Below are 115,343 nucleotides of genomic sequence, written 5' to 3'. Positions count from 1 at the left end.
CGGGTACGAATCCGTGCCGCCTTCGGGAAGGTAGCGGATGTGATAGGTGTAAACGCTTCCGTCGATGCAGACTACGGTCAGGTTGGTCTCTTCGGTGAATCCTTCCGCTTGCGCCGAGAGCCTGACGATATGGGGCGCCTCTTCTACCCGGCTGGCCATGACAAGCTCCTGCTCGCCGATGGCGATGTCCGAGACCTGTGCGGGAAAGACCAGGTGCTTCACGCAATCGAAAGTGATGTGTATCTCTTTCTGGCTGATGGCTTGTTGCCGGGGTTTGACGCTTTCCTGAGCGGAGAGCGACAGGCTGCACGCAAGGCAGCAGAACAATAGGCGAATGTATTTCTTCATGTTGTCGATATGTTAAACGGTTCTTGAAAAAAAGGCTGTGAATACGGTGATGCACCATAACAGAAGCAGGGTGATACCGAAAGAAACGGTCAACGGACGTATCTCCTTGAAGGATTTCCCGCTACGGCGCGATACATAGATGCGATAGCCGAAAAAGACCGCTGACAAGGCAAGCAGGTAATTGAGAATGTCTATCATAATTTGTCTATCAATGTTTGGAGGGGATGATTTTTCTTGTTCGTTTTCTCTTGTTCCATTTGCTCATAGAGCTTCTGTAACTCCGCTTGCACGGCTTGCCTGCGCAACTTCGATTCCTGACTCTCTTCCTGGATATACATTTCGTAGTTGGACTTGAGATGTACCTTCACTTGTGAGAGGCTCATGTTCAGGATTTGCTTGGCTACCTGGGTGGTGGCGTTGACTACGCTGGTCACTTCGCTGGCCATCGTGCCGATGGAAGAGAGCGGCATGTCGATGTTCTGTACAAGACCTTGTTCCATACGCTTGGCTGCACTGGCTTTCAGGTTATTGGGCAGGTTCAAACCTTCCATGGCATCATTGTCGAAGACAACCACCGATACGGGATTGAGGTTGTCTCCTACCTTCAGGTTGCTGACCATCACATCGAGACGGTTGGCTCCCAAAGTGGCGACACCGTAAAACAGCGTGTTGGCCGGTATCTTCATGCCGGACAGGGTTACGTCCTGAAGCAACCGCATCCGTACCGTACTGCCCGTGACTACGGTCTGGTCGCCGTGGATGCAAGCCCTAAAGAGGTTGCTGTTTCCCGGTGCGGAGGTCGGTTGGCGGCGTACCCGCTTGCCGTTTTCGGCACGGTAGATCGGGCCTTTTTGCATCAGGCTGTCGGTGGATGGATGGCCGGAAGGGTTGGAGGCGGCTTTATCCGTTTTTCCCTCTTGGTCATAATTGACAATCCGTTCATACATGCGCTTGCGGTATTTGTCGGATTCTTCCAGCTCTTTGCGGATGCGTGAGTTCTTCTTGGCTTCCCGGATAATCTCGTTGAGCGCCTGCTCGTCCTCCAGTCCGTCCAGCTGGCTTTCCAGCTGATGAGAGAAGCGTCCGTTCCGGCCACCTCCGTATTCTGCCATGACTTCGCTGTATGGATCGTTCTGCATACGGCGGATGCGCTCCAATGTGGCACGGTCATACCGTTCCTGCTGGTTTTGCAGTTCGAAGTAAAAATCAGATCCTTTGACCTGAGACTCTTTCAAGATGCGTGCCTTCTCCTGCTCTTCCAGTTTGTCCTGCTTATAGGCTTCCATCTTATCGTTCACCTTGTCGGCCATTTCCGACTGTGGTTCCAGAAAGGCTTGCGAGGCGGCCTGTCTGTCACTCCCTGACGGCACGTTCCCGTCCTCACGGATGAAGAATACATAAAGGAAGAGGATGCCCAGGATTACCGGGATGGCCATCAACAGCTTGTTCTTGTCTTTGATAAGTTTATTCGGTTCCATGGTCGGTTGGTTTAGAGGTTTCTGACTGGTTTTCATTCTTGCTTGGAGAAGCTGCCTGCGGTGTGTTGGCACCGTTGTTTTCCACGGGTTCGGAATAGCGGACAATCCAATCTTCTATCTTGGCTCCGTGCGCATTTTCCTCGCTGCGGGACAGCATATCATAGATGGTGAACTCCGCTTCGATATTACGTGAGATGCTTCCCCGTGCCCGGTACCCGGTCTGCGTGAAGATTATCTTTCCGGAAACGGGTATCGTTTGGGTGTTAATCTCTACATCCTTGATGCGTACTCCGTAACGGATATTCTTTTGTATGAGTGAGTTCAGCATATTCACGTCGTTGTACTCGTTCAACAGCTCCTTCCCTTTGTTGCCTATGAGGTTGAGCGCAAGCGAAATGTTCTTCTCGTAGCTGCTCTCGTCAAAGGCATACCAGTGGGTTACGAAGGTCTTTACATGGTTCATGTATTCGTATTGCCGCATATCGCTGGCAGACAGGCTGCTTGCCTCATAGACTTCTCCCTGTCTGTCGATGACGAGAGCCTGGCCGTATGCTTTTTCTATTTTGTTGATAAGGCAGATGATACTGCTGACAAAAGCGATAGTCAGGATGATGCAGTACCCGGCTGAAAGCCGGATAGTCAGCTTGACCGCATCATCTGCTCCTTTGAATTTCATCAGATTCATGGTTCTATTTTTTATTGTTGTCGTTTATGAAACTTGCCCCGATGGAGGCGGCACCGCCTACATTGGTCAGCTTGCCGCCTGCCGCTGCGCCTCCCATCAGGGCGATGGTGGCCGCCGTGGTGACGATTGACACGGTTTTCGAAATGATTTTCCCGGCATCGCTGTGTCCTACGATTTTGGAGGATAGCCAGAAACAGCTGCAATAAGCACCGATCAGGGCGAGGTTCATTCCTAAATATTGTAGTTGCCAGGTGGCTGAATCAATCGGATCTGCTCCCGGTGTATAGATGGCCTTGAAGGTCTGCCACATAATTTGGTTCAGGATATTGATGACGGTGAATACCATACAGGCGGAGCAGAGCGTACCGAACCAGATACTCAGTTGTTTCTGAAAGACCGGCAGCATGCTTACGGCAAAGACAAACGGGCCGAGAATGACCAGTAGCTTGACAATGACCACGCCGATACCTAAGATGACTACTTGTATGATTCCTACCAGTAGGGCGGAAATACCATGAAGCACAAGGGTGGCGAGGTTGGCGGGATTGAGCAGTTGCACAATCTTCTCCACGCTGGAGCGTACACCGGTCATTTCGTCCTCTTCCATCTTTTTATCCAGTTCGTGCTGCATGGCGCCGGTGCTGTCTTCTCCGGCTGCTACCTCCGACTGGAGGCTGTGTTTGTCGTATTCGGTAATCATCTCTCCTTGTTCGGTGGCTGATTGTGCCATGAACTGGGCAAATTCCTGCGCACGCTCGGAGGTCAGCGAGGTGGCTTCGTTGATTACTTCCATCGTGCCTACGATGGTTTGGGCGATGGGGGTGTACATGCTCAGGCAGAAGAACAGTACCAGGCAACGGGCGATTTCCATCATGTCGGGGAATTTGTCCTCATTCGGGCTTAACAGCTGGCTGGCTCCGTGATAGAGATAGTTGTATGCCAGGTTGCAGATAAAGCAGATGACACCAACACCGAAGGCGATGACCGTCATTTGTGAAACGAGTTCCATCGTCAGACCGTCCGTGATCTGAAGTCCCCAGAGAAAATTATCTTGATTCATAACGCTTTAATTGGTGTGTCGTGTGAAAGCGGCCAACCGTCCCTGGTAATAGGTCTTCCGGTTATGCCCCTTCATGGATTTGTAAATGACCGTGGAACGCACGGATTCGTTAAACTCACGCATCTCTTCGGCGGCTTTTTCCACCGATTCCTTCACCTGCTCGATAAAGGACATGCGCCCTTCCGAGTTCATCGAGAAGTAACTAGTCACGGTGGCCACCTTGAACAGCAGGTCGGTACTCAGGTTCAGATTGACGGTCACACGCTGAAAGTTGAGAAATTTCAGGCAGTGGTAATTCGATCCTACGTTCAGGTAAAAGCTGTAGTCGCTGCTCAGGCAGGCTACATCGTCCAGCAGGTCGGCAAGCTCTTTCAGTGATTTGAGTTCCTTCAACTGGTCGATTTTTTGAAGGCCGAGCCGCAGTTTCTGGGCATCGATCATTTCATTGATTTGTGTAACCCATTTCTTGACATTGGCAATCCATTCCGTTGAGTTCAGCAGGGTGTGGCCGGGATCATGCACGACGAATTGAGCATGAACACTGCCGGTTCCCGTCAGCGCCATCGAGACGGCAAGTCCGAGTATGAGAATGATTCTTTTCATGGCGGTTATTTGTTGATGATGAATAATAGGGTGAATATGACACATACCAGCCAGGCTATCAGATAGCTCTTGGCATTCTCTTTTTTCGTGGCGAGTGCCCATACCACGAAAATGAGCGCAACACCCAAAAGTGTGGCGGCAATGCTTCCGGCAAGATCGTATGCGCTGCCGTTGAAGTCGGTTGACCAGCTTAGAAGGGCGGTCAACCCTTGGGTGGCATCATCCATACTTTTTCCTCCTTTCCTCCAGATAGCGGTTGATGGCGGTATAGGTCGAGCTGCTTTCGTTGAACAGTTGCTTCAGCCGTACTACTGTCGCTTGGTGCGAATCGAAGGCTACGGCGGCGAAGTCGGACACCTCGTTGCGGAAGATGAAGGCATCGTTCGACATCTTGATGAAAAACTCTCTCCAGCGTTCCGTGCGTTGCAACGACTCGATCATATGGATCTCTTCGTCCGTGATGGAAAGCACGGCTTTCACTTCCGGCAGGTTCTGCCGGTGTTCCGAATGGTCGAGGATAATCTTGGTCGCGCAGTTGATGATGATGGAGTCCTTGATACTGGATGGCATGTTTTTCAAAAACAGGATGTTCTGTGCGGCAAGCGTGATACTTCCCTCTTTTTTACGGAAAGTACGGTACAGATAGGCGATGAAGTCTCCGAATTTCTCGTCTTGCAGGAAGTCGAGTGCTTCGTCGATGATCAGCTCTTTGGCAAATCCCTGGCGTTTCTTGATTTTATCCACGATCATTTGCAGGGTGATGATGGCAACGAGTGGAAAGTACTCTTTCTTAGAGGCATCTTCCATATCGAAGGCTATCAGCCGGTCATGCACGATATCCACATTCTCGGTGGCGTTCAGCAGGAATGACAGCTCTCCGTCCGTATAGGGCTCCAGCAAAAGCAACAGTTCCTCTATCTCGAATTTCTGTTTCTCAAACTCGGTCATCCGTTTGCTGAACACTTCCTTCAGATAAGCCCGGTAAGTTGTTAGCGTCGGGAAGATGCGCTCATGCTTCTCTCCTATTGAAGAGTTGTTCACATAGTCGTAAAATCCGATGACGGATTTCCTGAGAATGGCGTTCTCGGCAGGAAGCATGGGTTCACGCACCTTCCAAATGTAGCTGATGATGGCGACGATGGTCTTTATCTGGTCATCGGCAGACTCGGCATCCGTGGTGTCGATGTACAGGTATTTGCCGTTCTTGTCACGGTCACACAAGAAGGGGTTGAACGCAAATTTCTTCTGCTCGGTAGAGTCGAAGTATTTGCCACGGTTCAAGGCGATCATCGAGCGGTAAGAGCCGCCGATGTCGATGATCATCACATCCCGGCCCAGCTCATAGCTTTGCAGGATGTAATTGTTCAGCCAGAAAGATTTACCGGAACCGGACGGGCCGATAACGATGCGGTTCTTGTTGTTCAGTGCCGGATAATCCCAGAGATTTATCTTGGCGGGAGTACCAAAACGGTCATGGTAGATATGCCCTTTCTCGTCCGAAAGGTACATTCCTTCCTTTTGCAGATAGCAGATGGCTTGCTTGGTCGTGTTGACGAAACCCCGGTAATTGGCCCTGGCATTGCCGGGTATGTTGCAGAAGAACAGGTTGCACAGCTCGGCGTTCTCCACATAGCACGAACTTTGGTTCATAAAGCTGAAGCCTTGCTGTACCAGTGCGGTTTTCCGCATGAGCGAGGTGCGGTCTGTGTCGTTCAGCACGACATTGAAGGCGGTGTAGGCGGTCTGGTAGTCGAACTGGGTAATCTCATCGCAGAAGGCTGCCTGTTCGCGTTGCTTCTCTGCCGCTGGCGGGTAGAAGTTGGTGATGTAATTCAGCGCGTCTTTCTCCGCGCCGATGGCAGTTACGGTGGCATCGGGATCGGTTATCTCTATCACGATGTTTACGATGTGGTTGAACGGCAGGCCAAGTCCTACGGGGTACAGCATCGAGCATTTGCTCCGTATGCTGTCCGGTATCTCTATGTTTCCCCCGTATGCCTTCGACTTGCCGGTGTGCGGCACGGCAAGTTCCTGAAGGTGCTCGCCTTCGTTGGTCAGCGAAAGGATGGAAACGTGCTGCTGCCCTATTTTCATGCTTCCGCTTTCACTGACGGCAATGGGGTTGACGCTCTTCTGTGTGGCATCGTTTTCCGGTGTCTCGTAAGAGAGGTTGATGTAGTCGTAGATGGCGTTATTCAGTTCCGTATTATCCATCTTGCGTATCTCAAACTGCTGGATGGATGACAAGCCGTTCTCAAAGTTCATCAGAAAGGCTTCCATTTCTGTCAGCCGTTGCTGATATTCCTTATAAGGTTGCTTGAACGGGTAGTGCAGCCTTCGCATCAGCGAGGTGCCCGATGCGCTTTTGCGTATCTTGCCGTTTCGGCTGCCGTTCGTGAACGTCACATACAGGTTGGTGTAGCTATTCAGTATCTCCTTGCCGTTGAAATGACGGTTGTTCTCCGCTATCAGGGCATTGGAAGAGTATTCCGCATGATGGAACCGCCCCGTATAGTAGAAGTTTTGCTGGTGGATGACCGTACCTGCCGGAAGCATCTTCAAAAGAGCCTCCAATCGCTCGTGGATGTATTGCGCCTCGCTTTCCGACAAGGTGAACACTTCGGGCAGAAACAGCCGGTAGCCGACGGTGATGTCACCGTTCCCGTTGATGACGGCATTCTCCGTGATGGTCTGGATAGGCAAGACACTTTCCAGATCCACGGATTTGTCCTTCACCTCTATCTCTGTCTGCCGGATATACAGCAGGGCAATCAGCAGGCACAGCGCACAGATTAGCAGTGATATGAGTATGATAATTCCTGTCATGGTCGCTGTTTTAGAATGAATTTGAAAATCTGCCGTTTGTCCGTTATCTGCGGGGGGGTGGCGTTCCTGATCCGGAGGCCGGTCAGGTAGTCCGGGTTGCCGGCCTTGTGTTCCTTTTTCAAAGTTTGGAACAGCAGACCGGATAGAAACAGAATGGCGGAAATGATTCCGATGATCAGTATCGGGTGCAGCTGCTTGAATATGCTCACGATGATGATGATGGCAGTCAGCAGCATGAAGATGGCGAACTGTCCCGATGACAGACCGAAGAACTTGATCGGCTTGTTGATTTTACGCATGGTTCTCATGGCTCTTCGTTTTTAGATAATCAGGAAGGCCACCATGATGACTACCACGGCGATGATCCAGCCGAGCAGGTATTCCTTGGCATGGGGGTTGTTCGTGGCAAGCGAATAGATGACAAAGACCAGGGCGATGCCGAGTACCGCCGCCAAAATGTATTTGGCTACGTCCAGAATGGTATCCGCACCCTCTTTGGCTTTGTCCGTCACTTCGGATAGGCTGTTGATCTTCAGCCCGCTTTGTGCCTCCGCCACTTGTGTCGTTCCCAACAGCATGAAGAATATGAGAAAGGTGAAGATAACCTTTCCGTAGCGGTTAATGACTTGGTTCGCTTTTTCTCTTACATTTTCGATTGCTTTCATTTTGTTCTTATTTTTTTAATTAAACATGAATCGTTTTCAGTTTCTCCCATTGCACATCCTTATACTTGATGGATATGGGTTCTTCTTTCGGTTGTTCCGGCAGGGGTTTGCCAGAGTAGTAGTAGGCTCTTCCATGCAGATACATATCTGCTATCTCGGCGGCCAGTTCCTCTTCTTCCAGTTCAGGCTGAAATACCACGCAGATGACCGGACAGGCTCTCTCCAGCCCTTCCTTGCGCACCGCCTCCTTTACAGGCTTTCCGGAAGAAAGGGCTTTCTTCTTTTTCCGGAAGTAAAAGTGAAGCGTGACACAGGCGAGTATGGCAAGCAGTATCAAATCCATTACGTTCATAAGAGTTGCCAGATAATGAGCCAAGTGACCAATGCCATGATATAGGTGATGATGGCCTCTTTGGTGCGCTCGTGGTTGTTTATTAGCTTTTTAAGTACCGCTAGTCCGGCACATAGAAAGCCTACTCCTATCAGCATGGCACCTATTTCACGGTATAAGGAGATCAGGCCGGATACATTTGTATCGGCTAACAATATGATAATAAGCATGGTGATGTGATTTGTCGGTTAGTAGAGTAGTAACTTTATTCCTACGTTCCAGACAGTGTTCCACTTGTCAATGGATAGGGGATTCCAATGTTGTTGTATGCGGGCAAGCAATGCTGCTTGGGGCAGGATGAATACTTCCAGTTCCGTTTCCAGTTTCGGGCCGATGATGAAGCTGTATTCCTTATCGGGGTGGCGGACATATTCTGTACCGATGAATCCTCCCAGACCGATGCCCCAATAGACGGATTTCAGATTGCTGGCAAGGGTTCTGTAATAACCGCCGTCCACATAAAAGTCCTTGCCCTTGTCGTGTCCTTTTCCGATAGCTGTTCCCGGCTCATACAGGCCGGAGGGTTCGGCTGTGGCAAGGATGTATTCGTATGATTTCTCAAAATATCCAAGTCCGGCCTTCCAATAGCTTTTCCGGTTGATGTACTTTGAGAAAGAGAAGCCGCAATAATTATCCGCATCACCGAATATGCTGGTTCCGTAATTTACATCAAGGGCAGAGATGTTTTCATAGTGGCGTTGCGCAAAGGCGCCTGCAGCACATAGTAGCAGAGTAACGCTGATGACGATAAGTCTGAGATGTTCCATGAGAATCTGTCTTTAGGTTATTAATGTTCTTATGTTCTTTATTTATTTTTTTATCCAATACTTTCTAAAAATTACGCTCATGGCAATCAGACTTGAATCATGACGTTCATTGCGTCGTTTTCGCTTCAAACATATAGATTATATACGGACAGACAAATTTTATAAAACGCTTTTATAGAGAAGATAGCGTTTATTTAATTTGCATTAAAAATAGCCATGCTGTAAAAACTGCGATGTAGAATTATTCCACAAAAATAGCCGGATGGATTAGTTGTGTAAAACTGTCCGATCCGGCTGTGTTGAGATGAATCAGATACGCTTTCGGATATTACTCAATGCTTGGGGAGTGATTCCGATATAACTGGCTATGTCTTTCAATGGAATTGATCGCAACAGCCATTTTTCATTAGCCAAAAGCGTTTTGTAACGTGCTTCGGCATCCAATGTGTGAAAGTCCTCTTCCCGCTTGATTTTACAGTTGATAGACTTTTCCAGATGCATCCTGGCCAATTTGTTGAAATTGATGGATAACTCGTATAATTGGTGGAGGTCTTTTTTAGACAATCTCCATACCTTACACTCTTCCAATGCCTTGACATTGTAGTGGGCATAGTGCTCTTCATGTGAAAGGAAAAAATTGATAAACTCTTTGGCTTGGATAAACCGTGCTGAAATCTCTCTGTTCTCTTTATTCGGAAACCATAACCGGACGATGCCGGATTCCAGATAATAGAGGTAGCATACTTCCTCGCCCCTGGTGATGAGGTGTTCTCCTTTCTTGATATGGATAAACTCGAAATGTGCATCAAGATACGCCCATTCTTCATCTGTCATCCGCACGTGATGGTGGGCGTTCATGGCCGTCAGTGTCTCATTGATCAGGGAGGCAATTTTTTGAATCATTGGATTTGTTTTATGTTATATAAAGGGTACGGAAGCGTACCCTCTAACATGGACGTGGCGTTCCAACAACAAAGGCACGCCCCGCACCAGTTTCATACTGGTACAGGTACGCGCCTGATGTTGTTAATTCCTTAACGTATAGATGCCACTCTTTTGTTAGACAGGCGGACGTATGTAAAAAACGGACTGTCAGTTGCCTGACAATCCGCTGCAAAGGTACTATTTTATGATCTTTCTTCCAACTATTGAGGATTCAAATTAACGGCGAGATCTTCCGGACGAATACCTGCCACCTTTATATAGGTATCCCGGTAGATTCTTTCCTTAACCTCCTTGTCCTCTTCTGAGTAGAGCCATGAGGTAAATTCATGGTAGTATTCACCAATGCCGAATTTGAAGAAATCCTTATATTGATAATGTCTGTTCACGGGAATACCTTTCTTGTTTAACAAGAAGGATGATTTGAGCGCATCGTGATATTGCGAGGTTAGTATCGCCTTTATCTTTTCATCGAAATATTCCAATGTCTCTTGGTCAAAGAAGAATTGCACGGTGTAGGGCCACTTCTCCCCTTTCCCTTTGATGTACTGGTATTGGAATTTGGTTCTCTCCAGTTTTTTGTTGATACCGTTTAAGATGCTTGTCACTTTTTTCTTCCGATCATGGTTGTTCTTCACCATTACATCAAATTCCTTGGCAAGCTGATCTACCGTAATGGTGAAATAAGGTGCTTGTCCTTGGTCAATCTTATATTTGATCAGGTAAATCATTTTTGCCAGGTTCAGATAAAACTTGCGGTAGCCTTTGCGGTTGGGTAGGTTACGGTAGTCTTTCAGTTCCAGCAGATTGTATTCAGTAAGCAAAGTATTCATCAAATCTTTGCTCAGATGCACATTATAATTCCGCTTGGTGCGCTTTTTCGTGCCGAAGTCATCCTTTATCTCAAAGCGGTCCAGTATTTGAATGAACTTATATTGCGTCTTGCCATTCATGGCGTATGCTACACTGAGGTTGGATGTCCCTAAACGGTATAACGCCGCTTCAAAGGTGTTCTCTATCGGATGCTCTATCTTTTGCCCGTTCTGTTCGGTGATATATACCGGCCGTTGGTTGCTGAACAGGAAATCAAGCTGTTTCTCGGTCAGTTTCCGTTGCAGCCTGGTTCGTTCATACCCCATGACCTCGCAAAAATCGTTGATGGAGAACCAGCAGTCACCGAACAGGTCTTTCATTTGTGAAGATGCCACGTAAATGATAATGTCAGACATGACAGTGCCGCCTGCGTCAAATAGAACTTCCAATACTTTCGTGTTGGAAGACTCGCTAAGAGTCCTGGGGACTCTGCTCAACTCTTTTTGTGTATTACTTTCCTTCATAGGCGGACACTTGTTGTTTACTGATGCAAAGATACGTTTTTTTACGGAGATAGTGAATCTAACTCCCTATAAATGAAGATCCCAAAGCGTTTTTTTCGTGCTGTTTCTTGATTTAGTTGTGTAAAAGTGTCCCGAATGGCAGGTTTAGTTGTGCAGAAGTGTCCCGGGTCACTGATTTAGTTGTATAAAAGTGTCCTGAATGCAGATTCTAGTTGTGTAAAAATGTCCCGGCTTTCCTGTTTAGTTGTGCAGAAGTATCCTGAATAGTCGGTTAGTTGTGCAGAAGTGTCCCGGTCGCGAGAAGATGGTATCAAGTGTTAATTTACAATAGTATAGTTGATTATGTAGGAAATCTACCTTGTTAGTTGTGTAAAAGTGTCCCACAAATACATAAACTCATAAAAAACCTAAATAGAACAAAGAAATGATTTTATCACGGTATTCTTACTTTCGGAAAAAATTTTGAGGTGGAAGCAGGTGGGAGTTTTAGTTTTTTAACATATAGTATAGGATAATAGGGAAAGGGATTTTTCCGCAGTTGTGTAAAAGTGTCCCGGTTCAATGCCGGTCTTCACTAAAATGGCGTGCAAAAATAACGCCTGCCCGACAGATGCAGTCGAACAGGCGTATATTATATTTTTCCGAAAGTAGAATCAGAGGCTCATGTACTTCTTCAGTATCGCTTGAATCTCCTTGTTATGGCAGGTCAATACATCTTCAAGAATGTTGTTGGCGATATTGTGCATTCCTAATCCCGTGGCAATAGCGATCTGTTTCAGTTTTCTGTGGGTTTCGCTGGATATCCGGATTACTTCAGTATTTTTTATTTTTCGCTCTTCCAGATATTCCGAGAATTTTTTTTGGCCGACTTTTTTTTCTTCTGTTTTTGAAGAAGACTGTACAGAGGGTTTGGGTTCAGACTGAACTTCTTGGACGGTTTCTGTGACCGGAACCGATTCTTTCACTTCTTCATAAACAAGCTGCCCAACCGCAGGCTGAGAAACGGTATTTTCCGCAACGCTTCCGATTTGCTGGATTTCCTGCTCTTTTTTACTGGCACTTTGAAGCAATAGCTTTTTCATGGCGGCTGATGATGTCTTTTCTTTTTGAGTTGCCATAGCTTTATTCTCCTATATGGTTACAGATTAATTCCAATACTTCTTCACAGAACGCATCACAGGGATGATGGTACGCTTTACTCAGCGTGCTTAAATTGCGTTGATAGTCAACCCTTGAATCCTTGATGTAGTTTTGCATCAACTCAAAAGGCAGGGATTCTTTATTTTTCAGAATTTCCTTGAACTCCAGCACATTCGGAAGAACACGGTTCATAACACCACGCACGGTAGTCTTTTTGCCAATCTTTTGACGGCTTTCAATAATCCCTTCATAAATGTTATTGTAAAAGACTAATGTAGGTCTTAAATCGGTCTGGTTCGGTTCGAAGGGTATGATGGTCACATCAACGAAGTGTAACGTTTCAATCACACCGTTTTGTTTCAGGTTACCCGGAAAATCGACAAGTATAATGTCGTAATTGTCCTGAAGGAAATCCAGTTGGTTAATGAACTCAGAGGAAGAGATATTGATAACCTCATATTCTTCTTCCTTTTTCATGATTCCGTCCTCGGCTTCGTCCTCACGTAATTTTCCGATAGTGTTCTGCATGTCATCGATGTCCACAACGGCAATGGATAAGCCACCCTCTTCGTTTGACTGCGAATGAATATAACCTGCAAACAAAGCTGTCAGCGTGGACTTCCCTACCCCGCCCTTGGGATTCTCAAAAGCTACGACTACTCCTGGTAATATTTGTCCCATAATGTACGTTTTTAAGTATGTTCGCAAATATATAAATAATAAATTAAATAATCGCATACTTTTATAATTAATTTGTTATGCACTTATTTTCTTTGTTATATAAATAAGTAATCATACATATACATACTTTCGCATGTAATAACGAAAGCACTTTAATTTATAATTAAGTATGTATGTTCGTACTTTGTAATAATGTAATTAGTAACTATGTATTTTGTAGCCATTGGTATTCTGTTTTTGTGTTGCAATGTACATTGTTACTTTGTTACAAAGTGCGTGATTAATCTGGATTAAGAAATCAAGACTTTTATCCGGTTTTGTTTCACAGCTGAGTATTATTGCATATATTTGCTAATGCAAGGTATGTTTTTGTAGGTACAAAAAACCTTGCGGTAGCCGAGCTGCCGACCGATGTTCGTTACACTCACATACTCTGTATATATGAAAGAGAACCGAAATATAAGTATAAAGATTCGCTTGACGGAAGCCGAGAAAGAACAACTCCTCCAGCGTTCAAAGGAAGAGGGAAAATCCCTTTCTTCCTTTATCAGAGAGTCTGCCTTGAAAGGTAGAAGTATATCGAAAACCGATGTGCAAATGATATATGAACTTCGTAAAATAGGAGCCAATATCAACCAGCTTGCCAAACATATCAATATGCTTCCATCCGATGAAAATATCTTGTATTCATTGGATCGGATTAACCAATATCTTTTGGAAGTCGAAACCATTAACCGGAAATTGTTATGATAGCCGAGATACAGCCTTCTTTTTCGTCCCACCTTTCCATGAGCCGAAAAATTGAATATCAGCTTTCCAAAGTCAAGGAAGGAAACGGCAAAGTGCTTTGCACCTCCACCGATGACGAACTGGCCGCTATGCCTACCTATATGAAACTCATATCCCAGTTGAACGACCGGGTAAAACTACCTTATACGGAATTTATTCTGAGTCTCTATCCGGGAGAAAGCCTTTCCAATGAACAGTGGCTTTCTCTTGCCGGGGAATACATTGAGGGGATGGGGTACGGAAAGTCCTGTTATGCCGTTGTCCTGAATACCGACAAGGCGCACAGCCATGTGCATGTGCTGCTGACTACGATTGATGAAGAAGGCAAAAGCATTCCTTCTAGGAATAATTACAGCCGTTCCGAAAAGATATCAAGGGCACTGGAGCAGAAGTATGGATTGTTGCCTTTGGTAAAGGGAAACAGTCGGAAAACCACATTGGGGGAATCGCTGTACCGTAACTATTATTTTGATTCTGCTTTGAAAAAAGCCATGCGTAGTTATAATTACAAGGATAAGGTATCGGCTATCTTGGAACAATCCGATACATACCGGTCTTTGGATAAACCCTTGCAAGAAATAAAACTGGCCAATGAAGAGTGGCGTGTCCTGCTGGGTGATGAAAGCTATGACAACCTTTTCACATTGCTGGAAAAAGGAGGCTTTTTCAAACCCTTGTTCAAGGATGAACTGTTACAACAGCTTGACCGTATCTACTCTTTTTCCGAAAGTACATCCGATTTCCGAAGAAACCTGGAGCAAGAAGGATTGTATATGCGTCTGGTCACCAAGAAAGACAAATCCTATTATGTCTATGGCATCAAGGATTCTGGCTTTTACTTGAAGGACATTTCGCTTCCTCAGAAATATCGTTTTGGCGATATCCGTTTTGATGGCAGGAGCATGAGCGCCGATGAACAGAAGCATTATCTCTATGACCATGTGTTCAAGGCTTTGAACGCTTCTTCCGGATATGGGGATTTCAAGAAGAACTTGGCGGAAGAATCGATCCGGGTGACGGAACATGTAAACAGCAAAGGCGCATACGGGATTTCTTTCTATATGGAAAACGTGGAAGATCCTCATATCTTCAAGGGGGCGGAACTTTCCCGCCAGCTCACTTATCAGAATATCCAGAAGCATTTCGATGGCATGGCAGTCGTTCTCTCACCGCATATCGATAGGGTAGGGGAGTTCCGTGAACGGGTGGATCGTGAGGCTTTCTATATGCAGGGTGGGGGAGTTATGTCCATTCCGGATATTGACATCACCGGCAGCGGCAAGAGGTCGCAAGAGGATGATCTCATACCGTCCAAGAAGAAACGGAAACGCAAGAGTGGCCCCGATTTCTCTTTATGATGAATATTAACTTAATACATTGCTTTATGAATTATCAGACCGTTTTACAGAATTATCATCCCACTGAACAGGGGGATTTCATGTTGAGATATGAGGTAGGTGGCCGAGGATATGTCATTTACTCACCGGAGAAGGATGTGTTGTCTTGTATTGAATTGCATGATTTTTTCGAACTTACTCCTTGGCAATTGGCTTTTGTTCTTTCATTGGATATGCAACAGATGAGAGAACAGGATGAGTTTGCGTTTTCCGTATGCTGTAATAAAGAAAAGCTCTTGTCTTATCTCTTCGATGTGGAGGAAAGCAACACTGCTTTAAAGATAAAACATGTGTCCGGGTGGCAAGGTTATCTGATGGTGGATATCCATAAGCCGGACAGAGTACGGAACGTGTTCCAGTTTCATCCGGAAACGAAAGAAGCCCGTTTGGTCTTTGACAACCGGTTATGTGTCGCTTTTTTTCGTGAGAAAGAGAAAGGAAAGCTCATCCATCTCTGTTGGAGTCCTTTTCTCTTTGCTGCCATCGATAAGGGAGGAGAGCGTACCGCACCGGCTTATCTGTTGGCTTCTGATGCAGCCTTGTTGCATGGGTATGCCATGAAGCAGATTGCAGAATGCTTTGCCGGTACGCCGGCTGAAGAACGGGTTATCGGCATTCATGTAGGGGATAATGTCTATGAAGCTTTGTCTTTTTTGTGCTATTACGCCCGTAACGTGCAGGATGAATATTTGGTTATTCCTGAGCGGAAAGATGGGATGGTGATTCTTGAAACCCCGAAATGGAATCCGATACGCCAGGCCAACTTCGTGGCTTCACTGAACAAGATGGCGGTTGACCAGGCGAAGAAACACTATCCGGAAATGGAGGTTCAGAATGAACGGCCATTCACGTGCCTCTCTTTTGCCCGGAAGTCTTTCGTCTATTTCCCGGATCTGAAGGTGTATCAGGAGGTGTTTTTGAAGATGTATTTGGGATTGGTGAGGTTACAGGAGGTGCATTTGTTGGGATAAGGAAGAGGGTGTATCTAATGCTCAATTTGAAAGGAACCTGTCACAGATATTTGTCAGGGCAATGCACTAGCTCGCATTGCAGGGATAGGAAGGGGGAGGTCAATGTGCCGCAAAATACTGGCAATAAGCATTTTCACTCCCTTATAAAGCTTGTCATCATTGTTATCAGACCACTAGGCTATCAGGGGCTTATTGCTTAATAACTTAATGACATTGAGCATTAGCTTGGGAGAGTATATTATTTGAAGTGATTATGATTTTCTGTTTTTGCTAGGCATAATGAGCGATGATAATGAAAAATCAACTATTTTTGCATCAATTGTTTAAATAGTTGATTTTTATAATAATTCTGTATGCAGAAGGTTGCAGAGGGTATTTATATTCGAAATCTAAAAGTTGGTTCGTATCAGGCCTTCAATGCCATATATGGCATATACAGTAACCGTACAAACGGTTACTGTTATCGTTATACAAAATCGCATGAGGATGCACAAGATATCGTGCAGGAAGTTTTTACCTCTCTTTGGATAAATCGTAGCATGATCCGTGATGAGAATACAGTAGCTCATTTCCTGTTTCAAATTGCAAAGAACCGACTTATAAATAAATTTCGCACTCAGGTCAACTCTCCTGTTTATGAAGAATATGTGATCTTTTGTAATGATTCGGCTTTGTCAGTTGACGATACAAGTCGAAAGGTAGAATTTGATGATTTTTGTCAACTGTTGGAACAAATAAAAGGCTGTTTGCCAGTTACGCAACGGAACGTATATGAATGCTGCAAGGAGCAAGGACTTTCTTCTCATGAAACAGCTGGACTGCTTGGCATCAGTGAGCAAACTGTTAAAAATCAATTATCACTTGCCTTGAAGGTTTTCCGCAAAAGACTTGAAAGGTATAAAGCATTAACTTTGTTAATTGGACTTTTTTAGATGTAAAAAATGTAAGATTCATGGCATTTATAAGCAAAAATCGTGTCTTAAATATGATAAAGTATATATTGAACATGGAAGATTTACACACTAAATATTTGAAAAACAGCTTGACACAAGAGGAATTGTGTCGTCTTCGTGAAGAAATAAATTGTCTGTCTGATGAAGAGATCGGTCATCGGATGGAACAGGAGTGGCTTTCCAATGAGATGGAAGTCGATGAAGTTCCAGTTGTCAAACTCCGGGAGATCGGTGAAAGGATTACTGTTAAATTGAAGCCTCAATCTAAAATGAGTTTCGTGCTTTCGTTATTGCGTATTGCGGCGGTTTTGCTCATCCCTTTGTTGGTACTTAGTATGTTCTATTTTTATCGTCATTCGTTTGTTGCCGCTTCGCACGACATGATTATTTCAGTAGGTAAAGGAGAACGGGTAAGTATTGTCTTGCCTGACGGATCAAAAGTCCGTATCAACGCGTTGTCTATGCTTCGATATAATCCGGTGACATTTAATAAAGAAAGCCGTCAGATCAAGTTCGAAGGAGAGGCTTTTTTCGAGGTTGCCCATAATGAAGAGTTGCCATTTCTAATTTCTACCGAAGATATGGATTTGGAAGTGTTGGGAACTGTGTTCAATTTGAAAGCCCGTACGTATGAAGATGACATAGAGGTCCTTCTACTCGAAGGTCATGTTCTTTTAGAATCCTGCTCGTCTCACAATAAGTTGGAACTTTTCGAAAATCAGTGTGCAAGATTGTGTAAAGAGACGGGGATGTTTACAGTTATGGACGAGTTGGAGAAGATGGAGATTCCTTGGTTGTCAGAAAAGCTTGTTTTCCGAAATAGGCCGTTGAAAGAAGTGATCAGGGCCGTTGAAACAAATTTTGATGTTACTTTCCATTTTGTTGGATGTGATACGATTGGTAAAGATTGCTTCACAGGTACGCTTCCGGCTCGTGATCTTGGTGAAATTCTCGAGATACTTCATAAGAGTTATGGTTTCAAGTATGAAAAGAAGGGGCAAGTGATTTTTGTGTCAGCTCCTGCAAGTTCTTGAAACAGAGTATTGAAGAAACTTACTTACAGCCTCTTTTGATCGGTTTAAAATATCGTTTTAAGGATGTTATATGTTGCATAACATGGTTTTTCTTCGGTACGAATGAAATATTCTATCGTCTTCCCTAATATAAACTTGTTAATTGCATTAAATTTAAGGCTTGTAATATTTGGATGATTATATTTTGTGATGATTGAGAATACTTTTTTATTTACATTTATCACTTGTAAGAGTAACAATATACCATGAATACGAATTTGGGCATTTTAACAACCGGATATTTGTTTTTGTTTCCTTTGAAGGGTATGGCGCAGCAAGAATGTCCCAATATCATATTGATCAATATTGATGATTATGGATGGACGGATATGAGCTCCAATGGAAGTTCTTATTATGAGACTCCCAATATTGATCGGCTTAGGCAGCAAGGCGTTTGGTTCAATGAAGCGTATGCAGGCGCGGCAAACAGTGCCCCGAGTCGAGCTTGTCTGTTGACAGGGCAATATACTCCGCGGCATGGCATCTATACTGTCGGGGAGCCGAATCGGGGGAAGGCTTCCGAGCGCAAGTTGATTGCCATTCCAAACCGAGAGGTACTCGAATCTGGCATCCAGATGCTTCCGCAAGTCCTAAAGGATGCGGGTTACCAGACTTGTCATATTGGGAAGTGGCACGTGACGGATGATCCGCTTCAAAATGGTATGGATCGGAATATCGGTGGTAATCATGCCGGACATCCGAAGAGTTATTTCTCTCCCTATAAAAACCCAGGCTTGAAGGATGGGGAAGAAGGGGAATTCCTGATGGATCGATTAGGCAATGAGGCGGTAAACTACTTGAAGCAGGTGGACAAGACACGTCCGTTCTTCTTGTATTATGCGACCTACGAGGTGCATACTCCTTTGCAGGCTGAAGTTGAACTGATAGACAAATACAAAAAGAAACCGGTGACGGAAGCGCATGATAATCCGGTTTATGCAGCTATGGTCGAAGCGATGGACCGCAATGTGGGCAAGGTATTGGTCGCCGTCCGTGAGATGGGTATCGAGGAAAACACGTTGATTGTTTTCACTTCGGACAATGGAGGTGTATATAAGATCTCCCGCCAATGGCCACTTCGTGCTGGGAAGGGCTCTTTCTTTGAAGGGGGAATCCGCGTACCGCTGGTCATTTATCAGAAGGGACGTTTTGAGAAGAGAGAGATAAGGGATATTCCGGTTTTACAATTCGATCTCTTCCCGACATTCGTGGAGTTGGCCGGTGTTGATTCTCGCAGCTTGCAAATGGATGGCAGGAGCTTGCTTCCGTTGTTACGGGGACAGACGAAAGGGTATGACAAACGTCCTTTATTTTGGCATTTCCCGGCTTACCTTGAAGGAGATAAGGTGGATACGCGTGAATCGGGAACACCGCATTTTCGGACTCGTCCGGTTTCGGTGGTCCGGCAAGGAGCCTGGAAACTGATCGAACATTATGAAACAGGTAAACTTGAACTGTATAATATCCGTCAGGACGTTTCGGAAAAGAGAAATTTGTCAGCTGACAATCCCCGGAAAACAAAAACTCTTCATGAACTTTTGGAGAATTGGAAGAAGAAAGTAGGTGCGCCTGAACCGACGCAACCGAATCCAAAGTATAAACATGAATAATAAAGAAACGAAACAATGAAAAAAATATGAAGCATATAGGATATGTACCGATGTTATTTTTGGTAGGGCCATCGTTGGCTGCGCAGACCGATCGGCCGAATGTGGTTGTGTTTTTGGTGGACGACATGGGGTTGATGGACACTTCATTACCTTTTTTGACAGACAAGAATGGAAATGAAGTTCGTCATTCATTGAACGAATGGTATCGAACACCCAATATGGAACGGATGGCACGGCAGGGAATCCGTTTCTCCACTTTTTATGCGCAAAGTGTAAGCTCGCCTTCGCGTGCATCCATTATAACGGGGCAGAATGCCGCACGTCATCGCACAACCAATTGGATCAATCCAGAAAACAACAACCGTACGCCTTTCGGGCCAAGAGGCTGGAACTGGGACGGTATTTCGAAGAAGACACCGACTTTACCGCGTGTTTTGCAACAGGCAGGATATAAGACGATCCATGTGGGGAAGGCACATTTCGGGCGCATTGGGAGCGAAGGTGAGGACCCGCTGAATGTCGGGTTCGATGTGAACATTGCCGGTTCTTCTATTGGGCATGCGGGAAGTTATTACGGTGAGCACGGCTATGGGCACATCAAAGGGCAAAAAGCACGTGCGGTACCCGGTTTGAAAAAATATCATCGAACGAATACCTTTCTGAGCGATGCTTTGACGCTTGAAGCGAATGACCAAATAGACAAGGCTGTCGCTGAAAGAAAACCTTTCTTCTTATATATGGCCCATTATGCTGTTCATGCCCCATTTGAGACAGACAAGCGGTTTATCGGGAACTATACAGATTCTAATATGTCCAATAAGGAAAAGGCTTTTGCCACATTGATTGAAGGGATGGACAAGTCATTGGGCGATATCATGGATCATCTCCAAGAATTGGGGATAGCTGAAAATACTTTGATCCTTTTCTTAGGTGACAATGGATCGGACGCTCCGTTAGGAGATGAAAAGGGACATACCTCTTCAGCACCGTTGAGAGGGAAGAAGGGTAGTGAATATGAGGGCGGAATGCGTGTACCGTTTATCGCTTGTTGGGCAAAACAGGATGCCCGATACCCGCAGCAGAAGAAATTGCCGATCCAGGCAGGAGTTGTCCAACAGCAGATGGGGACGGTGATGGACATTTATCCTACGGTATTGGCGGTTACCGGAGTGGAACGTCCGAAGAATTATGTGCTTGATGGTTTCGACTTGGCGACACAGCTGGTCGGAGAGCGAAATGAGGCACGTCCGGAAAAGTTCCTGATGCACTTTCCGCATGAACACCGGGGTAGCTATTTCACTATCTATCGGGAGGGTGATTACAAACTGATCTATTATTACAACCCGGAACGTCCGGATAGACCTGCCTACGAGTTGTATAATCTGAAGAAAGACCCAATCGAAATCCATAATTTGGCAACCACCGATACGAGACGTGTTGTCGAGATGATGAAAGCGATGGTGAAACAACTGGAAGCCGAGGGGGCACTTTATCCGGAAGACAAGGATGGAAATATGTTGAAACCTATCATATAAATACATGGAACAATTAATTAAGACTTTTGGAGTCTTTGTCGGTGCATTGCCGGCAATGGCTTTTGCACAGACAGAGGTGAAGCAGCCGAACGTGGTGATTATCGTGGCCGATGATTTGGGCTATGGTGATCTGAGTTGCTATGGCGCTACTGCCATCAAGACACCGGGTATGGACCGGGTGGCAAACGAGGGGATTCGTTTTACGCAGGGCTATTGCACCGCCGCTACATCGACGCCGAGCCGTTATTCTCTTTTGACCGGTATGTATCCGTGGACGAATAAAGGCGCGAAGATCCTTCCTGGAAATGCCGCTTTGATCATTGACCAGCAGCAAGTCACCTTGCCTAAGGTGATGAAGAAAGCCGGCTATGTGACCGGGTCGGTTGGCAAATGGCATTTGGGCTTGGGCGATGGTGGCGTGGATTGGAACGACAAGGTTTATCCGGGAGCTAAGGAGGTCGGTTATGACTACTCCTTTATCCAGGCGGCAACCAATGACCGTGTCCCCTGTATCTACATTGAAAACGGAAAAGGTGTCGGGTTGGATCCGGCAGATCCTTTGTACGTCAGCTACAGGAAAAACTTCGAGGGCGAGCCTACCGGTAAGGATAACCCGGAAATGTTGCGTATGCACCCCAGCGTGGGACATGCCGGTTCGATCGTGAATGGTGTGCCACGTATCGGTTTCCAAAAAGGGGGAAAGGCCGCACAATGGAGAGATGAAGATATGGCAGAGTTGTTCTTGGAAAAGGCAAAAGGATTCATGCGCGAAAATAAAGACAAGCCTTTCTTCTTGTATTACGGCCTGCACCAGCCGCATGTGCCACGTGTACCGAACGAACGGTTTGTCGGCAAGTCTGGCATGGGGCCGCGTGGCGATGTCATCCTGGAAGCCGATTGGTGTGTGGAAGAATTTTTGAAAGAGATGGACCGCTTGGGATTGACCGAGAACACGTTGGTTATCCTGACCAGCGACAACGGGCCGGTGCTGGACGACGGCTATCAAGACCAGGCTGTAGAGATGGTCGGCAACCACAAGGTGGCCGGGCCGCTCAGAGGCGGGAAGACCAGTATGTATAACGGCGGAACTTGCATTCCCTTCATGCTCCGTTGGCCGAAGGTGGTGAAACCGGCCGTGTCAGATGCTTTTGTCTGCCAGATGGACTTGTTGGCCTCGTTGGCGGCATTGGCCGGACAAACATACGCCGATAAGACGGATAGCCAGAACACGTTACCCGCCTTCTTGGGGCAAAGCAACCAAGGACGCGAAGAATTGGTCATAGAAGGTATGTTCAACTACGCTTTCCGCCAAGGCGATTGGGTTATGATTCCACCTTATCCAAGTTACTACAAGGATCCGGACGGCCCTTCTTTCTCCGGCATGAGCAATTGCTACCAGCTCTATAACGTAAAGGAAGATGTCGGCCAGCAGAACAACCTGGCAACCAAGGAACCGCGCCGCCTTCGCCAGATGATGATGCGTTTTGAAGCATTGAAACGGGAGACCGGAAAGAAGACTGATTATTAACACCTTGTAGTCTGGAAAAACAATTTGGAGAAAGTGGCAGAGTTGGTCACGGTCATGGACAATGCCCGCACGGAATCCCTGATCTTCAATTTGGGGAGATGAGGATTCGGAATCGTGGAAGAAAAGTATATTAGATAGAGTCCTTTTGATGGGGAGTAACCTTGTCAAAAGGATTTTTTATTCTTTAAGTGCTGATTAAACGGTGTTTAAACAGAGTTGAAATGTAACTGCCTCCCCCATAAAAATGGAATTAGTACCTCATGTATTGGGAATTAGTATAGCGGGTAATATTTTTTAATCTTCCAAAGTGCATTGCTTTATTGGTTTGAAGGTGACAAAATGATATTTCTTTCTTGGGAGAGGAATAGGTTTGCTTTTGGGGTTTATGGCTTGAATAAATAGTTTCCTGTTGTTTACTTGCAGATATTAAAATTATTTACGAATATTGTATGTTAATATGAGTTACGGTTTGAGAAAATTGATCTTGACCTTTTGGATTTATAGTGATACCTATAATTAATGATAATATAATAAATCATGTCCGGCAAGGAGAATCAGATGCATTCGAGCATCTATATAGAGCTCGTTATGCTCTTCTTTGTAGTATTGCTGTAAAATATGTCTATGATCCGGAGGTGACCAGGGAAATTGTGAATGATGTTTTTTTGAATGTATGGAATAACCGCTTTTCTCTGACTTTCCCTGTTGATGGTTATTTGGTGCGTGCCGTGCAAAACCGTAGCCTGAACTATTTGCGTAAGAAGCGGATCCAGGAAATGCCACTTACTGAGGGGGAAGAACATTTGAGTCTATATCAAGAAAGTCTGGTTTTTACAGATGCGGATCCGCTTGCTTGTTTGGAGAATAAGGAAATTGAGGAAAAAGTACGTGAGGCTATAGGCCGTTTACCGGAGAAATGCCGGGAGATTTTCATGTTGCATATCTATCAGGGACTGAATTCCGAGGAAATAGCGAAAATCAAAAATATCAGTTCCAGTACGGTAAGGGGGCAGATTCGATTAGGTCTGGCTAAATTGAAAGATATGCTGAGCGATTTGTATCCGCTTGTCTGTTTTTTATTTGACTTTTTATGAAAAAACAAGTTTTCCTTAAACGGTTTCATTCAAATGTGTGTATGTAATCAATGTATACGATTGTTTGATTGAAGAAGTTTTATGGATATAGAGAAAATAAAAGAACTAATCATAGGGCATTTTGAAGGTAATTTGACCGGAGTTGAAAAGCGGGAATTGGTTCAATGGTTAAAGGCTTCAGATGAAAACCGAAAAGTGTTTGCTGAAATGGCCGATTATTGGGGTATAGCTCATTTACCCTATTTTGCTTCGCACATTGATGCAGATTTGCATGAAAACTTTGGTATGTCCCTTAATCAAAGACAGGAGCTTTCGCAGAAGCGTTTTAGTCTGTTTCTGCATTGGAAACGGTTGGCAGTGGCAATATTGGTGTTACTGGTTGTTAGTGGTTTGTCTTATTATTCGGGATATTCTTCTCAAGATTGGACAGATGAGGTTGTTTGCTTTGAGACGGTCGTTCCGTTGGGGGCTCGTTCTAAGGTTGTTTTACCTGACCAGTCTGTTGTTTGGGTGAATGCTGGTTCTTCCTTGCGGTATGACAAAAATTTCCTTAAAGAGAAACGTGAAGTATATTTGAAAGGAGAGGCTTTTTTTGAAGTGACTCCTGATTCCTTGAAGCCGTTTGTGGTGAAATCGGAAGAATTGGCCGTAAAGGTATTGGGGACGAGCTTCAATATTAGGACTTACGAGGATGAGGAAGAGGTTGATGTCGTGTTATTATCCGGTAAAGTTGATGTCTATATGAATCGTCCGGTTGTCTTGAAACATCCTGTCCATCTGAATCCAAATGAGCAATTGACGTATGAAAAGGGTAGTGAGAAAGTGTTCAAAAGAGAAGTTGAAGCAGCCGATATATGTGCTTGGGTAACAGGTGAAATGAAATTTACGAAAGCACCGTTCTCTTCATTGATAAAAGAGCTTGAACGGAAGTATAATGTAAAACTGAAAGTCGAGACTTCTGCTTTATTACAGGAGCAGTACACAGGAAGTTTTACATCAGAACATACGATATATGATATCTTGCATGAAATTAATATCGATGGTAAATATGAATGGAAGCAGAATGGAAATGAATTTACGATTCATGACCGAATGTAACATTCTAAAATAGAAACTATAACTAACAATTTATTAATAATGCGAATCAGCAGTTGGCTTTCTGATTCAAAAATTAAAAATTAACAAATGTAAGTAGAGCAATAGCCAACTTTCCAAAGGTATGTACCAACAGCCCTTTGGTAGCTCTTACTTTAGATGCTCAATTCATAAGTTAACATTTTTATTTTATAATAAAAAAAATAGCCTAAAGATCCTAAAACACAAAGACTTATAATTTTACACGATTATACATTCTTTATATTTACATTAAGTTCTGCAAGAACTGCGGTGATTTGGAGTGATTATTTAATATATAAGTTGTAGAATCTTGGTTATATCTGTATGATACAAAGAATCTAATATACTTTTTATCGAATTGATTAAATTATTGTGTGTTTTTTTATAGAAAGTTGTGGATATTTGCCTATATTTGAGCCGCAGTTCTTGCAGGACTATGATAAAACCTACACCATATTGGCACAACTAATGAAAAAATGATTATGAAGAAAGTATTGATTACGTTTGTCGCATTTCTTACGACACTGAACATCATGGCACAAGACCTTTTGACATTCAAAGGAATCCCCATCGAGGGAAGTTTGGCTGAGTTCAAAAAGAAACTGAAAACGAACGATTTTATTTGGGTTGGCCAGGAAAACAATATCTCTATGTTCTCAGGTACCTTTACAGGCAAACAAGTCAGATTAGGTGTAATGGCCACGGATGACAACAAGGAGGTATTGGGTGTTATTGTAAGATTCAAACCGCTCGGATTCTGGGAACCTCTGATTGACACTTACAATTATTACAAGGACCTGTACACAGAAAAGTATGGTACTCCAAAAGTTAACACTGAGAAAAAACATAAATCGGAAAACAACAGCAATACAATAATGTATCAACTCAGAGACGGCCAGATTGAATACGACTGTACATGGGCTGCAACAGGAGGCACAATAAGACTTTCCATCGAAAGCTTCCATCAGAGCTTAAAAGGCGTTGTGAAGATTGTCTATGAGGACGCTAAGAGTAAGGAAGGTAAAAGAGAAAAAGACTTGAAAGAAATCTAAGCACATGGCTTCTCCAACGGGAGTCCTTATTTGTTGGAGAGGCCATATCCATTTTAATACCGTTTGAACACCGTTCGAACGCCGTTTAAATGACGTTCGAAAAGGTATAAGATATTAATGGTTTTCAAGCTCTTTAATCTTCTTGCTAAGATAGGACAGACGGTAGTTACCCAGTTCAGTTGCCAAATCATATTGTTCAACGGCTTTTGTCAAATCTTTCTTTACTCCGTATCCTTTTTCGAAATACTCGCCTAATCTGATGACGGCAGGAATGAAACCGACTAAATCCGCTTGCCTCATAGCTTCTGCCGCTTGGCTGGGATTTTCCCCAAAAGAAAGAACTCTGCCGTCCTCTAACAGCAACCCCCAGTAATAAGCGGAACTAGAATCTATTTTAGCCAACCCCTGAAGTCGGCAAATAAGTTGAAACCTGTCAGCTCTGTACTCAGGCATTCCTATTTTTAACCACATCACATAGGCTCGCTGGACATCACAGGGAAGAGCGCTGTCCGGTGGTATGGGAAGGGACGGATCGACTTCTCGACGCAACATATCTGATAAAATCCACAAGTTAGAATACCAAGGGCAGGCCTCCGTACATTCCTCCACCCTCATACAATAAGACAATGCCTTCTCCGTATCACCACAGTCAAGATAGTGGCAAACTAGCAACAACAATGCCTTGACAGGATTGGGATAGTCAAGTGCCTTTTCCAAGAACCGGAGCGCACGGTTGACATCCTCTTCAGATCGATGCGGGTTCTTTAACAGATGCCAGGCAAAAGTCACCATGGCACGTCCATTACCGTCTTCTACATAAGACTGCAACATTTCCATAGCCAATTTTGCATCACATGCCACACCAGCTGCATAGTTGCGCACATAATACAACGCTTGACAGCAACGTTCGGATCCTTCCATCGCTCCCTTTGAGTAAGCCATCATTCCTAAACGGATGTCACGACCTGGATTCTTCTCAGAAAAATACAACCGACCCAACCAGTAATACAATCTAGCATCAGTAGGCGCCATTTCTTCAAGGGCTTCCACTATGCAGAAGAAATAAACGTCATCCACATATTCGTAAAGAAGCACTTCAGCAGCATACTGTAAGGCATAGCATACAGCAGGGTCTTCCTGACGGCTGTAAACTTCACTGAAGAACTCATGTACATCCCCTTTTGCTAATGACAAACGGGCTTGCTGATAATGAAAGAAACTCCTGTCACTCTCCGCAAGAAATAATAAACAGGTGGCAGTTTCCTCCACAGAAAGAAATTCTGTTTCAGTCTCCCATTGAAGCCTCATTAAAGCGGCAGCGGCAAAGTGTTTGTCTTTTTCAAGCGCAGCTAGGGCATTACGCCAAATCTGGTAAGCAGTAGGTGCGGCATAAACACCGTAAGTATTGGGATTGAAATGTTTGTCCATGATGCTATGAATTAGTAATATGACAAACTTATGAAAAAATTGGAATTTTACGCATGAAATGCCGCTGGACATACGGAAGTGGACGTGTCCTGAGTGTGGTACACTCCACGACCGTAATGTAAATGCGGCGAAGAATATTTTGCGAGTAGGGACATCTACTCCGGTAAGAGACAATGTGAGTCTTGCCACGGCAAGCAGTTGTCGGTGACGACCGAATCCCGCTTCTTTAGGAGCGGGAGTATGTCAAATGTTCAGAACATGAACTGGGTTCAAAATACATAGGCTAAAGACAATTGCCAATACTTGTTGCGGGACTTGAAGACATTCCCGTCAAATATCTGGTCAATAGCATCATGCTTGTTCCCGAATCTGTAACGTGATGATTCAGTAAGACCGATATTGTAATAGCAGCTAAGAATAAGATGGTTCAACAGTTTGACACCACCGCCCAAATTCAACCCGACTTCAGTGGATCTCCATCCCATAGACGGCAAGTCTTTGTCCAGTACATCTACTGCTATATGAGCAAGTTCGCGTCCCCAGTTGTCTTTGTCTATTAAAAACGAGAAAGACGGGCCCAGCCCTAGAAACAGATCAAACATCGGAGATATACACATCTCCCACTTCACCTCAATCGGTATGTCTATACTCTGTGTTCGTATATCCGTACTCCGGCTGTTGCTGGTATTTGTCAACTTAACACCTCTCTGGGCATACAAGAGTGAAAAGTCAAAGGCAAAACCATAAAAACCGGTCTGGTACTGCAACATGGGGCCCACCTGGAATCCCGTCAGGCTTTCTTCCCTAATGTTGTCACGCACCCCACTAACTGATGCCTTATTGCCTAAAACACCACCCTTCACTCCAAAATGAAGGCCTTGGGCCAAGGTATCATTCACACCCACCCACATGAAGGTCAGTGCTACTAAAATGCTTGTTATCATTCTCATTTTCATCGAATTTTTTATGCAAATATATAATTCTTTACAAATGAAAAACGTCCTCCCTGGACGAATACTGATTTTAGCCCCAAAATACCACAAAACGAACCAAACGGGCGATCAGCCGATCGTAGCTTGTGCATTGATAAAATTGGGGTCCCGTACATTCACAAATCCAAATTGAGGCATACAGGTTTCTGCCCCGAATAATGAAGGTATATCGCGGCTTGAAACATGATTCTGGTGGACGACCGCCAATTTCGGTGGAATTTGGTGAATACAACCACTAAATTCGGTAATAATTAGAGGAACAGAAATTATTATGGACGATATATTTGGTTAATTGTGAATGATTTAGTATTTTTATTATTCAAAAATATCCAAAAGAATAACTATGAATATATTTACTGAACTTCCAATGAATGAAATTATACAAGGAATGTTGTTTATTCTTGAAATAATTGCAATAACAGTCCTGTTTTTCAGCATAGTCCATTGTGTTCAACTAACAACAAAAAGAACCTTTCTTAGAATAATAAGAATTACAATGATTCTACAGAACAATCACCAAAAGAATAACCATAAATTATTTGCGCCTAATAGTTACCATCATCCTCTCGCAAATTATATGTTCTTGCAATAGAATATCAAATTGTAAAGTTGATGTTGAACCTGACATTCAGGCATATAGTAAAGATTAACCATGTTTGGAAAGAGCCGTTATAAGATTCACAGCGTATTTATATACAAACAGTGAAGACAGCATAGAAAATAGGGCTGTACAAGATCATCTCTCTACTATTTTTAGCCACTCTCGTTGGGACACCTATTCTTTATCATAATGATTGCATGTGGATATAAAGGAGCTTGTAATTGATAGAAGCGAAAGAGATTCACTTAAGTTACAATAGTTATGAGCAAATCGATTGATATATTATATAGTTCACCGTTCCCTTCAACGAGAACAGGTGCATTGTTTAATGCCTTTTCGTATCCTACAAAAATCTCTCCTGAGGCAGAAGCGATTTTTATTGCATGCCATTCAAATATTGGTGATACAATATTTGATCCATTCGGAGGAAGCGGAACAACAGGAATTGCAACAATGTTGACCGATAGTCCAACAGAATCAATGCTTAAGAAAGTAAAAGAACTTGGACTGGAACCTATTTGGGGACCAAGAAAGGCTGTTGTATATGAGCTTAGTCCAGTGGGATGTTTGCTTGGTAGAGCCATGTGCTCGACTAAATCTGTTATTTTCAAAAAGTATACTGAAACTCTTTTGAAAGTAACATCTGACATATGCAATGAAGTCTATTCAATTGTAGATCCAGAAGGAAACATCGGATTGTTGCGTCATGCAATATGGAGCGATATTGTTGTTTGTCCACATTGTGGTATGGAAATTCCTTATGCACAATTAGCTGTCCAAGATAACCCTTTGACATTCAAAGAAGATTCACTATGTCCTCATTGTGGGGAAAGTGTTCATCTTGCAGATGCAGAGCGAGTAAAAGAAACTGTTAATGATCCATTACTGCATAGAGAGATTTCAGTAAAAAAACGCAGATTGTATAAGCTTTATGGAATAACAGGGAAAAAGAGATGGTCTCGTTATGCAACAGAGAATGACCAAACGAGCTATAACTCTACAATGGCAAACCGCGATATAACTTCTTCGCCTATTTACCCAATTAAATGGGGTGAACTGTATCGACAGGGTTATCATTATGGCATAACTCATCTGCATCACTTTTACACATCTAGGAATTGGTTTGTTTTTAACACACTATGGAGTCAAATATCCCAATATCCAGAAGATATCCGTGATGCACTCAAGATTTTTCTTCTTAGCTATAATTCTGCTCATTCTACATTAATGACACGAGTTGTGGCAAAGAAAAACAATCCAGACTTTGTTATCACTGGTGCACAACCTGGGGTTTTATATATCAGTGGACTTCCTGTCGAGAAGAATATTTTGTTTGGATTACAAAGGAAACTAAAGACTTTTGTTGAAGCCTTTGAAAAAATCGAATCTTCAAAAGGTGAAGTGCAATTTGTCAATGGTAGTAGCACAAATGTTCTTTTGGAGGATAACTCAGTTGATTACGTATTTACAGATCCTCCCTTTGGAGACTTTATTCCATATTCTGAAATCAACCAATTGAATGAAGCATGGATGGGCATTGTTACTGACGATGCAGAGGAAGCAATAATCAATCCAGCTCAAGGTAAAGCAATTGAAGAATATTCAAATTTAATGACCGCTGTGTTTGGACAGATTAGCAGAATCATGAAACCGGCAGCTTCTTGTACGCTGGTCTTTCATTCCGCAAAATCTGTAATTTGGAGGGCACTTGTCGATGCCTATAAGGAGGCTGGGCTGTCTTCTATCAAGGCTAGCATTTTAGACAAAGTGCAACCTTCGTTTAAGCAGACGAATTCAAGTGTTACGGTTAAAGGTGACCCTTTGATTCTTCTCAAAAAAGAGAACGAAAATGTTCAATATAATGAGTCATTTCAAGATGATAAGGAATTAGCTAAGTATTTAGTAGAACAAGCTCCAATGCCATATAACAAAGATGTGGCTGTCAAAACATTCTCTAAGTATATAATGATGTGTATAGAGCATAATTTTGTTATTACACTTGATGCTAAATATTTCTTTGAATATGCAAGTTGATAAGAAAAAACTACTTGGTCAATTTTTCTCAGGAAGTAAGATTGCCGATATGATTGAAACACTGGTTCCTTCACAAAGTGTTAACAGTGTAATAGACCCAATGTGTGGCATTGGCGATTTACTACAACCATATTGTAACGTCCATAGTGTTACTGGAATTGAGATTGATACACAATTGTTTGACACAATTTCCGAAAGAATTCCGTCTATTAACTGTATATGTGCCAATGCTTTTGCTGCGCAGACCCTTTCATGTTTAAATTACGAAGGCTATGATTTAGTTGTAGCCAATCCTCCGTATGTCCGTAAAGAACTTATTGGCAAAGCGGAAGAGACCAAATTTTCTCTTGCTGACATAACATGCAACTTACATTTCTTCGCAGATGAGTTTAACACATTAACTGCGAATGAAAAAGAAAGAGTACATAGAGCTATAGATGAAATATCTGGATTGGCAGATTTATCGATTCCATCATGGCTTCTATGTATGATGCTAGTTAATAAGACAGGACAGTTTGCAATTGTACTGCCTAATTCATGGCTTTCACGCGAATATTCGCAACCAGTATTAAGGTTGATTGATGAACTGTTTGAAGTCAAATATATCCTAAATGATGTAAGTGGAGTATGGTTCAAAGGGAATGCTTTGGTGAGAACTTCCATCATAATTGCCTCACGTCGATTTGCAAGCGAAACAAATACTATTATTGTGGATTTATATGAAAGCGCAATGAATGAGGAATCATTATTTGGTAATGTCACAAGCAATGCAAATTTCGCCAACTTCATATCAAAAGGTGACTCAATACCAAATGTATGCGAAATCAAACAACTTTCTACAAACACCATTTTTGGTGTGCAGACAGAAAAATTCAAAGAGTGTCTGAAATCTGTTTCTTCTGAAAACGAAGAATACGAATCTATGACTACACTGGAAGATGTTGGATTAAAGATTTCACAAGGCTTAAGAACAGGTGCAAATGGTTTTTTCTATTTGAAGCACGTAAGTGGAGATGTTTACCAATCGGATATTTCAGCTGCATTTATTCGTCACATGGATGGTATGTTTTTACCAGTTATCCAAGGGCAATCAGATTTGACGAATAGTTATACAGTTAAAGGAACACCTCCGACTGTATTATTGTATATTCAAAATTGTTTGACACAACAAGATTTTGATAACACAATAGAGGAACATAGAAATGGCTATGATCTTCTTCCTCAGGATATACAAGATTATATATCAGAAGCTAATTATCTAAAGATAAAAGGAACTTTAGTTCCGCAACTATCTTCTGTAAAAACGAATGTTAGCAAACCCTCAAAAGGCTTGCACAGATTCTGGTACATGATTCCTAAACTGAGAAGTCGGCATGTGGCAAAGGTATTTATTCCTCGCGTTAATAGTTATTCAGTATGTGCTTACAAAAGTGAGGTAAATAATGCTGCAATAGATGCAAATTTCTCAACAATTGATAATTCAAATATCGAATCTTGGACAAACAATGTTCTTATCGCTATTTTGAATTCGACTTGGTGTCAGATTCAATATGAGCAATTAGGAACAGTCATGGGTGGAGGTGCCTTAAAATTGGAAGCTGTCCAATTGAGAAAGGTAAAAATACCGAATTTTGCAGAACCGACATTAACAAAACTAAATAGATATGGAGAAGAATTGTGTCGTTCAAAGATTTCTGAGAGTTCGGAAATAATTAATAAAATTAACTTATGCTTGCTCATGTCATTTATAGATGACAAAGAACGGGCAAGACAGCTTTTAGCCGAATTAAAGCAAAAACTTCAACATTATAAAGAAGCAAGACAATGAGTTACATCTCTCAAACTAAAGAATTTATAGCCCAAGCAAAATCACTCATTGATAGTGGGGCTATTGAAGCAAGGGTAAGAGAAAACTTTGCATCATATCTGAGAACAATGTTCCCTCCTGATACTAAATGGGTGGATGATCGACCTCGTGTCCTAAAAAGCAATGGCAGGAAGAAGCAGGAAAAGAGAGGAGGTATTGGTATCTCCGAAGCCGCTAAATCGTTAGTTTTGCGGTAGTTCACTGACACATAGAACAGTCTCCGTTCTTCACCAAACGGATATTGATCACTCTGGGTAAGGACATAGTTCAGCACCGGATCGGCCCATTTGTCATCGGAGATGGCCCACAGCGCATAGCAGGTGCCGGCCTCGAAACAGGCCGCACGCGATGCCGGAGCCATGGCACACTCCTCGCCCATCAGCCTGAATACGGCTCCGACGTCCTTGTTGCAGCCGCACAGCTGCAACAAGGCTCAGGCACAACAGGCAAAAGCCAGCAGGGTATTCTGTATTCTATTCATACGCTTCATCATCTATCTTTTTACCGCGAAAACTTCGCAATCAGTCAACACACACATCGGCGAGACACAAGTACCCGACCGTACTTCGTATGCCGCCGATGAATATAATAATGTGTCCCGCCTGCCTCTGACGGAGGAAAGAGAGAACACCATGGATGATACCAAACGTGAATGGAAACAAAAAATTGATGTTATTCCACAATTCGCATTCATTTTAATCCAATATATATGCACATAATCTAAATTTACCTACTAAAAAACATAGAATTGCAACAATTACAAAAAATACAAATATTTGGTATTCACAGAGATTATTCCTATTTTTGCAGATATTATAACCAAAACATTCATGAGAAAAAATCATCAGATATCACTTTGGGTAGTGTCACTTGTGCTGACAGTGGTCGCTTTCGCCTGCGTTATTTACCGGTCCGTCCAAACCAAAGAAGGAGGGACAGATAAACAGGCCCACACTCTTAAATTCCCAAAGGATTCTGAGAACATGGATACTGGTGGAAACAGTAAGTTCTTCATCCGGTACATTGACACGATAACACTTGACACCATGTACTTTGTCTGCCGGATAGACATTCACGGTGACACCATTCCTGACCAGATAGAAGTCAGATATGCCAACGACTCAATATGCTCCTACCAATACTACCTGAACAACAATGGGGACACTGTACTGTTGGACTATTCCAGGCAACAGGACCAGATTGCACAGCAGGATACGCTTGTATGGGAAAATGACTCCCTGTTCAACGAGGTACAGGATTCCATATTGAACGCCGATGAACAGAGACTAATCGAGGATGTCACCGAATATCTCGACCGAATCGCACAAAAAGGACTGGAGAAGGAAAGGACAATAGACAGTCTGAGGCGCGAAAACCGTGAATCGAAAGAATTGCGCGAACTTCTTAGGGACCCTGAAATACCGGATCTACCATAACGAAAACTATATACTTAATCAAAACCGAAACGTTTATGACTACCAAAAACATTATCAGAAAAGGCAAAAGGGCATGGGGGATTCTCTCAAGAATAGCTTTTGCCATCATGTTTACTCTCTGCTTGAACAGCTGCAGAGATTCTGATGAAGATGACCGGGCAATTAACAACAGAGCACTTGCCGATCACTCCACCTTGATTTATATTGTAGCGGACAACAACCTGTCCGACTACGGCAAGGACAGCTTCGAACGGATACAGAAGGCTTATTACAATGCCCCAAATAAAAAGGACGGGAACATATTCGTTTACTTGGACAATCACGACGAACTGCCGGCCTTATACTGGCTTGACCCGGAATATGGGATTACCCAAATCAGCAACTATCAGGAACAGAACTCTGTTTCCCCTTCCGTTATCAGGCATGTATGCACACAGGCATTCAACAGCGGCAGACGCACGAACTCTGTAAACTCCGTCATATTCTGGTCGCATGGAACGAACTGGTTCCCGGCACCGGACAACAAAGGCAGTCGCTCCTTCGGCAAAGACAATGCCGACGAAATCAACATCCCCGAGATGGCGGCGGCCTTGAAAGGTCTGTCCATAAACAACCTGATGTTTGACGCATGTCTGATGGGCAGCGTCGAAGTGGCGGCAGAGTTCGCCGGGATTGCGGATGTTCTGGTGGCTTCTCCTGCAGAGATACTGACCACCAGTTTCCCTTATCACACAATCATTCCGGCACTCTGTACTCCCAATCCGGATATGCACAAGATTGTGGACCTGTATTACGCATACTATAACTCACTCTCCGAACAATACAAATCGGGCATATTGACGGCAGTTGAACTCTCAGGCATAAACAAGCTGGCAGAGGAATTCGGACGGCTGAAGGCTGCATCCTATAGCGACGCCCATTTGCCTTCCATCACAGCAATGACATATGACCGCGAAAATGTTCACCTGTTTTTCGACCTCAAACAGTTCGCCCGGATGTGTCACGACAAGATTGCGGCTGATGACGAACAGAAAGCCGAAAACCTGCATGACAACTTTCTGAAGGCTTACAACGCTTGCAAGGTCTACACCAGACATACAGACAGATTTATGAGCATCAATTTGAGAGGGGCATGCGGCCTGTCTGTCTATGTTCCAGGACCCAGCATTGTTTCCGGGCTGGACGAATACTATCAGAACTTGGCTTGGTATAAATGGTCTCACTAAGATTCTGGAACATGGATATCACACTAACGATACAAATTGCGCCCGAAGGAGACAAAGAGACCAGGGATTCCGTCTATCAAGTTCTTGACGGATGGAGACAAGCATGCATGTCTATGAGCAACCTGATCATGATGCACCTGCTGACACAGGAGAACATCGCTAATATGTTCTACCTGACCGAAGGGACAAAAGTCAAGCTCGGCAACCAAGGGGAGAACTCCATATTCAACACATCACGCCAGAATGCGACATACAGGATTATGGCCAAGCACGATCTCCCGTCGGACATCATCGCAAACATCAACACCCGGACGGTAACGTTCTTCAACAAGAACAAAAAGGAGATATTCAAGGGCCAGATGCGTATCCCCTACTACAAGAACAACACTCCCATCCCGTTCTCCAAGCAAAGCATCTCATTCTATGCGGAGAAAGGAAGCCGGAGAATCTATAAGTTCCGACTTTTCAAGCATAGGTTCATCTGCATCTTAGGCAAAGACAAGGCCGGTTACAGTTACAGACTGGACAAGATTATCGAAGGTAATATATCCCACTGCAACGCCTCGTTGTACTTCAATAAGCATAACCGGAAATGGTTCCTGCTGCTGCCTATCCCTGTTCAGGAGGCAAGACCGACAGTTGATCCCGACTTGATATGTTATGCAGAACTGAATCCGGACATCCCTATCATGGCCACCTTTGGCAATGAGAATATAGGAATTGGCAATGCGGAAGAGTTTGAGTACCGGAGACAGCAGCTGAGCGAGAAGCTGCGAAGGCTCCAGATGGACTCCCGATTCTCACGGGGCGGCCACGGACGGGGACAAAAGCTACAGGCTATCGACCGGTTCAACGAGAAAGAAAGCAATTATGTGCAGGACAAGCTGCACAAGTACAGCGCAGCACTGGTGGGTAACTGCATTCGTAAGGGATACGGCACTATCGTACTGACCAAGACAAAGGGTGAAGCGTCCAAAGATGATACAGACAGTGAAGAGATAACGGCTCAGTACCGGTATTGGTCTCCCGGAGAACTGACCCGGCTGATAAAATACAAGGCATCCATAAACGGATTGAAGGTCACGGAAGTCTGACAGATACAGTGTAGCAAATGAATACGGGTGGGCGCACACGCCTTGGCTGGAGGGTACGACCACTCCAGAACATTTAACCGGACAGGTAAATGACGTGCGTTAATGGAATAAATATATGAAACCAAAACCATATCCTATGAACGACGAAAGTTATATCAAACCATTTTTAAAATGGGCTGGCGGGAAACGCCGGCTTCTTCCTGAAATCCGCAAGAGATTGCCGGAAGACATAAAGGACTGCTTGTACTGTGAGCCATTTATCGGCGGCGGTGCGGTATTGTTGGATCTGCAACCGAAAAGGGCCATTATCAATGACTGCAACTGTGAGTTGATCAACTGTTTCCAGATGGTGAAACAGAGTCCGGAAAAGCTGGTTAAGGAGTTAGAGACATACGAAAACACCCCGGAGTTCTTTTACTCAATTCGCTCACTGGACCAGCAACCGGGACTTCATGCGCTTACCGACATCCAACGGGCGGCACGCATCATCTACCTGAACCGAACCTGTTTCAACGGTTTGTACAGAGTAAACAGTCAGGGATATTTCAACACACCGTTCGGACAGTACAAACATCCGGTTATCGCCAACAAGCCGGTGATAATGGCTGTCAGCGAATATCTCAACACTGCAAACGTGAAGATTGTCTGCGGAGATTATTCCATCGTCCTGAAGCAGCTGCCTTCAGATGCGTTTGTCTATCTGGATCCTCCATCCCATCACGGCAAGTTCATCGTTCACCTCCTATACCCCTAAAGGATGGAACGAGGAAGACCAGCTTCGTCTTAGGGACGCTTGCAGGTCTTTGGATAAAAGAGGTATCCGTTTTCTGATGTCCAACTCTTCGGCACAGTTTATCAAGGAAATTTATCAGGATTTCACCGTCCATGTGGTCAAAGCGACACGATCCATCAACAGTAAAGGCTCCGGTCGTAGCGGTATAGACGAACTGCTGATATGCAACTACACTGTCTGAGGCAGGCTTGTATAGGAATAGCCTGTCCTTTCAATGAAAGGCATCTGATTCATTCTGTGCGAATAAGGAGTTTGGGCAAAATCCCCACAGCTGGTTATATTTCTCCAAACACACCGCACATGTAGTCTGGCTGTGAGATTTTGGCAACAAGGTCTCTTTTGCCTGCAAAAAGGATATACTTTTGCGTAAATACCAAGAAATGATTGGAATATTTATCAGGAATTTATAATTTTGCAAAAAGAGTAAAATTATAGAAATTATGTCCAGGCTCAAACCAAACAGCCAATTCCTAAACGAACGGCCAGATATCGTCCTAACAAAAGGGAGTCCTTTTGGACAGGCCATTAATGCCATATTCAAGCAGGATGCTGTTGCAGAGTCTTTTCATTGCCTATTTACGGACGTGGTTTGCATCCCGAACGGTTTTATTGAAAAGGTGGCTGAATCGGACACAGAGCTATTCCTTTCCAACGCTTTCGAATGCCCGTTGACAGAAAGACAATCTGACGGGTATATCCAGTCTATCAGCAGACTGAACGAATACATACAACCGCTTGCCGGACAGTTCATGAATGATGTCTATTTCGACAGCGTACGCTACGAGCATAATTCCCTACAATATCTTGCGAGCCACCCGTTCGTACGCAAGGCGATAATGGAGGCCGTTGCTGCGTACTTGCGTTGTTTTTTCCCTTTTGAAGTACAGATCAACATTGAGTCAGGACACAAGAAGAAAGGGAATGCGGGATTCTATATCTCCCAGAAAAGGGACAAGGTGGGAATCTATCGGTCTGACTGGTTCTATATGCCTGTTCCGGAAATAAGGGACTATATCGGAGCGACCGTACAGCACCATACACGGCTTCTGCCGGACAACCGGTTTTGCAACGTGGTCAAGTCTGCCGGTGTCGGGACTGTGGACCTGGTGGAATACCGAACGCATTCCAGCGTATACCGGTTCTGTGAGACAAACATGGTCAGCCAACAGTTCGACAATGGATGTTCCCGCTGTTTTGAAGGACTGACAGAGTACAAGGCCACCAAACAAGCCGACCAATTGATAGAGCGGTTCAAATGCAATGCAGTGAAAATGTCCCTGAAAATGGATAACAGCAAACTCATTTGCAAGTACCTTGCTCCCCCTTATGCGGATGTGCAGGTCGTTCTGAGCGGCAACGGGTTCACCCTATACCCTATCTGCTGGTATCAGGATGCGGATGCGGAAACAAAGGCACGTATTTTGTCATACATAAACAAGAAATTAACCAAATACGGAAGGACATTGCCTTTCCAAAAGAAATTGACTTATGAGCCCAAAAACTAAAACTATCATTCTGGAAATACTGTATTTCCCGTTCAGGGTATTACTGTTGTGCTGGTTGGCTATCACATGGATTATCCTGTTCCTGGACATGATACTTCCAACTGTTAAAGGCAGCAAAGCCGAAAGGGATCCCTACAACGAGGGCAGATACCGTTCCTACAACCGGTCTGCTGTACGTCGATTGTACTACCGACGGAGATTCTTCAAACGCAAGAATCCTGAACTGTTCATGGATTGAATCAAGCTGTTTCATGCAACAGTAGTTAATACTTCTAAATCTTTCGCCTGATTTGTAGTCGGTTAGGTTCATTTTGTGAAATATGTGAACCATTTCTCCTTATCTTTGTCCCTAGGAAGGAGATTAAAATATGCCTGAAGAAATTAAACAACTAAAAGCCTGGTTTCAGGCATATGAATTAAGATTTAACGAAATAAGATTAAGCAATTACGAATATATATTTGACTTGCGTAAATTTATTGAAGTACAGGTAAATTCAGTTAAAAGGAATTGGAGTAACCCTACATTTGAACCTGATATTCGTAGCCTGTATAGGCTCAAAAAGGTATTAGAGGAAAATGACAGTCCTGATAATGAGTATTAAAGTATAATTAAAATGGCCGGTAAAGATATCCTTATCGGCCATTTTAATTATCTTGCTAAGGATGGTGGAGTCTTTATTCGTTATTTATGTTCTCAGAAAGCAGAGGCAGTCAACCTTAAAAAAGCCCCCTAAAATACGGAGGGCACTGAAAAAGTCCTTTCAAAGGATAACAGACTAATATAATCGGCATATACCCAACAAATATTTTGGTTATATGCCGATTTTTTGTACCTTTTTCAGTATAAGAGACACAACGAATTGTCTTTACCTTTGAAAATGAATAGATTGCAGAAAACTATTTCTTGACAGGTAACGATTTAGAAACGAGCGAGGTTCTGTATTCTGCATTGTCTTGCATTACATTAAAAGAACGCTTCTTCTGAATGCAAAAGTACAAAATTAAATTCATTAGTTGAATCCCTAAAAGAAAAGATTCTGGTTAAAAATGCTATATCTGCAAGAAAAGTATTATCTTTGCAAGATAGATAACTCTATAATAAATAAAAAAATGAAAACAGAAAAAGGAAAGTCCCAAATGATGTTTTTAGACTACTAAATGTTATTTGCTTTTCTTGTTCTTTACAAACATAATAATGTGTTTTTTGTATGATTGCTGAAATATCTTACTTGGGGGCTATACGGAAGGCTGTTGTAGATTTACAAAAGCCTCTAACATTATTTTGCGGACCTAATAGTACGGGGAAAACCTACCTCTCTTACCTTTTGTATGCAATCTTGGAAAATGGTGATTATGTAGAATCAAAGGGGTTAGATAAAATAGTTAAGTATTTCTCTGAGCATAAAGAATTTACCATAAGCAAAGAATTGGTAGAAGGCTTTATTCAAGATGTTGCTACCAGTATGAAATCAAATCTAGGTAGCATTTTTGGTATCGGTGATACCGCTGTAGATAAACTCTTTTCACAGTTTGAACTGTCTTTGATTTTGTCAGAGGGCGATTATGAACGAATAATAGAATTCCCTTGTCGTCTTATATCAAAAAATGGTGAAAAAGAAATAGGTATAGTAAAGGATGCTTCGTCTGATAAAGTAATTTACCAGATTAATGGTGAGACTTCCGGCATTGAACGTGATAGCTTAGTGGAGTTGAGATTGATGATTAATCATTTTTTCCGTCTATTGTGTTTTCGTAATTCTGGCGGTGTGAGAATGCTAACCGTAGAACGAAACTCTATATATACATTTAAGACAGAATTGTCTCTTGGACGAAATGAGTTGATTGATCGCATACAACAAAAGAGTGGTCGTTCTGAATTGGATATTCTGGATATAGTTAATAGCAGTTCACGTAGATACCCTTTGGCTGTCAGAAGTAGTCTTCGTATAGCCAACGATTTGGATAATGTTCAAAAATTTAATAGTCCTTACTATAATATAGCAGAACTAATAGAAAAGGGTATTTTACAGGGAGAGGTTAAAATAACTAGAACTGGCGATGTGGAATTTATTTCAGATAAAGTAGGCAAGACGAAACATTTACCAATACATCTGACATCATCTATTGTAAAAACGATGTCTAGCCTTGTCATCTATCTAAAGCATATTGCTCGTAAGGGTGATTTGCTTATTATTGATGAACCAGAGATGAATTTTCATCCCAATGTTCAAATTTCATTACTGCGGATATTTACGATCCTGACCAAGCTTGATTTGCGAATTATTATTAGTACCCATAGCGATTACATGATTCGTGAGTTAAACAATCTCATTATGGCAGGAACTATTTATAAAAAGGATGCACAACTGGTAAAAGAGTTAGGTTATGAAGAAAGTATGCTTTTGAATAAAAATGATATTGCTGTTAAGTATTTTAATTATGGGAGGTTAAAGCGTTTGCTTGATGTGGTTGATGTCAAAGTTGAAGATGACGGGTTTGCAATAGAAAGCATTGATAATACAATTAATGAGCAAAACAGAATAACAGAAACTCTTTTCGACCGCTTGCAGGAGATATAATATGACGGAATACGAACAGTTATGCAGTATTATAAGTGATGAGTTTCTTGCTGTTTCTCAAGATATAATGACTGAAACAAAGGAAGCAACTCAGAAGGTGGCGCAACGTGTCCATATTGATGATGGGAAAAGAGGATTGATAAGAAATTTATATCGATTTGATTTAGATGAAAAAGAGTTCTTGTGTTTCTTCAACAAAACAGATAACTCACCAGAGGGATTACGTAAATTTTGTGACTATGTATTACTAGTGAAGCATGATGGGAAAACGTTTATTTTACTTATAGAATTGAAAAGAGGAGATATTTCAGGTGCAGATAAGCAACTAAGAGCATCTGAAGTATTTATAGAGTTCCTTCACAAAACAGCAGAAAGATTGCACCAAGATTTTGGTGATTTTAGTTTTAATAGAAAGAATATCGTATTAAGGAAAATCATTGTCAAGGAGGTTAAATCAAATAAGTCAGGAACACAAGGCACACGAGTAGATAAAAATCAGGAGATTATATTATTTAAGAGTGCTGGAGTATTTCCTCTTGCAAAATTTCTATAACCTATAACAAAGCATCTACTAAATTCATTTCATGAACTTCCACATGATAACATTACGTTTAAGAAAATATGTGAGGGTGTGTCAAAATGCATACCCTCTTTTTTTATGACAAAGCCCCGACTTTCCCAAGCCGAGGCTTTGTTATTACCTAAAGATTTTGTATCTTTAAGCATAAGCAAAGTAATATGGCAAAGATACATTTTCGTTCTTACAATCCCAATCAAATCGTCCTTTTCCCACAAAGAATAGATGAAAATATTCCCTCGGACGATCCTGTACGCATCCTGAATGCTATGGTAGACACCCTTAACCTCAGTTCATTTCACAAGTTGTATAAAGAACAGGGGCGTTCTCCCTATGACCCACGAATGATGCTCAAGGCTGTTTTGTATGCCTATATGAACAATATCTATTCCTGCCGTAAGATAGAAAAGTCCTTGCTGCGGGATATCCATTTCATCTGGCTTGCCGGTTATGAGAAGCCGGATTACCGGACTATAAACCGTTTCCGTAACCGTGTCAAGGATGAGATAAACGGAATATTCACACAAATAGTCCTCATTCTGGCATCAAAAGGATTCATAAGCCTTGACGTTGAATATGTTGACGGCACAAAGATTGAATCAAAAGCCAACAGATACACATTCGTATGGCGTAAGAACGTAGAACGTAACCGTGCCAGGCTTCTTGAGAAGATACGTATTCTTCTACAGCAGATTGATGAGGTCGTGGCACAGGAGAATGCCTGCATTGAAAATACCGCTACCGAGTTTACCCCTTCCATGCTGGCGGATATGATATCAGAGTTAAAAGCCTCCATTGAAAATGCACCAGCCGCATCGGATAAGGAAGAAAAGAAAGCTGAGAAACAAAAGATGAAGCAAATCAAGCAATTGGAATCGCACTGTGAGAAACTTGCCGAATATAACAGTCACATGAGAATACTCGGCAAACGAAATTCTTATTCCAAAACAGATCCTGATGCTACATTTATGCATATGAAGGAAGACCCTATGGGAAACGGGCAGTTAAAACCGGGATATAATCTGCAAATCGGAACCGAAAACCAGTTCATGCTCGACTTCGGACTCTACCCTAATCCTACAGACACTCTTACATTGATTCCTTTTGAAAATTCGTTTCATGAACGTTATAACCGTTTCCCATTGGAAGGGGTTGCCGATTCCGGTTATGGCTCGGAGGAGAACTATAGTTTTATGGAAGAAAACGGAATAGAAGCATATGTCAAGTACAATTTCTTTCATAAGGAGCAAAGAGCAGACAAATATGTGACAAATCCTTTCAAACAGGAAAACCTGTATTATAACAAGGAGAAAGATTATTATGTTTGTCCCATGGGGCAACATATGAACCGGACAGGTGTACGGCATTATAAAACGGAAAGTGGATATATTGCAGAAAGCGCCGCCTATAGGGCTGCAAGATGTGAGGGATGTCCTCTCAGATGTATGTGCTTCAGCTCAAAATCACCAGGACGTACCATAGAAGTCAATCACAGGCTGAAAGAATATAAACAAAAAGCGTGTGAAAGGCTTACCTCAGAGAAAGGTATCAGACATAGAGGGCAAAGATGCATAGAGCCTGAAGCTGTCTTTGGACAAATCAAATACAACATGGGATACAAAAGGTTCAGGCATTTTGGAAAAGACAAGGTCACAATGGACTTTGCCTTCTTTGCCATTGCTTTTAATATAAAGAAAATGTGTGCTAAAATCAAGAATGAGAAGATGACAGACAAAAATTATCAAAATATCAGGGTGGCATAAGCCATCTATGGCATATTATACCACTAAAAAGCATGGACACAGGGGAAAATAAATCATACTCTATGAAAAATGAGAACCCCATGGTTCTATAACGAAAAAGAGGATGCATCATTTTGACACATCCTCCTATGTACTACATCGGCTTTATCATTGATTCTATAAATGAGATTTCTTCGTTGGTCAGATGATATTTCATGTAGAGTTGTTTATCTATTTCAGAGACAGATTTATACCAATCAATATCACTCGAAGAGGTGAAATCCTGCTGTGGGACAAAAGCAAAGCATTCTCTTGTCACATTCACAGAAGTGATTCCCTGACGAAGAAGGAAACGAGCAAATTTAGATAGAAGATATTTCTTGTAATTTGTAGCCTCTTCTGGAGTGCTAAAGACAGCAGTATCAATATACGTTTCTGTATTGATTTCTGCTGGTGATAGTATCTGAGGTTCTGTCAATACCCTGTACCCTTCCCCAGGTTTGACACTCATTTCTCCATTGCTCGGAACAAAACGACCAACAATTATCTTATATTGGTCAATATATTCAATTCCTTTAGTTATCTCCGTTCTATTAACTTTGGACCATCCCTTGCTCGTAAGTATCTTTATATCACCATTGTCTTTCCCTCTAAAATAAGTTCTAAAGCCAAATGGATTTATAGAAAGAACAGAATCTTTGAGGTATGATGTAGATATAGAAATGACTTTTTCAAGGATAGAAACCGCAGCATTTAAGCGAATTAAGGTATCAAACTGATTCAAATATCGTTTGATGTTAATATCCTTTATCGCATTGTAATTTGTAACCATACATGGGCCATTATAGTTGTTATCCCAAAGAAAAGTACACAATCCTCCTGCTATATCAACTGTTGGAAACAGGTCTTTACTCAGTTCATAATCATGCAATCGGAACAAATGAGTATCAGAAATCATGTCTGAACGAAACTCATCTAAACCTCGGCCACCTGCGTACCAACGAGCAGGCATAATCATACTTATATAATTTGGACGGACTCGTTTGGAAATGTTCATAAAATGATGATATACAGGAATAGCTCCTCTGTCAGTTCCGCCATCCATAATTTGATACGGTGGATTTCCTACTATTGCGCTGAATTTCATATTATCGTTGTCTATTGCCTTCCAATAAGATTTTCCTTTGGCTACTTTAGCCACAAAGTTTTCCGGCTTATTCTTGATTTGATTGATTAAGTCCTCGAAGTATCTGGTGTTTACTTTCGCATCGCGGAAACCGATGAGAGTGCGTTTAGTAATGCTCTTTGCCATCGGAGTCTTGCAGATAACGAAGATATTTTCTGCCACGACCTTATCCCAAATGCGCTGCTCGTCCTCAATGCTTGACACCGAAAACAAAGAGTTCTTTACTCGTGTGCGGTAAATGCTGTATGCCATGTAGAGAGGGTACAAGCCGGACTTAGAGTTGATTTCAAGGATGCGGGAATCCTCTGCAAACACATTGGCGCTCACCTCGCCGTGGTCAATGAAGCGAGGCTCGGACAATGTGGTTTCGTAGTCCTTCTCAAAGAAGTTATATCCGCCCAAACAATCGCCAAGGTGCATATTCACCACACGCCACGGGGTGAGGACGGTTTCCTTGTCCGGATTGCGGAACGTGCTGAATATATCGGTGATGCGTTCGATGCGTTCCTCCACGCTCAATTTGTCCGCAGCACGGGTCATGGCACGGATGCGCTTACCTGCTGCACAGAATATCTCCGGGTCGTAGTACCGCTTGAAACTGTTGAACTTCTGCTTGGTCACGCCCTTGGGCATAAACTCTTCCCATGACTGTGGGTCGATGAGCGAGGCGAAGTTGTCAATCGTTATCTCTTGGTTCTCGTCTTGCAGTTCCGCACCATAGATGAGCAAGGGCATACGGATAGAGATGCCACGAAGGATGGAAATGGCAGCCTCACGGTTTTCCTTTTTCTTCTTCAGTTCTGCCAATCGCAGTTTCTCTTCCTCTGTCAATGGCTGCTTGTCCTTGCCTCGTTTCTTAGACTTCTTTTCAAGGTCTTCCAGTTCCTCGTATTGCTCGTCCGTCAGTCCCTGATTGTTGATGTCCACCTGATTGGTTTTGGGCATGGCTTTCGTCTGACCGATAATCTTCTTGAGGTCGTCAAACTCCTGCAATTCCAAGTCGTTGAGTTTCATCAACTCGTCATTATAGAGGCTTTTGTCCTCGAATCCATTGCGGACCACCCGCTCCACATACACCTTTTTGAGCTGCTCCAGCATCCGCGGTACATCGAACTGCTTCATCTTTGAACCTTCGATGGAGATAATCGGGCAGAAGTTCAGAAACTCGCCCATAATCTTGCGGTCGTTACCGCTGGTCTTTCCGGCCTTTGCCGAAATCTTTGCCGTTTCTGCAATGACTTTCAACGTGCGATCGGGAGCAAAGTCAAACACATAACATTGCTCCTTGACACGTCCGTTGATGGTCGCAGGAGTCTGCACACGGAAGATGGTCTGCATATAACTTGATGCCGCAGTATTGTACGAGCCGGACAACATGAACACACCCGTCCACGCCTTGACACTCACGCCCGTAGTCAAACGTCCGCATGACAAGGTGATGGTACGTGTGGCATCCGGGTCTTTGCCAATCGCTTCCTCTACCGCCTTCAGTGCATCCTTGCTCTCTTCGTCCTCGTCACCTTCTCCTGCCACATTCACCACCTTGAAGTGTTGGAACACGGGGTGCGATTGTAGCAAGGTACTCATGACACGGGCCTCCTTTACGCCAGGCAGCATCCACAGCGTGTGGCGGAAGATGTTGCGGTACTCTTCGTTTGCAAACGGATAGCAACTCTCCTTGTCTTCTTCGGTCAGGAGATTCAGGAAAGCACGGACATCCTTTTCATGAACAAAGGTCCCGTTTTCGTTTACACGGAAGAACTCGCGGAAGTTGAAGGCCATATCTTCATCCACGAACTCATGAAGCAACCGTCCGAGGTCGTAGGTATAGATGTTCATCGTTGGCAGTGAGGCGTAGGGATTCGGATCACCGAAATGTGTCAAATCCCATGAAGCCTTTGCCCTCTGCTCCATCACATAGTCCCAGGTATAGATTTCCTCATCCTTGAAATCGTCCAACAGGTTGAAGGGCGTACCTGAAAGACGCAGAATCTTGGTATTGTCCTTGGTCAGTTCCTGCATCACCGCCTTGCCCAATTCCGTCTGCGTACCTTCGTGCGCCTCGTCCACGATGATGCAATCCCATGCGGTGGCAAACACCTCATTGTTCTTGCCGAAGTTGCCGCCTACCAGCTCCGAACCACGCAAATCCTGCATGGAAGCAAAATACACATATTGGCATTTACCCTGCTTCGCTCTCGTTTCAAGTGAAGCATGGCTGTCACCATTGTTCTTTGAGCCGTATGCAAAACAGGGACAGTCATAGAATATCTTGCCGAAATCCTCGAACCAGCCGCTATCCACCACAGGGCGATGAGTAAGAATCAAAGTACGGCTGAAATCCATATCCTTCACCACTTGCAAAGCCGATAAGGTTTTTCCGAAACGCATCTTGGCATTCCACAGCATCTGATTGCCTTTCTTGAACTGCTTTTTGGTCTTCTCTATGGCCTCACGCTGTTCGGGACGGAATACAATCGGGCTTTTGTCGTGCGAAACTTCTGCGGAGGATAATGACTTCCGACCTTCCTTTACCGCCGCTATCGCCCGCTTGACCGTTTCAAGGTCAGTGATGAACCATTCGTTGGCCTTGTTTTCGGTATCAAAGACCTTTTTCCTGATGCCGGAACGCTCCAGAACGCTATGCACCTCCTTGTCATTGAAAGAGCATAAGCCCTTCTTGCTGTTGTATATCGTCAGTTCCGTATAGAGCAGGTCGTATGCGATACCCGCCGTTTGCGTATATTGATTGATGCGCTTCTTCGCGGATTCGTTGAGTGCCTTGCTATTGGGGCCAAGTCCGGAGACACTATCATTGTCACAAGTGGCCTCGCCCACCTTCAGACAGCCTTTGTGTGCAGCATCGTTGATGCGGAACACATATATCAGTTTCAGTTTTAGTGAAGATGTGAATTTCATACTCCACTATTTTATGAGGTCGATAAATCGGATTCGTTTTCCCATCTTTCCCGTTTCCGGGTCTTTTGCCCGCCAGTCCTTAATGAGGCAATACGTGCCATTATGCCTGCGGATGTCGTCTTTCGCACAACCCTCGCATTGGCTAACTTCCTCTCTCGTTTCAAATAAGTCGTACACGGTAGTACGCCGTTCACCGCAACTGTTCGGTACAACACCCTTTAGCCCGTCCATCTGCCACACATTCCATGAAATGATGTAGGCGATATAGTTGATGGATTTCAACAACGGACGCTTGCCAAACTTCTGTTGGTAGTATTCGATAAAGGAGATAAGCATGGCTTCACGGGCAATCAGTAGATTGTCGCCCTGCCATTCGTATGCGTATGTACTCTTGTACGCTTCCTGTGCCCACTCCAGCCATTCGCCAGAGGTCTCCGTATTCTCACTTACGACCCGCAGTTTGCGGTCAAGCAAACCTATACGTTGCTCTAAGGGAATAGCCTCTCCGGTTGTGGTATCATATCGGCTGATGATGTAAGGGGCTTCCCCGCAGGTTATCTCCAAACGATTGTCACGTACATAGTCTTTCCAAGTCTTGTTTTCGGGGAATACTATGTTGTCATCAGTGGATTTCCAGCGATGGCATCCCTGTTCATCTGTGTATTCTGTGTTGAACACATTCTTTCTTCCAAACCATGCTTCATCAATAAGGTTGTTCTGTGCATTGCATATCCATGAAGGCGTGAAGACCTCCGCCATGTCACGGGAACGTGCAGTCTGGGTATCACGGCTTTTAAGTACACGGGGCATAATGACATGGCCGTTGTCCCCGGTAATCAGATGTGGAAGGATGGGAGCGTCATATTGATACCCTTCGCCAAGACTTTCATAATCGGAAGTAGCCCAAAAGATATTGCGCTGAACGTCCTCCCTGCTCGTGGTATGGTCTTTGAGCAGGATATTCAACAGTTCGGGCGAAAGCCGAAAGATACTATCTTCCAATATGTCAACTTCAACGGGCATTTTATTTCAAGTTTACGCCCGTCTCTTATAGAAATAAGGGAAAAAGGTTCTTCTCTTACCAAGAGACGGATGAGTTGCCTTATTCCATTGATATTGAGTTGTATTTTTTCCTCTTTATGGATAATTTCGCAAAACATCCGATATTCCTCGCAAAACAAAAGCATGGCAATAAGTAAGATTTTTAGCATTTTATATCCTAAAAATCATTATTTTGCGTAATTTTGCATTGTAATATCCGTCTCTTGGTAAGCGTTGGACTGATTCGTAAAACATTCACGACTTTACAGCAAATCCAGTATCTTCTTATTGGCTTTATCCACCACTGTAGTATCTAATGATGCAAGATAAATCTGCGTGGTATTCTCGGAATCATGCCCCATTCCTTCACTGATGACAGAGATAGGCACATTACGGCTCTTGGCAACACTTGCCCATGAATGTCGTCCGACATACATTGTCAAGGGTATCGGCAAATCCAGCTGCTTCCCGATTTTCTTCAGCAAATGGTTCACCAGATGAAGTTCGTTGGTATATTGTTTCCGATAATCTGTGTCCCGTTGTGTAATAATGGGTAAAAGATACTCTGTTTCGTTTATCGGATATTTGTCAAGAATCTCTTGCATACACTTTTCCCATTTGATGAATAACTGTTGCCCCGTTTTACGTCTGCGATAAGAAAGAGTGCCATTCTCCAAGTCTTTCTTTCTCAGATAAGCCATATCAATGAACGACATCCCCCTTGTGTAGAAACAGAGCAGGAACATATCACGGGCAAAATCTAGGTTGGGTTTCAATGACAAGTCCAATCCTTTGATGCGTTTAATGTCATTGAGCGACAAGGCTCGCTTCATGGTTTTCTCCACTCCTGTATAAACGGACTTGAACGGATGCCGTTGCTCGGTCAATCCGTCTTCCACCGCACGGTTATAAACCGCTTTCAGGATACGCATATAAAAGGATATGGTATTGGACGTATTTCCCCTGCCTTTCAAATAAGCCTCGTACTCAGCAAACAAATCTGCATTAAGCTGGTCAAACAAGACCTCCTTGTCATTCATAAAACCGCTGAAACGCCTGAGAGCGGCAGTGTAGGTTTCCGAAGTACGTATCTTCCCCAAGCGTTTCAGCCTTGCTATTTGCTGGCTGATGTAAGCGTTGAACGATAATTCTTGCCTGTTGTCGTGAAAGCGCATGACTATATCATCCGTCACAAATGTGCCGGACTGGGATAACGCATGTATAATCTTGTTCAGCATGTCCTTGTCCCACTTGATGCGTGAACCGATTGAAAGTAGATAGTTGTTCCGCTCTTGTCCTGTTGATATATGATGTAAGACAACCGTTTCGGAATGGCGGTCCCATTCCGAAACGAAAAGTTTATACTCGGTGTTTATCTGTCTGACCACACGGTTGTGGATGACCTGATAGTAGAGTGTACCCTCCCTGCCGTTCACGGTGGAGGGACGAAACTTGACCTTTACCGATGCCATATCAATCGGATTTTGATTTGATACTCTCCTGCATCAGGCTGTCGGAAACCGCTTTCAGGGATGTTTCATACCCATCAGCCTGCTTCCGTATCCACTCAATGGCCTTCTCGTCTCGGTGGATGTCAAACACCTTGTTCAACCAAAGCAAATCATTGGCATCACATCCACCCCAAGAGCGGATAGCACGGAACCTCAACGCATCATCGGAATACTTCCTATTGGACTGCCATTGCGAGATATTGCCCCACAGGGATAAGACACATGCCACACCCAATCCCACAACGAAAGAAAAAACCTTGCTTGACTTGATGTCAAAACTATGCCGGTGGATATGCTCCTGCGGTTGTGGCTCTTGTTGCACACCTTGTTCATCCTGCGACTTCTTGATTGTATCAAGGTGATGCAGTATCAGGGTGGAAATCTGTGCGTAAGCCTTCCAGTGCTTATCCAACAAGCCCTTAATTTCTCCAGACTGAGCTTTTGCCGTTTCCACAATAGCCTCCTTAATTGGAGATAAATCCGGTTCATTATTTTCTATTTGTGGTTGTTGTCCTGCCACCTTGGGCAATGCTTCCAGCTTGCCATTTATGCCTTTTAAGGCGGTCTTGATTTCCTCAAAGAGGATGAATACATTGTTGTCTGCCATGATTACCAGTTGATTTTACGTTGTTTCTTCTTTTTCTTGTTTTTCAGATACGGGTCGTAAGGTTGTTGCTCCTCCGGCATATTGGTTGGTGTGAACAAGCCTAATGAGCCATTGATAAGTTCGCCGCCGACACTTGAAGTCGGGCTTATTTCTTCCCGATTAGTCTGCGATTGAGTTTGCATCTTCCACTCCCCGTAATTGTTGCGGTTCAATGCCGCATCAATCTTGGAGTAGCTGAATTGCCTGTCCACCTTTGAACCATTGAAACGATAGCCGTTCATCGTAAAGATGACACCTTGAATTTCAGTCGTCTGTCCCTTATATTTGAACTGCACATCTACGCCTTGCCGTTCTAATCTTTCAAGCAGGGTATTCCAAACCTTGCATCTGCTGACCTCCGTCTTCAAGATTTGGTACAACTCATACCTCGTCTTATCCGGCTCACGCAATCGGTCTGTCTTCACTTGCTCCTTGTCATTGGCAAAATGAAGCCCGTACATCTTGGTAAGTTCCTTACAGATACGCTCGCTGCGGAAGCGGTCGTTCCTGTCGGATATGGTCTTACCGTTATTGTCGATGCGGTTGAAAGCGATATGCACGTGCGGATGCTCTTTGTCAAAGTGCCGCCCGATGATGTACTGCGTATCCTTGATACCCATGCGTTCCATATATTCCCGGGCAATCTGCGTCATGACCACATTGTTCAGTCGTGGCGCATCTTCCTTTGAGAAGCTCAAAGCGATATGCCCGACAGCCTTTGTCACTCTCGGATTCATTTGTGCCTGCCCGATAAATCCTTGTGCTATCGTGTCATTATTTTCCAGAAATAAGCCGTCTGAATCTATGATTTGAGTACCTTTCTCATCGTTCAGAATGTAATAAACTACACCCTTGAAGTCCGAGCCTTTCATAATTTTTGCTATCATAGGCGTATCCGATTTACAAGATTGTCTATCTCAATCATCAGTGTGCGGCAGGGAATAAACACGGAGGCGTACCCTTCCGCATTCGCTTTCCGTGCCAGTTGGTTCAAGTTGTTCGCCATACCGCAGAGTTTGCGGATAAGGTCGCCATGCTCTTTCGAGAGCCGTTCTTTCACACCGCCCTCTGTGATGCAACCCCGAATGAACTCGCTGGCAGAAACACCTGCTGACTTTGCTTTGGATTTCAATAGGTAGTAGTCCTCTGTTGCCATTTTCACCGTAACACGGTATTTCAGTTTCTCGGTGATTCCCTTAACGGGACGGCCTCCCTTGTTGGCTCGCTCCCGTCTGTTGCCTTTTACATTATTCTTCCTTTTTTCGTTGTCCATGATTTCCTATTCTTTAGTTTAATCACTGATTGTAATAATTGTACATAAGATAGACCAACGGGATGTGCCTTCCCTGCGATGTTTGGAGCGGGGCAAGTGGTTTCGGTCTGCCCGAAACATAAACTTGCCCCTCCAAACTTCGTTACAAGTGATTTAGAGCAACTCTGAAAGATGCCCTAAAGACACTCGGTTGGTTTTGTCTTAATTCCTACAATTTACGCCATTGGTCAATGTGTGTTGCCGTGCGAGGTTCTCAATAAGCCCCGATACACTCATGCCACGTCCACCGAGGCGGCGCACAATCTCGTCCAGCCTGTCACGTACCTCCCCACTGACGAACACGGGCTTGCGGTCGGCAATCTTGGGCACTCGCAGATAGGTGGCACGGTATTCGTCCAATGACAGCCTGCGCTGTTTGCTGCTGATACGTCTGGCGACAGTTCGTTCCACGGTAACGTTATCCGCCTCTGTTTCTCTTGCCTCATTGTCTGACCCTGCGCTTGTTTCCGACTCAGTTACCTGTTCTGCGGATGTGTCCGGCTCATCCAATATAGGAAAGAGATTGCCTGCTTCCACAACAGGTTCTTGTTCTGCTACGGAAGAACTCTCTTCCGGTTCGTGTTTGGGCATGGAAGGCATATAGTCTTCCAACTTGAAGTTTTTGAACGCTTCATCGTTCTCAATGTTTTTGAATTTCTTGCTCATTGTTGTTTCTTTTTTAAGTGAATACTTGTTGGTCTGTATGCGCATAGTTGACCGTTTGTCGGGAGCAAAGTAAGAGGCTTTAGTTCAGTCAGTCAAGTACTTGGATTCTGTTAGGCAATTTTGTGTAGTTTTGCCTTATGGCGGTATGAACAATGGTGCAGACTTCTTCGATTTGCCGGATATGGATCACAGGAAGAACAAAGATGTATTTACGGGTAAATTTGAATTAAGTCCTTATTTTGTTCTTGGCATTCTTGCTAAAATCCCCAATTAAGATGATAACGATAAACAGCACCCCGGACAACCTATGCCATACCGGTGCCACATGCTTCCACTTTTAGAAAATCCATTGTCGGATAACTGATTATATATTCCTTTGCGGCAAAAGAAACAATAACATCAAAGAATAACGTATATGGAAATCGTATCTATCGAAAGACAAACCTTTGAGGCGATGGTCGCCAAGTTCGACCGCTTCGTTCACCGTATGGAAGCAATCTGCCAGCGGCACGGCGAAAAGAGTAAAGCCAAGCCTTTGTCTTGATTGAAATCAGAGTGGAACACAGAACGTTTCCGCCGCCTATGGCGGCAGAAACGTTTTTAGTTACCTTTGCTGTAGGCATAAGAAGCAAGCCGTTTTTTTCTTGGGTTTTCAATCCCACAAAAGAGTATGGCTCCTTGTCCTGCGAATCGAAGATTGGTCGTCAGAGGCCGTATAGAAGAATGCTCATCGACAGGACATGGCTTATGCCATTTATCCATCAACAAGAGTAACGATATTACCATGGCAAAGAAAGCAAAAAAAGTCAAGAGCGCCAAAGGTGCGGAACTTCGGATAGTCAATCCCGATGCGGCTGGGATAGACATCGCGGACGGTATCATGCAGGTCTGCATCCCTGCTGACCGCTCCAAGGACAACAACCGTGCGTTCGGAGCATATACATCCGACCTGCATGCCATCTCGGCATGGCTTAGGGAATGTGGCATAAAGACAGTCGCAATGGAATCCACCGGGGTGTACTGGATACCGCTGTTCTGTCGTCTTCAGGAGGACGGGCTGGATGTCGTATTGACCAACGCAAGGGATGTGAAGAACATAACGGAGAGGAAAACCGACGAGTCGGATGCCGAATGGCTGATGTTGCTGCACCAGTACGGGTTGCTCAAGGCAAGTTTCCAACCGCACAACGACGCCAAACGGATGAGGACACTTACCCGTCATCGTGACACCCTCTCCCGTGAAGCCTCAAGCATGGTCCTGCGTATGCAGAAAGCCATGCAGCAGATGAATATAAAACTTACGCTTGTCCTGTCTGACATCACGGGAAAATCCGGCATACGTATCATCGAGGCCATTCTTGCAGGTGAACGTGACCCCAAGAAACTTGCGGAATTGGCTGACATCCAGTGCAAAACCCCGAAAGAGGAAATAGCCAAGGCACTTGAGGGCAACTGGGAAGAAGACCTCATGTTTGTCCTCAGACAAAACTATGATACTTTCAAACATTATTGTACCCAACTTGGCGAGTGCGATGCAGAACTGGAGAAACTCATGGAAAACTACCGTGCGGAGGTTGCCAAAGTGGAAGATACTTCATATAGCCCGGCAAAAAAACGCCGCGATTATAAAAAGACCAGGCATACCGTGAGCTTCGACGTGGAAAGGAAAGCATACGAAATGTGGGGAGTGAACGTTTTTGAGATACCGGGCATAAGCCACCTGACCGCACTTGAACTGATGAGTGAACTGGGGCACGACTTTACCCGGAAGTTCCCGTCTTCCAAACAGTTCTGCTGTTGGTGCAACATCTCACCGAACACCAAGATATCAGGAGGAAAAAGAATATCAAGCCACGTGCCACACCGTCGGAACAATGTCGGGTTGATTTTTAGAAGTATCGCTTCTTCGCTCGCCAATGCGAAGAACCAATTGGGGAACTTCTACCGCAGAATACGTTCACGGGCCGGAGGTAAAGCCGCAGTCATTGCCACTGCCCACAAGGTAGCCGAGATATTCTTTGCCATGGTTGCAAACCAAACAACTTATAATCCGGAAAGAGTAGGTATAGACGAGAAAGTATTACTCGAAAAACGGATTACAAGATACAAACGTGAATTAGAACGAATTACAGGCACACATATAGAAATTGGCAATGCATGTGTTCCATAGAAGAATAAGTGAGTGGATGGACAATCAGGACGTGTGCCGGATGCTGAACATCAGTCCCCGCACGTTGCAGACTCTGCGGGACAACGGTACGCTTGCCTACTCACAAATAAACCATAAGACGTATTACCGTCCCGAAGATGTGCAACGTATCGTTTCCGTTGTGGAGGATAGACGAAAAGAAGCGAGATTCAAAGGACGGACGATATAATCTCAGTGCAATAAATAAAGTATAATAACAATACCCACTAAATACAAAGTAACATGAACGAATTGATTAACAAAGACAACGAGTGGATAATCCACTTCATGGGCAGCCTTGACCGTCTGCTGGACAACTACGAGCGCCTGACCGCCAACTACCGCCCGACATTGGGCGGAGAACGTTTCTTCACAGACAAAGAGGTATCGGCACGGTTGAAAGTGAGCCGAAGAACACTTCAAGATTACCGCAATGAAGGACGGATAGCCTATATCCAATTGGGCGGTAAAATCCTTTACCGTGAATCGGACATAGAGAAGATGCTAACTGACGGCTACCGCTCCGCCTACCGACAGAAGGCAATCTGATTTTCTTGAAAGAGTGCAGTTTGCCGTCTGCCCTATAATTTGCGGTAGTAATGGACTTGACAGCAAAAAGAAAAAGGAACGGTTTACGGATGAAGCATCAAGATTCCGCTTCGTCTGTTAGCCGTTCCTTTTCTTTGTCTTCTGATTTCCCGTCAGTCGCTTGTTTCCGTTGCCGGATGCCTTTCGAGCGTATGGTCGGCAGAGGCAAGGTTTTCGGGCTGAATACGCTCCGCAGGAGGAAGATTCTGCCCGAAACGGCTTTGCCGCCTGACCTTGCCACTGCCATCAGTGCCATGCGCTACCTTTGCATCCGAGCATCGGGAACAGGTGACTGATGGGATGAACCTCAACTATACCATAGGTTGCTTCCTCTGCCACAAGATACAAACAATGTTATTGAGTTCTCTTTCTTGGTGGCGTAGATTTCATTTATCACAAACCGTCTGAACAAGATACTTTCTCTACTGCATATCCTGAATGCAATGGCTATAACCATTTCAAGATTATAAACATCATAACTGATACCATCTGGTTGCTTGATATATTTCATCGTATCACATTCGTTTAACTCCTTATTCCTATATATAGCATGAATCGCTTTACGAATGTCACAAGAGAATACTCCAAACAGGTCGGCGATTTCGAATTGTGTCATCCATACGGGTGCGGTCGGAATAGTGACCATACCCGCTTCACTGATTGTGATTATACCTCTATCCATAATATATTGCATTGACATTGTTTAGTTACTTTTGTTTGTCTTTTCGCCGGTAGATTGTTTCTTCCGGCGTTCCATCAGTTTGTCCATATCCTTTGAGATTTTGTCATCGGTTATACGTGCATATCCCTGTGTCGTCCGAATATTGGAGTGCCCCATCATCTTGGCGATACTCTCTATCGGTATATCCGCTGAAATAAGGAAAGTTCCGAAACTATGTCGGCTTTGGTGGTAGGACAAGTTATCCTCTTTGCCTATGATTACACCTAACTCATGAATTTCAAACCACAAGGCGTCACGGTTAGGAAGCGGAAATACGGGCTGTTCGTCATCGGCCGTGTTGTACAGCGACAATATCTGTTCCGCTATGGGATGCAGGGGTATGAACGCTTCCACCTTTGTCTTCTTGCGGTTGATACGGATATACCGTCTGCCCTCCGCATTCATCCCGATGTGGTGGGGATGCAACAACTGTATATCCACATACGCCAATCCCGTCAGACAGGAGAATATGAAAGCCCGTCTCGCCAACTCCAGCCTGTTGTCATACATCGGGGTGGAAAGTATCTTCTTGAACTCATCGCGGCTGATGTATCTGTGCTTTGCCTCCGGTTTGGTTTCATATTCCAACTCCTCGCAGGGATTCACTCGGATTATCTCCTTATCGACCGCCAGATACAACAGGCGGTTCAACCATCGCAGACAATGGTTGGTCTGAGATGCCCCGAAGTTCTTGCATCTTTTCAGATATGCCTTATAAGATTTGCCGAAGTCCTCTGTAACTTCTTCAAAACAGATGTCCTTTTTACCCGATGACACAATATAGTCTGTCAGGTACTTCTGGTAATACATTGAACTTCGATAGGAGGAGGTTGAATCTATTTCCTCGGAGTGTTTCTTTAACCGCTCCCGTTCCCATTCTCCCATTTGCAGGAGGGTAGTCGGATGAATGTTGTTTTGGATGATGTGGCTCTTCAACATCTCTGCACTGACTACACCTTGCGATTTCAGTATTTCCTCGTATGCTTCTGAAATGATCCGGAGATATTCCTGCAAGCGGTTGTTTTCCCTTGTGGACTTTATCTCGTTCTTCTTGCCATTCCAATCTTCGGGACGGCAATAGATACTTGTGCTTATGACAGTCTGTTTCCCGTCAATGGTTATGCGGCAGAGAACGGCGGTCGTACCGTCAGCCTTTACCTTGCTGCGGTTGATATAGGGTAACAGTGAAAATGTACTTCGCATATCGTTTGCTGTATTAAAGGGTAAGTTTGAAATCCTCGGTAGCTTTGATGAACCTGTCCATGTCCTCAAAGAGTTTTTTCTGACTGACACGGGCGTACACCTGAGTGGTGGAAATATCGGAATGCCCCAACATCCTACTGATGGTCTCAATCGGCACACCAGCTTCGAGCGTAATCAGCGAGGCGAAACTATGCCTCGCCTGGTGGTAGCACAGGTCATCCTTGATGCCTGCCAGTGCCGCCAACGCTTTCATGTGCCTTCTAAGATTGGGCCAGCGAAGTAAAGGGAACAAAGTTTCTCTGTCCTCACTGCTATACTTATTGATAAGCGCAATTGCTTCGGGCAATAGTTTTACACTGGCACGGAGTTCGTTTTTCTTTCTGCGGTATTTCAACCATAATGCCCCGTCCCCGTCTGTCTGCAAATTAGCATGGGTAATCGAAACGACATCCGCATAAGATACACCTGTGTAACATCCGAAGAGAAACATATCCCTTGCCAGCATATGGGATTTGCGGTATGCAGGTATTTCCACGTCACGGATTTTCTCAAACGATTCACGGCTCAATGCCCGTGGAGTCGTTTCCGTTTTCCTCGGCAGGGTGAAATGTTGGAAGTGGATTTTATCGGCATGTCCCTCTTTATAAGCTATACGGCAAATCTTCTTAAGTATGGCAAGATAATGTCTGGCAGTATCGATTGCCTGTCCTTTATCTTCCGTGACAAATGTCTGATAGTCGTGGATGAACTGTTCCGTCAGTTGCCCGAAAGCCAAATCCTTGACCTTGTACTGATGCTTGATGAACTCTCCGAGAGCCAGCCGCATATAGTGATAGCCGGGATAAGTACTTTTGGCACGGTCAATACCGATACGTGCCTTGATGTCATCACAGACAACATCGGTCATTTTCATAAGGGTCATCTGCGTTTCCATGCTACCTTGAAAAAGGTCTTTCACGTCGGTGGCATCGAAATCAATTTTGCGTTCCACAAGATTGTCGAATGCCATGTTTACCGCCAGTAGCAACTTGTCAATCTTGGCATTAGTCTCCACCGCCTCGCGGCTCTTTCCGTTCAGACGGCTTTCACGGGGATTCCACAATTCGGGAGTGCAGGACAACTTGCATCCGAACTGTGCCATCGTGCGGTTCACTGTAATTCTTCCCATTATCGGGGCTTTGCCCGACTTGCCCAGTCCGCTCTTTTTGAGGTAGAGCAACACCTTGAATTTTTCTACTTTCATACGCTTATATTTTTTAGTGCAAAATTACTTGCCGTATAAGCGTTCCTTGATATGCAAAACATTGTGTATGAGCGCAAACAAAACGGTGAGGATTTCTTTTCATTGCTTTCCGTTACCTGTTCTTGTTCCGGTAACTGCCCGGCTAACGGTCTGGTAACTGAACAACCTCAATATTACGTTGTCATTTGCATTTTCTCAATTTGGCAAAATACTGAAACAATGCTCATTTCAAACGGTTTACGTTTAATCTTCTTCTGTCTGCTTTTCCTTGCGTAGCCTATCACTTTCCAGTATAAAACACATACATATGCTACCAACTCAACAGACGATACAGTTCAGCAATTACAGTGATTTATATGATTTGATAGTCCCTCACGAAAATATTCTGCGCAGGATTAATGACCTTGTGGACTTCTCTTTCATTCAAAAAGAACTTATGGATAAATACAGCCATGACAATGGCCGTATGGCTGAAAGTCCTGTAATGATGTTCAAATATCTCCTGTTGAAGACTATTTATGATATATCCGATGTTGACGTTGTAGAGAGATCCCGTTATGATATGTCATTCAAGTATTTTCTTGGGATGAGTCCTGAAAACACGGATTTGATAAATCCCAGTTCACTGTGCAAGTTCCGTAAACTTAGACTAAAAGACAAGAATCTGCTGAATCTGCTGATTGGCAAAACTGTTGAAATTGCGATTGAGAAAGGAATAATCAAATCCCGTACTATAATCGTTGACGCCACCCATACAGGTTCGAGAAGCAATCCTTATTCCCCGGTTGATATATTGCGGCTTCGCTCGAAGCAATTGCGCAAATGCCTGTATGAATCGGACGAGGCAATCAAGAATACACTCCCTGAAAAGAACCCCGATGATGATTTGGAACACGAATTAGACTACACCAAAGATTTGCTGAATGTCGTATCTTCCAATCAGATGCTTGCAGAAGTTCCTAAAATCAAAGAGCGTCTCAACATGCTTAAGGAAGTACTTTCGGATATTGAGGATCATTATGTAACGTCCAAAGATAAGGATGCCAGAGTCGGCCATAAAAGCAAGGAATCCTCATTCTTCAGATACAAGACCCATATCGCAATGAGCGATGAACGTATTATAACGGCAGCAACAGTCACCTCCGGGGAGAAAGGAGACGGTCCGCAGCTTCAGGAACTTGTAGAACAAAGCCACGCTAACGGCATGGCCGTTGACACCATAGTCGGCGATACTGCATATTCGGGCAAAGACAACATCATACTTTCAAATGACAAAGAAAATGGTTTTGATCTGGTTGCCAAGTTAAATCCGACAATCAGCAATGGCACACGTAAGGAAGAAGGCCGGTTTGACTATAACAAGGATGCCGGAATGTTCGTATGTCCGGTAGGGCATATGGCAATAAGAAAAGCCCGGCAGGGAAAGAACCAGGCTCTGGTTTTCTTTTTTGATATTGAGAAATGCAGAACCTGTTCCAAGCGAAACGGGTGTTATAAAGAAGGTGCCAAAAGCAAGTCTTATGCCGTGCAGATTAAATCAGAGGAGCATCAGCGGCAAGCTGACTTTGAAAAGACGGAGGAGTTTAAAGCAAAGGCAAAAGTCAGATACAAGATAGAGGCAAAAAACGCAGAATTGAAGAATGTATTTGGATACGACCGCGCAGACCCGTATGGACTTGATTGTATGCGTATGCAAGGGGCAATGGTGATTTTTGCCGCAAATATAAAAAGAATCCTCCGATTGAGTTGAGGACAGCCCTTTATTATCCCAAAATAAGACTGTCACAGTTGTTTAGAGTCAATACAGGACCATATAACCGACCGACCAATCAATAAAAATTAGAGTTCGTCAAAACCTCGGATAAGGAATTGGCGAACTCTATTTTTTAGGTACTCTGTCGGGGACTGAATAGTGATGACTTTTTCAGTGCCCTCAACCACACCGGTGGTATTTTATCACCGACTGGAGCAGACAAATAAGCAACCGTCCCCGTTTCCCTATTTGCTGTGTCACCGATCCAAAGCATATCGCCGGCGATATGATGGCAACTGCTACCAAGTAATGACGGCTTCCGGTGATCCGTTAACGCCAAAGCATTTCCGCCATCCTTCACCGTCTTCTGTTTTACCAATGCCACAACCAGTTCCATTCCATACAGGCTCATGTCATCCGCTCAATACACTATCGCATAATAAAAGGGAACAGTCGATCCAATGAATAACGATCCGTATCATTTATTTCATTGGGAGAATAAATAGAATACAAATAATTATTCTTGATTAAATATACGAAATTACAATCTAAAGACAAATCTTGTAATAACAACTTATTTCCTTGTTTTGCCCATTTCCCTAAAGACAAATGAATCTTAGTTTTACCAACCAAATAATAAATCCGATAAGAAAAAGCTATATCCAAATCAATATGAACACATCCATTCTTATAATCTCCCAACTGCAATGGTATTTGATTTAAATTCAGGGCATTCAAATAAGAATTATTTTTCCTTATTTTTCTCTGACATTCTTTTTTCATATCCAACATTGAATAATTTTCAGAATAGTTAGACTTTCCCCGGTCAATAAAACATTTATTCTTCATAAAGTAATATCCTTTATTAACAAAAAGTTCCTTGCCCACTTTAGTCATCACCAAATCACATCCAGTCCGAATATCTTTAAATATGATCTTGTCTTCCTCAAATTCAATGACTCCAAAAGACAAAAACAAGATATACCTATCACAATCCCCATTTTCAACAATTGTAATATAATATTCATTTTTCTTATCAAATATCTCCAAATAACAAGATATGTCGATTTTCGGAAAAGGATTTTCTAATTCAAATTGACTAACAAGATAACGATCCATTCTTCAAAACTTAAAATTCAATTTAATAAAACCACATTGATTTAATTTTTCCTTGCAAACTATATGACTGGGGATAATATCCATATTGTTTTGCTATATTCATCACACTATTCGCCATTTGATATCGACCTGCATTCATATAAACTTGTGCCGTATATCTATAAGCGACACTTTCTGAAAAAGATTTAACATACTTACTCTTAAAAAAATGAGCATGATAAGAATGAGTTAATTCATGTCCAGCAACAGCTCTAAAGTCAACAATATCTCCCATCACATATTTATGAGAGATATGGATAGTACTCTTCCCTGTTGTATATCGATCTATATAACCAGACATTTTCACCCCCCTTACATCTACAAATTCTCCATTCTGAGACATGCCTATATTTCTCCCCGCTTTCGTTGTAATCTCTTTTATACCAAGATCTCCTTCCTTTATATTAAATTCCTCCAAATATCGACTTTTTAATATATCATCATTTACATCAGCAGAGATACTTGAATTATAATTTTCCGCTTGCTTCATAACATTTCCATCTGCCGATGTGCCAATAACAAATCCAGAGGTATTACGCCCATCCCAAAAACTATATCCTTTCGCCATATCCGAAAAACCACGGATCAACCCTCCAGAAACACCACCAAAAGCAGCAGCAAGACCTCCTCCTATCAGTCCCGCCTTCAAGCCTGCACCAAAACCAGCACCAGACAACCAGGCATTTCCAGAACAACCGACAAAACCTCCACTGAAACCACCAGCCAAACCAGAAAGGCTACCATTGATAAAACCTCCAGCTGTTATCGATCCGGCCACAGCACCTCCGGCCCAAGCACCAGCAGCACCCGATGCAGCACCGACAAACAGTCCCTTCAACATATCACCAGCCAATCCCCAGCCACCCTTGTCACTGGAAACCATTGCTGTACCCATACCGATCCAACCACCAATAATAGCTGCTACAAGTATAAAGCTTTCCCCATTAGGATCTTTATACGACAACGGATTATTCAACGCATACGAATATCCATTATAAGACTGTGTAAACTCCGGAATCTGGATAACTGGATCCGGACTTAGAAAACGTCCTAACACAGGATCATACAAACGCGCATTCATGTTGATCAAGCCGAACATTTCCAGATGTTCATGTCCTGTGAAACCACGATCGAACTTCATCTCCGGTAAATCGGAATAATTATCCCAATTCGTAGCATCGCGCCTAAGCCCCCAAGCATTAAAATTCAGTCGCTGCACTTCGTTTCCGGAAGCATTGGTTATCAACCAGGGAGATCCCAGGTGGTCGTTATGGAAATAATACATTCCGGCATCGGACGTTCCTTCCGTATAAACAGCCACAATCTGTCCATCGCCGTAAATATAGTAATTTTTACGGGTCGTCCCGCCTTTTTGGATTTCTTCATAGGGTCCACAGTAATATTTGGTAAATACGGTCGAACCATTCTGTACAAATTGGCTTTTCACACGACTATTCTCACCATTATAGGTCAGCGTATAAGTCTTATCCCCTTCGGAAAGTCGTACCGGCAAGCGGACACTGTTATAAGTCACGGATAAATCCAATTTCGGTAACACTTCATTGGAAGTGGGAGAAAGGCTGCTGATCGCATGCGGATGGGAAGCCTCATACTGATAGGTTCCGGCATCTGCCTTGAACAGGATATTGCCATTCTCATCATACTCAACCCCTGTTGTTAAACGGTTCATACTGTCGTAAGTAAAATTCTCGCTTTGGGAAGTGCTTTGCTCGTTGCGATTCATTATATTACCACGAGCATCTATATTTTGATAGCCGATATTCAATAAAGATGTCGTCTCCTTTGTAGCCTTTATTGATGTAGGAACCCCTATCGTATTATAAGCATAAATCCCTTGCATACCATTTCCCAGGGCAGTTGTCAGAACCTGACCTTTGGCATTTTCGTCATTTTTTTGCCAAACCGTTGTTTGGCTCGGCTGCCAGATTATTTTATACAAATCGCCATTGACATATTCGTATTTTATCGACTTCGAATTCGGGTAGGTCGTTGTTTCCAATTGTCCTTTACTATTGTAAACGTATGAAAACTGGAAAGAACGATTATCGACAGTCTCTATTTTAGAAGTTAACCGTCCGTAAGTACCATAGCGGAACTCTGTTTTGGCACCACCATAAGTGATCGAACCGACCTGTCCCTTATAAGTAGGGTCATATGCATAAGAAAAAGTTTCCGTCCCTCTTTTATACGACTGGAGCCGACCACTATTTTCATAAGTATACTCTTCAACCTCTCCGCGAGCATCCGTTTGCTTCTTCAGATTCCCCCAACCGTCATATTCATACAAGATAGTTCCGGCATTGGGGTCTACCAACTTCGTACGCCTGCCTAACAAATCATATTCCATTGAATAAACGGCCGAGCCGCAAACGACCTTGGCGACATCACCCGTAGGTCCATAAGTATAGGTTATTTTACCACCCGGATCGGTTACAGTCTTCAATTTACCACCGGCATCCGTTTCCCGAACAGTCGTATATCCTTTTGTTCCATCAACAATAGTCGTCTGGTTTCCTGAATAATTATATGAGATCGTACCTAATGGTGTTATCTGTTTGCTGATCCGGCCATAGTCGTCATATTGGCTTGTGTGGTATTGGACAGAAGATGATGCTCCACCGGAAAAATACGGTTCAGACACTTTGATGGCACGCCCTTGCGCATCATACGATGTTGTCGTGTACACCTCTTTACCGGAAAAGTTTTTATGACTCGTTTGGATTTCCCGTCCCATAGCGTCATACCAAGTCTTCACAACCTGACCGTCTCCCGTTGTTTCAGTACGCAAAACCATCGAGTTTGCAGGGCTGCCATTGCTCCAAGTCCAACCGGTAGATATGGAATTATCGGAAGCCGAACTTTGAGACATCGTTTTTATTTTTCCAAACCCGTCATAGGTATAAGAGGTTACATCCCCGTTTATATCTGTCTTGGAAGACAGTAACCCCGAGACAGGATCATAAACAGAAGTCGTAACCTGCCCTAACACATCCTTGTGCGTTTTTACGAACCGTCCGTTTTCATACGTATAAGATTCAGATCGAGATACATTTCCTACTGTCACAGTTTTAGTTAATACATTCCCAAATGTATCATAAGCATAAGTAGTTACCGATTTATAAGCAGCCTGATTCGGTTCGACTGTTTGCGTTTGCAACAACCCGTTTGTATTATTATACACATAATCGACTGTATTTGTTAACGAATTTCCTCCCACCGTGCTAGCACTCACACTTCTGGTCAACAAACCAATCATCCAGTCCGTCGTATTATTACTATAAGTATTCGTAACTTTCTGCACATCTCCATTCCCATAAGTAACCGTCTGCATCAATACATTACCATATTTATCATAGGCATAATCCATTGAAACCGACTGAATCAGTTTGTTTGCGGTCGGCTCATAGATTTGCTCTTTGGATGATGTGGCCTGATAAGCAAAAGTTCCAAATACATCCTCCAATTTCACCAATGTATTCGTATAATCAGATTGCATCAATTTCCGATTTGTCGGGACATGCACCTTTTCCACATTTTTTATAGCAGCCTGACAATAGGTATCAGAAAATTCTTGTGTAATAGTTGTTTTTACCGAAGTACTTTGATCGTTCATGATCGTCTTCGTAAAGCCTAAAAAGCCACGTCCTCGTTTAAAGACTTTTGCATTTTCATAATTGTATGAAATCGTGTTCATTCCTCCGATACCGTTACTGACACTTACACTTGAAACCAGCTTAAATGGTGCAGTAAAAGACATACAGTCATAATCAGAAACATCGGCCGAGCCTCCAACTGGCAATGTTTTCGCATAGACGGAAGAATCGGCCATTTTTTTATAAGAGACAGTAGTCACATTACCATGTGAATCCGTTACAGTTTTCAACAAATTGGATAAATCGGCCTTCGGCATATACAATTGGTATCCTTTCCAGGTAAAAGGTGCTGAAACGACTAAAAATCCCAATTTGCCATCTCCTCTCGTGTCTATAGGATAAAAATTCCATTTGTCGGATCCATACGTGGTAACACTCGCATATTCCTTAAAGTTACGGCCATTATCATATCCGATAAAGCATTTGAGAGCGCTTAATTGATTTGATGTTTTATCAACCGCAAAAAAATCATCGCAACCATCGCCATTCAGATCACACACATATATATCCTTAGAATATGCCGCGAATTTTTTAGGGAAATAATATCTCTCAAATTCAGCCCCGGTCGACAACAGAGTCAACCATTCACTCCATTCCGTATTATTCCAACCAGTCAACAACAAATCGATTTTCCGGTCACCATTGAAATCTCCGAAGCAGATCTTGTGTTTTTTCGTTGGCAAGCTTCCGGTACGGGTTCGATACATAGAACCATTCCCGCTATTATCCAAGTAATCATAGCCATCATCCCGCAAATTCATAATCTCGGCCAGTCCGTCACCATCAAAATCCCAAACCTCGACTTGATCCCAATTCATCTCCGACAGGATTCGCCCGGTCGAAGTTGTTTTAAATGCAGTCATAGTTCCGGAAGAATAGCCTGACATATATATTTTATAATCTTCAGATCCGTTTTTACTTGTATAATAGATGAACAAGTCCATTGCTCCGTCACCATTAAAATCTGCAACCCGGACACTATGAGGACGAGATTCGGTAGTAATGGCAGGACCTGCCTTAAAACCACTTCCCGTTCCATAATAAATAAAATAATTATAGTAAGTGACAGAAGCAAGACTTACTTCAGAGTCACTCGATAATGAATCTCCTGAAACAGCAGGTATTTCTTCTTCATCAGCAAAACTTTTAGAAACGGTCTCCCGGCAAGCCAAAAAATCAGTAATTCCATCTCCATTAAAATCACCTGCTACCGGTTCTTTATATCTTTCCGGAAGAGTCCCGCTTCCGAAATAAGATAATTTATTTCCATCCGTATCTGCACAAAACAATTTCCAACCAGTCCAATCGGCATCCTCCATAGGCGTAGCCAAAAGATCTGTCCTCCCATCGCCATTGTAATCCCCTAAAGAGATATAAGCTTTGTTTATATAGTTCTGAGCATTAGTCGATTGATCATGAATAACCTCTTCATGTGTATAATCCGTATTCTTATACCAATCGAACACAATCGGTTTCAGGACTTCATTATTAAGGCCAGTCACTGTTATTTTAGATAAAAGATAGGTGAAATCATTTCCATCATAATTATAAGTCATGGAGTATTTACGATATAACGATGCACCATAATAAACACCGATTTCACTTAACAGTTTGCTTTCTTTAAATTTGCTACCCTGAATATAATTCAAATTAACATCATAGTTCCGGCTTGTATAAACAAATTTAACTGTACAATAAGGCATACTGCCTGCATTTCCGGTATAATCAATCTGTTTCAAACGAATTTCTCCATTCGTTTCATCTTTATCGTAAGTATATGTGTAGTAATTACCGACACGATCCCTCACCTTGCTTAACATCCAGAACGCAACCTGATCCGTGTGAGGAGATTGTGCACATAATCGGGAATCCGTAGTATTCCCATATTCCATAATCAAACCATCTTTTGTCCGCACTTCAAAATGAGCAGAAGATGTATTCGGTGAAAATATCTTTATTTGTGAATAAGGATTTATCTCTGTCCTGTATTGCTGTGTCATCCCGTCATATATCAAACGATTTCCATCGAGCATATATTTGTCCGTATCATCAAACTCTATATCGCTAATATATCCACTATGAAATACAGTCGAATTAACCCTTGTGATGGAAGAGATAGCCGAAAGAGAAAAACCCTTTCCCATAACTCCATCTCCGGAAAAACTATTATAGACAATAGATACATCAGGTTTAACTCCTGCCGTACCAGAAGGTAAATCAACCGGAATATTGTAGGTAGCATTGCCGACAGGACCAATATCGAAAGAACCGGAGATATTCGATGTATTCTGAGACATCCCACATACAGAAACGACCCAAAATAACAGTATGCATATTATATGTTTATTCATAATTTATATCAATCTTTTATTGAACAGCCTGTGTCTGCCTCAAAATTCTATTTCCTGCCGCATCATAAGAAAATTTAAAGATCAAAGGTTCTTCTTTCTCATTAATACTAAGAATTCCCCCTTGAACCACTTCAAACGCTCCATAAAGAACCACATAGTCTGGAGCCGTAAGCGTTAAATTTCCCACATCAGAAACCGTCACACCACGCACGATAAGAGAATCACAACCTGCTATGGTACGCGAAGATGAGACTGTTTGATTTTCAAAAACACTCACGCATGAACGAGCAGAATAAACTCGTGTGGTATCTTCCGGTTCCACTGCCTCTATCGAATTTGAAAAACAAAACAGTAAAAACAATAAAAAACAGGCATTGATAAATATATTTTTCTTCATACCGATCTTACATTATTATTCAAAGTCAATCGTTCTAATTAATAAACTTTTTCAATATATCAGCTTTCTTATTGTCAACAAAAAGCGTATAGACGAATGTCCCAAGCCCTATCTCCGACGGATTGATTTCAACAATGCTGTTGTTGCCAGTCAAGACGACTTTTTTCAACAATTTCCCAGAAATATCAAAGATTTTCAGATCGGCGGTATTATAAGTTGACGGCAATGTATAAGAAACGGAAGCACCTGCCCTGTTAAATAGTTTCGCTCCCTCGACCACGCTCACCTCTTCATTGGATGTGGACCGAAACATGGATTTTGTTTCAGCCGGTAAAAGACTTTGCAGTGTTTCGATCTCTTTCTGCTGATCTTGAATAGTTTGTTGCATTTGCTTTAAGCTTTCCACTATCAGGGGAATAAAGCCGGTATAGTCAATCGACATGATTCCTTTTTCGTTTGTTTGAACCAGTTCAGGTAAAACCTTTTGGATATCCTGAGCAAGAAAACCGATCCGCCTACGGTTGGCTTCCGCAGCTTCCCGTTGATCTATTTCTTGTTGGAGACGCTGATATTCTACATCCTTTGCTGTCACAGCAGTATTATCAGTTGAAGAAGTAGCACCAGATATTGATATCTCAGAGTTTGACGTTCCTGAAAATACAGCCTCTTCGGGTTCACGGGCTTCCTGAATTTCAGACAAACGATAAGTATAAGATACCCCATCTATTTGAGAAAGTGTTCCCAATGGATCTTCTATCGATTGAATATTATCCTTTAACCGGACATCCGAAGTGATGTTGACACCGTTCACCACAAGGTTTGTATTAAAAACGAAATTACTATTTGAAGCAGGATTGTAATAAGCTATCACCTTATTGGCATAACCGGTAGCTGTCAGAAAAACACCTAATTTCCCATGTAACCAAAGCTGATCGCTATCTGTCGTTCCATACTCGCCAAGAAAAACATTTAAAGACTGATTCTGATATCTTCCGAAATCACCAAAAGGCATTTTTGCACCAGCATGCATATCCCCATATTTTCCCAACACTTGAAAAGTCATAATATTGTCATAATCTTGATTCGGCATAAATGTCCCCGCCTGCACACGTCCATCCGACAGAACCCGTAACTGGGCATTAACATTGGTAAATAAACTTGCTAAAATCAAACACGAAAAAATTTTTATTGCCTTCATAACTTTCCTAATTAATATTAACACTCTCTTTGTCATTATATCATTTAGATTCAATCGAATCACAAACCTCGCCCCAATACCATTTACCTGTATTTGAATCATACACCCATTTACCACCGCTTCTACTGTGATTACTTTCGCCACCAATTATGACATTCATCTCTGATTTAGATAACTTTTTTAATTTACTCATCTCTTTTTAGTATTAAAATTTATGCAAATGACAACTTAAAGTAAGAACAGCAACATAATAAAAACATCATATTTTTCATAATACACGTATTTTTTATGGCTTTGTCGAACTAAGAACAACAATTATTATGAACCGAACAATACTCATATCCGCTATCGGAATGCTAACACTAACCCGTTGGCGGAATTAAATTGATAAAATATTCATGTATAAAAAGTTGTGCATACTTCTGGTATTTAGAAAATTAAAGGTTACCAAACTTTTAATAGACAAATATTATACGCAATATTCGCAAAATTTCTAAACATATGCAAGCAAGTAGCCGGTAATTTAGTCAATGAATTAGGTAATGTGCCAAGAAGAGGGGTGGTTCCAAGATTCTCAGACCTGAAATGGTGGCATTGAATATGACATCGGAAGCTGTTGGCATTGACAGTGAGTCATTGTTGTTTGCAAAGTTGCAGGAACATAAGTTTGAGATTCCCAATCTTATATCCCGCAGACTATACAATGACAGGCGTAAAATCACTTCATCCCTATGCAATACAATCCGTGAAAGAATGGCCAAAGAAATCGACGGAGACGAAGATTGTTTCTGCATTGACTCTAAGCCGATAGAAGTATGCCGTTTTTCCCGTTCCAAGCATTGTAGTATGGGGAAGAAGAATTTTGAGAAAGCACCGTCAATCGGATACTGCGCATCACAAGGAGTATATTATTACGGATATAAACTCCACGCGGTCCGCGGATTAAGTGGAGTCATCCATTCCTTTGACCTTACCAAGGCAAGTGTGCATGACATTCATTACCTGAAATAATTGAACCTGTTACTATATGGCAACCATTTGTTATCACGAATGTTAAAGTACGTTCTAATCCAGTAGATTTTAGACTGTTATGTTTTGATTTTAAAAATAATAACCTATTTTTGCAAGTACATAATCATTAACCAAATATAAAATATGAAAAAAGCGGATTTAATTAAGGGCATCGCCCAAAAAGCTGGTATTACAAACGAACAGGCACAAAATGCCTTGGAAGCAACACTTGATCTTATCAAACAATCTGTAGTGGAGCAAGAAGACAGAATCACATTGCATGGATTCGGAACATTCGCTCCGAGCGTGCGTAAAGCCCGTACAGGTATTAACCTTGCAACAAAAGAAAAGGTTGAAATCCCGGAATGCAAAGTTGTTAAGTTCAAAGCAAGCAAAGACGCTTGGTTCTAAGAACTGGCTTCGCCTTTTTCCGGAAGGATGACTTTCAATGTTCATCAGCTTAAGCTGAAACCGACTGTGGAAACCCATCCATTTCATAATAGTAGATTTTTAATTTTGTAACCATATAGCTGCATTCATAGTGGCTATATGGTTTTTTAAAATGGACATGTATGAAAAAGAAATACCAAATCCTTAGCATGGCACTTTTGCTATCCGATTCCTTATTCGCCCACAGCAATATTTCAAACGCTCATATGGGAATGATAGACATAGCCGATAAAGTGCATGATTCTACTCCGTTCAAAGGTAAGATAAACAAGGTATACAAAGCGGTGGAAGATGGAGATTTCCTTAAGGCAAAAAACCTAATGAAGGAAATAAGCCAAAAGGATCACTGGGAATTATATCCAGTGTATGAACTTGCCGACTGCTATCTGCGTACACAAACATCAACCGGTGAATACAGCCCTACCACTGCATACCGTAACCTTCTGAAGATTACCTCCAGAGGAGAAAGACTGACAGAAGCCGATGCTTATCTGTTTGATTTTGGATTGTCTATCAGCAAAATACTGGAACGTATCGAGCACTGCATGTATGATGATGCTGCCAAAGAGAACACCCTGCAGTCTCTTGACAGCTTTATCCGGGAAATAAAGAATGACAACCTCCGGCAGAAAGCAGAGACCCTACGACGCGAAGCCGCATACACTGCCCTGCAGGACGAGCTAGACGTGTATAACTGTGAGAAGTTCCTCGAACGGTACCCGACCGGGAAATACACCAATGAGGTAAAGGACATCCGCGACAGGCTGGCATATGAATCAATTGGCGAAAACATCGTCCAGCTGCAGGAGTATGTGAAGAAATACCCGAACTCCAAATATGTTCCGGATGCGAAGGTGCGGATCGAGCAGTTCAACCTACCCGTATTCACAGTATCACAAGCCAAACAGATTGCAAGTGCACAGCTACCTGGCAAGAAGATACTGGAGGTTTTCCCTTTCTCGAATTCAGCAAGGGGAAACGACCAAATTATCTGCGTGGCGAACTGTATGAATGACGATCAACAGGTGGACGCAAACGGCACATTTATGGTACTGATGCACCTGAAGGACATCAACGCGATGAAATACCTGACATTTACCTGCGACGGCAACACTAATCTGCGTTCGCATTCCATAGACGTCGTGGACAAACAACGAATCGGAGAGACAACGTATATCATCCTCTGCTACCGGAATTTCTCTTACGGTGCTGAATGCCGGGATTGCGTCGAACGGGTTTACGCCATTTACAATCCGGACAACATGACCTTACACAAGGTGGTGTATTCAGGAAAGGATTCCTTTGCCCCGGACGGGACACTGCATAGAATCGAAGGTGAATGGCTCCCCATGGAGGACAACACCTACACACAATGGCTCAAGAACTATGCGGAAAAGCAGCTAAAGCCATACGTTAAATAACAGATTCTATCTGTTTGGAAATCAGCAGACATATTTCATTCTAAAATCTTTCTTTTGTTCACCGGGCCGCCAGATCTTGCCATCTGACGGCCTTTTCAATTGTCCTTCCGACAAAGACGGCGGCTACCGGTGTCAGGCCGGCATCACGAAGCAGGGAGGCAACACTCAGAACGGTCATTCCGGTAGTAAGCAGGTCATCCAACAGGACAATCTTTTTCCCCTTCAGCATACGTTTGTCAAGCATAAAGTCTTCCGTTCCCATGGGACGGCGTCTGCCGGTGAGATGAACGGGTTCCCGCGAGACTGGGATCAACGTACCAAACCCATCGGTCCAGTTCATACGTGTGCTCAAATCACTGCTCAATCGCCGGTAACGGATCTCTGTCCGTTCCCAATTACTCGCCGGCATACACAACAGCGTGTAACCACCCTTTTCAAGGCCGAGCCGCTCAAACAACGCACAAATTTCATTTTCCAAACCGGGCACATACTCACCTCTTTTAAAATTATACAGCTTCTCTCCTATCATTCGATCTTCCTCCAACAGCTGACGATCCTTGGGCAGATAGGGATACAAATAAGCCATCGTAATGCCAAACAGATGAAAGGGTTTTCCCGGAGGATAACAGCACTCGGTAGTGAACAACGCAATACGACGCTCAAGAAGGTCATCCAAATGACAACCACAAGCGACCGACTCCAGCAACAAGGCGTCAAGCGACTCATTTTTGAGCGTTCGACGCTCAAAAATCCAACGCACAGCCTTCTCAAGAGCCTTCCGGGCACGAAGTTCCTTGCCCGCATTATTCCACATCCGCAAACGGTACACAACTCCGGCGAACGCAATTCCGAAGCAGAATCCTGTTATCGCAACAATCCACATATCTTAAACCCTTGCTTTAAATAAACGACATCTTTCCTCTTACTTACAGGATTTTGACTCAGACATGTTCCGGAGCTAACCAAATTGTCCGGCACAAATACCTGCATCTTGTTGGCAATAGCGGACTCAAACATCGTGTCGGACTGACCTTCAGACAACGTATAATAGGTAATCACATTCGGGGAAAACCCGGCAACATGAAGCAATGTCTTAATCACGACTGGCTTGGACTGCTTGACACCGGGAGGATTGACTGTCACAAGCAACCCGTCCGCTTCCATGACATCACATAGTATGTCCGCATAGGGATTGTCGGCATCCAGCAGAAATCCGTCCAGACCGCCTGGCAACAACAATACAGGAATGATACCACAGTTCATACAATGCCGTACCAGCTTCCTGCACATAAAGTTAGTTACAGGTATCAGAGGTAACGCTCCGATATCTTTCAGCCCCTGTATAATACCTTCTGTCAGACTTTCGTCATTTTCAGAGAATGCCTGAGAGACTACCATAGAGAGGCGGATCTTTAGCAGCAAATCCACATTACCCTTACAAAACAGATACGGGGGATGGATAACATGATGCTTGATATCCAAAAGCGAAAAGAAACCATTTGGATACACCTTGTCAAAAGGACTCACACAACCGCACTCCAACATATCCAGCATATCAAATGCAGTCTTGACATCTTCCGCAGCATCCATCACTCTCTTCCGGGTCACTTTCGCCAGCTTGGGGATTCCGGCTTCCTTGCTATACCAGACAAGCATATCTGCCACGGCTGAAGCTTTCCTGAAATCAAGATTCCCCTTCAAGGCAAATGCCTCAAAGTCTGTCAAGGCGCCTTTTTTCTCCAAACCCAACAACCTCAATAAATATTGCTGTTTGATATTCATTTTCATAGCTATGTCCTTTGGTTTTATTCTCTCATGCAAAATAAATCTAAAAACAAGAATTATCCAAAAGATAATTTGCTCATTTAACACATTGAACGTAACTTTGTTATAGAATAACGATAAATTATATTTTATATGACAAAAGCAGAAATTGTAAAGTCTATCAGCGAAAGCACTGGAGTTGACAAACAAGCCTCAATGGCCGTGGTTGAATCATTCATGGAAATCGTCAAAGAATCACTAGCAAAGGATGAAAATGTTTATCTGCGCGGCTTCGGTTCATTCATCTGTAAGGAGAGAAAAACCAAAACAGCACGCAATATATCCAAGAACACAACCATTATCATTCCCGCACACAAAATACCGGCTTTCAAACCGGCCAAGGAATTTGTCAAGACTATTTCGAAACTCGAACTCGACTAAGACTACAACATTAAGGTTACAAATAAGAAAGGGGGATTCATTCTTCCCTTATAGAACTTCGCATTTTAAAACTCCTAAATCTTCAGTTTAGGGGATGAAAAATGCGGTATAGCGCAGCTATCCTTGGTTTTCAATGTACTTCTTGATAGTTTTCTGACTGACATTTTGGACTGATGACACAAAGTAACCATCTGTCCAAAATGTGTTTTCCCTGTAAAATATATGTCTAAGGTAATTTTCATGCTTCTTACAAATGGCGGTTGTTGACATCTACTTGAGTCTTCTTACAATTTGCAGCGGAGATAGTTTTGGTTCACCGCATATCATCATGTGTATATGGTCTTTGTCTGTTTCCATGACCTCAATATCAAAATAGGAAAAGTTTGATATCTTCTGCATGATTTGCTTCATGTCATATTCCACTGCTCCAATTAGTAACTTCTTTCTGTATTTGCATACCGGTATCATGTGGTACTTGATGAGAAATTTCGAGTGGTCCTTTGAAATGTATTCTTTCTGTATCATTGTTTCGTTTGAAATCGTTAGATTTGCAGTATGTTACGAGCCTACAAGTATAGAATCTATCCGACAGATGAGCAAAAGGTTTTGTTTGCAAAGACTTTTGGCTGTTGTCGTTTTGTCTATAATTGGGCGTTGAATATGAAAATAACGGCATACAAGGAGCGGAAGGAAACGCTCGGCAACGTATATCTGACCAATCTGATGAAGAGTGAGCTGAAAGCGGAGCATGAATGGCTCTCGGAAGTAAACTCACAATCCTTGCAGAGTGCTTTGCGCAATCTCGATACCGCCTACACCAACTTTTTCCGTAATACCAAGGCGGTCGGCTTTCCACGCTTCAAATCCCGTAAGGATAGGCAGAGCTTCCTTTGTCCACAGCATTGCCGTGTGGATTTTAAGAAAGAAACAATCACAATCCCAAAGGCGAAAGATATTCCTGCCGTACTGCATCGTAACTTCAAAGGGACGGTAAAGACCGTTACCGTCAGTATGACACCTTCAGGCAAATACTTTGCATCTGTATTGGTTGATACGGCCATTCAGGTACTCCCGCCAATCCGCGTACAGGTTGATACGGCTTTGGGGATTGATCTGGGTATCAAATCGCTCGCCGTATGTTCTGACGGACGCACGTTTGACAACCCGAAGAACTTGCAGAAAAGCCTTGGCCGCCTGAAACTGTTGCAAAAGCGGTTGAGCCGCAAACAGAAAGGTTCTTCAAACCGAAACAAGGCTCGCATTAGAGTGGCCAGGTTGCAGGAATACATAGCCAACAGCCGTAAGGACAACCTTCACAAAATTACCCATGCGCTTACGCACGACAGCCAAGTGCGTACCATCTGCATGGAGGATTTGAATGTGAAAGGAATGCAGCGTAACCATCACTTGGCACAAGCCGTAGGTGATGCGTCTTTCGGGATGTTCCTCACGCTGCTTGAATACAAATGCAGCTGGTATGGCGTAAACCTCATTAAGACAGGCCGCTTTGCCCCAAGCTCAAAGACCTGTGGCAAATGCGGCCATGTGTATAAAGGATTGAAATTAAGCGAGCGCAGTTGGACTTGCCCCAAATGTGGTACACACCACGACCGGGACTTCAATGCAGCTTGCAACATAAAGGAATTTGGCTTGAAAGCCCTACCCACGGAGCGTGGGAAAGTCAAGCCTGTGGACTGTCCTCTTGTGGATGACCGACCTCGTGTCCTAAAAAGCAATGGCAGGAAGAAGCAGGAAAAGAAAGGAGGTATTGGTTTCTCCGAAGCCGCTAAATAGTTAGTTTAACGGTAGTTCACTTGTATCCCGACATATCATCTACCTCCGACTGACACCGTCGAAAACAATCTCCTCCTACTTTACCCAAAGTATAGGGTCGGAACATACAGCCATTTCTTTATAATGGAATAAATATATGCCTTTGAATAGGACCGGAAGCCATATCATAAGGAAATCACATTGCATCAGGACATCGGAATGGAATTGAAGGGGGATCATGAGTCAAGGATTGCCGAACCGTTGGGATGGTTGGATGTGTTAGAGAATATGACATTGGGGCGGCTTGGGATTGTGGATGCGCGTTTTTTGTGAGGTTGAGCATGATTTTGGTTGGGTTTGCGTTTATCTGGGCATGTCCAGCTGGCTGTATGTTGGTTGGTATTGCTATCGGTTTGTGGATTTGGCAGGTATTTTTGGGGTATTTGGCTGGGCCAATTGATTTTACAATCAATTCACGTCACCGAGAAATGGGTTGCGTTTACACTCTGGCTGTTTATAGTGTTTCATAACACATCATCATTATTCAGAGATATTTGGCAAGCCAATTGATTTGCAATCAATTCACGATACCCGTGAAATAGATCAGACACATGTTCCTGCTGCTGTTGTTATTGTTGTTACATCTAGTCATTTTTCTGTGACAGGTCTTTTCTGATTGAAGGGGACTGTGTAGTTTGGCTTGATGCCGATAGGCGGTGCCTATTCACGAATAACGAGATTCGAGAAACATACAATTGTTTTCATGAATGTTATTTATTTGTAATTATTCGGCTTCTATGAAGAGGTTATGGCCATGATTGCAAAGTATTTAGTACTTTTATACAAAAACTGAAAAACCGAAAGATTATGATAAATACAGATTTCCTTATTCCCGTACCGGCATCCGATTTACGTATAGGCGACAAAGTTTACCTGGGTGAAGAGCGCTTCGGCAAGCTGTTCACCTGTATCTCTGTATCACCGGTTATCGTATCTGATAGAGTCTCACACACTGAATGGACACTGAAGCCGGAGGAACAAGCATACATGCCAGATCCCGTCATCCAGTTCGTCTATGAGTATATTAATCATTATGAGACGGATCCGGACTATATTGAGCTGTCCAGGCTGATGGCAGTACTCAACGCATCCGACTTAAATGAACAAATAACGGATCCGGAGGTCATCGACAACATGCGAGTAAAAATGAGATATCTATACGGCAGACTATTTATCAAAGCCAGAGCATCAGCTTTCAAATAGCATTCCCAATGACATACCATATTTCACGAAGGTGTGTCAAAACTCATTTTTTGAAAATATGAACTTATAATTTGAAATTTGAGCATCTTGAAAGACTAAAGAAAGGGCCGTATCATTACTCAATACAGAGTTTGATACGACCCTTTTAAATATTATAGTTATAATCTGTAACTTTGAGGAGTAGTCATTTTAGTTTTGACACAGCCCCAAGATTATTTACATCAGATATCCACTAACTCAGTTCCCGGTGTTTTGCTGCAATGGAAAAGCTATGATTCTTCTGGATTGCAGGTCATAAGCCCAATGCATTCTGCCTTGATAACGGACATACTCTGCCGAGATGATCAAATGGCCATTGACAACAGAAAAGGACGGGTACACATTGTCATCACAATATACGTCAGGCAAAGTCACAGGAGATTTTTGCTCTTTAGGTGTAACTTCATCCGGATCAGCGACGTCATCCTTGAGAAGATCACTTTTAGAAAAAGGATAAAGCAACCTGTATCTTGGATTCTTATTGGAGGCGATGTAATGTGACTCTCTGCTGTCATAAAGATAGACAACCGTGTCTGATTCCATAATCCATAAAACGGCATCCTTCACTTTCACCATCCTAGAGTCAAAGATATGCCTATGTTCCTGGAACAGCAAGCATTGAATGCCACGGGCAGCATCATACATTTGGAAGTTAAGCATCTTGCGGTGCTCACCCGTTGAGTCTCTCGTCAGCTCCAAAACAGGGATGACCATCAAATCCTTGAATCCAAACATCTCGCCTTGGACAGTATCGGTATACAACACAACTTTCTCTTTATTCAAGACTTGGTTGACTTCCTCTAACCGGTTTCTCCAGGCTGCCCACCTTGTCTCGCCATTGGATTCAATGACAACTCCCTCTATGATACCCAGAGTAAAAAAGACAACCAACACACAAACACAGGTTCCTACAACAATGAAGAACATCTTTTCTGTAAATAACTTTTTAAACAAACTCATATAACTACTGATTAAAATTGATTTCGGATCTATATACCGGATTGCCAAAAAGGTAAACACACAAAAAAAGATCCCCATTACTGTTTACTTTTTCGGTGATCTGGTATAGAGAGTAAAACAGAATTGTCGAACTGTAAAATCAGGAATCATGAAATCAGAAGTCATTATTGTATTGAAACGTTGGGAACACTCTTTGTCAAAGTACGGAAAACTGGACCGGTATAACCTGGAGACCGAAATGGATATCATAGACAGATACATCAGGAAGAACTGAACACGCAAGACTGAACTAACTAGCCGGCTGTCCGTCTGCAGAAGTTTGGCCCTTGGGAATGATCCTTCCAAGAACGCACACTTCCGTTCTACCATCAACTCACTGCTGAACAAGATAGCGGATAAATGGAAGAAGAGAAACGACATAGGACAGCACAAACGTTTCAAGTAAGAGACAAGAGTCCTGTTCAACGAACGGATAAAGTTTAAAAACGGCACTCCGTTACGGAATCTGGACGTAACCATCGAGGACAGCCAAAGCGCACGCAAGATACGCCGGATCGTCGAGAAGCGGATGTGTCAGGCATATTTCCGTCAGCACAGAGAGGACTTCCGGCAGAACGGGAACATGGACCGTCATCTGATGTCCCGCGCCACTTCATTCCAACTGTTCAATATCGGCCAAATAGACGATATCAAATACCAGAAAAGGGAACACTCAAGCCACTGGAAAAAAAAGTATGATCCGGTTACCGGAAAAATAGTGTTCAAAAAGAAGGTTGGTTATGACTCATACAACGAAGCGGTTATGGCCGTCAAAAAAGTAAAAAAGGACCAACCATGGGATAAAGTCAATTGGGGAATCTACGTCTGTCCCAAATGCGGGAAATATCATATCGGACACCAACACCTCGGCAATAATCCCAAACCAATAGTAGAAGCAGACATCAAGCCGGAAGAACTGCTATTGCACGTGGGCTGAGTCTGAAAACCAATTGAATTAAAGTAACACAACAAGTAAACGGCATATGATAAAGATTATAAATGATTTATTCAAGAGATTCATAACGGGTTTAAGCGGTGATATAGTAGACACAAGTGATGAAAGCTTAGGGAAAGACTCCCCTAATCATGACGGACAAGTATCGGAAACGGAGTACGCAGGACTTGAGCCAAATTTCTCTTTGGACACTCTCAAAGACATAAAAAAGAAAGTTTATCTCTCTGAGATCACTTCTTTCCCCTGAAGAGTTTCAGCTATCACACTATGATTTGCCAATTGTTCTGGGGAAGGGTGATGATGACAGCGTCTGCCTGTTTGAGCTCCACAAACGACCTGTAAAGATAATCTATGGAAAGGCAAACACAGGGGAAACGATACTGGTTGATTCCATGATTACATCCATATTATATGAGAAAAGTTCAAAAGAGGTCATAATAATCATGATTGACCCAAAGGAACAGTTGTGCTATGGTTCACTCTTGCATGAACCGTCCAGACAACAAGACTATGCCAACAGTTCTGATAGAGGAATGGAGCTATTGTCATTGCTACTGGAAGAACGGGATGAACAGGCAAGGTTGCTTGTCGAGAGCAACCAAAGAAACATGGATGAATACAACAAACTCCAATCATAGAACAAATAGAAGCATAGTAAGGTACAATAACAACCCTCTCTCACATATGCATTTTCTAAGAGGATAGATGAATCGATTGGGGTTCCGGATCATCTATCCTTTTTTACTCTAAATGAATAATCAGTTCCATGAATTCAGAGTTTTGATATTTTATAGTTTTAGGTAATTATATGTTTGGACAATTAGTTACCTGTATTATTAGATTATTGTAATTTTATATTTTTAAAATAGCAAGGAATATAATGAAAAACACATCAAAAAATATGAGCTTTCCGTATTTATTTGAAATACAAGAAAAATAATCAAATCATCTTTTGACAGTTATAAGGGAAATGAGTATATTTCCTCTATATATAAAATGACGTGAGTTTATTTTTTATTAGATACGCTTATAAATTCCAATTCTTATATAAGTTTGCATAACCATAGATTGAAGTGCACTTGGTGATTACGGTCGCCATACTGCACTATTATAAATGGTACCGTTTCATGCATATATTGATTGCGACTAAGATTGAGGGAACCGCCTGACGTGGCGTTTTTTTATTATCTTTTCCCACGGAAACCGATACACGGCTTCCTCCTTTATACCAACAGCTAGTCTTATCCGCTTCATTGGCAAAGTCGGGACCCACCCTGCCGGATATATACTGATTAAGTATCTTTTCTATCTCGTTGATAATGGGTATTTTTGTGTATCGAAATCAAGTATTTAACCCTTAATCCTTTTAGATATGGCAGCAGCTACTTCTCTTCCGAACGACATGGTATATAATCTTTCAACTGTAGGTCACGGCGACCATGATCATGACTGGGATGACTACATCGACTACTCTACCGAGAAAGGAGTTGTGTATGACAGCCATGACTACACCTATGGTGTTCCGGTTAATCGTGCTGACATCCGACCGTTCAAAGATATTCCGGCTGATATGGTTGATCATATCCGTGCATCTGTTATCACAATCCTGATGCAAATCGGAAAGGTGTTCGAAGCATCCATGTGGATCGGATCATCTACATGCTACAACTTAGGTCTGCCATGCAAGATTGTACGGAGCCGTAAATTCAGAGGCGATGCCACCCTTATCAATATCGCATCCAAGCATGACAGATACAACAGAGAGATTTATAAAGCATTCATTGTAGGCTCAGACGGTCTGAAATATTATGTGTCACCTAACTGCGTGCAGGTAGACAAAGACACAATATCAGCCCTTCTGAACCGGATGACGCTTAAAGAACTAGTGGATATTCTTGATGAAAGCCACTTCGGACACTGGAATTATGCGCCATACAACCGCCATTTGTTTCATTTTATCGAACTAATTGCCAAATATACCAGAGGCAACGAGAAAATCGACCTGAAAGAGTACAAATGGGGATGGCAGGTCGAACAGGAGAAAGAGCAGGAAGCAGCATAGCCCCAACTTATATTTCTATTTTGGCATTCAAAATTCGGATAATTGGTTGGTTACTCGATTTTTAATAGTTACCTTTGCAAGTAAATATAAATCACTCTTAACCAAAACATTATGAAAAATAGTAATACTTCATTCACGTACAGTACAGAATTCAACATTTCCACGACCGGCAATCGCAAAGAAAACCGGTACTGGGAAAACTACATTGACTTTTCCTTAGAGAAAGGCATCCAATTCTGTAGCCGTGACTATGCAGAAGGTCAACTGACCAGCCGTAATATGTTGACACTAATTGATATGCCATCCGAGCTGAAAGATAAGGTACGGGATGCCGTCATCAGCATGTTAGATGAATCCGGTGAAATCTATACTCCCGACAAGTGGATCGGTTCGACTCTGGATTTCAATCTTTCCGTTCCCTGTAACGTGACAGGGGAACAGGCGACAACGGATGCTACTCTAATTAATATAGTGGCACTACCCGACAATCCGGAAGAGACAGAGTCAGTTGAATATATGGCAAAGATAAAGGACTCTCACAATCACACATTCTTCGTGGAACCAAACTGTGTACAGGTCAGTAAAGAGAAAATACAGAAAATATTGAGCCACATGGGGCTTTTGGAACTGATAGAGGTGCTTGAAGAGTGTCATTTCGGTATTGGGACTAATAAGCATATTCTTGCATATCCACGCTATATTGCGAAATACACATTTTGCGACTAAACGATATGCCGGGGCTGCCATGTCCCCGGCCCTATCCTACCCTCCACTGATTGCATACGCAGCCCCACCCTGGTCTGCTAATTGCGATTATCGTATATGGGGCACGCTTAAATGAAGATGTAGATTCCATGGACCGGATCTGTATATTTGCTAATTACTTGTGAGAACGGGAAACAATTGATTATCTTTGCATTAGATAATATTTAAGGCATGAAAATAAAGATAAACGCAAAAAGGTTCTATGACGGACTACAGTCCGTGGGTAGAGTGGTCTCAAACCGGAACGTGTCTCCGGCATTGGGATATTTTATGTTGAAATTGTCAAAGGACGAGTTGGAAGTAACCGGATCGGATTCCGAGATATTCATCCAGACAACGCTCCCTTTAGATGAGCCTCAGGATAATTGCTACATATTCTACCTTTCATCATGGCAGCTTCTGAATGGGTTGAAAGAACTCCTGGATTGCCAGCTTACTTTGGATCTGTTGGATTCAGAATTCGTGATATATTATCCACAAGGCAAGTTCTCTATTCCTCTGCATCCGGAAATGCGTGATTATCCGTCACTACCCAACTTGAGTGAAGAAACAGAGGAAATCATATTATCCGCATCTGTAATCACCCATGCTTGTTCACTGCTTACCCAGTTCGTTGATATGAAAGCTGCGGAACTTCGTCCTGTACTGGGAGGAATCCATTTCAATGTTCATAACAACACCGGATTGGATATGGTGTCTACAGACGGTCATGTGTTGAGTCAGTTTAGCCACCAGCTAAATGAGGAATTAGCAGATAATGGATTTATTATCAGTTCCAAAACAGCAGGTATCATAGCCAACTTGTCCAAAAAAGGATCTGATGACATCTGTACAATAAAATTCGACAGCAGAAATGTGCAATTTGATTCGAATGGATACACCATTACTGCCAGATTGATTGATGGGAAATATCCCAATTATAGAGGCATTTGGCCGCCATCCACATCATGTGAGATGACCGTGGACAGACAGGGGATGATTTCGGTACTTAAACGGTGTCTGATATTTAGCAACGTGTATAGTAGAATGGCAATTACGATCCGCAAAAACGAGCTGATCATGTGTGGCGAGAATATGGATTTCCAGTGTTCTTCAACTGAAAACATGCCCGTTAATTACGACGGTCCGGAAACAACAGTATATCTCAACGGTAATAATCTTTTGAATATATTGAAAACGATCAATGACGACACCGTTGTGATAAGATTCAACGACCCTACGAAACCATTCATCCTTATTCCCGAAAAACAAGAACAGGAAACTGAAATGAGTTTCTTGCTTATGCCAATGGCGTGAATAACCAAAACCGTGCCAGGCGGGTTCCCGGCAAACACAAATAGTTTAAAATCATGAATACATTAGAGAAACTTAGAGATTTTATCAATTCTCATGAAGATTGGGAATTGGAAGCGAACAAGGCCATCGAAGAAAATGGATGGAACGACGAAATCGGTGAGGACTATGGCATCTGTTCTGATCAAACTCACAGGTTAGCATTTGACGGAAATATGGTTGCTCATATCGTAGCCAAATGAGGGAAAGAAATGATAAAATTTCTATAAAATATGACTGCAAATATAAAGAGTCATATTCACTTTCGACTTAAGAGAAATATGACTCTTTGTGTTGTCCTCATATTTTGAATCTGTCCCTTTGGGTGTAAGAACCTTTATTAATTATCATATGCAGACTGACAGAGTAATTGCGTTAATATATAAATTATGTTATTTTTAAAAATTAATAAATACACCAACTAACCGAAATTACTATATTTGAACATTAAAAATTTATTAATAATTAGTATCTTAAGAACTTAGATATGGACAAGGAAGATTATATATACTGCATTAAAGATTTAATTTTAGATATATTACATCTGATTTGCATAGGCATAGCAATAACTATTATAGGAACATTCTTAGCTATACTTTTTTCATTCTTTGATAGTTTTTCAACAGCATTTATGCATGTTGGTACATGTGTATCCATAGCACTTCTAGTAAATTTAGTTATTGTTCTTCCTTTCGGTTTACTAGGCGTTCTGTTTATTTTAAAATCAGAAGAAAGAAACGAAAGGAAAAGGAAACAAAATAATTATTTTTTTTTTCTGGAAATAGATTTGTATCTTTTTTTTCGCTCGCATTTCTCCATTTTTCGGACTAATTTATTTCAAGAGGCAATTTTGCGAAGTACAATACAAAAAATAAATGGTACTATTATTCTACCGATAAGGTGTATCCCTTGAATATTCCCGACATTCATCATCCGATACCATAAAACCAGAACTGCATCTATAGCCCTAGTTATAAAACAGCTTTGAATAAAGCTGTAATAGTTACAGTAACAGATTCATTCCCGTCGGAACATTTTTCAATGTTTTACCCACAGGTAAATTGCTCCGGGCTTTATTTGGTATATTCCGATAAAATATTTACTTTTGCATAAATTCAATCAACTTAAAAGTAGAATAATCTTGGAGATTGTTGAAATATATGAGAATTGGCTGTACAGCATACAGTTTGATGAAGAAGACCTGAATGAATATGTCCGTGTGTTCAAGGAATGGCACGACCTCGATTATCTGGAGAAGTTTTTCACGGATAATGCAGTCCATATAGACACCCCTTTCTGAAAAGATGCAGGATTAGACCCCAATGAACCTGAAGCATCCGCCCAAAAGATCCTTGATGAAGCGGAAGAGCTGGAAGAATATATTGAAGAACTTGTTTCCAACATGAAAGTGGGCGAAAAGCCTAGTTTTGATGAATATTTCCACTTCCTGGATGGCAAATACAAATGTCTGTGGACTTTGGAACCCATGAAGTCGTATGGCACAAACCGCCCGTCGTTGCTCCGCTTGTATGCGATAAAACTGGGACCAAACTGTTATCTGATAGTATATGGAGGAATCAAGCTGGGAGATACCATACAGAATTCCCCGGTACTGAAAGACAAGGTGTTCAACAAAATAGACAACGTACTGAACTATCTGAAAGCGAACGGCATTGAAGACAGTGCAGACATATAAAAATGGAAGATATGAAATTCAATGTAGAGAAACTCAAGCAGATGTCCCGCCCGATGACAGACGAGGAAAAGAAGGACATCGAATTCCGCAAGGAAAACCGTGAATGGCTTGCCGTCTCCGAAAGACTGGCATTGAAGTTACGCCGTATTCTCCGGACTGAAGGCATCCTCCAAAGTGAACTGGCCGAACGGATGGGAGTGACACCCGCCCAGGTGACCAAAATTCTCAGCGGTAAGGAAAACCTCGGATTGAAGACAATCAGCAAGATAGAGAATGCCATTGGTCATAGTCTGATTGAAGTTACTATGGAAGACAATCATCCGGTTGTGGAATACGAGAGCAGGACTGTCTGCCGCCCATTCACCACGAACCGATATGCCGAGGGTGCCACTGCCGCTACCACAGCAAGAAGACGTTCCGTCCCCTATTCATCCATTGTCGCACATACAATGTTCTCCTGATATGCACAAAGAGATATTATACCAGTTCATCAACATGGATCTCATCCAGTTTGCCACATTTGTTGAGAACTATATGGACGATGGACAAGACATTGAAGTCGCAAACAAATTCCGGTTCTCTTATGATTTTGAGGAGAATGTGATGTGCTGCACAGTGTCCGTTACTCTGTCAAAAGAAAACGGTATCCTGCTGAAAGCGGATTTAGCATCTTATTTTGGTATAGAGCCCGACTCGGCAGAAGCGATGAAAAGTCACGAAGGCCTTATTGCCCCGGCTGATTTGCTTGCACAGTTCGCCTCACTGGCATACGGTTCCGTCAGAGGTGTAGTTTTCGCCAAGACTATAGGATTACCGCTTAACAACCTGATTCTCCCTCCCAATAATGTAAGGGCCATCTTCCGGACATCCCAACTGTTCAGGAAAGGCTGAATGAATAGGACAGAGGACAGTGTACGGGATTGGATGCAAATTCCGGACGCTGTCTTTTGCCATTTTTGCGGTTCACAAATTAGATTTCCCCCTTGAAATTTGGATTTATGGATTGGAACCCTTTTTAATAGATTACTCTTCTCCCCTTTTTCTTTATTTAATTTCTTTTTGCTCTCTTCTGATTCTATTTAAGCGCTTTCTTCCTCTCAAGCAAGAAACAGAATCTCCTCCACCACTTCCGGGAACGCACCCACGTTCCCTTTTCCCTTATCTGTATGTTTATACCGCATATATATCCATCTATGCAAACTTGTGATTTCCGAATTCATTACATTCCCATTCAAGCTAAATGTTAAAAGTGGAAGGTCATGACCAACTGTATCATTGTCAACAATTTTTCAAATTTGATTTTTTCAGGTTGAATTGTTAGTAATACCCTTCTTTTTGGGTATCATTACCATTCTTATAGTGGCCGCTATAATGGAATAGTATGGTTTGAAGGTTTAGAATTATATTAAGACCGGATAATTTCTGATCCTCAGTAGATATAGTTATCTTTGTATAGTTAAGAAAATCAATAGATTATATAGATATGAATATAAAGCAAAACCTTGGAATACTTGCCCAAAGAATATCACGTTCCCGTAATGCCACCCGTACATTCATGATGGGTCTGAATCCGATGCCGGAAAAGGTCAACGAATCTTCGTTGATTCAGAAGTTGGTAATCACACCTCTTTGCAAGATGCTTTCCAGTGAAACGGGTGCTAATGTTTCTGCCAGGAAGGGGGTTTCTCCCAGAATATTCTGGTTACTGGCCAACGGCAAGAAGTTTGCCATTCTTTCTTTCCCGAATCCGGCAAACGGAAGGGCATTCATCCAATACCTTAACCGAAAAGGACAGGTCTGCACCGGACAGATAGAAATTAGAGATATTCAAACAATCCGTGATTATATAAAAGAGTTCACCACTACTGAAAATAATAAAGACAATGGAAAAGAATAAATATAACTGGCTGACCCGACTTATCAATAAAATTACCAGAAAAGAGGAATCCAACAACCAGTCATTCGTGTACTATGGCCATCTGGTTCATGTACAGAGCGGCACTGTCGATTTTATGGACGTGACGGTTTGCAACACAGCCGATGGCGGTGACGTGTTGGCTAGCTTTTCTTTTGACTTCTGGACAAAGGAACTGGAGATTAACCAATGCAAACATGACGAAATCAGAGACGTGATTGAAGATGCATTTTGTAAGATTTATCGTGGGGTGAAAAGCAATCACATATCAATGACCAACCTGAACAAGATTCTGACACACGGTGAAGCCGAAATCACGGATGCAAGCAACTGCCAGATTTGTGTCCATCTGGGTAAGGACCGCTTCATTTACCTGGAACCCAAATGCATGATTCCGGACACACAACATCCGAACGCTGCCACGATTATCCAAAGAGCGAAGAAGGGACTCCAGACAAAAGCGGATTTCGACCTTTTTCGTATCGAGGAAATCGACTATAATGACTTAGACGATGAAATTAAAAAAGAGATTATTGACGCCTACGGAATCGGCAAACCTGAAAATTATACCCAGGACTACTACAGACAGTTGATTGTCGAAGGTGTATTTGAACTGGAATATGTCTAACTAAAAAACAATAAGCCATGCGATTCAAGACATGTAGTTACAAGAGTATCAATATTCTGGAGAAATACAGTTTTGTCCCTATCTCGATAGAGGCCAATCCTCCCAAATCATATACGGGAGTCACATTGCCTGAACTGGCTCCCCTACCCTTCCTTATAAAAGGTTTACAGAACGGGACCATAAGCAAAAATCTGTTCCGGATGCTTTATATCAAGCAGCTGGATCGCTGCAACGATATGTCAAACCTGATTTTGAAACTTCTATCCTATGGCGGCAAAATCTGCCTGGTATCTTCAGGAGGTTACAACGAATTGAACCATAGGGTGATATTGGGAGAGTGGCTAAAAAGGAACGGATGCAACTGCAAAGAATATGGTGTCAACAAAAAAAAGACGCAATGAGGAAATGAGCGGTAATACCGACAACAAAACATCAATACATCTTTTTCCGAATTGGGATTTTTAGTTCAAGGAGTAAACGAAATCTTTTCCCTTTGGGGTAACGGTCATTTTTCCTTCTCTTGACAACCAGCCGATAGCTGCATAGATTTCTGCTTCTTTCAGTTTGGTTATAGTTTTCAATTCCTTAACGGTCATTGGTTGCTCAGATAAGACTGCCCAGATTTTTCCGGCCAGCGTACCAATCATTTCTTCATTCATATCAATTGTATTATTAAAAACAGTTACAAACTTACGAATAAATTCACATTTATAATCAATTAGGCGTATTAAATTCGGTAATTAAATTTAATCGCCCCAATAATACACATAACAATTTAATAATCAATATATTGTAAAATTTATGATTTTAATTGAGAAACAAACAAGAAACAAAATCATCAATTAAAGGCATTTCCTGATTTTTTGTTTTCACTCTGTTTCTTTCCTTGCACTTGCTTATAATCGGGATTTCTTGAACAGCTTCCTTCCAAAATTTTTTCCTCGTCCTACAATTACATTTGAGCTTCCAAGAGCCATTACAACCAAAAGAAAAGCAAGCATTCTTTAGTCTATACAAATGATAAGGAAAAAACTTATAGATAGGCAAATATGTCTGCCTAAATATAGTTTATGCGAATCAGCAGTTGAAAACATCTTCAGATTCTTGATTTAAAAGTTTGTAATTCAGTTAATTATCTCATTATTTTATTTTGTAATCTCCTTGAAAATCAGTAAATTAGAAGAATAAAACCACTCATTTTTCTAATTATGATTCCCAAGGAGAAAAAGTTAATACTAATAGGTTTGTATATGTATATCTGTGATGTCCATAAGTCTTCTCTGCGTTTCCACTGCCAGAGATTCAGTAACAATTCCAATCCTGAGTTTACGGATGAGGAGGTTCTTACCATCTATCTGTTCTGCGGGTACTGCCAGAGATACTTCAACATCAAGGAGATACATACCTTCGCTAAGGAGTATCTGTCATCATGGTTTCCAAAATTGCCGTCTTATCAAACGTTTTGCGTACGCCTAAATATGCTTTCAGAAACATTTAAGGTGCTGGTGGAAACCATGATACAATCATTCAAGCCCAAGGATTGCGACTCCATTATATCCATTGTCGATTCTATGCCGATAGTGACCTGTAAAGGGAAAAACCGAGAGGGGAAAGTAGCTACGGAGATAACATCAAAAGGGTATTGCTCCACTAAGAACATGTACTACTATGGCATGAAACTGCATATGGTAGGACAGCGTAGGGAGGGAACCTTACCTTTTCCGGAAATGATAACTCTGACACCGGCTTCGGACAACGACCTGACCGTATTCAAAAGCGAATGCGTGCCATACCTATCCGGAAAGACGGTGCTTGCAGACAAGATTTACAGCGATTTCTCTTTCTTTAATGAGAACAATCCGGTTAAAGTGCTTACTCCGCATAAAGAGATTAAAGGGGAACCGGAAGTTCTCAAACAGAGGGAGAAAGCTGCAAGAGACCTTTTCTCGCAAGCCGTTTCTAAAGTCAGACAACCTATCGAATCCTTTTTCAACTGGCTGAATGAAAAAACAGAAATTCAAAGAGCATCTAAAGTAAGAGCTACCAAAGGGCTGTTGGTACATACCTTTGGAAAGTTGGCTATTGCTCTACTTACATTTGTTAATTTTTAATTTTTGAATCAGAAAGCCAACTGCTGATTCGCATAGTTTACTTTGATTTAGCATATATATAGGCTAATGGACTAAACTAAACCTTCTCTCAGACTTCATAAAATAGTCCGATCCCTATTGTACAGCGAAAAGAGTAAAGCCAAGCCTTTGTCTTGATTGAAATCAGAGTGGAACACAGAACGTTTCCGCCGCCTATGGCGGCAGAAACGTTTTTAGTTACCTTTGCTGTAGGCATAAGAAGCAAGCCGTTTTTTTCTTGGGTTTTCAATCCCACAAAAGAGTATGGCTCCTTGTCCTGCGAATCGAAGATTGGTCGTCAGAGGCCGTATAGAAGAATGCTCATCGACAGGACATGGCTTATGCCATTTATCCATCAACAAGAGTAACGATATTACCATGGCAAAGAAAGCAAAAAAAGTCAAGAGCGCCAAAGGTGCGGAACTTCGGATAGTCAATCCCGATGCGGCTGGGATAGACATCGCGGACGGTATCATGCAGGTCTGCATCCCTGCTGACCGCTCCAAGGACAACAACCGTGCGTTCGGAGCATATACATCCGACCTGCATGCCATCTCGGCATGGCTTAGGGAATGTGGCATAAAGACAGTCGCAATGGAATCCACCGGGGTGTACTGGATACCGCTGTTCTGTCGTCTTCAGGAGGACGGGCTGGATGTCGTATTGACCAACGCAAGGGATGTGAAGAACATAACGGAGAGGAAAACCGACGAGTCGGATGCCGAATGGCTGATGTTGCTGCACCAGTACGGGTTGCTCAAGGCAAGTTTCCAACCGCACAACGACGCCAAACGGATGAGGACACTTACCCGTCATCGTGACACCCTCTCCCGTGAAGCCTCAAGCATGGTCCTGCGTATGCAGAAAGCCATGCAGCAGATGAATATAAAACTTACGCTTGTCCTGTCTGACATCACGGGAAAATCCGGCATACGTATCATCGAGGCCATTCTTGCAGGTGAACGTGACCCCAAGAAACTTGCGGAATTGGCTGACATCCAGTGCAAAACCCCGAAAGAGGAAATAGCCAAGGCACTTGAGGGCAACTGGGAAGAAGACCTCATGTTTGTCCTCAGACAAAACTATGATACTTTCAAACATTATTGTACCCAACTTGGCGAGTGCGATGCAGAACTGGAGAAACTCATGGAAAACTACCGTGCGGAGGTTGCCAAAGTGGAAGATACTTCATATAGCCCGGCAAAAAAACGCCGCGATTATAAAAAGACCAGGCATACCGTGAGCTTCGACGTGGAAAGGAAAGCATACGAAATGTGGGGAGTGAACGTTTTTGAGATACCGGGCATAAGCCACCTGACCGCACTTGAACTGATGAGTGAACTGGGGCACGACTTTACCCGGAAGTTCCCGTCTTCCAAACAGTTCTGCTGTTGGTGCAACATCTCACCGAACACCAAGATATCAGGAGGAAAAAGAATATCAAGCCACGTGCCACACCGTCGGAACAATGTCGGGTTGATTTTTAGAAGTATCGCTTCTTCGCTCGCCAATGCGAAGAACCAATTGGGGAACTTCTACCGCAGAATACGTTCACGGGCCGGAGGTAAAGCCGCAGTCATTGCCACTGCCCACAAGGTAGCCGAGATATTCTTTGCCATGGTTGCAAACCAAACAACTTATAATCCGGAAAGAGTAGGTATAGACGAGAAAGTATTACTCGAAAAACGGATTACAAGATACAAACGTGAATTAGAACGAATTACAGGCACACATATAGAAATTGGCAATGCATGTGTTCCATAGAAGAAAATATTCTACGGCATATTTTTCTTTTCGCTGCCCCCCCTTTTTTTATAAGCCATCAACCTTTTATACGAGATCTTCTCTTCCCTGTATTAGCACATCCGCTTTCGCTACCTGATATGAATTGTGCCGCAAAAGTATTTGTCATGTCTTTCTTGTATGCCAGGTCAAAGCCCAACGGTTCACGATAAAATCTCCACCCTCCGCTTCGCATAGGTAGTATTTAATCATGAAACCTTGCATAAAGAGCCATGACACCTTTCGAGGCGACATAATTAAATCAAAAACCCGAAGTTTATAAATTCTCCTAAAGGGGTGGTTGAAGTTGTAGAAGTGATTTATGACGGCAAAGATGATCCAGCATATTCACTGGCTATTATTAAATGGGAAAATACCTATAAATTAGGTATTCGTTGGAACATCGCTTATAGTGAATGGGACGATTACCGCAAACAGAACGGGCAAGATGAATGTATAGGTAATCCACAGTCGAGAGGTATTCCCACCTGGTTTGTTTTGCCCGATGATATGATGTTTAGTGAGAAGTTCAGCGGTGCGATGCAGAGGCTTGATGAATTAAGAAAAGGTAAGTAATGGAACAGGGAGAAATCATATTATACCAGCCGGATGAAGCGGTCAGGTTGGAAGTGAGGCTGGAAGATGAAACCGTTTGGTTGACACAGGCACAAATTGTGGATCTTTTTCAATCCAGCAAAGCAAATATAAGCGAGCATATAAAAAACATATATGATCAGAAAGAATTAGAGGAGAGTTCAACTGTTCGGGATTTCCGAACAGTTCGACAGGAAGGCAAACGGCAAGTGATGCGCAATCTGACTTATTACAATTTGGATGCGATCATATCCATTGGGTTTCGTGTCAATAGTAAAAGAGGTATTTTATTTAGGCAATGGGCGAATAAGGTTTTAAAGGACTATCTTTTAAAAGGGTATTCCATTAATAAACGTTTGTCAGAACTTGAAAGGACTGTCGCTCAACATACCGAGAAGATAGATTTTTTCGTGCGTACTGCCTTGCCCCCGGTCGAAGGCATTTTTTATAACGGCCAGATTTTCGATGCGTACAAGTTCGCCACCGATCTGGTAAAGTCGGCCAGGCGTTCGATCGTGCTTATCGACAACTATGTGGACGAAACGGTCTTGCTCATGTTGAGTAAACGCAGCGTCGGTGTCTCGGCCACCATTTACACCCAGCGTATCACGCAGCAACTCCAACTTGATCTTGACAGGCATAACAGCCAGTACCCGCCTATCGACATCAGGACGTACCGGGACAGTCACGATCGTTTCCTGATCGTTGATGAAACGGACGTGTATCATATCGGAGCCTCGTTAAAGGATCTGGGGAAAAAGATGTTCGCTTTCTCAAAGCTGGATATTCCGGCGGCTGTGATTACTGACCTGTTATAATATCCTTTGTCTTATGAGTGGACTGTTGCAAAAAAATGCTTGTAAATAATAAGGTTTATGAAAATATCATTATTTTCGCAAATGAAATGTTGATTGAATGGTCTTAAATCGCTAGTAATATGTTCGATATTTCTTTATTGTATAAACTAAAGAAAGGGAATAGAGAAGCCTTTAATAGTGTTTTCCGTTACTATTATCCCCGGATAATGGCTTATGTTGCTTCTATAGTCGAGCAAAAAGCAGCGGAGGATATTGTTCAGGATGTTTTTCTGTATGTTTGGGAAAACCGTGAAAAGCTATATGTCAGTGATGGTTTCCATTCTTATCTTTTTCAATCCGCTTATACTCGTTGTCTGGACTATTTCAAGAAAAACCTCTCGATTGAAAAATACCATTCTCATACTTACGAGAAATCTCTGGAATAACCTCGAAAAACGGGAGAAATGACGCTAAACGACTTAATATCAGAGTTGTTACGGTGTCAAATGATGACAAGCCGAAAAATCGGGAAACGCAAAGAAAAGCGGATTTAAGAAGAAGAATGGTTTGCAAATCATTACCCGTGAAAGAGTAAGATTTAACATATGAGAGATGCTATTGCACCGTTTGTCACCGATTTGCGTATCAAAGTCTAACTCGTTGATATTTAACTTTGCAAACAAAAAACGAGTATGACAAGAAGTACATTCAAAGTGCTGTTCTACGTGAACGGCAGCAAGGAGAAAGACGGTATTGTCCCCATCATGGGACGAGTGACAATCAACGGTACTGTGGCGCAGTTCAGTTGCAAGCAGACCATCCCGAAAACCCTTTGGGATGCGAAAGGCAACCGAGCCAAAGGCAAGAGTGCCGAAGCACGGAACATCAATCTGGCATTGGACAACATCAAGGCGCAAATCATCAAGCACTATCAGCGCATATCCGACCGAGAGGCATACGTAACGGCTGAAATGGTGCGCAATGCCTACCAAGGGGTAGGAAGCGAGTATGAGACACTGATAAAGGCTTTTGACAAGGATTGCGCCAACTTTCTGAAACGTGTCGGTAAAGACCGCAGCATCGGCACGTACAAGGTCATGGTAAGGGCAAGGAACTATGTCGCAGCCTTTATCAAGTCATTCTACAAACGGACAGACATGTCCATGCTGGAACTTACACCCGACTTCATCAAGGAGTTTGCGGCTTATCTTACGGCTGAACGGGGACTGAAAAACGCCACCATCTGGCTGAACTGCATGTGGCTGAAAGGCGTGGTCATGCGTGCGCACTATAACGGACTGATACCGAGAAATCCGTTTGCGCAGTTCCATATCAGCCCGAATGTTAAGGAACGGGAGTATCTGACAGAGGACGAAATCAAAAGAATCATGGCGCACGAGTTTGACAACCCCACCCTCGCATTGGTGCGAGACCTGTTCATTTTCGCCTGCTTCACCGCCTTGTCTTTCGTGGATATGAAAGAACTCACAACGGATGAAATAGTGGAGGTGAACGGTGAGAAATGGATATTGTCGAAACGGCACAAGACAAATGTCCCGTTCCAAGTGAAGTTGCTGGATATTCCCTTGCAGATAATCGAACGGTACAAGTATCTGTCGGAAGACAAGCTGGTTTTCGGGAAAATCAACTATTGGACGATGTGCAAACAGCTGAAAAAGGTAATGGCGGAATGCGGAATAGAGAAGCATATCTCCTACCACGTAAGACGTCATACGTTTGGAACACTGGCTCTTAGCAAGGGGATGCCCATTGAAAGCGTGAGCCGTGTTCTGGGACACACGAACATTGTCACGACTCAAATCTATGCGAAGATAACCACGCAGAAACTTGACAATGACCTGACGATGTTCGGCAACAAGCTGAACGCATCGTTCGGAAGTGTAACCCCATAACCAAGCATAGCCATGAAACGAAGCATCATCACAACGGACGGCAACGGCAACATCACCTTGCCGACCGACATTAGCGCAACCGCCATGAGCGAATGGGAACTTTGCGACCTGTTCGGAGTAACCGCCCCGACATTCCGTGCAGGGCTGAAGGCTCTTTGCAAGAGCGGAGTTTTAAGGGAATACGGGATAAGGCGAAGCATACGGGTATCCGATAATTGCTGTATGGAGGTTTACAACCTTGAAGCGATAGTTACCCTCGCTTTCCATATCGGCACATTCGGAGCGGAACGGGTACGCAATGCCGTTCTTGAAAGACTGTACCTGCGAAAAGAGAAAACAAGCATCTTCTTCTCGCTGAATACCAACGGTATATCCAAATCCGAATACTTCTCGTAGCTGAATGCCTGACATTATTCACTCGGTAAGTCAGTAATTCATTAAGTCAGTACGACAGAACGACAGACGCTCTGATTTTTTCTCCCGAAAAGCGTAATCCGACATTTGCTTTTCGGGAGTTTTTCCGTTTGCACAGCCCCAAGCCATTGAACGTTTTTGTTTCGGGGGCTATTTGTCACCATTCTGCCGTGTTTTGCATAACAACCTATCCGATAATTGATTATATTTTTGCAGCTGGTAATTTTCAAACTTAAAACCATTTGATTATGTCAGCTATCGAACAACAAGACAGCCACAGATCGCCATCGGATGGCGGCATGGCAAAGGAAGAATTTATCCGTGTCGAGACAACGCTCTACAAGATTGTGGAGCAACCGAGACTGAACGGAGGGTATGTGAAGAAACGCATCGCATGGAACAACGAGACCCTGCGACAGGATTACGGCAAGGATTACATCGGCAGCGTTCCCAAGTATGACGGCTTCTGCACCGTACCCGAACACATCGGCTACCGTTCCGTGGTCGGCAAGTTCCTTAACCTTTACGAACCGATAGACCACCGACCGCAGGAGGGCGATTTATCGCATATCCAATCTTTGGTACAGCACATCTTCGGGGAACAATACGAGTTGGGGATGGACTATCTACAACTGCTTTACCTGCAACCGATTCAGAAGTTGCCTATCCTGCTGTTGGTGTCGGAAGAACGCAACACGGGCAAAAGCACCTTCCTGAACTTTCTGAAAGCCCTTTTTCAGAACAATGTGACTTTCAACACCAACGAGGATTTCCGCAGCCAGTTCAATTCCGACTGGGCTGGCAAGTTGCTTATCGTGGTGGATGAGGTGCTGCTCAACCGCAGGGAGGATAGCGAGCGGTTGAAGAACCTCAGCACCACACTTTCCTATAAGGTGGAAGCCAAAGGCAAAGACCGTGACGAGATTGCGTTCTTCGCCAAATTCGTGCTGTGTTCCAACAACGAGCATCTGCCCGTAATCATAGACGCAGGGGAAACACGCTATTGGGTGCGCAAGATAAACCGCTTGCAGTCCGATGATACCGACTTCCTGCAAAAGCTGAAAGCGGAGATACCCGCCTTTCTCCATTTCCTGCAACACAGAAAACTGTCCACCGAAAAGGAAAGCCGGATGTGGTTCAACCCCACATTGCTGCATACAGAAGCCTTGCAGAAGATTATCCGTAGCAACCGCAATCGGCTGGAGATAGAGATGTCGGAACTGCTGCTTGACATTATGGTTGCAATGGATGTGGATAGCGTTTCATTCTGCCTTAACGACCTTGTCGTACTGCTGGTGCACTCGCAGGTAAAGGCGGAAAAGCACCAAGTGCGTAAGGTGGTGCAGGAGTGCTGGAAACTAACACCTGCACCAAACGGGCTTACCTACACCACTTATCAGGGCAATTACAACAGAAGTTGTCACTATGAGCCGATAAAGAGGGTGGGACGCTTCTACACCGTCACAAGGGAGCAACTCGAATCCCTGTAATACTATCATTTTTCTGTTGAATTGTTGAATATGGGTATAAATACACTGACAATAAACGATATACATTCTCAACAAAATTTCAACAAGCCAAAAGAGAAGTTGAGAGACCACCGACACCCGTTTGTGGATTTCTCTTTTGGTGAGCGGTTTGTTGAGAAGATGTTGAGAGGTTACGAGGCTGTATATAAACATATTACATCAACAGTTCATCAAATCAACAAATTTTCATCAACTTCAAAACCGTATGTAATATGACAATCCAAGATGTAAAGCAAATCAAACTGGCAGACTATCTGCAAAGTCTGGGCTATACGCCTGTAAAGCAACAAGGCAGGAACCTGTGGTACAAATCACCGTTACGGGAAGAAACGGACGCATCGTTCAAGGTAAACACCGAGCTTGAAAAATGGTACGACTTCGGCATCGGCAAAGGCGGTAATATCATTGCATTGGCAGCGGAACTCTACCATTCGGGAGATGTAGCCTATCTGCTGAAACGCATAGAGGAGCGGACAGCATACATCCGCCCTGCATCGTTCTCTTTTGGCAGACAGCATTCCGACAATCAGCCTTATCAGGGATTAAGGGTTGGTGAGTTGTCCTCTCCTGCTCTTATCGCCTATCTGCAAGAAAGGGGAATAAACATCGGACTTGCCAAAAGAGAATGCAGGGAGCTTCGGTTTATGAATGCCGACAAACCCTATTTTGCCATCGGCTTTCCGAACATGGCAGGAGGATATGAAGTGCGCAACAGATACTTCAAGGGATGTGTCGCCCCGAAAGACATCACCCATATCCGACAGCAGGGCGGACAACGATGTATGTGTTACCTGTTTGAGGGGTTCATGGATTACCTTTCATTCCTTACCATCCGAGTAGAAAACAATCCGCAACACCCGCGATTGGACACACAGGACTATATCATATTGAACTCCGTTTCCAATCTTGCAAAAGCGGAAAGCATATTGGAGACCTACACCCAAGTCGGCTGTTTCCTTGACAACGACACGGCAGGACGGAACACCTGCACGAAACTGAAAGAGAAGTTTGGGGAACGCCTGCTTGACAAGTCAATGTACTATCGTGAGTATAAGGACTTGAACGACTACCTGTGCGGTAAGCCCTTGTCCCAATCGGCAGAGCCGATAAAGGAGAAGAAGCAAGTCCAATTCGCAAGGCGGATGATGCAGCCACCGAAAAAGAAAGGGGGATTTCATCTGTAATATGCACGTTCGCTTTCCCAAAGGTATTTAGACAGAAATACCATAGCTTAATAGGGCGTTTTCTTCACGCATTACTCCGTAACGCTAAAAACACCCTATCGAGCCAAAGGGAAATCCCTTTGGAAACCCTGTGCAAACGAGTGCAGCAAGGACTCATTTGCATAATAAACCCTGTGAACCGATGCCACAGGCAGAGAGAAGAAACATAACGATAACCGCAAAAATAGAAATAATATGGGATATTTTTCATTGGACATAAAGAAAGCAAAGGGGACATCGGACACCACGCAGTCCGACCATATAGAGAGAAAGATAATACCTAAAAACGCAGACCCGACAAGAACACATCTGAACAGGGTGCTTGTCGAATACCCCGATGGCGTTCACGGCAGGGATGAAGCGATTGCCCACAGGCTGAACACGGCAGGCATCAGCGGAAAATCACACACGACCAAGTCCGTGTTGTCCGGGTGGTTTTATCGGGTACGCACGAGGACATGATGAACATACAGGAAAAAGGAAAGCTTGATGAATGGTGCAACGACAGCATCCAATGGCTTCAAGCCACATTTGGCAAAGACAATGTGGTTGCTGCCCATCTGCACATGGACGAGAAGACTCCACACATCCACGCAGCCGTTGTTCCCATCGTAATAGGTGAAAGGCGCAAAGCCAAGAAAGAACAGACGGACGGCAAGCGCAAGTACCGCAAGAAAACAAATTCCGTCCGTTTGTGTGCCGATGACCTGTTCAACCGCCAGACCTTGATTGCCTACCACGACAATTACGCAAGGGTGATGACGAAATACGGATTGCAACGTGGGGTACGGGGCTCGGAAGCACGGCACACTACCACCATGCAGTATTATCGGGACTTGAAAAAGAAGAATGAAACCCTTGAAACCGAAACCAGACTATTGCAGGAGAAGAAGACCAAAGCGCAGGAGGAGTTGAGACAGGTAAAAGCGGAAATCCGCACCGACAAGTTCAAAAGCGCAGCCACCGATACGGCAACCGCCCTTGCAAGCAGTGTGGGTTCTCTTTTCGGAAGTGGAAAGATGAAATCGTTGGAACGTAGGAACGAGGACTTGCAAGACCGCATCCTTGAACTTGAAGACGAAGCCCGACAACGGGAACGGCAACAAGCCGAACAGATACAGGAGATAAGAAACGCTTACGAGCAACAGCACCGTAAGCTGTCGGAGTTTACAGATTTTGTCAGACGCTACTTTCCGTATGTGGAGAAGCTTATACCTGTGGTAAACTTCCTACGTGAACGTTTGGGTTTCAATGACGGAATAATCAGAAGACTGTGCGAGTTCAAGGAGGTCGGAATAAAAGGTAAACTCTATTCTTCCGAGTTTAACCGAAGTTTTGATACCCGACATTCTGTCTGCTCCATCAAACAGGATGAAAGCGGTAAATTCGATTTCAAGATAGACGGGGTTTCACATGTGAACTGGTTCAGAAAGAAGATGAATGAGTTTAGGGAAGCCATGGGAATACCTAAGCAGAAACAAGATAGAGGTATAAAACTATAAATCAAAGGAACGGCCGTAATAATCTGCCTGTATTGAGCGGATTATCACGGCTTTTTTATACTTTTGCAAATGGATTGAGACAACTCTGTCCAAAGACATATGAAAATAGAAGAAGCGTTATGCTCATCTTGTACTTGAAAACGTAGGAAATTTTCAATTAGATGCAAGGATAGCATAGTGGTTCTCACGCATATAGCGTGGGCTGCTATTGTTACATCTGCATCTATGGTTTCCTACGACCTTCAAGTAAAGAGTGTGGCATACAGTTCCACGCTTTTTAGTTTAGCCTTATGGTGACAAATATGAATAACATAAAATGGAATATAAATGATATTAACTGCACAACAGAAGCAAGCAATGATAATGATTGAAAAGTTCATTGCAGATAAAGATAGCCAAGTATTTATTTTGAAAGGATATGCAGGTACAGGTAAAACGACATTGATTCGTAGTATTGCAGATTATTTATCTACTCAATCTTTACATATTCAGTTAATGGCTCCGACCGGACGTGCTGCAAAAATATTACGTTCTAAATTACCAAATTATGGTGCTTCTACTATTCATAGGGGAATCTATAATTTTTCTCATCTAATAGTGGAAGAATCTGAAGGAACACTTAAATATATATTTCCACTTAAAGATAACCACGAGAGGTGTATTTATATTATTGACGAAGCCTCCATGATTAGTTCTCGTGAATCAAAGAATGAACTTTTCCAATTTGGTACAGGAGTATTAATAAAAGATTTACTTAGTTATGCAAGATTAAACTTCGGTGGAAAGGTAATTTTTGTTGGTGACCCTATGCAGTTGCCTCCCGTAGGTGATGATTGTTCTGTTGCATTAGATGAAACTTATTTTGATATACTAGAAATGAATGTATATTCTTATGAGCTCACAGACATTGTTCGTCAAGATAAGAATAGTTGTATTTTGGCTAATGCTACAATACTTCGTGAGTTGATTCGGAAAAAAGAACGAAATCGCCTTGTGTTCAAGAAAAAGGAACATGAAGTAATGGATATTGGAGCAATGGAAGTTGCTAAGAAATATTGTGAAGATCCAGAACAATCGTCTGCTATAGTTTGTTTCTCAAATCAACAAGCAGCTGATTATAATACGGCTATTCGTAATATAATATTTCCTGAAACGAATCATGTGGCGGTAGGAGATAAATTGATGGTAGTATGCAATAGCTACTATTATGATAAATGTGAATTATTGAATGGTGATATCATAACTGTAGTAGAAACATCAAATGATATTATCTCTCAGTCTGCACCTATTTGGACTGAAAAAAATGGGAGAAAAGTAAAAGAAATCATTACGCTTGATTTCAGAGAAATAAGTTTTCAAGTAGAAGATGGTAATATTTATAAACGCTATATTATTGATACATTACTCCAAAACAAGCGACCTTCACTGACAATTGACGAAATGAAGGCTCTTTATATCAATATGGTAATGCGTATGCGTACGGAGAAAGGATTGACTAATCCTAAATCTGAAGAATTTACTAAGGCAATGTGGGGAGACCCTTTCTACAATGCTCTTCATGTAAAGTACGGTTATGCTTTTACATGCCATAAATCACAGGGTGGTGAATGGAATACAGTTTATGTAGATTTTTCAAGACGCACAGGGCTTGATGTGGATAGCCTTCGTTGGAAATATACAGCGATAACTCGAGCTTCTAAGATGTTATGGTGTATTAATCTTCCTGATGTAACACCTATTACATCTCTTAAAATAACCCCTATCAATAAAACTGCAAAAACAGCTGTTAATGCTTTATCTTTTGATAATATAGAGGATACACCTTTTCATCCTTCATCAATATTACCTTCAGTAAAATGTAAATATTGGTCTGTTGTAAAGAATATGAATGGAACTCTATATTCAGTAAAGAACGTTATCTGTAAACCTTGGAGAGATATTTATGAAGTAAATACACCAACCGGTATAGTAAGAATTGATGCAATATATAATGGAGCAGGTCTGTTTACAAAATATGAAACAGATGCCAATGACACTGAGTTGTTGTTTTTCTTCCAGAATGATGAAAATATCAAATATAAAATAGACTATCATCCATCTTTGGAGTCATTAAAGATGCTACATAGTCGCATGATTTCTTTGTGTGATGAATGTGGTATCATATTAACAAATGTGGTGGAAGAACATTACCAACTCGTATATTATATGAAAGCTTCTGGTAATTATGCTGCTATAACTTTTTTCTTTAATGGGAAAGGGTTTATTAACTATGCTGCTCCACTTTCTGATATCGGAGAAGCTGATATTAAACTGTCACAACTCATAGAAAAATTAACATAATAGAAGAATACTAATGTCTGTAAAAGAAGTAACATTATTGCGTAAAAGTGGTAATCTAAAAGAAGCATATAAGATGGCCATAGATGATCTGAAAGAAGATAGGAATAACCCATGGGCACAAATGTCTCTCTTTTGGGTTCTGCGTGATATATGTCAGCAACTATGCAATAGAAACGCCATAGATAAAGCTAAAATTTGCTTGAAAGAGATGTCTTCATTACTTCCTACAATGGTGGATGATAGTGGCGCAGGAGAAAGAGCTTATACTAATTTGTATAAACGATTGCAACCTAACGCTGATGCTATTTCAAAAGCATCCGAGCTATCAAAAAATGATCCTTCAAATGCTTATGTTCAGGTAAAGAATTATATTGACTCTGCAAATGATGTAGATTCAGCTTTGCATGAAGAGTTAGGCTGGATAATTTATCGTTATATCAAGGCTAAAATTTCAAATTTGACATCGTTGGAAATAAGAACGTTGCTAAAAGACTATATGTATCTTAGGAATGAACGTCCTTCAATGCTTCATTCTCAAATATTGAACTTTGCTTTGAGTTTCTCAAAAGAACATTCTGATTTTAGTTTTTACCGTTTCTTTATGCTCTGGGAACCAGAAAATTTACGTTATGAAGATTTGAACAAGGGCTATTACAATGGTAGTGAAATTCCCTCGCTTATTTCTCGTATATGTCGTCAAATTGTAAATAGCGGCGAGGATATTGATGTCGAGATGCTGTGTGAAAAGATAAATCTCCCAAAAACAGAAACACTTGACCTGTTACGTGAACCGCAGTTTTGGGAAATTATGAATCTTCATAAAGAAGGTAAAATGCGTGAGATGTTTGAAGCTTTTACTGTCTATAATAAAAGAAACGCCGTTTATGGTGCTTCTCATTGGCATTCTGAAGTGTTGAAAATTGCAGAGCGTCACATGAATGGTCAAGAAACATGGAGATTTATTTACTTTTTTAGAGATTGGAGATATGAAAACCTCATGGATGCTGATTGGAAAGAAGAAACAGATAATAATGGTAACACTTATAAACCTTTGGCTGTTAAAGCAGCAAAGAAGTGTTATGAATATCTCAAAGAATCACACCCAAGAGATGCAGAACTAGTATCTTGGTTAGATTCATTGTATAATGTTCTTATTGAACGTGCTAAAAAAGATGAATGGATATTAAGACAACGAGCAATAATATATACATGGCAACAGCAATATGACCTTGCTATCAATGTGTACAAATCTTTATTACTTGAAATGAGTGAAAAATACTATGTATGGAGTGAATTGGCAGATTGTATACAAGATAGTAATGAATTAAAGATAGCATTGCTTTCTAAGGCTTTACTTGTTGAACGAAATGAAGATTTTCTCGGCTCTATTCATTTGACTTTAGCCGACCTGCTTATAAAGGAAGAGCTAACATCTGAAGCCTTATGCGAATTGAATATATATAAGAAATTTCATGAAAACACTTCCCGGAAATACCAAGAATATATTGAACGAGTCGACACATCAGTTATTCCGCCCAATAATAATAAGCTATTGTATAATAGATATGCCACCATTGCTGAAGAGTACGCTTTTTCAGAAATTGAAGCAAAAGAGGTTACGCTGGTGGATAGATGGGAAAAAGACGGAAAAACTTATTGCACTCTCACAAATGGGGTAGACGTTATATTTCAAGTGAATGTAAAGCGGTTTCCTTTTTTGACGAATGCGATATTTGGTTCTGTTTTTAGAGTAAAGTGTCATGTAGATAAAGAGGAAAAGCAAATTCAGACAAGTTGCTTCTCTTGGAATAAAACAAAAGTGACAGAAGCTAAATATATACCTCTTTGCATGCATAAGAGTGAAACAAGGCTATGGATGGGACTTCCCCAAAAGTTTGGATATGTAGAATATTTGAATGAAGAGAAGAAAATTCTACATATTGTAACGCAAGATTCCCAGCAAATATTTCAAGCTTTTAAAGAAAAATGGGGCACTATTTCAAAAGGGGATTTTGTCAGTTTCAGAGAATATACTATTATAAAAAAGAATGAAAACAAAGTAGTTATTGCTAATGTAGAAAAAGTAAATAAAGAAACTGCTTTACCGAATTTTAATTCTGGTATTGTGGTCGTTGACGATATAAACATACAAAAAAAATTATTCCATTACACTTTCGGTCAAGGAAAAATTGGAGGTATCGTATTCTTTAATGATACGGATCTTCGTCCCGAAGTAGGACAATGCTTGAAAATATTCTATTGTGTAACAAAAGACAGGAAAGGTGAAAAAAGGCCTATTGTACTTAATGTAGAAGAAACTGCAGAAATAAACACAAGTGCAATAAAGACAATTCAAGGTCACTTAGAATTAAAATATAAAAATGGTTCTTGGGATGATTCTCCTGATTTTGCATTTATTGGTGATTACTACGTTCATCATTCTGTTCTTTGTGAGTATAATATCACGAAAGACTGCTATGTTACTGCCGATGTTATATATGCTGGACAGGGTAAATGGAAAGTTATAAAAATACATCAATAGAATTATTTGACAAGAGACAAAATATATCCTATTTTTATTGCTTGCCAAATAATTTTTATACCTTTGCAATAATAAAGAGTTACTTGAATGCAATTCAAGGCAGAACATAGCATATGGCACAGTTGCTAATTCATTACCTCAAAATCGGGTAATTCTCCTAAAGTCTTTTGTATAAGGCACTAACAGAAGTTTTCCAGAATTACGAAAAATATTTGGAAGATTATCAGAATCTATTGAAAGGTGATGATTCTGTTATAAAGGAACTTTCTGTTAAGGATTTTTATCGTCATTTGTATGAATTACTGGAACACCTGCCAGCGCAGCGTCGTGAAGTTTTTATCCTTACTTATATAAAAGGGCTGACGGCTAAAGAAGTTGCGGAGCAGATCCAAATGCCGCAACGTACGGTGGAAAGTCATTTGTATTTGGCGCTCCGGTTTTTAAAGAGGCATATGTCCAGAAATGATTATTATATACTTTGTGCCGTTTTTCTTTCTATTAACTTGGTTACGTGTTTTTACAACAGAGACTTTACCAAGCATTACGATACAAAGATAGTAATTATAGATTGATTCGCGAATTTCTTTTTTGGATAGATCAGGAAATCATGCCGCCTTTGAAAGAGGTGGATAAGTGATTAAAACAATAGATAAGGAATAATAAAAGAAAAAGGGATGAATGTGGTTATTTATTCACGTGTAAGCTCGCAGTCGGCCAGGCAATCGACCGAACGGCAGGTCGTTGATCTGGAAAGGTTCGCAGCCGGACGGGGGTACGAGGTGACAGCGGTCTTTGAGGAAAAGATAAGCGGACGAAAGGCCAATATCGAACGTCCAGTGTTAAGCCGTTGCCTGGAATACTGCACAAATCCGCAGAACCGGGTGGATATGTTGTTGCTGACCGAGATCTCACGCCTGGGGCGTTCCACCCTGGAGATCCGAAAGGCACTCGATACGCTGCATACGCATAAGATATGTGTGTATATCCAAAATCTGAATCTGGAAACATTACGGCCGGACAAGACGGTAAATCCCTTGTCCTCTTTGATCACTACCCTATTGGGGGAACTGGCCGCAATTGAACGCCAGGGGATCATTGACCGCCTAAACAGCGGACGGGAGTTGTATATCCAGAAAGGGGGCAGGTTGGGACGGAGGCCGGGAAGCCGGAAAACGGACGAGCAGAGGAAAGAGGAATACCGGGAGGCGATCGCCTTGTTAAAGAAAGGCTATTCGGTTCGGAACGTGGCGAAGCTCACGGGAAAAGCTGTGTCAACAATACAACAAGTAAAAAAACACTTCATTAATAGCTAATTACCTGAATAAATATTTTTTTGCAACAAAAACGAGTATTTGCACGAAATGGTGGAGAAAATGAATCAACTCATGACTTTGACACAGCTATGTGTCGTGATCGGTTGATATGTAATGAAAACCGGTCATTATTACTGCAAAGTAATAGCAAGGTTATGTTTCCGGATTCTCGAAAACTCTTGCTCCCCGCGCTCGGCGGTTGCAGAGAGGGTAAATCTACTCCCGCCGGTCGCAGATTTTGAAATGAAAGAAGTACGGACGAAAAAGAAAAATATATGACAAAGGATATGAATGAGATGAAGAAAAAACGCGGCCGTCTGACATTGGGCAGGCCGCGTAAATTGACCAGAGGCGTGACAGTGAAGTTCTCCTCCGTCAGCTACGAGGCTCTCAGATTCAGGGCCAGAAAGTCCAGCCGGAGTCTAGCGGCCACCGTAACTGCAAGGCATACGCCTGAAGAGAACGCGCTACTGCGCAGCCTGGCGGGAATGGCGAACAACCTGGACTAGCTGACAAAGCTCTCGCATCAGACAAGCTTTTACAGGACAAGGCTGCTGATAGACGGGTTGCTGGGAAAGCTGAAACGGATCATAGACGATTATAGACCTGAAGGAGGATAGCGTCATGATAGGAAAGATCAGAAAAGACCACTCGTTCGGCGGCTGCATACGTTACGTGACGCAGAAGGACGACTCGAAAATCATCGCCTTGGAAGGCGTGCTGCTGGAAACGACGGAGGAGATGGTACGCAACTTCCGGTGGCAATCAAAGAAATCTTCAAAAGATCACAGCTTGAAGAAAATTTACTGACTTTTATAGGCGATGATGAACAAAGAAGGTGCATCGTTCATTACGACACACCTTCACTCTACTACATAGTAAAGGGAGCGTTATTTCAACTCTTTAATACGAATATTGCGGAACTTGACAGGAGAACCATGGCCCAAGAAACCAATATGTCCCTTCTTATTGAACAGGCCCGGATGTTCCTTATGGTCGGCAGTACCGTTCTTTGTCGCCTCGCGGATATTACCTTCCATGATGACCACCCCGTTGACCGTTACCTTGATGTTATCGCCATCGGCCACAATTTCTTCATAATTCCATTCACCCGCAGGTTTGAATGCGCTATGATGGTCCGCCTTAGCCGGGATAATTCCATAAACGGAACCGTGATGCTGCAAAGGAGTAATATCCTTATAAATCGGATGTTCACAATCCAGAATCTGGATTTCCATACCGACATAAGCGGCATCCCCTTCCATCGGGGTACGGATACCGACACCGTTATTAGCACCCGGCGTCAACTGGAATTCGAAACGGTATACGAAGTTGCCATACTCGTCTTTCGTATACAAGTTTCCACCGTAGCTCTTGCTCGGTATCATAGAAATGCAACCGTCTTCCAGAGTATAATCGACTGTGTTACCTGTCCATTCATGCATATTCGTACCGTCGAACAGAACCTTGAAACCTTCCTTCTCTTCTTCAGCCGACAGTTTGAACGGTTCCTTACGTTCCAGTTCTTTTACATAAATATTCCGGTAATAGACCTTGCTGCCATGAGCCTGCAATTCAATCTGCTCGATCGGGAAGATCGGAAGTTTACGATCCCAATAGTTCTCCAGGATCACATCATCCACGACTTTCTCTCCGTTCAGCACGACCGTCACACGGTCACCGACCATCTTGATATAGAAACTGTTCCATTCACCCAGCTTATTATCCGCCACTTTCGACGGCTTGCTTTCGTTCACCTGGTTGTTGTATAATCCACCGGAACCGACTTGTGCTCCCACGTTGACACGCGAAGTATCCCAGATCTGCACCTGAGGTGTACCACGCAAGTAAATACCGGCATCCGCTTCAGGACCGGCTGGATCAAGCATCCAGTCTACATACATTTCGAAATCTCCGTATTGCTTTTCCGTGCACAGATTGTCGCCCTTGCCATTGAATATCAGCATACCGTCTTCCACACTCCAACCTTTACGCATGACTTCATCGGCTTTTGCCTGCTCTTTGGCCAACTGTGCCGGCTTCATCTTCGCACGGGCAATCGGGTTTTGCACCAGGCCTTTCCAGCCGGTCAAATCCTTGCCATTGAACAAAGAAACGAATCCTTCGCCTTGCGGCATCTCTGCCAGATGTTTCTTGATTGCTTCCCTTTGATAGCCGGCATCCGGATTGTCGAGCACTTCCATCACCTTATTCAACAGGGTACGGACATTCGCCCCCATATACTCCTTATTACCCAAAGCAATATTCATGACTGCATTGGCGGCAGCCTGTTGTACAGGTTTCTGATCCAGAAATTCGCCGGCATACAACATGCCCAAGAACGTTCCGGTATTTTCTATCTGTTGCAGGATTGCGATCTTTTGTGCATCTGTTTTGGCAATTTCCATTGCCTTACGTAAGCTTAACAGACGGTTTTCACCTGTAAATGCAGGATTGGACACCAGTTTCACATAGGTAGTGAGAGCCGGGTCGAAATAATTGGAGGATGGGTTTTCCTTGCAGATCGTGTATAATTCGTCTGCCACCTCAATACCTTTCCAGTTCAGCAGGGCTTCGAAGGCTGCATCCCTTTTGACACCCGTATTGGAACGGAAACCTTTTACGACCGTCGCCAGCGCATCCGGTTGTCCGGTAGAAGCCAACACCAGATAATACAAATAATCTTTATTGCCGGCCTGCAACATACGACGTGTCACCGTTTCGACCCGGTCGGCTGCCGAAAGAGAAGACAATGCCGAAATAACAGCCCGTTGCATAGGAGGAACAGCCAATGCGTCTGCCGTTTCCAGCATACCACACATATTGGTTATATCACGTTCTCCCACCACATCCTTCAAAGCCACATAAGCCGCGGCTTTCACTTCTGGAGAGCCTATCTGTATCTGATCAAGTACGGTATTGATATTGGCAGTAGCCTTGCGCATGGCCAACAATTCCAATCCTGCTATTTTTCCCGCATTGGCAGCAGAAGAGACAGCTTTCGCCACTGCCCCGTCAATATCTCCCGGGAAGGCGGCCAAAGCATCCTGTCCCAGCAAGACAACTTGCTTGTCATCGCTCTTCAGTAATTCGGCCAATGAAGGGATATAGGACTTATCGCCGATCTTTACCAATGTCCAAGCAGCAGCCTGCTTCACATCGAAGTTCGCATCACCGAGCTGCTCCAACAGGATTTGCTTGGCAGGAAGATCGAAACGTATTTCCAGATTCTGGATAATGTCGTGTTTGGCAGATTTCTTGGCCTCACGTCCGATCCAGTTCAGGATATCTATTTTCAGTTCCGGTTTGACTTTCGGAACCATTTTCATCAATTCGATATACAGCTCCTTATCTGCAAAATCAGAAGCGTAGCTCAAAGCTGCGTTCCGGTAGTTCTTGCTCGGATCTTTCATGGCTGCGATGATCATCTTGGATACTTTGGCCGGTTCCTCGGCTGCTAACAGTATCTGCAAGGCTGCTTCCCGCGTCTGCTCCTGTCCGGCTTTAGCCGCTGCTTTCTGCAATTTCTTTGCAGCTTTCATCACCGCATCACGATCACTCTGGACCAATCGTTTCAGCAAAGCGATATAGGCTTCGTTGGCACCAGTCACTTCCATCGTGTAACCGGCATTTTCGGCTGCTTGCGCCAAGACCGGCAAAGAGGTAGAACCTCCGACACAACTCAAGGCATACAAAACCTCTTTCTGCATATTCGGATCGGCTGCTCCCTGCAATGTCAACAGGAGCGTTTCCGCCTCTTTCACCCGGGCATCGGCAATCGCACGAATCACATCCTTTTGTGTTTTGGAAGAACCGGAACGCATCTTCAAGGCTGCAACCAATGCCTGCCCTGCCTTTTCGCTACCGTTGGCAGCCAGTGCCCGGGCAGCGGGACCGCTCAACGCCTCGTCATTCAGGTAAGAAGCCAATACTTCTATGCATTCATCTTTTCCCAACATCTGAAGTTGGCGGATAATGAATGCTTTCGTTTCTCGCTCGTTTACCATTTCCAAAGCTTTCAGATAAGCCTTCGCAGTCACTAACCGGGCATTCTCCTCCCCTTTCGCCATGACATAATGCGTAAGACCGCTCAAAGCATAGTCGACATTTGCGTTACTGCCTTTGCCCGGAGCATTTATCATGTTTACCAGCATCAGAACACCTTCTTCGCCGGTAGAACTCAAATCACCAATCAATTTATTGTACGCCGCTTGTTTCGCCGCAGGCATCTGAGCCAACACATCGGCTGCGGTCGTTTTGGCCGTACGGTTGGCCGGAGTCTGCGCCATCAGCATGCTTCCGCAAAGCAACAGGGCAGCTATTGAAATATATGCTTTTCTCATATTATTATCTATTTATGTAATTGTCAATTGTTAATTATCAATTGTCAATTCGTTATATATTCCAGGGTGCTCTCATCGGCTGGTCCAGCAAACGATTTGCAGCCTCGTCGTCAATAAATTCAAGTTTTACAGGATCGAAATTCAGCGTCCGGTTCAAACGCAGAGCCACTGCTCCCATATTGACAATAGTAGCCGAACGGAAACCATTCTTTTCGTTCAGGGCGAAAGGCTGGCGTGTCTTCACACATTCTATAAAGTCCGTAACCTGAGGTTCGGGTTCGGGGAAATCGGCAAGTTTCCTCTCCCAATCGGGAATATCGCATACAAAATTTTTATATACATTACCCTTCGGTCCGGCAATATACGGCGTATTCGGATCACCGAAGTCCCCCCCCCAAAGGACAATCTGACAACCATCGTCATACGTGTAGGTAATGGAACGCCAAGTACCGACAGCATCCGGATGCTGTTGCGGGGCATCAACCTCCACTTTAATAGGACTGGTATCGTCTTTACCTAGTATATATTGTACGGGGTCGATGTAATGCTGCCCCATGTCTCCGAGCCCTCCACCGTCATAATCCCAGTATCCGCGGAAAGTCTGGTGTACGCGATGCAGGTTATAAGGCTTGTAAGGAGCCGGGCCGAGCCACATGTCGTAGTCCAACTCTGCCGGAACCGGTTGCGGTTCGAGATATTCTTTTCCTACCCAGAAAAACTTCCAGTTGAAACCGGTATGCGCACTGATCGTCACCTTCAACGGCCATCCCAACAATCCGCTTTGCACCAGCTTCTTCAACGGTTTGACAGGAGTGCCCAGTCCATAGAACTGGTCTGTAAAACGGAACCATGTATTCAGGCGGAACATACGTCCGTATTGCTGTACGGCCTCCATCACACGCTTTCCTTCACCGATCGTACGCGTCATCGGCTTTTCACACCAGATGTCTTTCCCGGCTTTAGCGGCCTCGACAGACATGATACCATGCCAATGAGGTGGAGTGGCGATGTGCACAATATCGACATTCGGGTCCAGAATCAAATCGCGGAAATCATGATAAGCGGCTATTTTTTCCTTCACCAGTTTCTTTCCCAATTCAAGGTGATTTTTATCAACGTCACAAACGGCAACCAAACGTGTACCGGCATAATTGACATGGCCTCTTCCCATCCCTCCGGTACCAATAATACCTTTAGTCAATTGATCACTCGGAGCGATATACCCATTTCCCAATACGTGACGCGGCACAATCGAAAAGAGCGCAACCCCTCCAAGGGTTTTCAGAAAACCTCTTCTGTTTGTTCTCATAGTAAAAAATAATTTATATAGATTAGCGTAACTATTTAGTCAATATCAAGAAGTCTAATTGTAAAAAATCAACACATTACATAATTGAAAAACTAAACTTTAGCCTATAAGTTAACTAAAAAAAATCGTACCGAAGTAAAGTTTATAAGCTAGTGATAATGATTGACTGGATAGTTACAGATTATCATCCGATTATTAATTGTTTAAAAATATAAATAACATCTGATAAAGACATTAATTATCTAATAATCCTTGCAAATATTCACGTGTTTTTATCACATAATCATGTCTTGCACCATTCAATTCACATTCAATAGTCAATGCTCCCTGAAATCCTTGCTTCTTCAGTTCTGCGATGACAGCCGGAAAATTCACCTCTCCGGTAGGAATGGGTACTTCAGCTCCCAATTCATACGGATTGTTCGGGTCCGGATATCTACCATCTTTAGCATGGAATTCCTTAATGAGGCTGCCGAACTGCTTCACAGCATCCAGAGAATTCGCTTTTCCATACATCAATAAATTAGCCAAGTCGCAATTGATAAACACATTACCTGTAGCAATGTCTTTAATGGCACGAATCAAAGTCGTCGGCGTTTCCTGTCCGGTTTCAAAATAGATCATCACACCGCGCTGCTTGGCATAATTCGCCAAATCCTGCATGACCTTGATAAAATCTTTATATTGTTCGGAAGAGGGATCTTCCGGTATAAAACCGAAATGAGAGTGCATAGCGGGAATTTCCGCCATTGCACAGAAATCAATCATTTCATGATATACTTTAATTTTTTCTGCCCGTTCTTCTTTTGGCACCAGACCAATCGTAGCTGGCCCTTGGCGGAAATTCCAAACACAATGGCTTCCGGGCACACCGACAACCGTTGTTACCTTTATATTATGTTTCTTGGAGGCCGCCTTTACTTTTTCAGCAAAATCTTTTGTAAACTTGTTTTTCTGATAATTAAGTTCACAAGAACCAAATCCCTGATCATGCAGATCCTTAAAGCTTTTATCTACATCGCCCAAGTCATATTGGATAACCCCAATCGTTATCTTTTCCTGAGCCATCATTTCGGAGCACACAAACAGCAATGCCAAAATCAATAAAGATAATTTAGTATTCATCATCTGATATAGATTAAGTTATAAATAAAGAAAACTAAAAAGAGGGACAACCAAAGGGTTGTAAGTCTTTTTGGCCTCCCTCTTTATTTATGAAAAAATAAAAGTAATAATTTATTCCATTGTCGGATTAAAAGTTCCGCCCCAATTATTGTTCTGTTCGAGATTCGGATTTTGGTCGATGTTACTTTTCTGAATTGGGAAAAAATAGAAAGACTCTTCAATCACGAACTCACGTTCAGCTGCTTCCGTATAAGGTACTTGACGAATCACATAACGAAAATCACCGGTAGTCAACTCATTATTATTAATTTTGGCTCTGGCAGTATTCAGATCCATATCCGTACCATCCGGATTGATAGCAATCGCTTCAAGTCCATGTTTAGTCCAGCCAGCCAATTTCATCATATTACGTGTACGACGCAAGTCCCAAAAACGATGCCCTTCAAAACACAATTCAATATTACGTTCATCCAAAATAGCCTGACGAATCTCTTCACGATTACCGACTTTCAATCCATAAAGTCCATCGTTCCCAGCCTCGATTCCGGCACGTTTACGAATCTGCTTTAACATTTCAACTGCAGTTTCCGAATGTCCGGTTTCATTAGCAGCTTCGGCATAGATAAACATCACTTCAGCAAAACGCATCAGGATATAATCAATATCATACGTCATCACTTTATCCTGAGTCAATGTTAAATCTGCAGCTTTGTAAATATAAAAACCTGAGAAAATATCATTGTTCACGGCATTCGTATGTGCATTCGGATTTACACCATATTGATCATCAGGACTACTGATACCCAAAGCATTATATTGCCTATAATTCGCAGACTTTCCAGCTACTGGATATTCCCGACCATTATATAAACAGACATTATTGAAACGCGGATCACGATTCTGCCAGAAAGATTTCAGTAAAGCCTGTTCGTCTCCAACATAATATTTACTACTCGGATCATCATATTGTTTTCCATCCAACATAGGAAAGCTTTTTACAAACTCCCAAGTCGGGTTACTATAAGATTTGTCACGGCTGACAGAAGCAGGACGGGTCGTGTACTCCCATGCTGAAGTCTTATTCGGATTCGAATTCACTACCGGAAAAACAACCTCCGGTCCTTGTTCCTGTATCCAAATATCTGAATAATTCGGAGTTAAAGCGATACCTTTAGCCACACAATAATCATAAGCTTCTTTTGCTGCCACATAGGCTTCCTCCCAATAAACATTACCATATGGATTGTTCGGATTGAACTGTGGAGAAGCTTTCAACAACAAAGTTTTTGCTTTCCATGCTTTGGCAAAACACTGGTCGATACGTCCGTACTCAGCAGAACTTCCAGCAATCTTCTCAGGCAATAATGTGATGGCATGATCCAAATCTTCAACCATAAACTGGAAACACTCTGGAGTAGAGTTACGTTTTACACATAAATCATCCATATCCTTGTCTTGAGGAACCTTTATATAAGGAACACCGCCATGATGCAAAACCATCCAATAATACATATAGGCACGCATGAAATAAGCCTGGCCCAACAAGCCATTAGCCGTTTTGCTATCCAATGCACCTTCTTCCAAACGTTTGATAGCCTCGTTAATATGGCGAATCGTCGTGTAATCCCACTTTTTATAAGCACTACCTGTTTCTGTAATAGTACCCAAATACCATGGCATACCTGTCACTTGTTCTGAGTTATTGTCTGCACCAGCACTCCAGTTTCCAAAGCACTCCGAATAAAGATTGTTCACATACGCCGTAGCCAAGTTAACGTCATCCCAAACCATCGACTCATCGTAACTATTCAAGTTGTCAATATCTAATGTATCACAACCGGTTGCCATTCCTCCCAATACGAAAGCTGCACTTATTATGGCATATTTGATTTTATTCATTTTCATATTCTTTCTGATTTAAAATTAGAATGAGAAATTAAGACCAAAAGAAAATGTTCTCATCAACGGATAGGAATCATAATATTTTTGTTCCGGATCCAAAAATTCCGTTACATCCGAAATACAGAACAAGTTTGTTGCATTGGCAAATACTTGTGCGTGCGTAAGTCCCAACGGACGAAGAATCGCTTTCGGCAAATCATAGCCGATATTCAAATTCTTCAAACGCAAGTATGCCCCATTACGCATCCAGTAACTTGTATTTCCTGCACCTGATTCATACCAACCATTCCCTACAATGCGTGGATAAACACCATTCGGATTCAAATCTGGATCATAGACTTTATCACTTGTCCAAATTGGGAAATAAGGACGAACGGCACCACCATGCTGATAGAAACCACC

108 protein-coding genes and 7 pseudogenes (2 of these 115 only partly in view) are annotated in these 115,343 nt (G+C 42.8%); 70 read left to right on the top strand and 45 right to left on the bottom strand.

Annotation, left to right across the window (positions count from 1 at the left end; all coding sequences use genetic code 11):
- From traN to BQ9893_RS20435, 17 genes are all read right to left on the bottom strand, one after another.
- On the bottom strand, positions 1 to 348 hold the 5' portion of the coding sequence (traN, locus tag BQ9893_RS20515) for a conjugative transposon protein TraN (protein ID WP_075967755.1). Its footprint begins 765 nt before the window's first position; 348 of the gene's 1,113 nt are visible here — the first part of the coding sequence; the start codon lies at positions 346 to 348; its stop codon lies off the left edge, out of view.
- 12 nt (positions 349 to 360) lie between these two features.
- On the bottom strand, positions 361 to 546 hold the full coding sequence (locus BQ9893_RS20510; RefSeq protein ID WP_075967754.1) for a hypothetical protein: 186 nt from the start codon (positions 544 to 546) through the stop codon (positions 361 to 363).
- Complete coding sequence (gene traM, locus BQ9893_RS20505; protein WP_075967753.1) at positions 543 to 1,826, bottom strand: conjugative transposon protein TraM; 1,284 nt, start codon at positions 1,824 to 1,826, stop codon at positions 543 to 545. Before traM ends, BQ9893_RS20510 begins: the two co-directional genes overlap by 4 nt.
- The gene (locus BQ9893_RS20500) at positions 1,813 to 2,511 is read right to left on the bottom strand and encodes a hypothetical protein (RefSeq protein WP_075967752.1); all 699 of its coding nucleotides are present in this window, start codon (positions 2,509 to 2,511) and stop codon (positions 1,813 to 1,815) included. Before BQ9893_RS20500 ends, traM begins: the two co-directional genes overlap by 14 nt.
- A gap of 4 nt (positions 2,512 to 2,515) precedes the next feature.
- Positions 2,516 to 3,571 carry a TraJ family protein gene (locus BQ9893_RS20495; RefSeq protein WP_075967751.1) on the bottom strand — a complete coding sequence of 352 codons (1,056 nt, stop codon included), beginning with the start codon at positions 3,569 to 3,571 and terminating at the stop codon, positions 2,516 to 2,518.
- Positions 3,572 to 3,577: 6 nt separating this feature from the next.
- On the bottom strand, positions 3,578 to 4,174 hold the full coding sequence (locus tag BQ9893_RS20490) for a TrbJ/VirB5 family protein (RefSeq protein ID WP_075967750.1): 597 nt from the start codon (positions 4,172 to 4,174) through the stop codon (positions 3,578 to 3,580).
- A gap of 5 nt (positions 4,175 to 4,179) precedes the next feature.
- Positions 4,180 to 4,401 carry a hypothetical protein gene (locus BQ9893_RS20485; RefSeq protein ID WP_075967749.1) on the bottom strand — a complete coding sequence of 74 codons (222 nt, stop codon included), beginning with the start codon at positions 4,399 to 4,401 and terminating at the stop codon, positions 4,180 to 4,182.
- Positions 4,394 to 7,000 carry a TraG family conjugative transposon ATPase gene (locus BQ9893_RS20480; protein WP_075967748.1) on the bottom strand — a complete coding sequence of 869 codons (2,607 nt, stop codon included), beginning with the start codon at positions 6,998 to 7,000 and terminating at the stop codon, positions 4,394 to 4,396. Before BQ9893_RS20480 ends, BQ9893_RS20485 begins: the two co-directional genes overlap by 8 nt.
- Positions 6,997 to 7,308 (bottom strand): hypothetical protein, encoded by a 312-nt coding sequence (locus tag BQ9893_RS20475; RefSeq protein WP_075967747.1) that lies wholly within the window; start codon positions 7,306 to 7,308, stop codon positions 6,997 to 6,999. The genes BQ9893_RS20480 and BQ9893_RS20475 overlap by 4 nt, the downstream gene beginning before the upstream one ends.
- 12 nt (positions 7,309 to 7,320) lie before the next feature.
- Positions 7,321 to 7,665 carry a hypothetical protein gene (locus BQ9893_RS20470; RefSeq protein ID WP_075967746.1) on the bottom strand — a complete coding sequence of 115 codons (345 nt, stop codon included), beginning with the start codon at positions 7,663 to 7,665 and terminating at the stop codon, positions 7,321 to 7,323.
- Between the two features lie 19 nt (positions 7,666 to 7,684).
- Positions 7,685 to 8,017 (bottom strand): hypothetical protein, encoded by a 333-nt coding sequence (locus BQ9893_RS20465; RefSeq protein ID WP_075967745.1) that lies wholly within the window; start codon positions 8,015 to 8,017, stop codon positions 7,685 to 7,687.
- Positions 8,014 to 8,226, bottom strand: coding sequence for a hypothetical protein (locus BQ9893_RS20460; protein WP_075967744.1), 213 nt, complete (start codon positions 8,224 to 8,226; stop codon positions 8,014 to 8,016). The genes BQ9893_RS20465 and BQ9893_RS20460 overlap by 4 nt, the downstream gene beginning before the upstream one ends.
- A gap of 18 nt (positions 8,227 to 8,244) precedes the next feature.
- Positions 8,245 to 8,823 (bottom strand): conjugal transfer protein TraO, encoded by a 579-nt coding sequence (locus BQ9893_RS20455; RefSeq protein ID WP_075967743.1) that lies wholly within the window; start codon positions 8,821 to 8,823, stop codon positions 8,245 to 8,247.
- 309 nt (positions 8,824 to 9,132) lie between these two features.
- Entirely contained in the window at positions 9,133 to 9,726 is a 594-nt protein-coding gene (locus BQ9893_RS20450; protein WP_075967742.1) for a Crp/Fnr family transcriptional regulator, read from the bottom strand.
- Between the two features lie 242 nt (positions 9,727 to 9,968).
- Positions 9,969 to 11,102, bottom strand: coding sequence for a hypothetical protein (locus BQ9893_RS20445; protein ID WP_075967741.1), 1,134 nt, complete (start codon positions 11,100 to 11,102; stop codon positions 9,969 to 9,971).
- 653 nt (positions 11,103 to 11,755) lie between these two features.
- The gene (locus BQ9893_RS20440; RefSeq protein WP_075967740.1) at positions 11,756 to 12,220 is read right to left on the bottom strand and encodes a DUF3408 domain-containing protein; all 465 of its coding nucleotides are present in this window, start codon (positions 12,218 to 12,220) and stop codon (positions 11,756 to 11,758) included.
- 4 nt (positions 12,221 to 12,224) lie between these two features.
- The gene (locus BQ9893_RS20435; protein ID WP_075967739.1) at positions 12,225 to 12,923 is read right to left on the bottom strand and encodes a ParA family protein; all 699 of its coding nucleotides are present in this window, start codon (positions 12,921 to 12,923) and stop codon (positions 12,225 to 12,227) included.
- A gap of 411 nt (positions 12,924 to 13,334) precedes the next feature.
- On the opposite strand from BQ9893_RS20435, the gene BQ9893_RS20430 reads away from it, so the two are divergent.
- The 11 genes from BQ9893_RS20430 to BQ9893_RS20380 all read left to right on the top strand — a co-directional run bounded on the left by BQ9893_RS20430 (position 13,335) and on the right by BQ9893_RS20380 (position 26,041).
- Positions 13,335 to 13,673: a plasmid mobilization protein gene (locus BQ9893_RS20430; RefSeq protein ID WP_075967738.1), complete on the top strand. Its 339-nt coding sequence runs from the start codon at positions 13,335 to 13,337 to the stop codon at positions 13,671 to 13,673.
- The gene (locus BQ9893_RS20425; protein WP_075967737.1) at positions 13,670 to 15,070 is read left to right on the top strand and encodes a relaxase/mobilization nuclease domain-containing protein; all 1,401 of its coding nucleotides are present in this window, start codon (positions 13,670 to 13,672) and stop codon (positions 15,068 to 15,070) included. Before BQ9893_RS20430 ends, BQ9893_RS20425 begins: the two co-directional genes overlap by 4 nt.
- A gap of 26 nt (positions 15,071 to 15,096) precedes the next feature.
- Positions 15,097 to 16,080 (top strand): hypothetical protein, encoded by a 984-nt coding sequence (locus BQ9893_RS20420; protein ID WP_075967821.1) that lies wholly within the window; start codon positions 15,097 to 15,099, stop codon positions 16,078 to 16,080.
- A gap of 353 nt (positions 16,081 to 16,433) precedes the next feature.
- The gene (locus tag BQ9893_RS20415) at positions 16,434 to 17,012 is read left to right on the top strand and encodes an RNA polymerase sigma-70 factor (RefSeq protein ID WP_075967736.1); all 579 of its coding nucleotides are present in this window, start codon (positions 16,434 to 16,436) and stop codon (positions 17,010 to 17,012) included.
- A gap of 53 nt (positions 17,013 to 17,065) precedes the next feature.
- Positions 17,066 to 18,067 carry a FecR family protein gene (locus BQ9893_RS20410; RefSeq protein ID WP_167369900.1) on the top strand — a complete coding sequence of 334 codons (1,002 nt, stop codon included), beginning with the start codon at positions 17,066 to 17,068 and terminating at the stop codon, positions 18,065 to 18,067.
- Positions 18,068 to 18,312: 245 nt separating this feature from the next.
- Positions 18,313 to 19,716 carry a sulfatase gene (locus BQ9893_RS20405; RefSeq protein ID WP_244155230.1) on the top strand — a complete coding sequence of 468 codons (1,404 nt, stop codon included), beginning with the start codon at positions 18,313 to 18,315 and terminating at the stop codon, positions 19,714 to 19,716.
- Positions 19,717 to 19,766: 50 nt separating this feature from the next.
- Positions 19,767 to 21,251: a sulfatase gene (locus tag BQ9893_RS20400; RefSeq protein WP_244155244.1), complete on the top strand. Its 1,485-nt coding sequence runs from the start codon at positions 19,767 to 19,769 to the stop codon at positions 21,249 to 21,251.
- Between the two features lie 55 nt (positions 21,252 to 21,306).
- The gene (locus BQ9893_RS20395) at positions 21,307 to 22,779 is read left to right on the top strand and encodes a sulfatase-like hydrolase/transferase (protein ID WP_374110963.1); all 1,473 of its coding nucleotides are present in this window, start codon (positions 21,307 to 21,309) and stop codon (positions 22,777 to 22,779) included.
- A 503-nt stretch (positions 22,780 to 23,282) separates the two neighbouring features.
- Positions 23,283 to 23,873 carry an RNA polymerase sigma-70 factor gene (locus BQ9893_RS20390; RefSeq protein WP_244155228.1) on the top strand — a complete coding sequence of 197 codons (591 nt, stop codon included), beginning with the start codon at positions 23,283 to 23,285 and terminating at the stop codon, positions 23,871 to 23,873.
- A gap of 81 nt (positions 23,874 to 23,954) precedes the next feature.
- The gene (locus BQ9893_RS20385) at positions 23,955 to 24,971 is read left to right on the top strand and encodes a FecR family protein (RefSeq protein ID WP_075967732.1); all 1,017 of its coding nucleotides are present in this window, start codon (positions 23,955 to 23,957) and stop codon (positions 24,969 to 24,971) included.
- A gap of 500 nt (positions 24,972 to 25,471) precedes the next feature.
- Positions 25,472 to 26,041: a hypothetical protein gene (locus BQ9893_RS20380; protein ID WP_075967731.1), complete on the top strand. Its 570-nt coding sequence runs from the start codon at positions 25,472 to 25,474 to the stop codon at positions 26,039 to 26,041.
- 114 nt (positions 26,042 to 26,155) lie between these two features.
- On the opposite strand, the gene BQ9893_RS20375 is transcribed toward BQ9893_RS20380, so the two are convergent.
- Positions 26,156 to 27,469, bottom strand: a complete 1,314-nt coding sequence (locus BQ9893_RS20375) for a tetratricopeptide repeat protein (RefSeq protein WP_075967730.1) — start codon at positions 27,467 to 27,469, stop codon at positions 26,156 to 26,158.
- 58 nt (positions 27,470 to 27,527) lie between these two features.
- On the opposite strand from BQ9893_RS20375, the gene BQ9893_RS22475 reads away from it, so the two are divergent.
- Positions 27,528 to 27,677, top strand: coding sequence for a zinc ribbon domain-containing protein (locus BQ9893_RS22475; RefSeq protein WP_208610833.1), 150 nt, complete (start codon positions 27,528 to 27,530; stop codon positions 27,675 to 27,677).
- A 61-nt stretch (positions 27,678 to 27,738) separates the two neighbouring features.
- Here BQ9893_RS22475 and BQ9893_RS20365 read toward each other — a convergent pair whose 3' ends face one another.
- Complete coding sequence (locus tag BQ9893_RS20365) at positions 27,739 to 28,419, bottom strand: porin family protein (protein ID WP_416911923.1); 681 nt, start codon at positions 28,417 to 28,419, stop codon at positions 27,739 to 27,741.
- Positions 28,420 to 29,323: 904 nt separating this feature from the next.
- On the opposite strand from BQ9893_RS20365, the gene BQ9893_RS20355 reads away from it, so the two are divergent.
- From BQ9893_RS20355 to BQ9893_RS20290, 15 genes are all read left to right on the top strand, one after another.
- Positions 29,324 to 31,096: a hypothetical protein gene (locus tag BQ9893_RS20355; protein ID WP_075967728.1), complete on the top strand. Its 1,773-nt coding sequence runs from the start codon at positions 29,324 to 29,326 to the stop codon at positions 31,094 to 31,096.
- Positions 31,086 to 32,924, top strand: a complete 1,839-nt coding sequence (locus BQ9893_RS20350) for an Eco57I restriction-modification methylase domain-containing protein (protein WP_075967727.1) — start codon at positions 31,086 to 31,088, stop codon at positions 32,922 to 32,924. The genes BQ9893_RS20355 and BQ9893_RS20350 overlap by 11 nt, the downstream gene beginning before the upstream one ends.
- Positions 32,921 to 33,160: a hypothetical protein gene (locus BQ9893_RS21805; protein WP_075967726.1), complete on the top strand. Its 240-nt coding sequence runs from the start codon at positions 32,921 to 32,923 to the stop codon at positions 33,158 to 33,160. Before BQ9893_RS20350 ends, BQ9893_RS21805 begins: the two co-directional genes overlap by 4 nt.
- 123 nt (positions 33,161 to 33,283) lie before the next feature.
- On the top strand, positions 33,284 to 33,682 hold the full coding sequence (locus BQ9893_RS20340) for a hypothetical protein (RefSeq protein WP_075967725.1): 399 nt from the start codon (positions 33,284 to 33,286) through the stop codon (positions 33,680 to 33,682).
- Positions 33,683 to 33,793: 111 nt separating this feature from the next.
- Entirely contained in the window at positions 33,794 to 34,399 is a 606-nt protein-coding gene (locus tag BQ9893_RS20335) for a hypothetical protein (protein ID WP_122298660.1), read from the top strand.
- A gap of 35 nt (positions 34,400 to 34,434) precedes the next feature.
- Positions 34,435 to 35,625 (top strand): clostripain-related cysteine peptidase, encoded by a 1,191-nt coding sequence (locus tag BQ9893_RS20330; protein WP_075967723.1) that lies wholly within the window; start codon positions 34,435 to 34,437, stop codon positions 35,623 to 35,625.
- Between the two features lie 11 nt (positions 35,626 to 35,636).
- Positions 35,637 to 36,719: a hypothetical protein gene (locus BQ9893_RS20325; protein ID WP_167369899.1), complete on the top strand. Its 1,083-nt coding sequence runs from the start codon at positions 35,637 to 35,639 to the stop codon at positions 36,717 to 36,719.
- A gap of 136 nt (positions 36,720 to 36,855) precedes the next feature.
- Complete coding sequence (locus BQ9893_RS20320) at positions 36,856 to 37,473, top strand: DNA adenine methylase (protein ID WP_253048620.1); 618 nt, start codon at positions 36,856 to 36,858, stop codon at positions 37,471 to 37,473.
- Positions 37,406 to 37,693: a DNA adenine methylase gene (locus tag BQ9893_RS22395; protein WP_260455372.1), complete on the top strand. Its 288-nt coding sequence runs from the start codon at positions 37,406 to 37,408 to the stop codon at positions 37,691 to 37,693. The genes BQ9893_RS20320 and BQ9893_RS22395 overlap by 68 nt, the downstream gene beginning before the upstream one ends.
- A gap of 259 nt (positions 37,694 to 37,952) precedes the next feature.
- A complete protein-coding gene (locus tag BQ9893_RS20315) occupies positions 37,953 to 39,017 on the top strand; it encodes a hypothetical protein (protein WP_075967721.1) in 1,065 nt (354 codons plus the stop codon).
- On the top strand, positions 39,001 to 39,255 hold the full coding sequence (locus BQ9893_RS20310; protein WP_075967720.1) for a hypothetical protein: 255 nt from the start codon (positions 39,001 to 39,003) through the stop codon (positions 39,253 to 39,255). Before BQ9893_RS20315 ends, BQ9893_RS20310 begins: the two co-directional genes overlap by 17 nt.
- A gap of 130 nt (positions 39,256 to 39,385) precedes the next feature.
- Complete coding sequence (locus tag BQ9893_RS20305; protein ID WP_075967719.1) at positions 39,386 to 39,619, top strand: DUF6965 family protein; 234 nt, start codon at positions 39,386 to 39,388, stop codon at positions 39,617 to 39,619.
- Between the two features lie 606 nt (positions 39,620 to 40,225).
- Positions 40,226 to 41,596, top strand: a complete 1,371-nt coding sequence (locus BQ9893_RS20300) for an AAA family ATPase (protein ID WP_075967718.1) — start codon at positions 40,226 to 40,228, stop codon at positions 41,594 to 41,596.
- A gap of 1 nt (position 41,597) precedes the next feature.
- Positions 41,598 to 42,149, top strand: a complete 552-nt coding sequence (locus tag BQ9893_RS20295; RefSeq protein WP_075967717.1) for a hypothetical protein — start codon at positions 41,598 to 41,600, stop codon at positions 42,147 to 42,149.
- Positions 42,150 to 42,334: 185 nt separating this feature from the next.
- Entirely contained in the window at positions 42,335 to 43,936 is a 1,602-nt protein-coding gene (locus tag BQ9893_RS20290) for an IS1182 family transposase (RefSeq protein WP_075967716.1), read from the top strand.
- Positions 43,937 to 44,069: 133 nt separating this feature from the next.
- Here BQ9893_RS20290 and BQ9893_RS20285 read toward each other — a convergent pair whose 3' ends face one another.
- From BQ9893_RS20285 to BQ9893_RS20255, 7 genes are all read right to left on the bottom strand, one after another.
- A complete protein-coding gene (locus BQ9893_RS20285; protein ID WP_075967715.1) occupies positions 44,070 to 48,020 on the bottom strand; it encodes an Eco57I restriction-modification methylase domain-containing protein in 3,951 nt (1,316 codons plus the stop codon).
- A gap of 6 nt (positions 48,021 to 48,026) precedes the next feature.
- Positions 48,027 to 49,043 carry a restriction endonuclease subunit M gene (locus BQ9893_RS20280; protein ID WP_075967714.1) on the bottom strand — a complete coding sequence of 339 codons (1,017 nt, stop codon included), beginning with the start codon at positions 49,041 to 49,043 and terminating at the stop codon, positions 48,027 to 48,029.
- 281 nt (positions 49,044 to 49,324) lie between these two features.
- Positions 49,325 to 50,533, bottom strand: a complete 1,209-nt coding sequence (locus tag BQ9893_RS20275; protein WP_075967713.1) for a tyrosine-type recombinase/integrase — start codon at positions 50,531 to 50,533, stop codon at positions 49,325 to 49,327.
- A gap of 1 nt (position 50,534) precedes the next feature.
- Positions 50,535 to 51,179 carry a hypothetical protein gene (locus BQ9893_RS20270; RefSeq protein WP_075967712.1) on the bottom strand — a complete coding sequence of 215 codons (645 nt, stop codon included), beginning with the start codon at positions 51,177 to 51,179 and terminating at the stop codon, positions 50,535 to 50,537.
- Between the two features lie 2 nt (positions 51,180 to 51,181).
- Positions 51,182 to 52,105, bottom strand: coding sequence for a relaxase/mobilization nuclease domain-containing protein (locus BQ9893_RS20265; RefSeq protein ID WP_075967711.1), 924 nt, complete (start codon positions 52,103 to 52,105; stop codon positions 51,182 to 51,184).
- Positions 52,102 to 52,491: a plasmid mobilization protein gene (locus BQ9893_RS20260; RefSeq protein ID WP_075967710.1), complete on the bottom strand. Its 390-nt coding sequence runs from the start codon at positions 52,489 to 52,491 to the stop codon at positions 52,102 to 52,104. Before BQ9893_RS20260 ends, BQ9893_RS20265 begins: the two co-directional genes overlap by 4 nt.
- A 201-nt stretch (positions 52,492 to 52,692) precedes the next feature.
- Positions 52,693 to 53,130: a DUF3408 domain-containing protein gene (locus tag BQ9893_RS20255; RefSeq protein ID WP_081415518.1), complete on the bottom strand. Its 438-nt coding sequence runs from the start codon at positions 53,128 to 53,130 to the stop codon at positions 52,693 to 52,695.
- Positions 53,131 to 53,611: 481 nt separating this feature from the next.
- On the opposite strand from BQ9893_RS20255, the pseudogene BQ9893_RS20250 reads away from it, so the two are divergent.
- The 5 genes and pseudogenes from BQ9893_RS20250 to BQ9893_RS21480 all read left to right on the top strand — a co-directional run.
- Positions 53,612 to 53,716 (top strand): annotated as a pseudogene (locus tag BQ9893_RS20250) (helix-turn-helix domain-containing protein); the annotation flags it as partial.
- Between the two features lie 150 nt (positions 53,717 to 53,866).
- A complete protein-coding gene (locus BQ9893_RS20240; RefSeq protein WP_081415341.1) occupies positions 53,867 to 55,366 on the top strand; it encodes an IS110 family RNA-guided transposase in 1,500 nt (499 codons plus the stop codon).
- Positions 55,365 to 55,574: pseudogene (locus tag BQ9893_RS20235) on the top strand (helix-turn-helix domain-containing protein); the annotation flags it as partial. The gene BQ9893_RS20240 and the pseudogene BQ9893_RS20235, both read left to right, overlap by 2 nt.
- 53 nt (positions 55,575 to 55,627) lie before the next feature.
- Positions 55,628 to 55,933: a helix-turn-helix domain-containing protein gene (locus tag BQ9893_RS20230; RefSeq protein WP_016212903.1), complete on the top strand. Its 306-nt coding sequence runs from the start codon at positions 55,628 to 55,630 to the stop codon at positions 55,931 to 55,933.
- 89 nt (positions 55,934 to 56,022) lie between these two features.
- On the top strand, positions 56,023 to 56,268 hold the full coding sequence (locus tag BQ9893_RS21480) for a hypothetical protein (RefSeq protein ID WP_117589642.1): 246 nt from the start codon (positions 56,023 to 56,025) through the stop codon (positions 56,266 to 56,268).
- Positions 56,269 to 56,279: 11 nt separating this feature from the next.
- Here BQ9893_RS21480 and BQ9893_RS20220 read toward each other — a convergent pair whose 3' ends face one another.
- From BQ9893_RS20220 to BQ9893_RS20210, 3 genes are read right to left on the bottom strand one after another with little or no spacing between them, the layout of a single operon-like run.
- Positions 56,280 to 56,654, bottom strand: a complete 375-nt coding sequence (locus BQ9893_RS20220; RefSeq protein WP_026076334.1) for a virulence RhuM family protein — start codon at positions 56,652 to 56,654, stop codon at positions 56,280 to 56,282.
- A gap of 21 nt (positions 56,655 to 56,675) precedes the next feature.
- Positions 56,676 to 57,896, bottom strand: coding sequence for a site-specific integrase (locus tag BQ9893_RS20215; protein WP_075967707.1), 1,221 nt, complete (start codon positions 57,894 to 57,896; stop codon positions 56,676 to 56,678).
- Positions 57,897 to 57,909: 13 nt separating this feature from the next.
- The gene (locus tag BQ9893_RS20210) at positions 57,910 to 59,139 is read right to left on the bottom strand and encodes a site-specific integrase (protein ID WP_075967706.1); all 1,230 of its coding nucleotides are present in this window, start codon (positions 59,137 to 59,139) and stop codon (positions 57,910 to 57,912) included.
- Positions 59,140 to 59,446: 307 nt separating this feature from the next.
- Here BQ9893_RS20210 and BQ9893_RS20205 point away from each other — a divergent pair, with 307 nt between their 5' ends.
- The gene (locus tag BQ9893_RS20205; protein ID WP_075967705.1) at positions 59,447 to 60,889 is read left to right on the top strand and encodes an IS1182 family transposase; all 1,443 of its coding nucleotides are present in this window, start codon (positions 59,447 to 59,449) and stop codon (positions 60,887 to 60,889) included.
- A 136-nt stretch (positions 60,890 to 61,025) separates the two neighbouring features.
- On the opposite strand, the gene BQ9893_RS22300 is transcribed toward BQ9893_RS20205, so the two are convergent.
- The 6 genes from BQ9893_RS22300 to BQ9893_RS21800 are packed head-to-tail and all read right to left on the bottom strand — an operon-like array spanning position 61,026 to position 69,863.
- Entirely contained in the window at positions 61,026 to 61,304 is a 279-nt protein-coding gene (locus BQ9893_RS22300) for a hypothetical protein (protein WP_087880710.1), read from the bottom strand.
- 17 nt (positions 61,305 to 61,321) lie between these two features.
- Positions 61,322 to 62,011, bottom strand: coding sequence for a hypothetical protein (locus tag BQ9893_RS20195; RefSeq protein ID WP_075967704.1), 690 nt, complete (start codon positions 62,009 to 62,011; stop codon positions 61,322 to 61,324).
- 22 nt (positions 62,012 to 62,033) lie between these two features.
- Positions 62,034 to 68,075 (bottom strand): FG-GAP-like repeat-containing protein, encoded by a 6,042-nt coding sequence (locus tag BQ9893_RS20190; protein ID WP_081415510.1) that lies wholly within the window; start codon positions 68,073 to 68,075, stop codon positions 62,034 to 62,036.
- A gap of 16 nt (positions 68,076 to 68,091) precedes the next feature.
- Positions 68,092 to 68,472 carry a hypothetical protein gene (locus tag BQ9893_RS20180; RefSeq protein ID WP_075967703.1) on the bottom strand — a complete coding sequence of 127 codons (381 nt, stop codon included), beginning with the start codon at positions 68,470 to 68,472 and terminating at the stop codon, positions 68,092 to 68,094.
- A gap of 34 nt (positions 68,473 to 68,506) precedes the next feature.
- The gene (locus tag BQ9893_RS20175) at positions 68,507 to 69,670 is read right to left on the bottom strand and encodes a tail fiber domain-containing protein (RefSeq protein ID WP_075967816.1); all 1,164 of its coding nucleotides are present in this window, start codon (positions 69,668 to 69,670) and stop codon (positions 68,507 to 68,509) included.
- Positions 69,671 to 69,710: 40 nt separating this feature from the next.
- Positions 69,711 to 69,863: a hypothetical protein gene (locus tag BQ9893_RS21800; RefSeq protein ID WP_167369898.1), complete on the bottom strand. Its 153-nt coding sequence runs from the start codon at positions 69,861 to 69,863 to the stop codon at positions 69,711 to 69,713.
- A gap of 205 nt (positions 69,864 to 70,068) precedes the next feature.
- Here BQ9893_RS21800 and BQ9893_RS20170 point away from each other — a divergent pair.
- From BQ9893_RS20170 to BQ9893_RS20160, 3 genes and pseudogenes are all read left to right on the top strand, one after another.
- Positions 70,069 to 70,678 (top strand): annotated as a pseudogene (locus BQ9893_RS20170) (transposase); the annotation flags it as partial.
- 147 nt (positions 70,679 to 70,825) lie between these two features.
- Positions 70,826 to 71,092, top strand: a complete 267-nt coding sequence (locus BQ9893_RS20165; RefSeq protein WP_075967702.1) for an HU family DNA-binding protein — start codon at positions 70,826 to 70,828, stop codon at positions 71,090 to 71,092.
- 161 nt (positions 71,093 to 71,253) lie between these two features.
- Positions 71,254 to 72,552, top strand: a complete 1,299-nt coding sequence (locus BQ9893_RS20160; RefSeq protein WP_139322632.1) for an outer membrane protein assembly factor BamD — start codon at positions 71,254 to 71,256, stop codon at positions 72,550 to 72,552.
- Positions 72,553 to 72,610: 58 nt separating this feature from the next.
- Here BQ9893_RS20160 and BQ9893_RS20155 read toward each other — a convergent pair whose 3' ends face one another.
- Positions 72,611 to 73,435: a phosphoribosyltransferase gene (locus BQ9893_RS20155; protein ID WP_075967700.1), complete on the bottom strand. Its 825-nt coding sequence runs from the start codon at positions 73,433 to 73,435 to the stop codon at positions 72,611 to 72,613.
- Entirely contained in the window at positions 73,417 to 74,340 is a 924-nt protein-coding gene (locus BQ9893_RS20150; protein ID WP_075967699.1) for an LOG family protein, read from the bottom strand. Before BQ9893_RS20150 ends, BQ9893_RS20155 begins: the two co-directional genes overlap by 19 nt.
- A 129-nt stretch (positions 74,341 to 74,469) precedes the next feature.
- Between BQ9893_RS20150 and BQ9893_RS20145 the strand changes: the two genes are divergently transcribed.
- A complete protein-coding gene (locus BQ9893_RS20145) occupies positions 74,470 to 74,757 on the top strand; it encodes an HU family DNA-binding protein (protein WP_075967698.1) in 288 nt (95 codons plus the stop codon).
- A gap of 117 nt (positions 74,758 to 74,874) precedes the next feature.
- On the opposite strand, the pseudogene tnpA reads toward BQ9893_RS20145, so the two are convergent.
- A pseudogene (gene tnpA / locus BQ9893_RS22295) lies at positions 74,875 to 75,282 on the bottom strand (IS200/IS605 family transposase).
- A gap of 30 nt (positions 75,283 to 75,312) precedes the next feature.
- On the opposite strand from tnpA, the gene BQ9893_RS20125 reads away from it, so the two are divergent.
- Together BQ9893_RS20125 and BQ9893_RS20120 are read left to right on the top strand one after the other, a co-directional pair.
- Positions 75,313 to 76,551: an RNA-guided endonuclease TnpB family protein gene (locus BQ9893_RS20125; protein ID WP_081415509.1), complete on the top strand. Its 1,239-nt coding sequence runs from the start codon at positions 75,313 to 75,315 to the stop codon at positions 76,549 to 76,551.
- Positions 76,552 to 77,397: 846 nt separating this feature from the next.
- Positions 77,398 to 77,793 carry a hypothetical protein gene (locus BQ9893_RS20120; protein ID WP_075967696.1) on the top strand — a complete coding sequence of 132 codons (396 nt, stop codon included), beginning with the start codon at positions 77,398 to 77,400 and terminating at the stop codon, positions 77,791 to 77,793.
- A gap of 237 nt (positions 77,794 to 78,030) precedes the next feature.
- On the opposite strand, the gene BQ9893_RS20115 is transcribed toward BQ9893_RS20120, so the two are convergent.
- Positions 78,031 to 78,792, bottom strand: coding sequence for a hypothetical protein (locus BQ9893_RS20115; RefSeq protein ID WP_139322631.1), 762 nt, complete (start codon positions 78,790 to 78,792; stop codon positions 78,031 to 78,033).
- Positions 78,793 to 78,940: 148 nt separating this feature from the next.
- On the opposite strand from BQ9893_RS20115, the gene BQ9893_RS22390 reads away from it, so the two are divergent.
- The 15 genes from BQ9893_RS22390 to BQ9893_RS20045 all read left to right on the top strand — a co-directional run bounded on the left by BQ9893_RS22390 (position 78,941) and on the right by BQ9893_RS20045 (position 88,585).
- Positions 78,941 to 79,066, top strand: coding sequence for a hypothetical protein (locus BQ9893_RS22390; RefSeq protein WP_256304916.1), 126 nt, complete (start codon positions 78,941 to 78,943; stop codon positions 79,064 to 79,066).
- A gap of 294 nt (positions 79,067 to 79,360) precedes the next feature.
- The gene (locus BQ9893_RS20110; protein WP_122339046.1) at positions 79,361 to 79,768 is read left to right on the top strand and encodes a hypothetical protein; all 408 of its coding nucleotides are present in this window, start codon (positions 79,361 to 79,363) and stop codon (positions 79,766 to 79,768) included.
- A 236-nt stretch (positions 79,769 to 80,004) separates the two neighbouring features.
- A complete protein-coding gene (locus tag BQ9893_RS20100; RefSeq protein WP_081415508.1) occupies positions 80,005 to 80,424 on the top strand; it encodes an FtsK/SpoIIIE domain-containing protein in 420 nt (139 codons plus the stop codon).
- 734 nt (positions 80,425 to 81,158) lie between these two features.
- The gene (locus BQ9893_RS20095) at positions 81,159 to 81,848 is read left to right on the top strand and encodes a hypothetical protein (protein WP_075967691.1); all 690 of its coding nucleotides are present in this window, start codon (positions 81,159 to 81,161) and stop codon (positions 81,846 to 81,848) included.
- Between the two features lie 111 nt (positions 81,849 to 81,959).
- A complete protein-coding gene (locus tag BQ9893_RS20090) occupies positions 81,960 to 82,574 on the top strand; it encodes a hypothetical protein (RefSeq protein WP_075967690.1) in 615 nt (204 codons plus the stop codon).
- 210 nt (positions 82,575 to 82,784) lie between these two features.
- Positions 82,785 to 83,909, top strand: a complete 1,125-nt coding sequence (dnaN, locus tag BQ9893_RS20085) for a DNA polymerase III subunit beta (protein ID WP_075967689.1) — start codon at positions 82,785 to 82,787, stop codon at positions 83,907 to 83,909.
- 53 nt (positions 83,910 to 83,962) lie between these two features.
- Positions 83,963 to 84,148: a hypothetical protein gene (locus BQ9893_RS20080; RefSeq protein WP_075967688.1), complete on the top strand. Its 186-nt coding sequence runs from the start codon at positions 83,963 to 83,965 to the stop codon at positions 84,146 to 84,148.
- A gap of 284 nt (positions 84,149 to 84,432) precedes the next feature.
- Positions 84,433 to 84,858: a hypothetical protein gene (locus BQ9893_RS20075; protein ID WP_075967687.1), complete on the top strand. Its 426-nt coding sequence runs from the start codon at positions 84,433 to 84,435 to the stop codon at positions 84,856 to 84,858.
- Between the two features lie 228 nt (positions 84,859 to 85,086).
- Positions 85,087 to 85,245 carry a hypothetical protein gene (locus BQ9893_RS21795; protein ID WP_167369897.1) on the top strand — a complete coding sequence of 53 codons (159 nt, stop codon included), beginning with the start codon at positions 85,087 to 85,089 and terminating at the stop codon, positions 85,243 to 85,245.
- A gap of 102 nt (positions 85,246 to 85,347) precedes the next feature.
- Positions 85,348 to 85,641, top strand: a complete 294-nt coding sequence (locus BQ9893_RS20070) for a hypothetical protein (RefSeq protein ID WP_075967686.1) — start codon at positions 85,348 to 85,350, stop codon at positions 85,639 to 85,641.
- A gap of 11 nt (positions 85,642 to 85,652) precedes the next feature.
- Complete coding sequence (locus tag BQ9893_RS20065) at positions 85,653 to 86,102, top strand: helix-turn-helix domain-containing protein (protein ID WP_167369896.1); 450 nt, start codon at positions 85,653 to 85,655, stop codon at positions 86,100 to 86,102.
- A gap of 1 nt (position 86,103) precedes the next feature.
- On the top strand, positions 86,104 to 86,532 hold the full coding sequence (locus tag BQ9893_RS20060) for a hypothetical protein (RefSeq protein WP_075967684.1): 429 nt from the start codon (positions 86,104 to 86,106) through the stop codon (positions 86,530 to 86,532).
- 592 nt (positions 86,533 to 87,124) lie between these two features.
- Complete coding sequence (locus tag BQ9893_RS20055) at positions 87,125 to 87,538, top strand: hypothetical protein (RefSeq protein WP_075967683.1); 414 nt, start codon at positions 87,125 to 87,127, stop codon at positions 87,536 to 87,538.
- Positions 87,525 to 88,184, top strand: coding sequence for a hypothetical protein (locus tag BQ9893_RS22290; protein ID WP_075967682.1), 660 nt, complete (start codon positions 87,525 to 87,527; stop codon positions 88,182 to 88,184). The genes BQ9893_RS20055 and BQ9893_RS22290 overlap by 14 nt, the downstream gene beginning before the upstream one ends.
- 17 nt (positions 88,185 to 88,201) lie before the next feature.
- Positions 88,202 to 88,585, top strand: coding sequence for a DUF488 family protein, N3 subclade (locus BQ9893_RS20045; RefSeq protein ID WP_075967681.1), 384 nt, complete (start codon positions 88,202 to 88,204; stop codon positions 88,583 to 88,585).
- Between the two features lie 60 nt (positions 88,586 to 88,645).
- Here the strand turns inward: BQ9893_RS20045 and BQ9893_RS20040 are convergent, their stop codons facing one another.
- A complete protein-coding gene (locus BQ9893_RS20040) occupies positions 88,646 to 88,843 on the bottom strand; it encodes a winged helix-turn-helix domain-containing protein (RefSeq protein WP_075967680.1) in 198 nt (65 codons plus the stop codon).
- A gap of 819 nt (positions 88,844 to 89,662) precedes the next feature.
- Between BQ9893_RS20040 and BQ9893_RS20035 the strand changes: the two genes are divergently transcribed.
- From BQ9893_RS20035 to BQ9893_RS19945, 16 genes and pseudogenes are all read left to right on the top strand, one after another.
- On the top strand, positions 89,663 to 90,295 hold the full coding sequence (locus BQ9893_RS20035) for a transposase (RefSeq protein ID WP_244155011.1): 633 nt from the start codon (positions 89,663 to 89,665) through the stop codon (positions 90,293 to 90,295).
- Positions 90,296 to 90,691: 396 nt separating this feature from the next.
- Positions 90,692 to 92,077: an IS110 family RNA-guided transposase gene (locus tag BQ9893_RS20030; RefSeq protein WP_075964355.1), complete on the top strand. Its 1,386-nt coding sequence runs from the start codon at positions 90,692 to 90,694 to the stop codon at positions 92,075 to 92,077.
- Positions 92,078 to 92,356: 279 nt separating this feature from the next.
- Positions 92,357 to 92,671 (top strand): hypothetical protein, encoded by a 315-nt coding sequence (locus BQ9893_RS20020; protein WP_075967679.1) that lies wholly within the window; start codon positions 92,357 to 92,359, stop codon positions 92,669 to 92,671.
- Positions 92,671 to 93,507 carry a virulence RhuM family protein gene (locus BQ9893_RS20015; protein ID WP_005868798.1) on the top strand — a complete coding sequence of 279 codons (837 nt, stop codon included), beginning with the start codon at positions 92,671 to 92,673 and terminating at the stop codon, positions 93,505 to 93,507. The genes BQ9893_RS20020 and BQ9893_RS20015 overlap by 1 nt, the downstream gene beginning before the upstream one ends.
- 119 nt (positions 93,508 to 93,626) lie before the next feature.
- A complete protein-coding gene (locus tag BQ9893_RS20010; protein ID WP_244155226.1) occupies positions 93,627 to 93,932 on the top strand; it encodes a sigma factor in 306 nt (101 codons plus the stop codon).
- 246 nt (positions 93,933 to 94,178) lie between these two features.
- Positions 94,179 to 95,399 (top strand): site-specific integrase, encoded by a 1,221-nt coding sequence (locus BQ9893_RS20005; protein ID WP_075967678.1) that lies wholly within the window; start codon positions 94,179 to 94,181, stop codon positions 95,397 to 95,399.
- A gap of 12 nt (positions 95,400 to 95,411) precedes the next feature.
- Positions 95,412 to 95,795 carry a hypothetical protein gene (locus tag BQ9893_RS20000; protein WP_007760057.1) on the top strand — a complete coding sequence of 128 codons (384 nt, stop codon included), beginning with the start codon at positions 95,412 to 95,414 and terminating at the stop codon, positions 95,793 to 95,795.
- Between the two features lie 266 nt (positions 95,796 to 96,061).
- The gene (locus BQ9893_RS19995; RefSeq protein WP_075967677.1) at positions 96,062 to 97,303 is read left to right on the top strand and encodes a primase-helicase family protein; all 1,242 of its coding nucleotides are present in this window, start codon (positions 96,062 to 96,064) and stop codon (positions 97,301 to 97,303) included.
- 251 nt (positions 97,304 to 97,554) lie between these two features.
- Positions 97,555 to 98,526, top strand: a complete 972-nt coding sequence (locus BQ9893_RS19985; protein ID WP_032944028.1) for a toprim domain-containing protein — start codon at positions 97,555 to 97,557, stop codon at positions 98,524 to 98,526.
- A 234-nt stretch (positions 98,527 to 98,760) separates the two neighbouring features.
- A pseudogene (gene mobV, locus BQ9893_RS19980) lies at positions 98,761 to 100,067 on the top strand (MobV family relaxase).
- 327 nt (positions 100,068 to 100,394) lie between these two features.
- Positions 100,395 to 102,407 (top strand): ATP-dependent DNA helicase, encoded by a 2,013-nt coding sequence (locus BQ9893_RS19970; RefSeq protein WP_009018055.1) that lies wholly within the window; start codon positions 100,395 to 100,397, stop codon positions 102,405 to 102,407.
- A gap of 13 nt (positions 102,408 to 102,420) precedes the next feature.
- On the top strand, positions 102,421 to 104,949 hold the full coding sequence (locus BQ9893_RS19965; protein ID WP_075967676.1) for a tetratricopeptide repeat protein: 2,529 nt from the start codon (positions 102,421 to 102,423) through the stop codon (positions 104,947 to 104,949).
- Between the two features lie 212 nt (positions 104,950 to 105,161).
- Positions 105,162 to 105,521 carry a sigma-70 family RNA polymerase sigma factor gene (locus BQ9893_RS19960; RefSeq protein ID WP_244155225.1) on the top strand — a complete coding sequence of 120 codons (360 nt, stop codon included), beginning with the start codon at positions 105,162 to 105,164 and terminating at the stop codon, positions 105,519 to 105,521.
- Between the two features lie 102 nt (positions 105,522 to 105,623).
- Positions 105,624 to 106,262 (top strand): recombinase family protein, encoded by a 639-nt coding sequence (locus tag BQ9893_RS19955; RefSeq protein ID WP_075967675.1) that lies wholly within the window; start codon positions 105,624 to 105,626, stop codon positions 106,260 to 106,262.
- A gap of 275 nt (positions 106,263 to 106,537) precedes the next feature.
- A pseudogene (locus BQ9893_RS22285) lies at positions 106,538 to 106,882 on the top strand (plasmid mobilization protein).
- A 4-nt stretch (positions 106,883 to 106,886) separates the two neighbouring features.
- Positions 106,887 to 107,027 (top strand): annotated as a pseudogene (locus BQ9893_RS19945) (relaxase/mobilization nuclease domain-containing protein); the annotation flags it as partial.
- A gap of 125 nt (positions 107,028 to 107,152) precedes the next feature.
- Here the strand turns inward: BQ9893_RS19945 and BQ9893_RS19940 are convergent.
- The 5 genes from BQ9893_RS19940 to BQ9893_RS19920 form a co-directional block, all read right to left on the bottom strand.
- The gene (locus tag BQ9893_RS19940; RefSeq protein ID WP_075967673.1) at positions 107,153 to 110,605 is read right to left on the bottom strand and encodes a 3-keto-alpha-glucoside-1,2-lyase-like domain-containing protein; all 3,453 of its coding nucleotides are present in this window, start codon (positions 110,603 to 110,605) and stop codon (positions 107,153 to 107,155) included.
- A gap of 52 nt (positions 110,606 to 110,657) precedes the next feature.
- Positions 110,658 to 111,914 (bottom strand): Gfo/Idh/MocA family oxidoreductase, encoded by a 1,257-nt coding sequence (locus BQ9893_RS19935; protein WP_075967672.1) that lies wholly within the window; start codon positions 111,912 to 111,914, stop codon positions 110,658 to 110,660.
- A 234-nt stretch (positions 111,915 to 112,148) separates the two neighbouring features.
- Positions 112,149 to 113,039 (bottom strand): sugar phosphate isomerase/epimerase family protein, encoded by an 891-nt coding sequence (locus BQ9893_RS19930; protein WP_075967814.1) that lies wholly within the window; start codon positions 113,037 to 113,039, stop codon positions 112,149 to 112,151.
- A 111-nt stretch (positions 113,040 to 113,150) separates the two neighbouring features.
- A complete protein-coding gene (locus BQ9893_RS19925) occupies positions 113,151 to 114,944 on the bottom strand; it encodes a RagB/SusD family nutrient uptake outer membrane protein (protein ID WP_075967671.1) in 1,794 nt (597 codons plus the stop codon).
- A gap of 18 nt (positions 114,945 to 114,962) precedes the next feature.
- Positions 114,963 to 115,343, bottom strand: the 3' portion of a protein-coding gene (locus BQ9893_RS19920) for a TonB-dependent receptor (RefSeq protein WP_075967670.1). 3,138 nt of this gene lie beyond the right edge of the window; 381 of the gene's 3,519 nt are visible here — the last part of the coding sequence; the start codon falls outside the window, past its right edge; its stop codon occupies positions 114,963 to 114,965.

The sequence above is a fragment of the Parabacteroides massiliensis genome (genome assembly GCF_900155425.1).
In the GTDB taxonomy this organism is placed as follows: Bacteria; Bacteroidota; Bacteroidia; order Bacteroidales; family Tannerellaceae; genus Parabacteroides; species Parabacteroides massiliensis.
This window is presented reverse-complemented; position numbering and strand designations above follow the sequence as displayed.

Bases quoted from the DNA above. Each gene is read 5' to 3' on its own strand.
- BQ9893_RS20510 (WP_075967754.1), bottom strand. From the start codon at position 546: ATGATAGACATTCTCAATTACCTGCTTGCCTTGTCAGCGGTCTTTTTC.
- traM (WP_075967753.1), bottom strand. From the start codon at position 1,826: ATGGAACCGAATAAACTTATCAAAGACAAGAACAAGCTGTTGATGGCC.
- BQ9893_RS20500 (WP_075967752.1), bottom strand. From the start codon at position 2,511: ATGAATCTGATGAAATTCAAAGGAGCAGATGATGCGGTCAAGCTGACT.
- BQ9893_RS20495 (WP_075967751.1), bottom strand. From the start codon at position 3,571: ATGAATCAAGATAATTTTCTCTGGGGACTTCAGATCACGGACGGTCTG.
- BQ9893_RS20490 (WP_075967750.1), bottom strand. From the start codon at position 4,174: ATGAAAAGAATCATTCTCATACTCGGACTTGCCGTCTCGATGGCGCTG.
- BQ9893_RS20485 (WP_075967749.1), bottom strand. From the start codon at position 4,401: ATGGATGATGCCACCCAAGGGTTGACCGCCCTTCTAAGCTGGTCAACC.
- BQ9893_RS20480 (WP_075967748.1), bottom strand. From the start codon at position 7,000: ATGACAGGAATTATCATACTCATATCACTGCTAATCTGTGCGCTGTGC.
- BQ9893_RS20475 (WP_075967747.1), bottom strand. From the start codon at position 7,308: ATGAGAACCATGCGTAAAATCAACAAGCCGATCAAGTTCTTCGGTCTG.
- BQ9893_RS20470 (WP_075967746.1), bottom strand. From the start codon at position 7,665: ATGAAAGCAATCGAAAATGTAAGAGAAAAAGCGAACCAAGTCATTAAC.
- BQ9893_RS20465 (WP_075967745.1), bottom strand. From the start codon at position 8,017: ATGAACGTAATGGATTTGATACTGCTTGCCATACTCGCCTGTGTCACG.
- BQ9893_RS20460 (WP_075967744.1), bottom strand. From the start codon at position 8,226: ATGCTTATTATCATATTGTTAGCCGATACAAATGTATCCGGCCTGATC.
- BQ9893_RS20455 (WP_075967743.1), bottom strand. From the start codon at position 8,823: ATGGAACATCTCAGACTTATCGTCATCAGCGTTACTCTGCTACTATGT.
- BQ9893_RS20450 (WP_075967742.1), bottom strand. From the start codon at position 9,726: ATGATTCAAAAAATTGCCTCCCTGATCAATGAGACACTGACGGCCATG.
- BQ9893_RS20445 (WP_075967741.1), bottom strand. From the start codon at position 11,102: ATGAAGGAAAGTAATACACAAAAAGAGTTGAGCAGAGTCCCCAGGACT.
- BQ9893_RS20440 (WP_075967740.1), bottom strand. From the start codon at position 12,220: ATGGCAACTCAAAAAGAAAAGACATCATCAGCCGCCATGAAAAAGCTA.
- BQ9893_RS20435 (WP_075967739.1), bottom strand. From the start codon at position 12,923: ATGGGACAAATATTACCAGGAGTAGTCGTAGCTTTTGAGAATCCCAAG.
- BQ9893_RS20430 (WP_075967738.1), top strand. From the start codon at position 13,335: ATGTTCGTTACACTCACATACTCTGTATATATGAAAGAGAACCGAAAT.
- BQ9893_RS20425 (WP_075967737.1), top strand. From the start codon at position 13,670: ATGATAGCCGAGATACAGCCTTCTTTTTCGTCCCACCTTTCCATGAGC.
- BQ9893_RS20420 (WP_075967821.1), top strand. From the start codon at position 15,097: ATGAATTATCAGACCGTTTTACAGAATTATCATCCCACTGAACAGGGG.
- BQ9893_RS20415 (WP_075967736.1), top strand. From the start codon at position 16,434: ATGCAGAAGGTTGCAGAGGGTATTTATATTCGAAATCTAAAAGTTGGT.
- BQ9893_RS20410 (WP_167369900.1), top strand. From the start codon at position 17,066: ATGATAAAGTATATATTGAACATGGAAGATTTACACACTAAATATTTG.
- BQ9893_RS20405 (WP_244155230.1), top strand. From the start codon at position 18,313: ATGAATACGAATTTGGGCATTTTAACAACCGGATATTTGTTTTTGTTT.
- BQ9893_RS20400 (WP_244155244.1), top strand. From the start codon at position 19,767: ATGTTATTTTTGGTAGGGCCATCGTTGGCTGCGCAGACCGATCGGCCG.
- BQ9893_RS20395 (WP_374110963.1), top strand. From the start codon at position 21,307: ATGGCTTTTGCACAGACAGAGGTGAAGCAGCCGAACGTGGTGATTATC.
- BQ9893_RS20385 (WP_075967732.1), top strand. From the start codon at position 23,955: ATGGATATAGAGAAAATAAAAGAACTAATCATAGGGCATTTTGAAGGT.
- BQ9893_RS20380 (WP_075967731.1), top strand. From the start codon at position 25,472: ATGAAGAAAGTATTGATTACGTTTGTCGCATTTCTTACGACACTGAAC.
- BQ9893_RS20375 (WP_075967730.1), bottom strand. From the start codon at position 27,469: ATGGACAAACATTTCAATCCCAATACTTACGGTGTTTATGCCGCACCT.
- BQ9893_RS22475 (WP_208610833.1), top strand. From the start codon at position 27,528: ATGCCGCTGGACATACGGAAGTGGACGTGTCCTGAGTGTGGTACACTC.
- BQ9893_RS20365 (WP_416911923.1), bottom strand. From the start codon at position 28,419: ATGAGAATGATAACAAGCATTTTAGTAGCACTGACCTTCATGTGGGTG.
- BQ9893_RS20355 (WP_075967728.1), top strand. From the start codon at position 29,324: ATGAGCAAATCGATTGATATATTATATAGTTCACCGTTCCCTTCAACG.
- BQ9893_RS20350 (WP_075967727.1), top strand. From the start codon at position 31,086: ATGCAAGTTGATAAGAAAAAACTACTTGGTCAATTTTTCTCAGGAAGT.
- BQ9893_RS21805 (WP_075967726.1), top strand. From the start codon at position 32,921: ATGAGTTACATCTCTCAAACTAAAGAATTTATAGCCCAAGCAAAATCA.
- BQ9893_RS20335 (WP_122298660.1), top strand. From the start codon at position 33,794: ATGAGAAAAAATCATCAGATATCACTTTGGGTAGTGTCACTTGTGCTG.
- BQ9893_RS20330 (WP_075967723.1), top strand. From the start codon at position 34,435: ATGACTACCAAAAACATTATCAGAAAAGGCAAAAGGGCATGGGGGATT.
- BQ9893_RS20325 (WP_167369899.1), top strand. From the start codon at position 35,637: ATGGATATCACACTAACGATACAAATTGCGCCCGAAGGAGACAAAGAG.
- BQ9893_RS20320 (WP_253048620.1), top strand. From the start codon at position 36,856: ATGAACGACGAAAGTTATATCAAACCATTTTTAAAATGGGCTGGCGGG.
- BQ9893_RS22395 (WP_260455372.1), top strand. From the start codon at position 37,406: ATGCGTTTGTCTATCTGGATCCTCCATCCCATCACGGCAAGTTCATCG.
- BQ9893_RS20315 (WP_075967721.1), top strand. From the start codon at position 37,953: ATGTCCAGGCTCAAACCAAACAGCCAATTCCTAAACGAACGGCCAGAT.
- BQ9893_RS20310 (WP_075967720.1), top strand. From the start codon at position 39,001: ATGAGCCCAAAAACTAAAACTATCATTCTGGAAATACTGTATTTCCCG.
- BQ9893_RS20305 (WP_075967719.1), top strand. From the start codon at position 39,386: ATGCCTGAAGAAATTAAACAACTAAAAGCCTGGTTTCAGGCATATGAA.
- BQ9893_RS20300 (WP_075967718.1), top strand. From the start codon at position 40,226: ATGATTGCTGAAATATCTTACTTGGGGGCTATACGGAAGGCTGTTGTA.
- BQ9893_RS20295 (WP_075967717.1), top strand. From the start codon at position 41,598: ATGACGGAATACGAACAGTTATGCAGTATTATAAGTGATGAGTTTCTT.
- BQ9893_RS20290 (WP_075967716.1), top strand. From the start codon at position 42,335: ATGGCAAAGATACATTTTCGTTCTTACAATCCCAATCAAATCGTCCTT.
- BQ9893_RS20285 (WP_075967715.1), bottom strand. From the start codon at position 48,020: ATGAAATTCACATCTTCACTAAAACTGAAACTGATATATGTGTTCCGC.
- BQ9893_RS20280 (WP_075967714.1), bottom strand. From the start codon at position 49,043: ATGCCCGTTGAAGTTGACATATTGGAAGATAGTATCTTTCGGCTTTCG.
- BQ9893_RS20275 (WP_075967713.1), bottom strand. From the start codon at position 50,533: ATGGCATCGGTAAAGGTCAAGTTTCGTCCCTCCACCGTGAACGGCAGG.
- BQ9893_RS20270 (WP_075967712.1), bottom strand. From the start codon at position 51,179: ATGGCAGACAACAATGTATTCATCCTCTTTGAGGAAATCAAGACCGCC.
- BQ9893_RS20265 (WP_075967711.1), bottom strand. From the start codon at position 52,105: ATGATAGCAAAAATTATGAAAGGCTCGGACTTCAAGGGTGTAGTTTAT.
- BQ9893_RS20260 (WP_075967710.1), bottom strand. From the start codon at position 52,491: ATGGACAACGAAAAAAGGAAGAATAATGTAAAAGGCAACAGACGGGAG.
- BQ9893_RS20255 (WP_081415518.1), bottom strand. From the start codon at position 53,130: ATGCCTTCCATGCCCAAACACGAACCGGAAGAGAGTTCTTCCGTAGCA.
- BQ9893_RS20240 (WP_081415341.1), top strand. From the start codon at position 53,867: ATGGCTCCTTGTCCTGCGAATCGAAGATTGGTCGTCAGAGGCCGTATA.
- BQ9893_RS20230 (WP_016212903.1), top strand. From the start codon at position 55,628: ATGAACGAATTGATTAACAAAGACAACGAGTGGATAATCCACTTCATG.
- BQ9893_RS21480 (WP_117589642.1), top strand. From the start codon at position 56,023: ATGAAGCATCAAGATTCCGCTTCGTCTGTTAGCCGTTCCTTTTCTTTG.
- BQ9893_RS20220 (WP_026076334.1), bottom strand. From the start codon at position 56,654: ATGGATAGAGGTATAATCACAATCAGTGAAGCGGGTATGGTCACTATT.
- BQ9893_RS20215 (WP_075967707.1), bottom strand. From the start codon at position 57,896: ATGCGAAGTACATTTTCACTGTTACCCTATATCAACCGCAGCAAGGTA.
- BQ9893_RS20210 (WP_075967706.1), bottom strand. From the start codon at position 59,139: ATGAAAGTAGAAAAATTCAAGGTGTTGCTCTACCTCAAAAAGAGCGGA.
- BQ9893_RS20205 (WP_075967705.1), top strand. From the start codon at position 59,447: ATGCTACCAACTCAACAGACGATACAGTTCAGCAATTACAGTGATTTA.
- BQ9893_RS22300 (WP_087880710.1), bottom strand. From the start codon at position 61,304: ATGAGCCTGTATGGAATGGAACTGGTTGTGGCATTGGTAAAACAGAAG.
- BQ9893_RS20195 (WP_075967704.1), bottom strand. From the start codon at position 62,011: ATGGATCGTTATCTTGTTAGTCAATTTGAATTAGAAAATCCTTTTCCG.
- BQ9893_RS20190 (WP_081415510.1), bottom strand. From the start codon at position 68,075: ATGAATAAACATATAATATGCATACTGTTATTTTGGGTCGTTTCTGTA.
- BQ9893_RS20180 (WP_075967703.1), bottom strand. From the start codon at position 68,472: ATGAAGAAAAATATATTTATCAATGCCTGTTTTTTATTGTTTTTACTG.
- BQ9893_RS20175 (WP_075967816.1), bottom strand. From the start codon at position 69,670: ATGAAGGCAATAAAAATTTTTTCGTGTTTGATTTTAGCAAGTTTATTT.
- BQ9893_RS21800 (WP_167369898.1), bottom strand. From the start codon at position 69,863: ATGAGTAAATTAAAAAAGTTATCTAAATCAGAGATGAATGTCATAATT.
- BQ9893_RS20165 (WP_075967702.1), top strand. From the start codon at position 70,826: ATGAAAAAAGCGGATTTAATTAAGGGCATCGCCCAAAAAGCTGGTATT.
- BQ9893_RS20160 (WP_139322632.1), top strand. From the start codon at position 71,254: ATGAAAAAGAAATACCAAATCCTTAGCATGGCACTTTTGCTATCCGAT.
- BQ9893_RS20155 (WP_075967700.1), bottom strand. From the start codon at position 73,435: ATGTGGATTGTTGCGATAACAGGATTCTGCTTCGGAATTGCGTTCGCC.
- BQ9893_RS20150 (WP_075967699.1), bottom strand. From the start codon at position 74,340: ATGAAAATGAATATCAAACAGCAATATTTATTGAGGTTGTTGGGTTTG.
- BQ9893_RS20145 (WP_075967698.1), top strand. From the start codon at position 74,470: ATGACAAAAGCAGAAATTGTAAAGTCTATCAGCGAAAGCACTGGAGTT.
- BQ9893_RS20125 (WP_081415509.1), top strand. From the start codon at position 75,313: ATGTTACGAGCCTACAAGTATAGAATCTATCCGACAGATGAGCAAAAG.
- BQ9893_RS20120 (WP_075967696.1), top strand. From the start codon at position 77,398: ATGATAAATACAGATTTCCTTATTCCCGTACCGGCATCCGATTTACGT.
- BQ9893_RS20115 (WP_139322631.1), bottom strand. From the start codon at position 78,792: ATGAGTTTGTTTAAAAAGTTATTTACAGAAAAGATGTTCTTCATTGTT.
- BQ9893_RS22390 (WP_256304916.1), top strand. From the start codon at position 78,941: ATGAAATCAGAAGTCATTATTGTATTGAAACGTTGGGAACACTCTTTG.
- BQ9893_RS20110 (WP_122339046.1), top strand. From the start codon at position 79,361: ATGTGTCAGGCATATTTCCGTCAGCACAGAGAGGACTTCCGGCAGAAC.
- BQ9893_RS20095 (WP_075967691.1), top strand. From the start codon at position 81,159: ATGGCAGCAGCTACTTCTCTTCCGAACGACATGGTATATAATCTTTCA.
- BQ9893_RS20090 (WP_075967690.1), top strand. From the start codon at position 81,960: ATGAAAAATAGTAATACTTCATTCACGTACAGTACAGAATTCAACATT.
- dnaN (WP_075967689.1), top strand. From the start codon at position 82,785: ATGAAAATAAAGATAAACGCAAAAAGGTTCTATGACGGACTACAGTCC.
- BQ9893_RS20080 (WP_075967688.1), top strand. From the start codon at position 83,963: ATGAATACATTAGAGAAACTTAGAGATTTTATCAATTCTCATGAAGAT.
- BQ9893_RS20075 (WP_075967687.1), top strand. From the start codon at position 84,433: ATGGACAAGGAAGATTATATATACTGCATTAAAGATTTAATTTTAGAT.
- BQ9893_RS20070 (WP_075967686.1), top strand. From the start codon at position 85,348: ATGAAAGTGGGCGAAAAGCCTAGTTTTGATGAATATTTCCACTTCCTG.
- BQ9893_RS20065 (WP_167369896.1), top strand. From the start codon at position 85,653: ATGAAATTCAATGTAGAGAAACTCAAGCAGATGTCCCGCCCGATGACA.
- BQ9893_RS20060 (WP_075967684.1), top strand. From the start codon at position 86,104: ATGCACAAAGAGATATTATACCAGTTCATCAACATGGATCTCATCCAG.
- BQ9893_RS20055 (WP_075967683.1), top strand. From the start codon at position 87,125: ATGAATATAAAGCAAAACCTTGGAATACTTGCCCAAAGAATATCACGT.
- BQ9893_RS22290 (WP_075967682.1), top strand. From the start codon at position 87,525: ATGGAAAAGAATAAATATAACTGGCTGACCCGACTTATCAATAAAATT.
- BQ9893_RS20045 (WP_075967681.1), top strand. From the start codon at position 88,202: ATGCGATTCAAGACATGTAGTTACAAGAGTATCAATATTCTGGAGAAA.
- BQ9893_RS20040 (WP_075967680.1), bottom strand. From the start codon at position 88,843: ATGAATGAAGAAATGATTGGTACGCTGGCCGGAAAAATCTGGGCAGTC.
- BQ9893_RS20035 (WP_244155011.1), top strand. From the start codon at position 89,663: ATGCTTTCAGAAACATTTAAGGTGCTGGTGGAAACCATGATACAATCA.
- BQ9893_RS20030 (WP_075964355.1), top strand. From the start codon at position 90,692: ATGGCAAAGAAAGCAAAAAAAGTCAAGAGCGCCAAAGGTGCGGAACTT.
- BQ9893_RS20015 (WP_005868798.1), top strand. From the start codon at position 92,671: ATGGAACAGGGAGAAATCATATTATACCAGCCGGATGAAGCGGTCAGG.
- BQ9893_RS20010 (WP_244155226.1), top strand. From the start codon at position 93,627: ATGTTCGATATTTCTTTATTGTATAAACTAAAGAAAGGGAATAGAGAA.
- BQ9893_RS20005 (WP_075967678.1), top strand. From the start codon at position 94,179: ATGACAAGAAGTACATTCAAAGTGCTGTTCTACGTGAACGGCAGCAAG.
- BQ9893_RS20000 (WP_007760057.1), top strand. From the start codon at position 95,412: ATGAAACGAAGCATCATCACAACGGACGGCAACGGCAACATCACCTTG.
- BQ9893_RS19995 (WP_075967677.1), top strand. From the start codon at position 96,062: ATGTCAGCTATCGAACAACAAGACAGCCACAGATCGCCATCGGATGGC.
- BQ9893_RS19985 (WP_032944028.1), top strand. From the start codon at position 97,555: ATGACAATCCAAGATGTAAAGCAAATCAAACTGGCAGACTATCTGCAA.
- BQ9893_RS19970 (WP_009018055.1), top strand. From the start codon at position 100,395: ATGATATTAACTGCACAACAGAAGCAAGCAATGATAATGATTGAAAAG.
- BQ9893_RS19965 (WP_075967676.1), top strand. From the start codon at position 102,421: ATGTCTGTAAAAGAAGTAACATTATTGCGTAAAAGTGGTAATCTAAAA.
- BQ9893_RS19955 (WP_075967675.1), top strand. From the start codon at position 105,624: ATGAATGTGGTTATTTATTCACGTGTAAGCTCGCAGTCGGCCAGGCAA.
- BQ9893_RS19940 (WP_075967673.1), bottom strand. From the start codon at position 110,605: ATGAGAAAAGCATATATTTCAATAGCTGCCCTGTTGCTTTGCGGAAGC.
- BQ9893_RS19935 (WP_075967672.1), bottom strand. From the start codon at position 111,914: ATGAGAACAAACAGAAGAGGTTTTCTGAAAACCCTTGGAGGGGTTGCG.
- BQ9893_RS19930 (WP_075967814.1), bottom strand. From the start codon at position 113,039: ATGAATACTAAATTATCTTTATTGATTTTGGCATTGCTGTTTGTGTGC.
- BQ9893_RS19925 (WP_075967671.1), bottom strand. From the start codon at position 114,944: ATGAAAATGAATAAAATCAAATATGCCATAATAAGTGCAGCTTTCGTA.